This window comes from Marinobacter sp. NSM, from assembly GCF_052380025.1.
Lineage (GTDB): Bacteria > Pseudomonadota > Gammaproteobacteria > Pseudomonadales > Oleiphilaceae > Marinobacter.
Map to the genome: position 1 here is coordinate 283603 of NZ_JBQTCK010000001.1, position 115343 is coordinate 398945.

Annotated in this window: 105 protein-coding genes and 3 tRNA genes (2 of these 108 only partly in view); 83 read left to right on the top strand and 25 right to left on the bottom strand. The window is 55.0% G+C overall.

Translation table 11 applies throughout. The features are described from left to right. A protein-coding gene (murB, locus tag ACTZWX_RS01360; protein ID WP_444712418.1) for a UDP-N-acetylmuramate dehydrogenase crosses the window boundary here: on the top strand, positions 1-249 show its end. The gene continues 783 nt to the left of window position 1, outside the view; only the last 249 of its 1032 coding nucleotides appear in the window; its start codon lies off the left edge, out of view; the stop codon is at positions 247-249. A 62-nt stretch (positions 250-311) separates the two neighbouring features. On the opposite strand, the gene ACTZWX_RS01365 is transcribed toward murB, so the two are convergent. Then, positions 312-2045, bottom strand: a complete 1734-nt coding sequence (locus ACTZWX_RS01365) for a proline--tRNA ligase (RefSeq protein ID WP_444712419.1) — start codon at positions 2043-2045, stop codon at positions 312-314. Between the two features lie 125 nt (positions 2046-2170). Here ACTZWX_RS01365 and ACTZWX_RS01370 point away from each other — a divergent pair, with 125 nt between their 5' ends. Continuing rightward, positions 2171-2794 carry a TetR/AcrR family transcriptional regulator gene (locus tag ACTZWX_RS01370; protein WP_444712420.1) on the top strand — a complete coding sequence of 208 codons (624 nt, stop codon included), beginning with the start codon at positions 2171-2173 and terminating at the stop codon, positions 2792-2794. On the opposite strand, the gene ACTZWX_RS01375 is transcribed toward ACTZWX_RS01370, so the two are convergent. After that, positions 2782-3282, bottom strand: coding sequence for an Lrp/AsnC family transcriptional regulator (locus tag ACTZWX_RS01375; protein ID WP_082888527.1), 501 nt, complete (start codon positions 3280-3282; stop codon positions 2782-2784). The two genes, ACTZWX_RS01370 and ACTZWX_RS01375, sit on opposite strands and share 13 nt — an antisense overlap. 132 nt (positions 3283-3414) lie before the next feature. On the opposite strand from ACTZWX_RS01375, the gene leuA reads away from it, so the two are divergent. After that, positions 3415-5109, top strand: coding sequence for a 2-isopropylmalate synthase (gene leuA / locus ACTZWX_RS01380; protein ID WP_444712421.1), 1695 nt, complete (start codon positions 3415-3417; stop codon positions 5107-5109). Positions 5110-5212: 103 nt separating this feature from the next. On the opposite strand, the gene ACTZWX_RS01385 is transcribed toward leuA, so the two are convergent. The 3 genes from ACTZWX_RS01385 to xseA form a co-directional block, all read right to left on the bottom strand. Continuing rightward, positions 5213-5422, bottom strand: a complete 210-nt coding sequence (locus tag ACTZWX_RS01385) for a cold-shock protein (RefSeq protein WP_058089577.1) — start codon at positions 5420-5422, stop codon at positions 5213-5215. 367 nt (positions 5423-5789) lie between these two features. After that, entirely contained in the window at positions 5790-7673 is a 1884-nt protein-coding gene (locus ACTZWX_RS01390) for a propionyl-CoA synthetase (RefSeq protein ID WP_444712422.1), read from the bottom strand. 102 nt (positions 7674-7775) lie between these two features. Further along, the gene (gene xseA, locus ACTZWX_RS01395) at positions 7776-9155 is read right to left on the bottom strand and encodes an exodeoxyribonuclease VII large subunit (protein WP_444712423.1); all 1380 of its coding nucleotides are present in this window, start codon (positions 9153-9155) and stop codon (positions 7776-7778) included. A 190-nt stretch (positions 9156-9345) separates the two neighbouring features. Between xseA and guaB the strand changes: the two genes are divergently transcribed. The 6 genes from guaB (at position 9346) to ACTZWX_RS01425 (ending at position 15780) form a co-directional block, all read left to right on the top strand. After that, positions 9346-10809 (top strand): IMP dehydrogenase, encoded by a 1464-nt coding sequence (gene guaB, locus ACTZWX_RS01400; RefSeq protein ID WP_072677490.1) that lies wholly within the window; start codon positions 9346-9348, stop codon positions 10807-10809. 65 nt (positions 10810-10874) lie between these two features. Further along, positions 10875-12452 (top strand): glutamine-hydrolyzing GMP synthase, encoded by a 1578-nt coding sequence (gene guaA, locus ACTZWX_RS01405; RefSeq protein WP_444712424.1) that lies wholly within the window; start codon positions 10875-10877, stop codon positions 12450-12452. Positions 12453-12475: 23 nt separating this feature from the next. Then, positions 12476-12988, top strand: coding sequence for a tRNA adenosine(34) deaminase TadA (tadA, locus tag ACTZWX_RS01410; RefSeq protein WP_416376911.1), 513 nt, complete (start codon positions 12476-12478; stop codon positions 12986-12988). Next, positions 12985-13974 (top strand): UDP-glucose 4-epimerase GalE, encoded by a 990-nt coding sequence (gene galE, locus ACTZWX_RS01415; RefSeq protein WP_444712425.1) that lies wholly within the window; start codon positions 12985-12987, stop codon positions 13972-13974. The genes tadA and galE overlap by 4 nt, the downstream gene beginning before the upstream one ends. Positions 13975-14007: 33 nt before the next feature. After that, positions 14008-15354 carry a UDP-glucose dehydrogenase family protein gene (locus ACTZWX_RS01420; RefSeq protein WP_444712426.1) on the top strand — a complete coding sequence of 449 codons (1347 nt, stop codon included), beginning with the start codon at positions 14008-14010 and terminating at the stop codon, positions 15352-15354. Positions 15355-15369: 15 nt separating this feature from the next. Continuing rightward, positions 15370-15780, top strand: a complete 411-nt coding sequence (locus ACTZWX_RS01425) for an HIT domain-containing protein (RefSeq protein ID WP_444712427.1) — start codon at positions 15370-15372, stop codon at positions 15778-15780. A gap of 12 nt (positions 15781-15792) precedes the next feature. Here the strand turns inward: ACTZWX_RS01425 and fabR are convergent, their stop codons facing one another. Further along, a complete protein-coding gene (fabR, locus tag ACTZWX_RS01430) occupies positions 15793-16419 on the bottom strand; it encodes an HTH-type transcriptional repressor FabR (protein ID WP_072677487.1) in 627 nt (208 codons plus the stop codon). Positions 16420-16767: 348 nt separating this feature from the next. Between fabR and aspS the strand changes: the two genes are divergently transcribed. From aspS to nadA, 14 genes are all read left to right on the top strand, one after another. Further along, entirely contained in the window at positions 16768-18567 is a 1800-nt protein-coding gene (aspS, locus tag ACTZWX_RS01435; RefSeq protein WP_444712428.1) for an aspartate--tRNA ligase, read from the top strand. A 75-nt stretch (positions 18568-18642) separates the two neighbouring features. Then, positions 18643-19170, top strand: a complete 528-nt coding sequence (ruvC, locus tag ACTZWX_RS01440; protein WP_058089589.1) for a crossover junction endodeoxyribonuclease RuvC — start codon at positions 18643-18645, stop codon at positions 19168-19170. A gap of 30 nt (positions 19171-19200) precedes the next feature. Beyond that, entirely contained in the window at positions 19201-19830 is a 630-nt protein-coding gene (ruvA, locus tag ACTZWX_RS01445; RefSeq protein WP_444712429.1) for a Holliday junction branch migration protein RuvA, read from the top strand. A 157-nt stretch (positions 19831-19987) separates the two neighbouring features. After that, a complete protein-coding gene (gene ruvB / locus ACTZWX_RS01450) occupies positions 19988-21019 on the top strand; it encodes a Holliday junction branch migration DNA helicase RuvB (RefSeq protein WP_444712430.1) in 1032 nt (343 codons plus the stop codon). Beyond that, positions 21003-21437, top strand: coding sequence for a tol-pal system-associated acyl-CoA thioesterase (ybgC, locus tag ACTZWX_RS01455; RefSeq protein ID WP_444712431.1), 435 nt, complete (start codon positions 21003-21005; stop codon positions 21435-21437). The genes ruvB and ybgC overlap by 17 nt, the downstream gene beginning before the upstream one ends. A 38-nt stretch (positions 21438-21475) precedes the next feature. Further along, positions 21476-22162 carry a protein TolQ gene (gene tolQ, locus ACTZWX_RS01460; protein WP_058089593.1) on the top strand — a complete coding sequence of 229 codons (687 nt, stop codon included), beginning with the start codon at positions 21476-21478 and terminating at the stop codon, positions 22160-22162. A gap of 40 nt (positions 22163-22202) precedes the next feature. Next, positions 22203-22649, top strand: a complete 447-nt coding sequence (gene tolR / locus ACTZWX_RS01465; protein WP_058089873.1) for a protein TolR — start codon at positions 22203-22205, stop codon at positions 22647-22649. Positions 22650-22724: 75 nt separating this feature from the next. Next, positions 22725-23705, top strand: a complete 981-nt coding sequence (gene tolA / locus ACTZWX_RS01470) for a cell envelope integrity protein TolA (RefSeq protein WP_444712838.1) — start codon at positions 22725-22727, stop codon at positions 23703-23705. Between the two features lie 5 nt (positions 23706-23710). Next, the gene (gene tolB / locus ACTZWX_RS01475) at positions 23711-25039 is read left to right on the top strand and encodes a Tol-Pal system beta propeller repeat protein TolB (protein WP_444712432.1); all 1329 of its coding nucleotides are present in this window, start codon (positions 23711-23713) and stop codon (positions 25037-25039) included. Positions 25040-25084: 45 nt separating this feature from the next. After that, entirely contained in the window at positions 25085-25654 is a 570-nt protein-coding gene (gene pal / locus ACTZWX_RS01480; RefSeq protein WP_444712433.1) for a peptidoglycan-associated lipoprotein Pal, read from the top strand. 25 nt (positions 25655-25679) lie between these two features. Then, a complete protein-coding gene (gene ybgF, locus ACTZWX_RS01485) occupies positions 25680-26450 on the top strand; it encodes a tol-pal system protein YbgF (RefSeq protein WP_444712434.1) in 771 nt (256 codons plus the stop codon). 118 nt (positions 26451-26568) lie between these two features. Continuing rightward, positions 26569-26644 (top strand) — tRNA-Lys (locus ACTZWX_RS01490). A 61-nt stretch (positions 26645-26705) separates the two neighbouring features. Continuing rightward, a tRNA-Lys gene (locus ACTZWX_RS01495) sits at positions 26706-26781 on the top strand. A 193-nt stretch (positions 26782-26974) separates the two neighbouring features. After that, the gene (gene nadA / locus ACTZWX_RS01500; protein ID WP_444712435.1) at positions 26975-28036 is read left to right on the top strand and encodes a quinolinate synthase NadA; all 1062 of its coding nucleotides are present in this window, start codon (positions 26975-26977) and stop codon (positions 28034-28036) included. A 9-nt stretch (positions 28037-28045) separates the two neighbouring features. Here nadA and ACTZWX_RS01505 read toward each other — a convergent pair whose 3' ends face one another. Next, positions 28046-29515: a M48 family metalloprotease gene (locus tag ACTZWX_RS01505; protein WP_444712436.1), complete on the bottom strand. Its 1470-nt coding sequence runs from the start codon at positions 29513-29515 to the stop codon at positions 28046-28048. A 156-nt stretch (positions 29516-29671) separates the two neighbouring features. Between ACTZWX_RS01505 and ACTZWX_RS01510 the strand changes: the two genes are divergently transcribed. After that, positions 29672-29899 carry a sulfurtransferase TusA family protein gene (locus ACTZWX_RS01510; protein ID WP_058089598.1) on the top strand — a complete coding sequence of 76 codons (228 nt, stop codon included), beginning with the start codon at positions 29672-29674 and terminating at the stop codon, positions 29897-29899. Between the two features lie 16 nt (positions 29900-29915). After that, on the top strand, positions 29916-30992 hold the full coding sequence (locus ACTZWX_RS01515; protein ID WP_444712437.1) for an AI-2E family transporter: 1077 nt from the start codon (positions 29916-29918) through the stop codon (positions 30990-30992). Between the two features lies 1 nt (position 30993). On the opposite strand, the gene ACTZWX_RS01520 is transcribed toward ACTZWX_RS01515, so the two are convergent. After that, on the bottom strand, positions 30994-31461 hold the full coding sequence (locus tag ACTZWX_RS01520; RefSeq protein ID WP_444712438.1) for a peroxiredoxin: 468 nt from the start codon (positions 31459-31461) through the stop codon (positions 30994-30996). Between the two features lie 74 nt (positions 31462-31535). Between ACTZWX_RS01520 and dapA the strand changes: the two genes are divergently transcribed. Genes dapA through ACTZWX_RS01545 form a run of 5 tightly spaced genes read left to right on the top strand, consistent with a single transcriptional unit; the run spans position 31536 to position 36124 of the window. Next, positions 31536-32414 carry a 4-hydroxy-tetrahydrodipicolinate synthase gene (gene dapA / locus ACTZWX_RS01525; protein WP_138436384.1) on the top strand — a complete coding sequence of 293 codons (879 nt, stop codon included), beginning with the start codon at positions 31536-31538 and terminating at the stop codon, positions 32412-32414. Between the two features lie 34 nt (positions 32415-32448). Then, positions 32449-33543: an outer membrane protein assembly factor BamC gene (bamC, locus tag ACTZWX_RS01530; RefSeq protein ID WP_444712439.1), complete on the top strand. Its 1095-nt coding sequence runs from the start codon at positions 32449-32451 to the stop codon at positions 33541-33543. 44 nt (positions 33544-33587) lie between these two features. Further along, a complete protein-coding gene (gene purC, locus ACTZWX_RS01535; RefSeq protein WP_444712440.1) occupies positions 33588-34301 on the top strand; it encodes a phosphoribosylaminoimidazolesuccinocarboxamide synthase in 714 nt (237 codons plus the stop codon). A 30-nt stretch (positions 34302-34331) separates the two neighbouring features. After that, positions 34332-35066, top strand: coding sequence for a TIGR04219 family outer membrane beta-barrel protein (locus ACTZWX_RS01540; protein ID WP_444712441.1), 735 nt, complete (start codon positions 34332-34334; stop codon positions 35064-35066). Positions 35067-35116: 50 nt separating this feature from the next. After that, the gene (locus ACTZWX_RS01545; RefSeq protein ID WP_444712442.1) at positions 35117-36124 is read left to right on the top strand and encodes an NAD-dependent epimerase; all 1008 of its coding nucleotides are present in this window, start codon (positions 35117-35119) and stop codon (positions 36122-36124) included. Positions 36125-36202: 78 nt separating this feature from the next. On the opposite strand, the gene ACTZWX_RS01550 is transcribed toward ACTZWX_RS01545, so the two are convergent. Further along, positions 36203-37039, bottom strand: coding sequence for a vWA domain-containing protein (locus ACTZWX_RS01550; protein ID WP_444712443.1), 837 nt, complete (start codon positions 37037-37039; stop codon positions 36203-36205). Between the two features lie 249 nt (positions 37040-37288). Further along, positions 37289-38095 carry an RluA family pseudouridine synthase gene (locus tag ACTZWX_RS01555; protein ID WP_444712444.1) on the bottom strand — a complete coding sequence of 269 codons (807 nt, stop codon included), beginning with the start codon at positions 38093-38095 and terminating at the stop codon, positions 37289-37291. 103 nt (positions 38096-38198) lie between these two features. Between ACTZWX_RS01555 and ACTZWX_RS01560 the strand changes: the two genes are divergently transcribed. The 12 genes from ACTZWX_RS01560 (at position 38199) to ACTZWX_RS01615 (ending at position 48489) form a co-directional block, all read left to right on the top strand. Further along, positions 38199-39125: an ROK family protein gene (locus tag ACTZWX_RS01560; protein WP_444712445.1), complete on the top strand. Its 927-nt coding sequence runs from the start codon at positions 38199-38201 to the stop codon at positions 39123-39125. Positions 39126-39135: 10 nt separating this feature from the next. Continuing rightward, positions 39136-39309 (top strand): DUF2897 family protein, encoded by a 174-nt coding sequence (locus ACTZWX_RS01565; RefSeq protein WP_444712446.1) that lies wholly within the window; start codon positions 39136-39138, stop codon positions 39307-39309. Between the two features lie 259 nt (positions 39310-39568). After that, complete coding sequence (locus ACTZWX_RS01570; protein ID WP_444712447.1) at positions 39569-40912, top strand: tyrosine-type recombinase/integrase; 1344 nt, start codon at positions 39569-39571, stop codon at positions 40910-40912. Continuing rightward, on the top strand, positions 40909-41508 hold the full coding sequence (locus ACTZWX_RS01575) for a hypothetical protein (RefSeq protein WP_444712448.1): 600 nt from the start codon (positions 40909-40911) through the stop codon (positions 41506-41508). Before ACTZWX_RS01570 ends, ACTZWX_RS01575 begins: the two co-directional genes overlap by 4 nt. A gap of 62 nt (positions 41509-41570) precedes the next feature. After that, positions 41571-41780 carry a helix-turn-helix transcriptional regulator gene (locus ACTZWX_RS01580; protein ID WP_444712839.1) on the top strand — a complete coding sequence of 70 codons (210 nt, stop codon included), beginning with the start codon at positions 41571-41573 and terminating at the stop codon, positions 41778-41780. After that, on the top strand, positions 41777-41986 hold the full coding sequence (locus ACTZWX_RS01585) for a hypothetical protein (protein ID WP_444712449.1): 210 nt from the start codon (positions 41777-41779) through the stop codon (positions 41984-41986). The genes ACTZWX_RS01580 and ACTZWX_RS01585 overlap by 4 nt, the downstream gene beginning before the upstream one ends. Next, entirely contained in the window at positions 41983-42204 is a 222-nt protein-coding gene (locus ACTZWX_RS01590) for a hypothetical protein (protein WP_444712450.1), read from the top strand. The genes ACTZWX_RS01585 and ACTZWX_RS01590 overlap by 4 nt, the downstream gene beginning before the upstream one ends. Beyond that, positions 42204-44732 (top strand): DUF3987 domain-containing protein, encoded by a 2529-nt coding sequence (locus ACTZWX_RS01595; RefSeq protein WP_444712451.1) that lies wholly within the window; start codon positions 42204-42206, stop codon positions 44730-44732. Before ACTZWX_RS01590 ends, ACTZWX_RS01595 begins: the two co-directional genes overlap by 1 nt. A gap of 387 nt (positions 44733-45119) precedes the next feature. After that, positions 45120-45479: a hypothetical protein gene (locus tag ACTZWX_RS01600; RefSeq protein WP_444712452.1), complete on the top strand. Its 360-nt coding sequence runs from the start codon at positions 45120-45122 to the stop codon at positions 45477-45479. Next, entirely contained in the window at positions 45476-46870 is a 1395-nt protein-coding gene (locus ACTZWX_RS01605) for a hypothetical protein (RefSeq protein WP_444712453.1), read from the top strand. Before ACTZWX_RS01600 ends, ACTZWX_RS01605 begins: the two co-directional genes overlap by 4 nt. A gap of 17 nt (positions 46871-46887) precedes the next feature. Further along, entirely contained in the window at positions 46888-47679 is a 792-nt protein-coding gene (locus ACTZWX_RS01610; RefSeq protein WP_444712454.1) for a hypothetical protein, read from the top strand. 474 nt (positions 47680-48153) lie between these two features. Continuing rightward, positions 48154-48489 carry a hypothetical protein gene (locus ACTZWX_RS01615; RefSeq protein WP_444712455.1) on the top strand — a complete coding sequence of 112 codons (336 nt, stop codon included), beginning with the start codon at positions 48154-48156 and terminating at the stop codon, positions 48487-48489. 196 nt (positions 48490-48685) lie between these two features. Here ACTZWX_RS01615 and ACTZWX_RS01620 read toward each other — a convergent pair. The 6 genes from ACTZWX_RS01620 to ACTZWX_RS01645 form a co-directional block, all read right to left on the bottom strand. Beyond that, positions 48686-48762, bottom strand: a tRNA-Val gene (locus ACTZWX_RS01620). 55 nt (positions 48763-48817) lie between these two features. Next, positions 48818-49768, bottom strand: coding sequence for a DMT family transporter (locus tag ACTZWX_RS01625; protein WP_444712456.1), 951 nt, complete (start codon positions 49766-49768; stop codon positions 48818-48820). Between the two features lie 136 nt (positions 49769-49904). Next, a complete protein-coding gene (locus ACTZWX_RS01630) occupies positions 49905-50993 on the bottom strand; it encodes a hypothetical protein (protein ID WP_444712457.1) in 1089 nt (362 codons plus the stop codon). A gap of 34 nt (positions 50994-51027) precedes the next feature. Then, the gene (locus tag ACTZWX_RS01635) at positions 51028-52101 is read right to left on the bottom strand and encodes a hypothetical protein (protein ID WP_444712458.1); all 1074 of its coding nucleotides are present in this window, start codon (positions 52099-52101) and stop codon (positions 51028-51030) included. 136 nt (positions 52102-52237) lie between these two features. Then, positions 52238-52828 carry a YceI family protein gene (locus ACTZWX_RS01640; protein WP_444712459.1) on the bottom strand — a complete coding sequence of 197 codons (591 nt, stop codon included), beginning with the start codon at positions 52826-52828 and terminating at the stop codon, positions 52238-52240. Further along, on the bottom strand, positions 52818-53552 hold the full coding sequence (locus ACTZWX_RS01645; RefSeq protein ID WP_444712460.1) for a CDP-alcohol phosphatidyltransferase family protein: 735 nt from the start codon (positions 53550-53552) through the stop codon (positions 52818-52820). Before ACTZWX_RS01645 ends, ACTZWX_RS01640 begins: the two co-directional genes overlap by 11 nt. 111 nt (positions 53553-53663) lie before the next feature. On the opposite strand from ACTZWX_RS01645, the gene ACTZWX_RS01650 reads away from it, so the two are divergent. Genes ACTZWX_RS01650 through ACTZWX_RS01665 form a run of 4 tightly spaced genes read left to right on the top strand, consistent with a single transcriptional unit; the run spans position 53664 to position 57932 of the window. Further along, entirely contained in the window at positions 53664-54647 is a 984-nt protein-coding gene (locus tag ACTZWX_RS01650) for a zinc-dependent alcohol dehydrogenase (RefSeq protein ID WP_444712461.1), read from the top strand. A 9-nt stretch (positions 54648-54656) separates the two neighbouring features. After that, positions 54657-55055 (top strand): 6-pyruvoyl trahydropterin synthase family protein, encoded by a 399-nt coding sequence (locus tag ACTZWX_RS01655; protein WP_152438004.1) that lies wholly within the window; start codon positions 54657-54659, stop codon positions 55053-55055. Further along, a complete protein-coding gene (locus ACTZWX_RS01660; protein ID WP_444712462.1) occupies positions 55042-56973 on the top strand; it encodes a glycosyltransferase family 4 protein in 1932 nt (643 codons plus the stop codon). Before ACTZWX_RS01655 ends, ACTZWX_RS01660 begins: the two co-directional genes overlap by 14 nt. Continuing rightward, entirely contained in the window at positions 56970-57932 is a 963-nt protein-coding gene (locus ACTZWX_RS01665; RefSeq protein ID WP_444712463.1) for a lysylphosphatidylglycerol synthase transmembrane domain-containing protein, read from the top strand. The genes ACTZWX_RS01660 and ACTZWX_RS01665 overlap by 4 nt, the downstream gene beginning before the upstream one ends. On the opposite strand, the gene ACTZWX_RS01670 is transcribed toward ACTZWX_RS01665, so the two are convergent. Then, positions 57933-58799 carry a RibD family protein gene (locus ACTZWX_RS01670; RefSeq protein WP_444712464.1) on the bottom strand — a complete coding sequence of 289 codons (867 nt, stop codon included), beginning with the start codon at positions 58797-58799 and terminating at the stop codon, positions 57933-57935. Positions 58800-58918: 119 nt separating this feature from the next. Between ACTZWX_RS01670 and ACTZWX_RS01675 the strand changes: the two genes are divergently transcribed. Beyond that, positions 58919-59335 carry a helix-turn-helix domain-containing protein gene (locus tag ACTZWX_RS01675; protein ID WP_106695617.1) on the top strand — a complete coding sequence of 139 codons (417 nt, stop codon included), beginning with the start codon at positions 58919-58921 and terminating at the stop codon, positions 59333-59335. Between the two features lie 18 nt (positions 59336-59353). On the opposite strand, the gene galU is transcribed toward ACTZWX_RS01675, so the two are convergent. After that, positions 59354-60190, bottom strand: coding sequence for a UTP--glucose-1-phosphate uridylyltransferase GalU (gene galU / locus ACTZWX_RS01680; protein WP_444712465.1), 837 nt, complete (start codon positions 60188-60190; stop codon positions 59354-59356). Positions 60191-60507: 317 nt separating this feature from the next. Here galU and ACTZWX_RS01685 point away from each other — a divergent pair, with 317 nt between their 5' ends. The 21 genes from ACTZWX_RS01685 (at position 60508) to ACTZWX_RS01785 (ending at position 85500) form a co-directional block, all read left to right on the top strand. After that, complete coding sequence (locus ACTZWX_RS01685) at positions 60508-61716, top strand: ShlB/FhaC/HecB family hemolysin secretion/activation protein (protein ID WP_444712466.1); 1209 nt, start codon at positions 60508-60510, stop codon at positions 61714-61716. Between the two features lie 109 nt (positions 61717-61825). Continuing rightward, positions 61826-62506 carry a GntR family transcriptional regulator gene (locus tag ACTZWX_RS01690; protein ID WP_342632357.1) on the top strand — a complete coding sequence of 227 codons (681 nt, stop codon included), beginning with the start codon at positions 61826-61828 and terminating at the stop codon, positions 62504-62506. A gap of 18 nt (positions 62507-62524) precedes the next feature. Then, a complete protein-coding gene (gene prpB / locus ACTZWX_RS01695; RefSeq protein WP_444712467.1) occupies positions 62525-63409 on the top strand; it encodes a methylisocitrate lyase in 885 nt (294 codons plus the stop codon). A 376-nt stretch (positions 63410-63785) separates the two neighbouring features. Then, entirely contained in the window at positions 63786-64919 is a 1134-nt protein-coding gene (prpC, locus tag ACTZWX_RS01700; RefSeq protein WP_444712468.1) for a bifunctional 2-methylcitrate synthase/citrate synthase, read from the top strand. Between the two features lie 5 nt (positions 64920-64924). Beyond that, complete coding sequence (gene acnD / locus ACTZWX_RS01705; RefSeq protein ID WP_444712469.1) at positions 64925-67549, top strand: Fe/S-dependent 2-methylisocitrate dehydratase AcnD; 2625 nt, start codon at positions 64925-64927, stop codon at positions 67547-67549. Next, entirely contained in the window at positions 67546-68724 is a 1179-nt protein-coding gene (gene prpF, locus ACTZWX_RS01710; protein ID WP_444712470.1) for a 2-methylaconitate cis-trans isomerase PrpF, read from the top strand. The genes acnD and prpF overlap by 4 nt, the downstream gene beginning before the upstream one ends. Before the next feature lie 290 nt (positions 68725-69014). Next, a complete protein-coding gene (locus ACTZWX_RS01715; RefSeq protein ID WP_444712471.1) occupies positions 69015-69869 on the top strand; it encodes a PEP-CTERM sorting domain-containing protein in 855 nt (284 codons plus the stop codon). A 172-nt stretch (positions 69870-70041) separates the two neighbouring features. Beyond that, positions 70042-71454 (top strand): TIGR03013 family XrtA/PEP-CTERM system glycosyltransferase, encoded by a 1413-nt coding sequence (locus ACTZWX_RS01720; RefSeq protein ID WP_444712472.1) that lies wholly within the window; start codon positions 70042-70044, stop codon positions 71452-71454. 64 nt (positions 71455-71518) lie between these two features. Beyond that, positions 71519-72163, top strand: coding sequence for an XrtA/PEP-CTERM system exopolysaccharide export protein (locus ACTZWX_RS01725; RefSeq protein WP_444712473.1), 645 nt, complete (start codon positions 71519-71521; stop codon positions 72161-72163). 41 nt (positions 72164-72204) lie between these two features. Further along, positions 72205-73722, top strand: a complete 1518-nt coding sequence (locus ACTZWX_RS01730; RefSeq protein ID WP_444712474.1) for an XrtA system polysaccharide chain length determinant — start codon at positions 72205-72207, stop codon at positions 73720-73722. After that, on the top strand, positions 73722-74621 hold the full coding sequence (locus tag ACTZWX_RS01735; protein WP_444712475.1) for a polysaccharide biosynthesis protein: 900 nt from the start codon (positions 73722-73724) through the stop codon (positions 74619-74621). The genes ACTZWX_RS01730 and ACTZWX_RS01735 overlap by 1 nt, the downstream gene beginning before the upstream one ends. Next, complete coding sequence (locus tag ACTZWX_RS01740; RefSeq protein ID WP_444712476.1) at positions 74614-75903, top strand: outer membrane beta-barrel protein; 1290 nt, start codon at positions 74614-74616, stop codon at positions 75901-75903. Before ACTZWX_RS01735 ends, ACTZWX_RS01740 begins: the two co-directional genes overlap by 8 nt. A gap of 11 nt (positions 75904-75914) precedes the next feature. After that, complete coding sequence (locus tag ACTZWX_RS01745) at positions 75915-76310, top strand: GtrA family protein (RefSeq protein WP_444712477.1); 396 nt, start codon at positions 75915-75917, stop codon at positions 76308-76310. A 13-nt stretch (positions 76311-76323) separates the two neighbouring features. After that, complete coding sequence (locus ACTZWX_RS01750) at positions 76324-77307, top strand: glycosyltransferase family 2 protein (RefSeq protein ID WP_444712478.1); 984 nt, start codon at positions 76324-76326, stop codon at positions 77305-77307. Then, on the top strand, positions 77304-78812 hold the full coding sequence (locus ACTZWX_RS01755; RefSeq protein WP_444712479.1) for a glycosyltransferase family 39 protein: 1509 nt from the start codon (positions 77304-77306) through the stop codon (positions 78810-78812). Before ACTZWX_RS01750 ends, ACTZWX_RS01755 begins: the two co-directional genes overlap by 4 nt. Beyond that, entirely contained in the window at positions 78809-79717 is a 909-nt protein-coding gene (locus tag ACTZWX_RS01760; protein ID WP_444712480.1) for an XrtA system polysaccharide deacetylase, read from the top strand. The genes ACTZWX_RS01755 and ACTZWX_RS01760 overlap by 4 nt, the downstream gene beginning before the upstream one ends. Beyond that, positions 79717-80871 (top strand): glycosyltransferase family 2 protein, encoded by a 1155-nt coding sequence (locus ACTZWX_RS01765; protein WP_444712481.1) that lies wholly within the window; start codon positions 79717-79719, stop codon positions 80869-80871. Before ACTZWX_RS01760 ends, ACTZWX_RS01765 begins: the two co-directional genes overlap by 1 nt. A 3-nt stretch (positions 80872-80874) precedes the next feature. Next, positions 80875-81993, top strand: coding sequence for an acyltransferase family protein (locus tag ACTZWX_RS01770; protein ID WP_444712482.1), 1119 nt, complete (start codon positions 80875-80877; stop codon positions 81991-81993). After that, a complete protein-coding gene (locus ACTZWX_RS01775; RefSeq protein ID WP_444712483.1) occupies positions 81990-83126 on the top strand; it encodes a glycosyltransferase in 1137 nt (378 codons plus the stop codon). The genes ACTZWX_RS01770 and ACTZWX_RS01775 overlap by 4 nt, the downstream gene beginning before the upstream one ends. A 26-nt stretch (positions 83127-83152) precedes the next feature. Beyond that, positions 83153-84388, top strand: a complete 1236-nt coding sequence (locus ACTZWX_RS01780) for a CoF synthetase (protein WP_444712484.1) — start codon at positions 83153-83155, stop codon at positions 84386-84388. After that, the gene (locus tag ACTZWX_RS01785) at positions 84388-85500 is read left to right on the top strand and encodes a CapA family protein (RefSeq protein ID WP_444712485.1); all 1113 of its coding nucleotides are present in this window, start codon (positions 84388-84390) and stop codon (positions 85498-85500) included. Before ACTZWX_RS01780 ends, ACTZWX_RS01785 begins: the two co-directional genes overlap by 1 nt. Here the strand turns inward: ACTZWX_RS01785 and ACTZWX_RS01790 are convergent. Beyond that, on the bottom strand, positions 85486-86682 hold the full coding sequence (locus ACTZWX_RS01790) for a glycosyltransferase family 4 protein (protein WP_444712486.1): 1197 nt from the start codon (positions 86680-86682) through the stop codon (positions 85486-85488). The two genes, ACTZWX_RS01785 and ACTZWX_RS01790, sit on opposite strands and share 15 nt — an antisense overlap. Positions 86683-87027: 345 nt before the next feature. Between ACTZWX_RS01790 and ACTZWX_RS01795 the strand changes: the two genes are divergently transcribed. Genes ACTZWX_RS01795 through xrt form a run of 15 tightly spaced genes read left to right on the top strand, consistent with a single transcriptional unit; the run spans position 87028 to position 105173 of the window. Next, positions 87028-88404, top strand: coding sequence for a hypothetical protein (locus ACTZWX_RS01795; protein WP_444712487.1), 1377 nt, complete (start codon positions 87028-87030; stop codon positions 88402-88404). A 58-nt stretch (positions 88405-88462) separates the two neighbouring features. Beyond that, entirely contained in the window at positions 88463-89725 is a 1263-nt protein-coding gene (locus ACTZWX_RS01800; protein ID WP_444712488.1) for a glycosyltransferase, read from the top strand. 4 nt (positions 89726-89729) lie between these two features. Next, positions 89730-90641, top strand: coding sequence for a glycosyltransferase family 2 protein (locus ACTZWX_RS01805; protein WP_444712489.1), 912 nt, complete (start codon positions 89730-89732; stop codon positions 90639-90641). Beyond that, the gene (locus tag ACTZWX_RS01810; protein ID WP_444712490.1) at positions 90641-91762 is read left to right on the top strand and encodes a glycosyltransferase; all 1122 of its coding nucleotides are present in this window, start codon (positions 90641-90643) and stop codon (positions 91760-91762) included. The genes ACTZWX_RS01805 and ACTZWX_RS01810 overlap by 1 nt, the downstream gene beginning before the upstream one ends. A 6-nt stretch (positions 91763-91768) precedes the next feature. Continuing rightward, positions 91769-92830, top strand: a complete 1062-nt coding sequence (locus ACTZWX_RS01815) for a polysaccharide deacetylase family protein (RefSeq protein WP_444712491.1) — start codon at positions 91769-91771, stop codon at positions 92828-92830. Continuing rightward, positions 92830-94242 carry an O-antigen ligase family protein gene (locus tag ACTZWX_RS01820; RefSeq protein ID WP_444712492.1) on the top strand — a complete coding sequence of 471 codons (1413 nt, stop codon included), beginning with the start codon at positions 92830-92832 and terminating at the stop codon, positions 94240-94242. The genes ACTZWX_RS01815 and ACTZWX_RS01820 overlap by 1 nt, the downstream gene beginning before the upstream one ends. After that, entirely contained in the window at positions 94242-95360 is a 1119-nt protein-coding gene (locus tag ACTZWX_RS01825; RefSeq protein WP_444712493.1) for a glycosyltransferase family 4 protein, read from the top strand. Before ACTZWX_RS01820 ends, ACTZWX_RS01825 begins: the two co-directional genes overlap by 1 nt. Beyond that, complete coding sequence (locus ACTZWX_RS01830; protein WP_444712494.1) at positions 95357-96871, top strand: oligosaccharide flippase family protein; 1515 nt, start codon at positions 95357-95359, stop codon at positions 96869-96871. The genes ACTZWX_RS01825 and ACTZWX_RS01830 overlap by 4 nt, the downstream gene beginning before the upstream one ends. A gap of 3 nt (positions 96872-96874) precedes the next feature. Next, complete coding sequence (asnB, locus tag ACTZWX_RS01835; protein ID WP_444712495.1) at positions 96875-98803, top strand: asparagine synthase (glutamine-hydrolyzing); 1929 nt, start codon at positions 96875-96877, stop codon at positions 98801-98803. A gap of 9 nt (positions 98804-98812) precedes the next feature. Then, positions 98813-100072 (top strand): ATP-binding protein, encoded by a 1260-nt coding sequence (locus ACTZWX_RS01840; protein WP_444712496.1) that lies wholly within the window; start codon positions 98813-98815, stop codon positions 100070-100072. Beyond that, entirely contained in the window at positions 100050-100637 is a 588-nt protein-coding gene (locus ACTZWX_RS01845) for a GNAT family N-acetyltransferase (RefSeq protein ID WP_444712497.1), read from the top strand. The genes ACTZWX_RS01840 and ACTZWX_RS01845 overlap by 23 nt, the downstream gene beginning before the upstream one ends. Positions 100638-100676: 39 nt before the next feature. Further along, entirely contained in the window at positions 100677-101558 is an 882-nt protein-coding gene (locus ACTZWX_RS01850) for a glycosyltransferase family 2 protein (RefSeq protein WP_444712498.1), read from the top strand. Between the two features lie 11 nt (positions 101559-101569). Next, on the top strand, positions 101570-102463 hold the full coding sequence (locus ACTZWX_RS01855; RefSeq protein ID WP_444712499.1) for a glycosyltransferase: 894 nt from the start codon (positions 101570-101572) through the stop codon (positions 102461-102463). A gap of 20 nt (positions 102464-102483) precedes the next feature. Beyond that, on the top strand, positions 102484-103605 hold the full coding sequence (locus ACTZWX_RS01860; protein WP_444712840.1) for a GNAT family N-acetyltransferase: 1122 nt from the start codon (positions 102484-102486) through the stop codon (positions 103603-103605). Between the two features lie 20 nt (positions 103606-103625). Next, positions 103626-105173, top strand: coding sequence for an exosortase (gene xrt, locus ACTZWX_RS01865; protein WP_444712500.1), 1548 nt, complete (start codon positions 103626-103628; stop codon positions 105171-105173). On the opposite strand, the gene ACTZWX_RS01870 is transcribed toward xrt, so the two are convergent. The 6 genes from ACTZWX_RS01870 to prsK all read right to left on the bottom strand — a co-directional run. Continuing rightward, entirely contained in the window at positions 105170-106231 is a 1062-nt protein-coding gene (locus tag ACTZWX_RS01870) for a glycosyltransferase (RefSeq protein WP_444712501.1), read from the bottom strand. The two genes, xrt and ACTZWX_RS01870, sit on opposite strands and share 4 nt — an antisense overlap. 67 nt (positions 106232-106298) lie before the next feature. Then, positions 106299-106967, bottom strand: coding sequence for a PEP-CTERM sorting domain-containing protein (locus ACTZWX_RS01875; protein WP_444712502.1), 669 nt, complete (start codon positions 106965-106967; stop codon positions 106299-106301). Positions 106968-107112: 145 nt separating this feature from the next. Next, the gene (locus tag ACTZWX_RS01880) at positions 107113-109077 is read right to left on the bottom strand and encodes a PA14 domain-containing protein (protein WP_444712503.1); all 1965 of its coding nucleotides are present in this window, start codon (positions 109075-109077) and stop codon (positions 107113-107115) included. Positions 109078-109197: 120 nt separating this feature from the next. After that, positions 109198-111894: a tetratricopeptide repeat protein gene (locus ACTZWX_RS01885; RefSeq protein WP_444712504.1), complete on the bottom strand. Its 2697-nt coding sequence runs from the start codon at positions 111892-111894 to the stop codon at positions 109198-109200. 51 nt (positions 111895-111945) lie between these two features. Then, entirely contained in the window at positions 111946-113316 is a 1371-nt protein-coding gene (prsR, locus tag ACTZWX_RS01890; RefSeq protein ID WP_444712505.1) for a PEP-CTERM-box response regulator transcription factor, read from the bottom strand. Between the two features lie 135 nt (positions 113317-113451). Next, positions 113452-115343: the 3' portion of an XrtA/PEP-CTERM system histidine kinase PrsK gene (prsK, locus tag ACTZWX_RS01895; RefSeq protein WP_444712506.1), read on the bottom strand. 244 nt of this gene lie beyond the right edge of the window; 1892 of the gene's 2136 nt are visible here — the last part of the coding sequence; its start codon lies off the right edge, out of view; it ends in the stop codon at positions 113452-113454.

Here is a 115343-nt window from a genome sequence, read left to right on the forward strand (position 1 = left end):
GGTGTGGTGTTTTATCCGGTAGAGCAGGGTGTCAAACTGGCTGCGGCCTGGTTGATTGACCAGGCTGGCTGGAAAGGCTTTCGCAATACCCGGGTGGGTGTTCATAACCGACAGGCTTTGGTGCTGATCAACCACTCGGGGGGCTCTGGTGCCGAGGTGCTGGCGCTGGCTGACGAGGTGCGCCGGTCTGTGCAGGAAACCTTCGGGGTTGAGCTTGAAATGGAACCGGGTGTCGTTGGCGCTCGTTAGCGTGACTGGTCAGAAACCGCCGGGCTGCCCTTTCAGGCAGCCCAGGGGATGATCGAGCGGCCTTAGAGGCCGCCCTTCGGGGAGGCTTTCACCAGGAACGCCAGCGCTTCTTCCACCGGGATGTCCTGTTTTTCTTCATCGCGGCGGCCCTTGTATTCCAGGGTGCCGGCGGTCAGCCCGCGCTCTGAAATCACGAACCGGTGAGGAATGCCCATCAATTCCATATCGGCGAACTTGACGCCTGGGCGTTCGTTACGGTCATCCAGCAGTACGTCGTAACCCGCCTGGCGCAACTGGCTGTAAAGTTTCTCGCCGGCTTCGGCCACTACCGCATTCTTGTGGGCGTTGAGAGTAACAATGGCCACCTGGAACGGAGCGATGGCGTCTGGCCAGATGATGCCCTTGTCGTCATGGTTCTGTTCGATAGACGCGGCCACAATACGGGAAACGCCAATGCCGTAGCAGCCCATTTCCATAATCACCGTTTTGCCGTTTTCATCCAGAACGGTGGCGTTCATGGCAGAGCTGTACTTGTTACCCAGTTTGAAGATGTGGCCGACCTCGATACCACGGCGGATCTCCAGGGTACCCTTGCCATCCGGGCTGGGATCACCTTCCTCCACGTTGCGCAGGTCTTCCACCCGGCCCAGGGGTACGTCGCGTTCCCAATTAACGCCGGTCAGGTGGTAGTCGTCCTTGTTGGCACCACACACGAAGTCTGCCAAGTGGGCAGCGCTGCGGTCGACGATCACAGGCACAGCCAGGTTGACCGGGCCGATGGAGCCGGGTTTGCAACCAATAGCCTTTTCGATTTCTTCATCGGTGGCCATGGTCAGCGGCTCGGCAATGCCGTTCAGGTTCTCTGCCTTGATTTCATTCAGGGTGTGATCGCCCCGCAGAATCAGTGCCACCAGGCCGGATTCGCCGTTCTCGTCGGCTTTGCCTTTGACCAGCAGGGTCTTCACGCTGCGCTCTGCCGGCAGGCAGAGGAACTGGGAAACGGCTTCGATGGTTTTCTGGCCTGGCGTGTGCACTTCGGTCATGGTCTCGCCAGGAGCCGGGCGATCACCCGCAGGGGCAATGGCTTCAGCTTTTTCGATGTTGGCGGCGTAATCGCTTTCGGTGCTGAACACGATGGCGTCTTCGCCGGAGGATGCCAGTACATGGAACTCGTGAGACGCGCTGCCGCCAATGGCACCGGAATCGGCCTGCACCGGCCGGTAATCCAGCCCCAGTCGATCAAAGATGTTGCAGTAGGTCTGGTGCATAACCTGGTAGGTGTCATCCAGCGAAGCTGCGTTCAGGTGGAAGGAATAGGCATCCTTCATGATGAATTCGCGGGCACGCATAACGCCGAAGCGGGGGCGGCGCTCATCACGGAACTTGGTCTGGATCTGATAAAAATTAGCCGGCAGTTCCTTGTAGCTTTTCAGTTCGTTGCGGATCAGGTCGGTGATGACTTCTTCGTGGGTTGGGCCAAAGCAGAAGTCCCGGCCGTGGCGGTCATTCATACGCAGCAGTTCGCCGCCGTACTGCTCCCAGCGCCCGGATTCCTGCCAGAGCTCGGCTGGCTGCACGGCCGGCATCAGAACTTCCTGGGCTCTACTCTTGTCCATCTCTTCGCGAACAATTCGTTCCACCTTGCGCAGGGTGCGCAGGCCCATGGGGAGCCAGGTGTAGAGGCCTGCGGCCAGCTTCCGGATCATTCCGGCGCGCAGCATCAGCTGATGGCTGATAATCTCTGCATCTGAGGGTGTCTCTTTCTGGGTGGCAATCAGGTAACGGCTTGCTCGCATCGTGTCTTCCGCTTTATTGAAAAGTGGGGGTTAAGACTAATTGGCAGGGCTTCTGGCCTGCTTCTGCCTTTCTTTGTCGTAAAGTGGACGTTATTGTACGGAGCCTGCTTCACAAGGTACAGATGATGTCTGACGAATCTATCGACGTAACACCTCGCCGGCGACCGGTTCAGGCGCGCAGTCGGGAGCGGGTGGGCAATATCCTCAGCCATGCCGCGGCCATTTTTCATGAGAACGGGGTGGATGGCACCAGTATGTCCGCCATTGCCCGGCAATCTGGCATGTCGTTAGCGTCCCTTTACCGCTACTTTCCGAACAAAGCGGCCATCGTTCATGCCATTGCCGAAGGGCATGTCGAGAAAATGGAAACCGCGCTGCGGGAGAAGCTGCCCGAGCTGAGCCTGCACGACGCGGTGGATGTGCTGATTGATCAGTTCTACGACTTCTACCGCACCGAACCGGCGTACTCGGCAATCTGGAGCGGCGTGGAGTCCATGCCCGAGCTGCGGGAGCTGGACTTGCGGGAGCTCTACAGCAACGCCCGAGACCTGGATACCAGGCTACAGCAGGAATATCCGTCGCTGCCGAAAGAACGCAGCTGGACAGCCAGCCTGCTGCTGCCCCGTTCGGCCGGAACCATCCTCAGGCTGGCGGCTACCCTGCCGGACGATCAGGGCCAGCAGCTGGTGGTGGAGTTGAAGTGTATGGCCAGAGCCTATCTGGCTGAGCTGATCCGTCAGGAAAGATAGCCCAGGGGCAGGGCGGTACTGTCGATTACTCTCCGCAACACAAAACTGGAGTGCACACCACTGACACCCTGAATCCGGGTAATGCGGTTGAGCAGAAACTGGTGATAATGATCCATGTCTGGCACCACCACTTTCAGCATGTAATCGGCACTCTGGCCGGTGATCAGATAGCACTCCTGAACCTCTGGAAAGACCGCCACCTGTTCCTCGAAAGCGGCAAAGCGTTCCGGTGTATGTCGGTCCATGCCGATCAGAATGATGGCGGTCAGCGATAACCCGAGTTTTTTGTGGTCCAGAATGGTCACTGTCCGCACTATGATGCCCGCGTCTTCGAGCGCCCGCACCCGGCGCAGGCAAGGGGAGGGCGAAAGCCCGACTTTCTCCGCCAGTTGCTGGTTGGTCAGGGAGCCGTCCTTCTGCAATTGTTCCAGGATTTTCCGGTCAGTTTTGTCAATTCTGACCAGTGTCTTGTCATTGTTCGCAATCATATGCTGTAAATCCTGACTTGTTGCAATATATGGCTTATGAATAACGATTTTGGGCTAAAATAGCAACCAAATAGCGCCATATGGGCGTTACACTCTCTCCATTGATATGAACAGCGAAAGGAATGTTCCGTTATGGCCTTTGATCATCGTAAATACGTCGCCTTCAAACCGGTTGCCAAGGAAGACCGCCGCTGGCCGGACCAGGTTATCGAGAAAGCACCCACCTGGTGTGCTGTCGACCTGCGTGATGGCAACCAGTCGCTGATCAAGCCCATGTCCGTTGCCCAGAAGCAGCGCCTGTTCGATTTGCTGGTCAAACTGGGCTTTAAGGAAATAGAGATTGGGTTCCCGGCCGCCAGCCAGCCGGATTTTGATTTCTGCCGCAAGCTGATTGAAGAAAACCGGATTCCGGACGATGTGAAAATCCAGGTGCTGACCCAGGCCCGTCCAGAATTGATTGAGCGCACTTATGAAGCCCTGGAAGGTGCAAAGCAGGCGATTGTGCACGTGTACAACTCCACGTCCACCGTGCAGCGCGAGCAGGTATTTGGTCTCGATCGGGCCGGCATTCGTGAGATTGCCGTTAACGGTGCCACCCTTGTGAAAGAGATTGCGGCCCGTTATCCGGACACCGACTGGACCTTCCAGTATTCCCCGGAGAGCTTCACCGGCACCGAACTGGACTTCGCTGCGGAAGTGATTGATGCGGTCACCGAGGTGTGGCGACCGGATCAGGGGCAGCCGGTGATTATCAATCTGCCGGCTACCGTAGAAATGTCTACCCCTAACGTGTTTGCCGACCAGGTGGAGTGGATTTGCGAAAACATCCGGTATCGCGAGCACATCAGCATCAGTCTGCATACCCATAACGACCGGGGGTGTGCGGTGGCTGCGGCCGAACTGGGCGTGATGGCCGGCGCTGACCGGATTGAAGGTACCCTGATGGGTAACGGGGAGCGCACTGGCAACATGGATCTGGTAACCATGGCAATGAACCTGTATTCACAGGGCATTGATCCGACCCTGGACTTGTCCGGCATGGCGGAAATTACCGAGGTGGTTGAAGCCTGTACCGAGATTTCCACCCACCCGCGTCATCCGTATGCGGGCGAGCTGGTGTTCACCGCCTTCTCGGGCAGCCACCAGGACGCCATCCGTAAGTGCCTGGCCCGCCGCAACGAGGGCGACGCCTGGAACGTGGCCTACCTGCCCATCGATCCGTTCGATGTGGGCCGTCGCTATGAAGAGGTGGTGCGCATCAATAGCCAGTCCGGCAAGGGTGGCGTTGCTTATGTACTGGAGCGGGACTACGACATTACCCTGCCGCGTTGGTTGCAGATTGAATTCAGTAAAGTGGTCCAGAAAGAAGCCGAGACCAACGGTGGCGAAATTGATTCCCACACCATCCACCGCCTGTTCGAAGACCGCTACCTGAGGGTTCATGAAGACTGGTCACTGCGTTCCTACGATCTGCATCGGGACGAAGAGGGTGTTCGTGCCGAAGTGGTGGTCGGTAGCGACACGTCTCCCGTGACCTTTGAGGGCTGCGGATTGGGTGCGGTTGAGGCGGTGTCTGACGGGCTGGCCAAGCGATTTGGCGTTACGGTGGCGGTAGAAGCATACGATGAGTTTGCTCTGGGCGAGGGCACCAACGCCAATGCCTTGGCCTGTATTCGCCTGACCGCCAATGGTCAGCATTGCAGCGCAGCGGCCCTGGCGGAAGATACCACCTCGGCGACCCTGCAAGCGCTGTTTTCAGCAGTGGCCCAGGCGGTGGGCACGGATATGCCGGCAGCAAAGGCGCCGGAAGCAGCGGAAGCGGTCTGATGCCCGGTTCTGTCTACGCCTGAACGCAGAACGGCCGGCATAGTTGCCGGCCGTTCTGTTTTCCGTCTGCCCGTGAGGGGCATCCGGCGGTAAACCGTCGCCCTTACAGAGGGGTTACGTTTTCCGCCTGGGGGCCTTTGGGTCCCTGGGTAACGGTAAACTGCACCTGCTGACCTTCTGTCAGGGTACGGAAACCGTTGGAGTTGATTGCACTGTAGTGAACGAAAACGTCACTGCCGCCTTCCTGGGCAATAAAGCCAAAGCCCTTGGATTCGTTGAACCACTTCACGTGGCCAGTTTTGGTATCGGACATCGATCTTTCCTGTCTTTCTGAAAATTTGCCCTCACGGGACCTTCTTGTTTCGCACAGACTCTGGATCCATACAAACGCGGTTTCCGCCAGAGCGGAAGCCGTCGATGCTGAGTCGTCCGGAGCGTACTGAGGAAGGGGCAACGCGAAGCCTGGGCAGGACGTTGTAGCGCATTCGTCAAATACCGCTGCAGAAGAGCACAGCAATTTTCAGTATAGACCGACTTTGGGGGGCGTCAATTGTTTTTTTGGCGATCAGTGTCGGGATTTTAATTTATAAAAAACAACGGGTTGTCATAACGATGAAACACAACTCTGCCGGTCATTGAGGCAGAGTTGTGTTGTGGTCTGTGTGCACGGGCGGGGTTGGTCAGCGCACGAATTTCTCGCTGATCTCTTCCAGGATGGCAGGATCATCAATGGTGCTGGGTACGCTGTACTCTTCACCGTCCGCAATCTGGCGGATGACGCGGCGCAGAATCTTGCCAGACCGGGTCTTCGGTAAACGCTCCACCACCATGGCCCGACGGAAGCACGCTATGGCGCCAATCTTGTCGCGGACCATTTCTACCAGCTCTTCTTCCAGTTCATCCTGGTCTATGGTTGCGCCGTCTTTGATCAGCACCAGGCCGACCGGGATCTGGCCCTTCATGTCGTCGTGGGCGCCTACAACACAGCACTCCGCGACTGCCGGGTGTGAAGCCACCACCTCTTCCATTTCGCCGGTGGACAGGCGATGTCCGGCGACGTTGATCACGTCATCGGTCCTGCCCATGATGAACACGTAGCCGTCGTCATCAATAAAGCCGCCGTCGCCGGAGCTGTAAAAGCCGGGAATCGGATTCAGGTAGCTGCTCTGGAAGCGTTTGTCGTCGCCCCATACGGTCATCAGGCACCCCGGTGGCAGGGGCAGTTTGACGGCTATCTGGCCTTGCTCGCCGGCCGATACCTGGCTGCCTTCCATATCGACGACCTGCACGTTGAAGCCGGGCGACGGTACCGTCGCCGAGCCCGGTTTTGTGGTCATCATTTCAATGCCTACCGGGTTGCAGCAGATGGCCCAGCCGGTTTCGGTCTGCCACCAGTGGTCGAGAATCGGCAGGCCCGTGTGTTCCTTCAGCCATTCGTAGGTGGGGGGGTCCAACCGCTCGCCGGCCAGGAAAATGCGTTTCAGCGACGAGACATCGTAGCGGCTTAGCTGATCAGCCTCCGGGTCTTCCTTGCGCACGGCCCGGAAGGCGGTGGGCGCGGTGAACAGCATGTTCACCTTGTGATCCTGGATTACCCGCCAGAAGGCGCCGGCGTCAGGGGTTTTTACCGGTTTGCCCTCATACAGGATGGTGGTGCAGCCAGCGAACAGGGGCGCATAGACAATGTAGCTGTGGCCTACCACCCAGCCCACGTCTGACGCCGCCCAGAAGACATCGCCGGGTTTGGCGTCGTAGACCAGTTTCATGCTGTATTTGAGTGCCACGGCATGGCCGCCGTTATCCCGCACCACGCCTTTTGGCTTTCCGGTGGTGCCGGAGGTGTAAAGCACATAAAGCGGGTCGGTGGCTTTCACTGGCACCGGATCTGCTGGCTCCGCATTGGCGGGCATGTCGTTCCAGTCGTAATCCCGTCCTTCCGACAGGTTGGCTGTGACTTGCGGCCGCTGGTACACCACACACAGCTCAGGCTTGTGGCTGGATTGCTCAATGGCCCTGTCCACCAACGGTTTGTATTCAATGACCCTGGTGACTTCAATGCCGCAGGAGGCCGTGATCAGCGCCTTGGGCTTGGCATCCTCAATGCGCACCGCAAGTTCGTGGGCAGCAAACCCACCGAAAACCACTGAGTGGATGGCACCCAGGCGGGCACAGGCCAGCATGGCAATGGCTGCCTGCGGAATCATTGGCATGTAGATAATGACCCGGTCACCCTTCTCGATCCCGCGAGCACGCAGGGCGCCGGCAAACAGGGCTACTTCATCCCGTAATTGGTCATAGGTGAAGTGTTGCTGGCTGTTGGTCACCGGCGAATCGTAAATCAGGGCTGTCTGTTGACCACGGCCCGCCCGGATGTTGGCATCAAGCGCTACGTCGCTGGTATTCAGAAGGCCATCGGGGAACCACTGGCCGTGACCGTTATCGAGTGCCTGCCAGATGGTGTTCGGGGTTTCGATCCAGTCAATGTTCTGGGCCTGCTCGCGCCAGAAGTCATCCCGTTGGTCGATAGACCGGCGGAACTCGGAGTGGTATGTCATGCTTTCCACCTCAGTTGTGCTGTTATTGTTCTATGGCTGTTATGCACAACTGTAGAAGCTTTAGAAACAGGGGCTACTAGACCATAGGCGTAGTTGGCCGTTTTTGTCTGTTCAATCCCCGTTGGAATTGATCTCCGTCACCTTCGCCGTGACGCTGCCGTGGCCCAGCCGGGCGGTGATGGCGGCGCCTTCGACAAGCTGGCTGGCGTCACGAACAATCTGGTTCTGCTCATCCCTCACAATCGCGTAACCGCGCCCCAGGGTGGCAAGCGGGCTGACAACGTGGAGTGCCTGGGCGTTGTATTGGTAGCGTTCCTGTTGCTGCTTCAGGTAATGGCGGGTGGCCATCTCAAGGCGTTCATGGAGCCGGGTCACCTGGTCCCGGGCGGCGATCAGTGTACGGCGTGGGGATTGGGTGGCAAGGCGCTGGGTCAGGTGATCGGTTTTTACCCGGGTTTGGGTCAGTCGCTGGGCGATCGCCTTGTTCAGCCGAACGTCCAGCTCATCCATGCGCTGGGCCTTTTCCTGCAATTCCCTGCGTGGGTCCCGCAGCCGTGCAGACAGGTGGCCAAGCTGTGTGTGCAGGCGCTGGGTTAGCCGGCGCGCCGCCTGGCTCAGCCTCAGTTCCTGCTCGTTCAGCCGGCGCAGCCAGTGGTTTTGGTCCGGGGAAACCTTCTCAGCGGCCGCTGAGGGGGTGGGCGCGCGAAGATCGGCTACGAAATCCGCAATGGTGACATCCACTTCATGGCCCACTGCACTGACGGTGGGGATACTGCAGCTGGCAATGGCCCGGGCTACCGCTTCTTCATTAAAGCACCACAGGTCTTCCAGTGAGCCGCCGCCGCGCCCGATGATCAGGACATCGGCCACGCCGTGTTGCTGGGCGCGCTGTATTGCGTTGACGATGTCGGCCGTGGCGGCCTGGCCCTGTACTGCTGTGGGGTAGAGGGTGACGGGGATGGCGGGGCAGCGCCGGGCCAGCACGGTCAATATGTCATGGATGGCGGCGCCCGTGGGCGAAGTCACAACACCAATGTGGCGCGGTGTGGCTGGAATGGCCTTTTTCCTTGCCGGGTCGAAAAGGCCCTCCGATTGCAGTTTCAGCTTCAGGGCCTCAAAGGCCTGTTGCAGTTCACCCAATCCCGCCGGTTCCAGGTGTTCGACAATGATCTGATAGTCGCCCCGGTTCTCGTAGAGTGTGACCTTTCCGCGGATGCGAATCTGGTCGCCTTCACGGGGCAGGGTGCGCAGGCGTTGATTGGCACCCCGGAACATGGCACAGCGCACCTGGCACTTCTGGTCTTTCAGGGAAAAGTACCAGTGGCCGGAGGAAGGTCTTGAAAATCCGGACAATTCGCCCTCCACCCAGACCTGCATAAAGCTTGTTTCCAGCAGATGTCGTGCCTGGTGGTTGAGTTCGCTGACCGACAGGGCCCGGGGCCGGGAATCCGGATAAGGGGGTATCAAAGGGCGCGCTCCGTGATTATTCATACGCAATAGCCGAAAGAGAGGGGTAAAAATAACGGAAATTCAAAAAGATGCAACCAAACACCAAAAACCTCGCGGTTTACTGTCTGTTGGCACCACTTTATAATAGATCGATTAAGGATTTTGCCTTGCTGTGCCGCCGCGGGTACAGCATGGAATTTCCAAACTTAGCATGTTCAAAAGGCGGACCCAAATGCTGCGTATTGCCGAAGAAGCCCTCACGTTTGACGACGTTCTCCTCGTGCCCGGATATTCCGAAGTTCTGCCTCATCAGGTGGAGCTGAAGACTCAATTGACCAAAGGCATCACCCTGAATATTCCGCTGGTGTCATCGGCCATGGATACGGTCACTGAAGCCGAGCTGGCCATTGCCATGGCTCAGGAAGGCGGCATCGGCATCATGCACAAGAACATGTCAGTGGAACAGCAGGCGGCTGCCGTACGCAAGGTCAAGAAATACGAGAGCGGCGTTGTTAAAGATCCGATTACCGTAACGCCCGAAACCACCGTCCGTGAGCTGGTCGATATCACCATGGCCAACAGCATCTCCGGGCTGCCGGTTGTGGATGGCCACGATCTGGTTGGTATCGTCACTGGCCGCGATATTCGCTTTGAAAGCCGGATGGATACGCTGGTGCGTGACATCATGACGCCGAAGGAAAAACTGGTCACCGTCAAAGAAGGCGCCAGCCTGGAAGAGATCAAAGAGCTGCTGCACCGTCACCGCATCGAGAAAGTCCTGGTGGTGAACGACGACTTTGAACTGCGGGGCCTGGTCACCGTCAAGGATATCCAGAAAGCCAAAGACTACCCGCTGGCCTGTAAAGACGAGCAGGGCCGTCTGCGCGTGGGTGCGGCGGTGAGCACCGGTGGTGATACCGATGCCCGGATTGCAGCGCTTGCCGAAGCGGGCGTGGATGTGATTGTGGTGGATACCGCCCATGGCCATTCCAAGGGTGTGATTGACCGGGTTCGCTGGGTAAAGCAGAACTACCCTGATGTTCAGGTGATTGGCGGCAATATTGCCACCTCGGGTGCAGCGATTGCCCTGGCGGATGCCGGCGCGGATGCGGTCAAGGTGGGAATCGGTCCCGGCTCCATCTGTACCACCCGTATTGTCGCCGGCATTGGTGTGCCGCAGATTTCGGCGGTGTCCAATGTGGCAGCGGCGCTGAAAGAGCGCGGCGTCCCCGTGATTGCCGATGGTGGTATCCGGTTCTCCGGTGATATCGCAAAAGCCATCGCAGCGGGCGCCCACAGCGTCATGATCGGTAGCCTGCTGGCGGGTACTGACGAAGCCCCGGGTGAAGTGGAATTGTTCCAGGGTCGGAGCTACAAGGCATACCGTGGCATGGGATCTATCGGTGCCATGGGGCAGGGTTCCAGCGACCGCTATTTCCAGGATGCCAGCAAAGGTATTGAAAAACTGGTGCCGGAAGGCATTGAAGGCCGTGTGGCCTGCAAAGGCCCCATGCGCAACATCGTGCACCAGCTGGTGGGCGGTTTGCGTGCATCCATGGGTTACACAGGCAGTGCAACCATGGATGAGATGCGTACCAAGCCGGAATTCGTGCGCATTACCAACGCCGGGATGCGTGAGAGCCACGTGCATGACGTGACCATCACCAAAGAAGCTCCCAACTACCGAATCGGCTAAGAACTGTCTGATTTGACGCGGCCCGGTTTCCGGGCCGCGCTGTTTTTTTAAAGCCCGAGGACTCCATGGCTCAGAACATTCACGACCACCGTATCCTGATTCTTGATTTCGGTTCCCAGTACACCCAGCTGATCGCCCGCCGTGTGCGTGAAATTGGCGTGTACTGTGAAATCAAGGCCTTTGACGTAACAGACGAAGAACTCAACGAGTTCAATCCCAAAGGCATCATCCTGGCGGGTGGTCCGGAATCGGTAACCCAACTGGGTGGTCCCCGTGCACCGGAAGGGCTGTTCGACAAAGGCATTCCGATTCTGGGCATCTGCTATGGCATGCAGACCATGGCGGAGCAACTGGGCGGCCGTGTTGCCAGCTCTGAGAAGCGCGAATTCGGCTACGCCCAGGTGAAAGTTCGGGCCAAGGGCCCTCTGCTGCAGGACATTACCGACCACCTGACACCTGCGGGTGAGTCCCTGCTCGACGTCTGGATGAGCCACGGTGACAAAGTGGTTGCCATGCCGGAAGGCTTTGAACTTTTAGCCTCTACCGAGAGCGCGCCGATTGCCGCCATGCAGGACCTCAACCGTAACCTGTACGGTGTCCAGTTCCATCCGGAAGTGACCCACACTCTCCAGGGTAAGCGGATTCTCGAGCACTTTGTCCTGAATGTCAGTGGCTGTGAGGCCCTTTGGACGCCGGCCAAGATTGTTGATGACGCGGTTCGCCAGATTCGTGAACAGGTAGGCTCCGAAAAGGTTCTGCTGGGGTTGTCCGGCGGTGTGGATTCCTCGGTAACGGCGGCCCTGCTGCACAAGGCCATCGGCGATCAGCTGACCTGCGTGTTTGTGGATAACGGCCTGCTGCGCCTGCACGAAGGCGATCAGGTGATGGACATGTTCGCCAGCAACATGGGTGTGAAAGTCATCCGTGCGGATTCCGAAGACCTGTTCCTGTCCAAGCTCAAGGGCGTTAATGATCCTGAGCAGAAGCGCAAGATCATCGGTAACACATTTATTGATGTGTTCGATGCCGAGGCGGCCAAGATCAAAGATGTGAACTGGCTGGCCCAGGGCACCATCTACCCGGACGTGATCGAATCTGCCGCCTCCAAAACCGGCAAGGCCCATGTGATCAAATCCCACCACAACGTGGGTGGCCTGCCGGAAACCATGAAAATGAAACTGGTTGAGCCGCTGCGGGAGCTGTTCAAAGACGAAGTTCGCAAGATTGGACTTGAGCTCGGTTTGCCTTACGACATGGTTTACCGCCACCCGTTCCCGGGGCCGGGCCTGGGTGTCCGTATCCTTGGCGAAGTGAAGAAAGAGTACGCGGAAATTCTGCGCCGCGCCGATGCAATCTTCCTGGAAGAGCTGCACCGTGCGGATCTGTACCACAAGACCAGCCAGGCCTTTGCGGTGTTCCTGCCGGTGAAATCCGTAGGTGTGGTAGGCGATGCCCGCCGGTACGAATACGTGATTGCAATTCGGGCAGTGGAAACCATCGACTTTATGACTGCACGTTGGGCGCGCCTGCCGTATGATCTGCTGGAAACCGTATCCAACCGGATTATTAACGAGATTTCTGGCGTTTCCCGTGTGACCTACGACATCTCTTCCAAACCACCCGCGACGATTGAGTGGGAGTAAGTCGAGGCAGGGGATAAGGGATAGTGAACGACACTCCGGAAGATCGGCGCTGGATGGCCAGGGCACTGGAACTCGCCGCCCAGGCCGGGGCAGCCGGTGAAGTGCCGGTTGGCGCCATTGTTGTTCTGGATGGCAGGGAGATTGGGGCGGGCTTCAATGCCCCGATTTCCCACTGCGACCCGACCGCTCATGCGGAAATCAGGGCCCTGCGGGATGCTGCGGCTCGGGTGGGGAACTACCGGTTAGCGGGCGCTACGCTGTATGTAACCCTGGAGCCATGCACCATGTGTGTGGGCGCTATTGTCCATGGTCGTATCAGCCGGTTAGTGTATGGTGCCGCTGAGCCCAAGGCGGGCGCCGTTGAATCGGCCCGAAGAACCCTTGAAGAGCCGCACCTGAACTGGCGGGTAGAGGTTTGTGGGGGCGTGATGGCCGAACCGTGTGGTCAGGTGATCTCCGAATTTTTCAGCCGGCGCCGTCGGGAAATCCGGCAGCGCCGCCAACAACACTCAGGGAAGGGAAGCACAGACTCATGAAAGTTCTTGTTACCGGCGGTGCCGGATATATCGGCAGCCACGTTGTGCGTCAGTTGGCAGCAGCGGGCCACGACATTGTGGTGTTCGATAACCTCTCTACCGGCTATCGCTGGGCGGTAACCGCCGGAGAGCTGGTGGAAGCCGACCTGGCGGATGAAGACGCGATAGAAGCCGTATTTTCCGCCCATACATTCGAAGCGGTCCTGCACTTTGCGGCGAACATCGTGGTGCCGGAGTCTGTCGCCAATCCCCTCAAGTACTACAGCAATAACACCCGTAACACTCTGAATCTGCTGAAAGCGGTTGAGCGCCATCAGGTGCCATACATGGTGTTTTCTTCCACCGCGGCGGTCTACGGCATGCCAGATGAAACGGTACTGACAGAAGACCTGCCGCTGGCACCCATCAATCCCTACGGCGCCTCCAAGATGATGAGCGAGCGGATGATGATGGACCTGGCGGCGGCCAGTAACCTTAACTACGTCATCCTGCGCTACTTCAATGTGGCCGGCGCCAATCCGGAGGGCTTGCTGGGGCAGGCGACACCGGAGGCCACGCATCTGATCAAAGTGGCCTGCGAATGTGTGACCGGTCAGCGTGAGGGTATGAGTGTATTTGGTACCGACTACGAAACCCGCGATGGCACCTGCATCCGTGATTACATCCATGTGGAAGACCTGGCAAAGGCCCACGTGATGGCGCTGGATTACATGGCCAAGGGTGGTGAGTCCCAGGTACTCAACTGTGGTTATGGTCGCGGTTTCACCGTGCGGGAAGTGATTGATGTGGTCAAGGCGGAATCCGGTGTCGACTTTCCGGTGGCCGAGACCGGACGCCGCGCCGGCGACCCGGCGGCACTGATGGCCGACAACACGCGAATCAAGAATGTTCTGGGCTGGCAGCCGGATTACGATGACCTCAATACCATCGTGCGTACCGCTCTGGCCTGGGAAGCGGTTTGGCAGAAGAAAAAAGCTTCTCGATAACACTCTCAAACAACGATTTTCAGGAACTTTTAAATGAAGATTACGATTTTCGGAACCGGATACGTGGGCCTGGTAACAGGTGCCTGTCTTGCGGATGTTGGTCACGATGTGCTTTGTATGGATGTGGATCAGGGCAAGATCGAGAAACTGAAGAACGGCCAGATCCCGATTTACGAGCCGGGTCTGGACAGCATCGTCAAACACACCGTAGAAGCCGGCCGTTTGTCGTTCACCACCGACACCGAACAGGCTGTCAAGCACGGTACCCTACAGTTCATTGCTGTGGGCACACCGCCGGATGAAGATGGCTCTGCCGACCTGCAATACGTGCTCGCGGTGGCGAAATCCATCGGCCAGTACATGGACGACTATAAAGTGGTTGTCGACAAGTCCACCGTGCCTGTGGGTACCGGTGACAAAGTAAAGGCAGCGGTACGTGCGCAGCTCGACAAGCGCGGCCTGGAGTTGGATTTCGACGTGGTGTCCAACCCGGAATTCCTGAAAGAAGGCGCCGCCATCAACGACTTCATGAAGCCGGACCGCATTGTGGTGGGAACCGACAGCGACCAGGCAGCGGAGCTGTTGCGGGAAGTTTACTACCCGTTCAACCGTAACCACGACCGGATGATCTTCATGGATATCCGCTCGGCAGAACTCACCAAGTACGCCGCCAACTCCATGCTGGCCACCAAGATCAGCTTCATGAACGAAATGTCCAACCTGGCCGAACGCCTGGGTGCCGACATCGAAGCGGTACGCCGGGGCATTGGTTCCGACCCCCGCATTGGCTACCACTTCATCTACCCTGGCTGCGGCTACGGTGGCTCCTGTTTCCCGAAAGATGTCCAGGCCCTGGCCCGGACCGCCGGTGATTGCGATTACGAAGCCAAGTTGCTGAATGCAGTAGAAGCCGTTAACTACGCTCAGAAACACGTGCTGTTCGACAAGATCAGCCACTTCTTCCAGGGTGATCTGAAAGGCAAGGTGGTTGCGGTCTGGGGCCTGGCCTTCAAGCCGAACACCGACGACATGCGTGAAGCCTCCTCGCGGACGCTGATGGAAAATCTCTGGAAAGCTGGCGCCACCGTGCAGGCCTTTGACCCGGAAGCCATGGAAGAAACCCAGCGCATCTACGGTGACCACGAAGGCCTGACTCTGTGTGGCACCAAAGAGCAGGCCCTAAAAGGTGCCGATGTGCTGGCCATCTGTACCGAGTGGAAGGAATTCCGTTCGCCGGACTTCGATCTGATTGCCGGCGCCTTGAAGCAGCCAGCGGTGTTCGATGGTCGAAACCTGTACGAACCGGAAATGCTCGAGCGCCATGGTCTGGTTTACTACGCCATTGGCCGCGGCCGTAACCAGTTTCATTCTGCTGGTTGATCGAGAGGGCTGGTGATGTTTCAGCTACACGAAAGGCTCGCGGCAGATACCCACCACCTGGGTTACAGCCGCCTGTGCGAAATCCTGTTGATGAACGACAGCACTTGGCCCTGGATCATCCTGGTGCCGGCGGTGCCGGACATCCGGGAAATCTACCAGCTGAACCATAAGCAACAGGTGCGGTTGCTGGAGGAGTCCTCTACGCTTGGTCAGGGCATGATGGAGCTTTTCGGTGGCGACAAGATGAATGTGGCGGCGCTGGGTAACATGGTGCCGCAGCTTCATTTGCACCACATCGTACGCTTTGAAGGTGACCCCGCGTGGCCCGGCCCTGTGTGGGGTAAGCAGCCTCCTGTGCCGTACACAGGGGAGGAGCTGGAAGAGACTCGTGCCAGGTTAAAGCCCCTGCTGCAATCCCTGGCCTGAATCGGGCTCCGGTTATTCCCGGCCCTGCTGCCATTGCGCCAGTGTCTGGGAGCCTACCAGAATCATTCGCAGCTCGGTTTTGAGCTTGGCTTTCAGTTCGTCCCGTTCCTTCGGCGTGGCGTCCAGCGCTTCTGCACCTTGATTGAACACCAGGGTGACCATGGATTCAGCCACCAGCCTGGCATCCGCCAGGGGCTTGTTCTGTTCATCCGCAAACCGCCCAAGGTCATCTGCCAGTTCCGTTACGAAGTGATCAATCTCGGCCTTGACGGCGGTTCGGAACGGTTTCGATACCCCGGTGCGCTCCCGTAGCATCAGGCGGAACAGGTTGGAGTTGTTACCCAGGTACTCCATAAACGTATCTACGGATGTGGAAATGGCGCTGCCGTCCCGGGCAATCCGCTTGCGGGCCTGGCGCATCAACTGCCGCAGTGCAACGCCGCCTTCATCGACCAGTGCCAGGCCCAGTTCATCCAGCTCGGAAAAATGCCGGTAGAAGGAGGTGGGGGCAATGCCCGCTTCCCGGGCAACCTCGCGCAAACTCAAGCTGCCAAAGCCCCGATCCGCACTCAGTTGTGCCAGGGCGGCATCCATCAAAGCCCGTCGGGTTTTCAGTTTCTGTTCCGCTCTGGTGGCCAACGTCTTACTCCATGGTCCGCTCAAACCATGCATTCTAGCCCCCGGTTTTTTGATAGTCATCCCGGCGTTCAATATCCACTGCCAATTCTGTTTGGGGACGCCTGATTTTCACAGTCATTGTGTTTATAATGGGCGGCTTTTCGGCTTTGGTCGCTGACATTTGCGGGCGGCCTCAAAAATGCTGCAAGCAAGCTGATGGGGATGGCTTTCTGAAACACGCTGTGAATACATCCATGTACGCTCGGCTCCGCCATCCATGGCTCCGCACGGTTTCGGAAAGCCATCCCCATCAGCTTGCCCAGACGCTTTTATTAAACGCGAACACATTCAGATACAACGGGAACCGATATGCGCAGTCATTATTGCGGTGGGATCAACGAATCCCACATCGATCAGGAAGTCACTCTCTGTGGATGGGTACACCGCCGCCGTGACCACGGTGGGGTTATCTTCCTGGATCTGCGAGATCGGGATGGCATGTCTCAGGTGGTTGTCGATCCCGACACTCCAGAGAGCTTTGCTCTGGCGGAGAAGGTTCGCAGTGAGTTTGTCGTCAAGGTCACCGGCCGCGTGCGTCGCCGCCCCGCCGGTACCGAAAACAGCAATATGCCGACCGGCCAGGTTGAGCTGCTGGGTAAGGAAGTCGTGATCCTGAACGCCGCTGCCACGCCGCCGTTCCCGCTGGACGAGCACGTAGATGTGGGTGAAGACGTTCGTCTGCGCTATCGCTTCATCGATTTGCGCCGCCCGGAGATGATCAACCGTCTGCGTTTCCGTTCCCGGGTAACCAGTTACATCCGCAACTTCCTGGATAGCCGCGGTTTCATGGATGTGGAAACACCGATCCTGACCCGCGCCACCCCGGAAGGCGCCCGTGACTACCTGGTGCCCAGCCGTACCCACGAAGGTTCCTTCTTCGCGCTGCCCCAGTCGCCGCAGCTGTTCAAGCAAATGCTGATGGTGTCGGGCGTTGACCGCTACTACCAGATCGCCAAGTGCTTCCGCGACGAAGACCTGCGGGCGGACCGTCAGCCGGAGTTCACGCAGGTTGATATCGAGGCCTCTTTCATTGATGAAGAGACCCTGATGAAGCTGAACGAAGACATGATCCGTGCCCTGTTCAAAGATGTGCTGGATGTCGAGCTGCCGGAATTCCCGCGCATGCCGTATTCCGAAGCCATGCAGCGTTACGGCAGCGACAAGCCGGACCTGCGTATTCCGCTGGAGCTGCAAGACGTTAACGACCTGGTGGAAGGCGTGGACTTCAAAGTCTTTGCCGGCCCCGCGAAAGATCCGAAAGGCCGCGTTGCCGCGTTGCGCGTACCCAAGGGTGGTGCGCTGACCCGTAAGCAGATCGACGACTACACCAGGTTTGTCGGCATATACGGTGCCAAGGGCCTGGCCTACATCAAGGTGAACGAGCTGGCCAAGGGCGTCGAAGGCCTGCAGTCGCCGATCATCAAGTTCCTGGGTGATGACGTGGCCATGGCGATCATGGAGCGCGTTGCGGCAGAAGACGGCGACATCGTGTTCTTTGGTGCTGACAAGACCACCGTGGTCAACGAAGCCCTGGGCGCATTGCGCATCAAAGTCGGTCACGACCTCGACATGCTCACCTGTGAGTGGGCGCCGATGTGGGTGGTGGACTTCCCGATGTTTGAGGAACTGCCAGACGGCAGCCTCACCGCTATTCACCATCCGTTCACTGCGCCGTCCTGCAGCCCGGACGAGCTGGCGGCCGATCCGGCCAATGCGTTGTCCCGAGCTTACGACATGGTGCTGAACGGCACCGAGCTGGGCGGCGGGTCTATCCGTATCCACGATGGCAAGATGCAGGAAACGGTGTTCCGTATCCTGGGTATCGAAGAAGAGGAAGCTCGCGCCAAGTTTGGCTTCCTGCTGGACGCTTTGAAGTTCGGTTGCCCGCCACACGGCGGCTTGGCTTTCGGCCTGGATCGCCTGGTGATGCTGATGACCGGTTCGTCGTCCATCCGGGATGTCATCGCCTTCCCGAAAACCCAGAGCGCCACCTGTCTGATGACCCAGGCGCCGGGTGCGGTAGACGAAAAGCAGCTGAAAGAGCTGCACATTCGCCTGCGTCGCTCAGTCAAGGCGGTTGAGGGTAACAAAGCCGAAGACAAAGAGTGATGCGCAAGCCCGGAGGTTGCCCATGGCGCCTCCGGGCTGAGTCGTTTTGCTCAAGCTATCTCTGAGGGCGCGCGGATGGCCATCATCCTGGGTGTAGACCCTGGCTCACGAATCACCGGCTACGGCATCATTCGTGCGGAAGGCCGCCAGATTGAGTATATCGACAGCGGCTGTATCCGGGTGGGTGAAAAGCCCATGGCGGAGCGCCTGCAAACCATTTTCCACAGCCTTGCTGTGTTGATTGGTGAGTACCGTCCGGAAGAGTTTGCCATCGAGCAGGTGTTCATGGCCCGTAACCCGGATTCAGCCCTCAAGCTGGGGCAGGCCAGGGGTGCGGCGATTGTCAGTGCCGCCAACAGCGGCCTGGCTGTCCATGAATATTCAGCTCGCCAGGTCAAACAGGCGGTGGTTGGTACCGGTGGCGCTGACAAATCCCAGGTTCAGCATATGGTCCAGGCACTGCTGGGTTTGTCCCGCAAGCCCCAGGCAGATGCGGCGGATGCCCTGGCGATCGCACTGTGTCATGCCCACATGAACCAGAGCATACTGAAGCTCGCCGGCACCGGTGGCAAAGCGCGAAGCGGGCGGGTTCGGCAACAATAACAGGCTCAGACAAGCCCCAGGAGGCCTGCATTGATCGGTAGAATCCGAGGCATATTGATAGAGAAGGCCCCCGGCCACGCACTGGTGGAGTGCTCCGGTTTGGGTTACGAAGTCGACATTCCCTACACCACCTTCTTTCACCTGCCGGAAACCGGGCAGGAAGTTACCTTACACACGCATTTAGCGGTCAGAGAAGACGCCCAGAGCCTGTATGGCTTTGCCTCCCGGCTGGATCGCAATCTTTTCCGGCTGCTGATCAAGGTCAATGGCGTTGGCCCCAAACTGGCTGTCGGCATACTGTCCGGCCTGGACGCCCAACAGTTTATACGCTGTGTTGAGGCCCGCGATGTCAGCGCCCTGGTGAAGCTGCCTGGGGTCGGCAAGAAAACCGCCGAGCGACTCCTGATTGATATGGCTGACCGCATTGGCCAACTGGAAGGGCAATTCACGCCGACGGTACCGGGGGCAGCGGCTCCGGGCGGCTCCACAACTGCGCCGGCCGCAAGTCACGATGCGAGAGACGAGGCCGAAGCCGCGTTGATTGCCCTGGGCTATAAGCCTCAGGAAGCGGCCAAGGCCATCAGCAAGGTGGCTGAGCCAGATATGACCAGCGAGGCGCTGATTCGCCTTGCCTTGCGTAATATGATCCCGGCCGGGTAGTTAACTTGCTCCCCGGTCTTTTTATGTGTCGCCCCATGACACCAATGTGTATAGAGCGTAACGTGACTCCAACCATGCCCTTTGTACAATTGGGGCAACTTGAACGTCAGGCCAAACCTGTGGGCACGTTGTTTATTCCCAGCAAGCGGATAATGCCATGATTGAATCTGACCGACTGATCTCGGCAAAGGCCGGTGAATACGAGGAAGTGCATGATCGGGCCGTTCGCCCGACGTTGCTGTCTGAGTATGTGGGTCAGCCGACGGTTCGTGAGCAGATGGAAATTTTCATCTCTGCTGCCCGGGGCCGCCAGGAAGCGCTGGACCACGTGCTGATTTTCGGCCCGCCGGGACTTGGTAAAACCACCTTGGCAAACATTATTGCCAACGAGATGGGGGTGTCGATCAAGACCACCTCTGGCCCGGTACTGGAAAAAGCCGGCGACCTGGCCGCCATGCTGACCAATCTCGAAGAAGGCGATGTGCTCTTTATCGATGAGATTCATCGCCTGAGCGCTGCGGTTGAAGAAGTATTGTATCCGGCGATGGAAGATTATCAGCTGGATATCATGATCGGCGAGGGGCCGGCGGCCCGATCCATCAAGCTGGATTTGCCCCCATTCACCCTGGTGGGTGCCACAACCAGGGCCGGTTTGCTGACATCTCCACTGCGGGACCGCTTTGGCATTGTTCAGCGTCTGGAGTTCTACAACACCCAGGACCTCACGCACATCATTCTCCGGTCGGCACGGTTGTCTTCGGTGACCATCGATGAACAGGGGGCGTTCGAGATAGCCCGCCGTTCCCGGGGCACGCCACGCATTGCCAACCGCCTGCTGCGGCGGGTGAGGGATTTTGCCGAGGTTCGCTCCGACGGCCACATCACTGCCGACATTGCCGACCAGGCTCTGAACATGTTGAAAGTGGACGACCAGGGCTTTGACCACATGGACCGCCGCCTGTTGCTGGCGATGATTGAAAAGTTCGATGGAGGACCGGTGGGTGTGGAAAGCCTGGCTGCAGCCATCAGTGAGGAGCGGGGGACCATCGAAGACGTGCTGGAGCCGTTCCTGATTCAGCAGGGCTTTATGGTACGAACGCCCCGTGGGCGGATGGTAACCTCCAGCGCCTACCGCCATTTTGGTGTGGTGGCCCCGAAAACCGGCGCTGAGGATGACCTCTTTGACTGAAAACGGTACGAAAGAACGCTTTGAATTACCTATCCGGGTGTATATAGAAGATACAGACGCTGGTGGTATCGTCTTCCATGCCAAGTATCTTCACTACATGGAACGGGCCAGAACCGAGTGGGTGCGTAGCCACGGTGTTGGCTTGAGGGCCGGCCTGGAAGACAACATAAGTTACGTGGTTCAGCGCATGAACCTGCACTATAAGGTGTCGGCCAAACTGGACGACCAACTGCTGGTTACTGCAGAGCCCACGGCCTCGTCCCGGGTTTGGATGAACTTTCGGCAGCAGGTGCTGCGAGCGGCAGACCGGCAGTTATTGTGCGAGGCCGATGTGCGGGTGGCCTGCATTGCACTGGATACCGGCAAGCCCAAGAGGCTGCCCGAGAACATGCAAAAGATTCTGAAGAAATCCATTTAGTTTATTGAAAAGCCTACAAACATAGTCGGGAGTGCACAGTGGAAGCGGAACTTTCAGTCTGGTATCTGATTGCCAATGCCGGGGTCTTGGTGCAGTTGGTCATGCTGTTGCTGGTGTTGGCATCGGTGGTGTCCTGGGCTTTGATTTTTCAACGCATTCAGGTGTTCCGGAAAGCGAAGCAGGCGCAGCTGGCCTTTGAAGAACGGTTTTGGTCCGGCATGGATCTGGGGCAGCTCTACAAAGAAGTGAATGCCGATCCGACGCCGTTTTCCGGAATGGAATCTGTATTCCGGGCCGGCTTCAAGGAGTTTTCCCGCCTGCGTCAGCAAAGTCGCGATGCAGACGCCGTCATGGAAGGCACCCAGCGTGCCATGCGGGTGGCTTTTTCCCGTGAACAGGAGCGCCTGGAAACCCATCTTCCGTTCCTGGCTACTGTGGGCTCAACCAGTCCGTATGTGGGGTTGTTCGGTACCGTGTGGGGCATCATGAATTCCTTCCGGGGGCTGGCGCAGGTGCAGCAGGCAACGCTTGCCACGGTGGCTCCAGGTATCTCGGAAGCATTGATCGCAACCGCCATGGGTCTGTTTGCAGCGATCCCGGCGGTTATCGCCTACAACCGGTTCTCTGCCATGTCGGATGCGCTGCTGAAGAACTATGAAACCTTTGCCGAGGAGTTTTCCAGCATTCTGCATCGCCGTGTCCATAACAGTGACCAGGCTGCCTGATGGCACTCGTCGATAAAGGGAGGAGAACGGCATGAGCGGCATGAAAGGTATGGGCTTGATGCCCCAGCAAAAGCGCAAGCCGATGTCTGAGATTAATGTGGTGCCCTACATCGACGTGATGCTGGTACTGCTGATCATTTTCATGGTGACGGCTCCGATGTTAACCCAGGGGGTAAAAGTGGATTTACCCCAAACCACGTCAGACCCGATCCAGCAGGATAAAGACGTTGAGTCCATTACCGTCTCGGTAGACGCCAACGGCGCCTACTACATGGATATCGGTGACCGCAGCAGCGACCCGATGACGCTGGCTGAGGTGCGTGAACAGGTGGCCAATATCCTGTCGCAGCGCACCAATGGTGAGGTGCTGGTGCGTGGTGATGAGTTCGTGGAGTACGGCGTAGTGGTGCGACTGATGGCTGAGCTTCAGGCGGCGGGCGCAACCGGGGTTGGCCTGATAACCGACGCACCTCAGGAAAGGCCTTAACAGGGTGGCATTATTGTTGTGAAGGGTCACGAGCGGGAAACCATCAGTACCGATACGGCGCCCCTGAAATCGCCAGTGGTAATGTCTGTGGCATTACACCTGCTGATTGTCGGGATTGCGCTGGCGGGCTGGTCCTGGACATCGCCGATATCTGAGCCGGAGCCCAGAACCATCTCTGCGCGGCTGGTCAGCCCGGAACCCCGGCCGAGCCCGGTGGTGGATGAGCAGGATCAGCGAGATCGCGAACAGGAGCGTCGTCAGCAACAGGAGCGTGAGCGCCAGCAGCAGGAAGCAGAGCGCCGTCGTCAGCAGGAAGAGCAGGCCCGGCGGGAAGCCGAACGGCAGGCTCAGGAACAGGCGCGGCAGCGGGAAGAAGAGCGCAAGCGCCAGGAAGCTCAGGCTCGTGAACGGGCCGAGCAGCAGGCGCGGGAACAGGAGGCTGCGCGCCAGAAAGCTGAGGCAGAGGCCAAAGAGCGTGAGCGCCGGCGTGCTGAAGAGGAACGCAAGCGTCAGGAAGAGGCAAAGCGCAAAGCCGAGGAAGAGAAGCGTCGCCAGGAAGAACGTCGCCGGCAGGAAGAAGCGGAACGTAAACGTCAGGAGGAGGCTGCCCGGCAGGAAGCAGAACGCAAACGCCAGGAAGCCGAGCGCCGATTGAGAGAGCAGCAACTCGAAGCCCTGGCCGAAGAATCCCGCCGAGAGCGGGAAGCGGAAGCCCGGCGCCAGCAGGAAGCCGCTGCCGCCCGCGCCCGTGAAGCGCAAATGCTGTCAGAAAGCGAGAAGTACCAGGCGCTTATACGTGAGCGTTTGAGCCAGGCCTGGTATCCGCCGTCGTCAGCCACGGAAGATATGACGGCCAGGGTTCAGATAACCCTGCTGCCCACCGGGGAACTGGTGAACGCCCGTCTGGTCAGCAGTAGCGGGAATACGGCATTTGATAACTCGGCATTGGGTGCAGTCCGGTCTTTGAGTCGGTACCCGATTCCGTCAGATCGGGATACGTTTGAGCGTTATTTCCGTCAGTTTACTATTGAATTCAATCCGCAACGGTTGCGGTGAGGCCTATGACATTGAACGCACATGACTCATATCGTCAGGGATTTCCCTTTACCACGGCGCTGGCAGCATTGGTTGTTCTCATGCTGCTTGCCAGTCAGGCGAGGGCAGAGCTGCTGATCCGCATCACGGAAGGCGCTGATTCCGCCATACCGATCTCGGTGGTGCCATTTGCCGAAAGCGGTGCGATGCCCGCTGGCGACAAGGTAAGCAGTATTGTGCAGGCAGACCTGACCATGAGCGGCGAGTTTCGTCCGCTTGAGCCCTCCCGAATGCTGAGCCTGCCTTCACAGCGCTCGGAGGTGTATTTCCGGGACTGGCGCCTGCTGGGGCAGCGCTATGTTCTGGTGGGGCAACTCAACCGTTCAGGCGACCGTATTGAAGCCAGATACGAACTGTTTGATGTTAATCGGGAAGAGCGCATCCTGGGTGAAACAGCCGGTGCCCCGGCCAGCAACGTTCGAACTCTCGCCCATCACATCAGTGACCGGGTGTACGAGGCTATTACCGGGGATCCGGGGGTGTTCTCGACCAAGCTTGCCTATGTCACGGTGACCGGAGACGGCGATAACGCCCGCTATCGTCTGCACGTAAGCGATGTAGACGGAAAGCGCTCAAGAATCCGCCTTGAAAGCCGCGAGCCCATTCTGTCTCCCGCCTGGTCTCCGGACGGCAAGCAGCTGGCCTATGTTTCTTTTGAAACCGGCAAGCCTGTGGTGTTTGTCCATGAACTGGCCAGTGGAAACCGTAGGAAGGTGGCGGATTTTCCTGGTCTGAACTCGGCACCCGCCTGGTCGCCGGATGGCAAATCCATGCTGCTGACTCTGTCCAAAGACGGTAACGCAGAGATCTACCGGCTTGATATTGCCTCCGGCAACCTGACCCGGATGACCAACCATTGGGCCATCGACACCGAGGGTGCCTGGGATCACACCGGCCGGGGAATTTATTTCACGTCAGACCGTTCAGGCGGCCCCCAGATCTACCATATGGAAAGAGCGGGTGCCGAACCAAGGCGCATTACTTTTGGCAGCCGATACAACGCCCGGCCAAGACCGGATGCCAGAGGTGAGTATGTGTATTACGTGCATCAAAGGGAAAGGGCGTTCCATATCGCCCGCACGAATCTGAAAAACGGGGAGGAATCTGTCATTACCCGAACCGAATCGGATGAATCACCGAGCGTTTCACCAAACGGACGTTTGTTGATTTATGCCACACAGCAAAACGGTACCAGCGTGCTCACGGTCGTCTCGGCGAATGGCGGGGCGGCTTACAGCCTGCCGGCGTCAGACGGTGATGTCCGTGAGCCCGCCTGGGGCCCTATCGTTCGCTGAACACATTGTTGTCCAATAAACCAATCACGATAAGGAAGTGCACACATGAAACTGTCAGTACAGACTAAAGCGTTTGCGATGTTGTTGTCCGTGGGCCTGGTAGCTGGTTGTAGCTCCACCGGCGATACTATGGAAGATGGTGCTTATGGCTCTGATGTGGCCGCTATTGATCAGGACGGCGGCTCCATCGTTTATGGCGGCGCCGATGGTGATGGCGTTTCTTCCTCTCGTCTGAGCGAAGGAGAGCGTCAGGCCGCGCGCCAACAGGCTGAGCAGGAAGCACTGCGTAACATCACTACGTTCTACTTCGATTTCGATACCTCCGAGATCAAGCAGGAAGCCCGCGACGTGCTGGTTGCTCACGCCCAGTTCCTGGCCAACAATCCACGCCAGAATGTGCGTCTTGAAGGTCATGCCGATGAGCGTGGTACCAAGGAATACAACCTTGCCCTGGGTGAGCGCCGCGCCAATGCGGTTCAGCGCTTCCTGATTGTTAATGGTGCTTCCCGTGGCCAGATCGAAACCGTAAGCTATGGTGAAGAGAAGCCGGCTGTTCGTGGTTCGTCCGAAAGTGCCTGGGCACAGAACCGTCGCGTTGAGCTGGTGTTTCAGTAATCGAAGTCAATGATCGGAAGGTCCCATGAGAAAATTGCTCATGGCGACAGTGCTGCTCCCGCTGGGCCTTGGCCTGGCGGGTGCCAGTCAGGCACAGTCGTCTGCACCCGCATTTCAGAATAATGCCTCCGAAGCCCAGCGTAAGTCGGGTAACAATCAGGCTACGGCTGAACTGTTCTTCATGATCCAGCAACTCCAGAGCGATGTGCGCAGGCTGCAAGGGCAGGTGGAGGAGCAGAAGCATCAGATCAGTCGCCTGCAACAGCAAAGTAGGGATCGATACGTTGATCTGGACCAGCGTATACTGGATCTCTCCAAGGCTGCTGAGCGCAAGGCTGAAGAAACCCGGGAATCAAGCAGTGCAGCCGGGTCCGGTCAGGGTGGGCAGCTAACGCCGGCCAGGGTTTATCGATCCCCAGATGCGGATGAGCAGAAAACCTATAACGGGATTATTGACTTGATCCGGAACAAGAAAGACTTTGATACCGCCATCAGCCGGCTGTACGAGTTTATCGACGAGTATCCGGAAGGGGATCTTACCGTCAATGCCTATTACTGGTTGGGTGAGGTGTACCTGGCTGAGCCTCGTCTTGAGCAGGCCAAGCAGGCATTTACCATTGTTGCTACCCGTTTCAGTGATCACCGTAAAGCGCCTGACGCGGTTTACAAGCTTGGAGTGACGTTGGATCGGATGGGTGAAAAAGACGAAGCTAAACGCCGTATGCAGAGTGTGGTGGATAATTATCCGAATACGGGTGCTGCGGATCTGGCTCGGAAATACCTCGAGAAGGCGTGACTCTGATCACAGATTGAACCGCTTGTCTGCTTGTTGATCTGTCCCGGAAAAAAGTTGGGAATTCCCGTAAAAAGGGGTTGATCAGCAAAAAAATATCAGTAATATGTGCGCCTCGTTTGGGTCGTTAGCTCAGTTGGTAGAGCAGTTGGCTTTTAACCAATTGGTCGAAGGTTCGAATCCTTCACGACCCACCAAATTGCGGAATGGTGGTCTTGAGTGCCTTCATTCGCCGGGCAAGCGCCGGCAACCAGTTATGGGTCGTTAGCTCAGTTGGTAGAGCAGTTGGCTTTTAACCAATTGGTCGAAGGTTCGAATCCTTCACGACCCACCAAATAACAAAGCCCGACGCCGGGTTTTGTGGAAAAAAGAGCCCCCAGGGCTCTTTTTTTTTGGCTTCAAGAACCCATCTGGTCAATATGGGCGTAATCATTTTCCGGGTGCCCGAGAGGCTATGTTACAGCCCCATGAAAACACGCCCGGAAGTGATATACTCTCGCGGTAACAGTAACTTCAGAGATCCAGAAATGACACGAGCGCAAGACCGTATCCTTGTTCAGGAACATCTGGCACACGAAGCGGAGCCAAAGGCCCTGAGTGCCAGCGAGAAAGCTGAGCTTGAGGCACGCATCAAGGCGACCCTCAAAGAGAAGGATGCTGTGCTCGTGGCCCATTACTACACAGATCCGGACATCCAGCGTCTTGCTGAGGAAACCGGCGGCTGCGTTGCCGATTCCCTGGAAATGGCCCGGTTTGGCAACCAGCATCCTGCGTCTACGGTGGTGGTGGCTGGTGTCCGTTTCATGGGTGAAACGGCCAAGATTCTGAATCCCGAGAAGCGGGTGCTGATGCCCACGCTGGAGGCTACCTGCTCCCTCGATATTGGCTGCCCAGCGGATGAGTTTTCCGCTTTCTGCGATCAGCATTCGGACCGGACGGTGGTGGTGTACGCGAACACTTCTGCGGCCGTAAAGGCGAGGGCGGACTGGGTGGTGACCTCCAGTTGCGCTCAGGCCATTGTTGAGCACCTGGATGCCAGGGGCGAGAAGATCCTGTGGGCTCCGGACAAGCACCTGGGCCACTACGTTCAGAAGACCACCGGCGCTGACGTCTTATTGTGGGACGGTTCCTGCATTGTGCACGAAGAGTTCAAGCATCGGGGTCTGGAAGATCTCAAGGCACTGTACCCTGATGCCGCCGTGCTGGTGCATCCGGAATCACCGGATGCGGTGGTGGAGATGGCCGATGTGGTTGGCTCAACCTCCCAGCTGATTCACGCGGTCCAGACGCTGCCCAATGAAGAATTCATCGTGGCCACGGATAACGGTATTTTCTACAAGATGCAGCAGCTAGCGCCCAACAAGACGCTGATCGAAGCTCCCACGGCGGGTAACGGCGCTACCTGCCGCAGTTGCGCCCACTGCCCCTGGATGGCCATGAACGGCCTTGAGAACCTGCTTGCGGTGCTGGAGCGGGGCGATCAGGAAGTACTGGTTGACCCGGCCCTGCGTGAAGACGCATTGCGCCCGCTGCGCCGGATGCTGGATTTCACCGCTAACATGAACCTGAAAGCTGCCGGAAACGCCTGACCATCCCCGTTAGCCTCGCCGGGCTTGCAGCCTGTCAGTAATGTCGTTCAGGCGTTCGTTGACTACCTGCCGTTCGGCAGACCCGGCGGGCAGCTTTTCCTGGGCCTGGCGCAACTGGCGTTGGGCGGATTGCAAGTCCCCCATTAGGGCATAGTATTCTGCCCGTGCGCGGTGCACACCCACGATATTCCTGGCCATGCCCTCGGCTTCGGCGAGTCGTAACCAGATCTGTTCCCGTTCCGGCAGGCGCCGGGCCAGGTCCCGCAGCAAGCCGGCGGCGGTATCCCCATTTCCGTCGGCAATCTCGATTTCCGCGAGTGTCCAGGTGATGGGGTAGTTGCGCGGGTTTCGGGATAACGCCTGCCGCAGCAATGTCCGTGCGTCTTCATAACGTTTCTGGTCCAGCATCACGTCGGCCAGGGTCACCTGAAAGGTGATTCTGCCCGGGCTGCTGTCCAGAAGTTTCCGCAGTATGCGCTCGGCCTTTTGGTATTGCTGGTTGCGCTGATAGGCCACGGCCAGCCCGTAGCGAATGGCGTCGTTGCGTTTGGCGTCATCCCTTGCCAGGTAATCCTCAAACGTCTCGACTGCCAGTTGCGCCGACGAGGCGTAACGCACATGCAGGCGGCTACGAACCAGATGATACTCCTGGCCATCCCGGATGCGTTCGTCGGGATACTGCTCCGCCCGGTTACGGCTGTCGGCGACCCGGTTCTGGGTTAATGGGTGGGTCGACAGGTACTCGGGCATCTGATTACCCTGTAACCGGTTCTGTCTCATCATGATTTCGAACATTTCCGGCATGCCGCGCGGGTCGAGGCCGGCGTTGGCCAGAATCTCCATGCCCACCCGGTCGGCCTCCTGTTCATGGGCCCGGCTGTAGGCCAGCATGTTCTGGATTGACAGGGCCTGAGTGCCGGCGATGGCGGCAATGCCAATATCGGATTGGGTTACCGCGGACAGCACGATACCGGCGATCATCCCGGCCAGTGTCAGCGGTGCGCTGGTTTCCTGTTGTTCCATGCGGCGGGCAAAGTGGCGCTGGCTCAGGTGCGCCAATTCGTGGGCCATGACTGAGGCAAACTGCTGTTCCGTTGCAGCGTTCAGAAACAGGCCGCCGTTCACCCCCACGATGCCGCCTGGCACGGCAAAGGCGTTGAGGGCAGGGCTGTCGATCAGGACCAGCTTCAGTTCGCGGTTATCCAGCGGGGCAGACGGCACCAGTTTGTAGGTAATGGCGTGCAGGTAGTCGTATATCAGCGGGTCTTGTATCTGGGGTGCGGAGCGCCGGATAGAGGCCATCACTTGCTGGCCGATTTCCGCTTCCTGCTGGCCGGAAATGAGGCCAGCGCTACCGCCTATGCTGGGCAGGCTGGATTCCTGGGCATGGCTGAACCCGCCGGAGAGCAGCAGGGGGATTGCCAGAGCAAACGCGGTCAGGAAACGGCAGACAGGATTCTGGCGATCAGTTCGATTCATGGATTTCAGTCACACCCGTGGGGATTTGCCACTTTGACATCAGCATAGCCCGGAAAGTTCTTGTCTGTATTACGAAGACTTGAGATGCAATAGGGTAACACCCCCGGCATAATGCCTGCTCGATTATTGGATAAATGGTAATGGTGTTCGCTTAACATGGCTGATCGAATTCTGGATGCCTCCGGGCTGCGTTGCCCGATGCCACTTCTCAAAACCAAGCTGGAACTCAACGCCATGAATGCCGGGCAAGAGCTTGAAGTGATTGCAACGGATTCGGGCTCTGCCCGGGATATCCCGGCCTGGCTTGGAATGTCTTCTCATACTTTGGTCAGCCAGTCAGAGCATCACGGCGAATTCCGTTTCGTGATAAAGTGCGGCGGTTAATCTTCCGGAGTTGTTCATGGTCAGAATTCTGCGCGGTCTAGCCCACAAGTATTTTTCTGATGAAGAAGCAGTGATTCTGTTTCTGCTTCTGGTTACCGGTACGGTTTTTGTCATTCTGTTCGGCGCCATGCTGGCACCAGCGATCGCGTCGTTGATTATCGCGTTTATCCTTCAGGGCCTGGTTGCCAAGCTGCATAAAATGGGCGTGCCAGAGCTGGTGGCAATCATCGGTGTGTTTGTGGTGTTCCTGGGTGTTCTGGTCGGATTTATCTTCGGACTGTTGCCATTGATCTGGACACAGTTGAGTAACCTGGCAGGTGAAGCGCCCCGGATCATACGCGAGCTTCAATCCTATCTAGAGCTTCTGCCCGAAGAGTATCCCCACCTGATCTCCATGGAGGCGGTAGACACCATATACCGCCAGGTATCGGCAGAGGTCGCTCATATGACCCAGGTACTGGTCTCGTTCTCTCTATCAAGCATTCCAGACCTGGTGGCACTGCTGATCTACATGGTACTGGTGCCGATACTGGTGTTCTTTTTCATGAAAGACCGACGTGTGCTGGTCGCTTCCATCGGCCGGATGCTGCCTCCCCAACGCCCGATGATGATTCGCATCTGGCATGAGGTGAATCTCCAGTGCGCGAATTACGTCCGGGGCAAGGCAGTTGAGATTCTGATCGTTGGCACAGTTACATACGCCGCCTTCAAGCTTCTGGGTATGCCCTACGCAGCATTGCTGTCATTGCTGGTAGGCTTGAGCGTGGTGATTCCCTACATCGGCGCTGCGGTGGTCACCATTCCGGTGGCGGTGATCGCCCTGTTTGCGTTTGGTTGGGGTTCCCACTTCATCTGGGTGATGGTCGCTTATGGCATTATTCAGGCGCTGGACGGCAACGTGTTGGTGCCTATCCTGTTCTCGGAGGTTAACAACCTGCACCCGGTTGCCATTATCGTGGCGGTTCTGTTCTTCGGCGGTATCTGGGGGTTGTGGGGCGTGTTCTTTGCGATTCCGCTGGCTACCATGCTCAAGGCGGTGTTTGCTGCCTGGCCGGTGAAGGAATCCGAGCCCTCACCGGCGGTATCAGAGTAGGTCAGAGTGCCTTGACGGCTGCCAGTACCTCGTCGGCGTGGCCATTTACCTTAACGCCACGCCACTCCCGTCTCAGGATGCCTTCCTTGTCGATCAGGAAGGTACTACGCTCGATACCCAGGTGCTCCTTGCCGTACAGTTTTTTCAGTTTGATCACATTAAACAGCTTGCACAGGGCCTCGTCTTTGTCCGAGATCAGGTGGAACGGGAACTGATGCTTACTCCGGAAATTGGCGTGAGCCTTGAGCCCGTCTCTGGATACACCAAAGATTTCGGTATCAAGCTCGCTGAACTGAGGCATCCTGTCCCGGAAATCCTGGCCTTCGGTGGTACATCCGGGTGTGTTGTCCTTCGGGTAGCAGTAGATGACGACGTTTTTACCCCGGAGGTCGGCCAGTCTGATAATCTGATCGTCGGTCGCCTCGGCTTCAAAACCGGGCACGGGTTGGTTCAATGTTACGGATGACATGACATCTCCTTTAATTCCCTTGTGTCAGTTCGAGCCCAACATTACCATATCGCTTTTATTCGGACGGAGTTTTTATGATTACGGGTAGCCTTGTCGCGCTGGTCACGCCCATGCATCCAAACGGTGACATTCACTGGGAGGATCTTGACAAGCTGGTGGACTTTCATATTGAAAACGGCACGCACGGCATCGTTGCTGTGGGTACCACCGGCGAATCCGCAACGCTGGACCCCGAGGAGCATTGTCGGGTTATCGGCCACATCATAAAACGGGTCGATGGCCGGATTCCTGTTATCGCCGGCACCGGTGGTAATAGTACAAGGGAAGCCATTGAACTGACGTCCGAAGCCCACAAACTGGGGGCGGACGCCTGCCTGCTGGTGGTGCCTTACTACAACAAGCCGACCCAGGAAGGCCTCTACCAGCACTTCAAGGCCATTGCCGAGGCCGTGCCGGGCATGAGTCAGATGCTTTACAACGTGCCTGGCCGCACCGCATGCGACATGCTGAATGAAACCGTGCTTCGCCTGGCGGATATCCCCAATATCGTGGCGATCAAAGACGCTACCGGCAACATTCCCCGCGGTGCCGAGCTGATCGAAGCCCTGGACGGCCGCCTGGCGGTCTACTCCGGTGATGATGCGACCGCAGCAGACCTGATGCTGGCCGGCGCCAAAGGCAACGTGTCTGTCACCGCAAACGTGGCACCCAAAGCCATGTCACAGTTGTGTGAGGCGGCGATCAAAGGTGACGAAGCCGAGACTCGTCGTTTGAATGACCTGCTCATGCCGCTGAACCGCAAGCTGTTCCTGGAAGCCAACCCGATTCCGGTTAAATGGGCACTGCATCGCATGGGGATGATCGGTGAGGGCATTCGCCTGCCGCTGACGCCGCTGAGCGAGAAGTTCCACGCCGAGGTGGAAGACGCACTTAAGGCCTCAGGTGTTCTCTGAGGCCAACCGATTCCCGTTATACCGGAGTAACTCGATGCAGGTTCCTGGAAGAGCCCGTAACACCAAGACATTCCTGTTCCGGCCGTTAGCCGGGCTCCTGTTGGCCAGCACCCTGGTTGGGTGTGGCATCCTGGAAGATCGTTCCCAGCGATACGTTCACGCGCCGGAAGGCGAACCAATCAACGTACCCGAGGGTGCAGACGATTCCAGGTTGAGCCAGATCATGCCGGTTCGGAGCATCAATACGGATGATTCACGCCGGCTGTTTCCGTCTTCGATCCCGCGCCCACCGGACATGACCTCGGAAATTCTGGATCAGAACTACGTGATCGAGGAGCTGGATGGTCGTGTCTGGCTTCTGGTCAACGAAGTGCCCGGCCGCTTGTGGCCGGTTGCCAGTGCCTGGATGAACGATGCCGGCCTTGGCGTGGCTTACGATAACCCCCAGTTGGGTATCCTCCAGAGTGAACTGGCCAACTTCAGCAAGCGCAGCCGTGACATGCTGGGGCTGGCTGATGACCCGGTCGCTCAGGAGCCCCGGGTGCTTTTGCAGATGCGACTGGCACCGGGCATTCGACGCAAGACCACCGAAATCCGGCTACGGGTTCTGGAGCTTGAAGATGCGCCTGACGGGCTTGTTGCCTGGCAGTCGGATCAGGAATCCGACACCCGTGCCCAGGGCAGGAAAGAAGCGCTGTTGGCTGAGCTTGGTGAATTCATGAAGCAGCGTGAAGACAGCAAGTCTTTCTCCCGGGCGGCATCCGGTATGGTTGCCCAGCCCCTGGTGAGGTTGCTTTCTGAAGATGAGCAGGCGGTCGCTGTGCGCGTTGAGCTTGATTTCGGTCGCACCTGGGCGGAAGTGAACCGTTCCCTTGAGGAGATTGGCGCAGACATCCAGGACCTTAACCGGAGTGAGCGTTGGTTCCACGTGGACTTCCGTACCGAAGACGAACGCACCCCGGGCTGGTTCTCCTGGTTCAGCAATAAGGCTGAACCCCGCCACACCCATACCGTGAACATTGAGCAGCGTGAAGACGCCCTGTTTGTCACAGCTGAGAGGCTGGACAGCTATACTGGTGAGTTCAGCGCGTCAGACCTGCTCACACAACTATTTGAACACCTGTATTGATTCGGGGCGGCCGGCAAGGCCGCTGTTCGATTCTGGAGATCTAAATGGAAAAGCGCGAAGAGCTATACGCGGGCAAAGCCAAATCGGTATTCCGCACTGACGACCCGAACCGTTTTGTACTGGTGTTCCGGGATGACACCTCCGCCTTTGATGGCGAGAAGAAAGAACAGCTGAACCGTAAGGGCATGGTGAACAACAAGTTCAATGCCTTCATCATGGACAAGCTCGAAGCGGCTGGTGTGCCCACGCATTTTGAAGCCCTGCTGTCTAACACCGAATCCCTGGTCAAGAAACTGGACATGATTCCGGTCGAGTGCGTGGTTCGTAATATCTCCGCCGGCAGTCTTTGCCGCCGCCTGGGCGTGGAAGAAGGCCAGGAGCTGAACCCGCCCACGTTCGAACTGTTTCTGAAGAACGATGCCCTGCACGATCCCATGGTGAACGAGTCACTGGCGGTCAGCTTTGGTTGGGCCAGCGCTGAAGAACTGGCGCGCATGAAGGAGCTTACCTACAAGGTGAATGACGTACTCAAAGCCCTGTTTGATGACGCCGGTATGCTGCTGGTGGATTACAAGCTGGAGTTTGGTCGCAGCGAAGGCCAGATCGTTCTGGGCGATGAATTCAGCCCGGATGGCTGTCGTATCTGGGATAAGGAAACCCGTAAGAAAATGGATAAAGACCGCTTCCGCCAGGGCCTTGGTGAAGTGATCGAAACCTACGAGGAAGTAGGGCGTCGACTGGGTATCCAGTTCGACTGAATACAAAAACCGACAATAAACGGGTGTAATATGCGTAAACTGATGATGGCAATGGGCGCGTCCATGTTGGTCGCGGCTCCGGCGGTCTCCGCTGATGTTCTCGGCGTAGGCGCCACCGTTGGCTACTGGGATGCAGACTATTCCGGTGAGGCTTCCAAAGGCAACGATCGTGTCGACCTTGAGCGGGATCTGAACCTCAGCAGCGATTCCAACGCCAATCTTACTGCGTATTTTGAGCACCCGGTTCCGGTATTGCCGAACGTACGGCTGGCTTATACTCGTACCAAGCAGAGTGGTAACGGGCAGTTGGATTCCGGTTTTGGCGATGTGGACGCCACAGCTAATGTTAGCTCCGAGCTCGAGCTGGAACAGCTGGACGTCACTTTGTACTACGAGATTTTAGACAACTGGGTGAATCTGGATCTTGGCCTGACCGTTCGGGATTTCTCCGGAGAGTTGCTTGTTCTGAACAGTGACGAGAGCAGCCAATTCTCTGAAACCAAAGCCGACGCCGTGTTACCCCTGGTATACGCCGCTGCCCGTTTTGACCTTCCTTTCACCGGGGTATCTGTAGGTGGCGACGCCAACGCCATCGCCTATGATGGCGATTCGGTCTACGACTTCAACGTGTATGGCCAGTATGAAATGTCCCTGTTGCAGTTGCGGGCAGGCTATCGGCAGATCTCTCTCGATTATGACGATGGCGACGACAACCTGGACATTGAGCTGAGTGGCCCGTTTGTCAGCGCTGGCCTCAGATTCTGAGCAAGCATTAAAAGGCGCCTCCGGGCGCCATTTTTCATGGAGAACAGATCTTGAAAATCCTCGTTACCGGAACCGCCGGCTTTATCGGCTCCCATCTGGCCCACCGGCTGCTGGATCGCGGCGATGAAGTGATCGGCGTAGACAACGTTAACGACTATTACGACGTCAACCTCAAAGAGGCGCGTCTCGCCCGGCTGGTTAACAAGCCCGGATTCACGGAAATTCGCCAGGATGTGGCCGACCGGGCCGCCATGGAAGCGCTGTTCCGTGAGCATAAGCCGGAGCGGGTCGTGCATCTGGCCGCCCAGGCCGGAGTCCGTTATTCCCTCGAGAATCCCCACGCTTACGTGGACGCCAACCTGGTTGGCTTTATGAACATTCTCGAAGGCTGTCGCCACAACGATGTAAAACACCTTGTGTATGCGTCGAGCAGTTCGGTATACGGCGCCAACGAGACCATGCCGTTCTCCGTGCATGACAACGTGGACCATCCGCTCAGCCTGTACGCGGCGTCCAAGAAAGCCAACGAGCTGATGGCGCACACCTACAGCCACCTGTACAACCTGCCGACGACCGGCCTGCGGTTCTTTACTGTTTACGGCCCGTGGGGTCGCCCAGACATGGCGCTGTTTATCTTTACCAAAAAGATCCTGGCGGGCGAGCCGATTGATGTGTTCAACCATGGCCATCACCGCCGCGATTTCACCTACATCGATGACATCGTTGAGGGTGTTATCCGTACCCTGGACCATGTGGCAGAACCCAACCCGGACTGGTCTGGCGAGAAGCCGGACCCTGGCACCGGCAAAGGCCCTTACCGCATCTACAACATCGGCAGTAACAACCCGGTGGAGCTGTCCCGCTTCATTGAAATCATTGAAGAGCGTGTGGGCAAGAAAGCGGAGAAGAATCTGCTGCCACTGCAGCCGGGAGACGTGCCGGCAACCTATGCTAATGTTGACGATTTGATCACAGACGTAGGCTACAAACCCGACACCACGGTGGAAGAGGGTATCGCCAACTTTGTGGATTGGTATCGGGATTTCTACAAGGTGTAAAAGCCGGGTTAGCGTCAGAAGAAAAACAGCCAGCGCAATACGCTGGCTGTTTTTGTTGGTATACGACTATTCAGGCACTCACACCGCCACTGACGCCACGGGGCGCCTGCGATAACGTGTGAAGATTCCCAACAGTCCCAGGCCAATCAGCGCCAGAGAAGATGGCTCGGGTACTGAGGTAGAGGGCTGGCAAGCCGGATTTGTCGGATTAAGTTGGCAGAAATCCAGGGTTTCCTGGAGCTTTGCGTTGGCAAAATCAGTCACGAACTGCTGAACAATCGTCTGATCGGAAGTGTTGAACAGGTTGAGGTTGAACACGGTTCCGCCATGATCTTCGATCAAGGTCCTATACGAGTTGTCAGTAGACGTGCCTCTGAGAACACCGTTATATAGTGCGTTATTGGAAGTCAGGAGACCATCCAGCACCGAACTATTGACCGCAGAGCCTCCAACGGAGCCCCTGAAGGCGAAGTCGCCGTTGGAAGGTTCATCCGTCAGAATGATGATGTTCTTGACGGCATTGCTCCGGAATGAAAATAGATCACTTTGGCCATCCAGGGCATTCAGGGCAAAGGCGGTAGCGGTGTAGCCCGGCTCGGTGCCACCATTAATTTTTAGACCCTGCGCTGCTGTTGCAAAGCTGGCTGGATCGGTGAGATCGGTAACCATGCGTGGTACTACTGCGTTGTCGCCGTAGCCAACCAGCCCGTACTGGGCGTCAACCTGGCCTGTACCGGTAAGAATACTGGCAAATAGGCCGATATTGGCCCGCAGGTTGGCTTGGACAGTTCCCATTGAACCAGATTCGTCAACGACAAAGACAATATCGCTGAGGATTGGAGCGGCATGCACCGGAGCGATGGCGGCCGCCGTCGAAAGTAGCAAACCTGAAAGAAATCGCTTGAGTTTCATCATCGTTACCTCATCCAGACTGAGTGTTGTAGGCGGGCATCCATACCGTACTGCTTTATCGGCTGACTCCCGAGTGATACACCTATGCAGGCATCAGAAAACCTTGCATAGCATGTGCCACAAGACTTAACGCAAGCCTAACGCGCTGTGATGTCGGGACATTCTTCAGGTTCTGGCTGAAAAGCCCAGATATGACGCATCTGATATGTATAGAAAGCTGACATTGTTTCGCGGGGGCTGTAACCAACAGCGTTAGTCAGTTTTCCGCGAAGGGGCGCTGAAGTTTCTTGCTTTCCCGGTCAGTGGGCAAACAAACTGAAGCTGAACGGCCTTCAGGCAAAGCCCGGAGGGGTGGGCGCTGCCGTAAAGCCTGTCACCGACGATGGCGTGGCCAATACCTACAAGATGCCGGCGAATCTGATGCTTGCGCCCGGTTTCGATAAGCACCTGCACGTCGGTGGTGTTCTCGTCCGGATGAATGGCCAGGGTTGTGACCCGGCTTACAGATGCCTTGCCGTCCAGCGGTGCGTTGATAAGCAGGTCATCTGCCTTCAGCTGCCCGGTCACCGTAGCCCGGTAGGTTTTTGTGACGGTACGGCCGGAAAACAGCTGCGACAGGGCACCGGCTGCTTTGCTGTCGTGGGCCACCAGCATCAGCCCGGCAGCATCGGCGTCCAGCCGGTGCACCAGAAAGCATGGCCGGTTAAGGGCGACCTCGGCCAGCCGTAGCAGGCTGCAGTGGTCTCCCCATTGCGAGCCCTGGGCTAACAAACCGTGAGGTTTGTACCAGAGGCTGTAGCGACCCAGGTCTTCTAGCAGATCAGGTTGTTCCGGCTTGAGGCCCAGCACCTGGTCATCGTAGAACAGTTGAATCCGGGTGCCTGGCTTTAACTCCCGTTTGGCTTTTCGCAACCGAACCTGCTTGCCCTTCTGGGTCCACCAGCAGGCACCTTTGGCCATGGCATCCTTGATTCGCTGCTTGGGGAGCCCTGACGCCTCGGCTAGCGCATCGACGGCAAGTTGTGATTCCGAAATGGTCAGGTCCAGGGTACGTCTCATGGCCGGGGATGGTCGCTCTGGTTAGGATGGTTAAAGTCTGGGATTATAGCCAAAAGCGCAGTCAGTTTATGCAGCAAACCGATACCAAAGGCGATCTTTACGAATGTCCAAACGCTGGTTAACCGGTATTGATCTGGGAGGCACCAAAACGGAAGTGATCCTGCTGGATGAGAACCACCAGGAACACTTTCGGCATCGGGTGCCAACCCCTGCCGGCGACTACCAGGCCACCCTGGCCACCATCAAATCACTGATCGAACGAGCCGAACAACAGGTCGGCCAACGCGGCTTACCGGTGGGCATTGGTATTCCAGGAACGGTATCTGGCGTGACCGGGCGCATCAAAAACGCCAATTCCACCTGGCTCAATGGCAAGCCCATGGCGGATGACCTTCGCCTGCTACTCGGCCGACCGGTTGCCCTGACCAACGATGCCAACTGCCTGGCATTATCGGAAGCCACGGATGGTGCAGGGCAGAATGCGGGAGTGGTCTTCGCGGCCATCCTGGGGACCGGTTGTGGCGCTGGTATCAGTGTTGATCGACGGCTGTTGACAGGTCCCAATGGTGTGGCCGGTGAGTGGGGGCATAACCCGTTGCCCTGGACACCGCAGGGAGAGCTGGATGATCGCCTTTGCTTTTGTGGCCGACGTGGCTGCAACGAAACCTTTCTGTCTGGTACCGGCTTCAGCCTGACCCATCAGCTATCATGGGGTAACAGAGTCTCGGCACAGGAAATAGTTGCCGGCGCACGGAACGGAGATCGCGAGTGCGGTATAACGCTGGATCTCTATATTGAGCATCTGGCCAAGGGCCTGGCAGCGGTTATCAATCTTCTGGACCCAGAGATGATTGTGTTGGGCGGTGGCATGAGTAATGTGCGGGAACTCTACCAAGCGTTACCGGAGCGGCTGCCGCAGTATGTTTTTGGCGGCGAATGCTCAACTCAGGTCCGGCCAGCGATACACGGCGATTCCAGTGGCGTGCGCGGGGCAGCGTGGTTGGCTGCCCAGGAAACAAATCCAGCATAAGGAGAACACGATGCCCGCAATAGGATGGATATTTATCCTGTTCGCCTTTGGCTTGGTTATTGGCAGTCTTCTGCTGTTAAGAGACAGCAGTAATATGAAAATTCCGGAACACAAACTCGAAAAGATCCGTAAACGGAAAGCGGAGCTGGATGAGAAGGAAAAACAGGAAAAGGATGACTGGTAATCGGAGAGGGTTTACGCAGGCATAAAAAAAAGCCAGTTCTCACGTTGCACGTAAGTAACTGACTTTCTTTGCAGAATTGGTAGGACCACCCAGATTCGAACTGGGGACCTCTACCATGTCAAAACAAAACGGGATCAGGCGAGGCAAGGGCTGGCAACGGTAAAACAATCACTTATGCCGTTTTTGTGTTCAAGGTAGACCACTTTTGTTCGTGTTTGTGTTACTCTAAAGGTCACACATTGGTGACACGGGGTGACACATGGCTCAGAAAAAGTCAGATACAAGTATCACGGACACGGCGGCAAACAGGTTTCTCAAGGAATCAGGCGACCGCGCCACGTTGTGGTGTGAGAAAGTCACCGGCTTGCACTTGTTAAAGACAAAAACCGGCGGAAGTTGGCGCTATCGGTACACAGACCCGACCGGTAAGCGCAAGACTGCAACGGTAGGTCGTTATCCATCCATGAAGCCACAACAAGCCGCCGAAAAGGCAATGGCATGGCGTAATGATGATGTGGACGTTCTGGCAGAGAAAGACCGCAAAAAGGCAAAAGCCATTGCGGATAAACAACGCGCAGAGCATCGGACCATGCAAGCCTACCTCGACGGTCCATATACTCGCTATCAAGACCGCCGCCGCGCAGGCGAGGCTACTCTCGCAATCCTGAAATCGAATTTTGAGAATCTTCTCGACCGCGATATGGCCAGCCTGACCCGCGCTGACATTCAGGCATGGCAATCTGAAAAAGAGAAGAAAGGCCGCGCTCATTCCACCCTAAAACGCGCTTATGGGGCATTGCGGACCATGCTCAGGCAGGCGATTGTCGATGGTGTACTTGACGATAATCCGCTCGAACATGTGTCACTTGAGAAGCCGCTCGATGATGAGAGATCAAAAGAGCTACGCGAGAAAAGAGAGGCCACTCGTCGTTTGCTCAAGCCAGAGGAGCTAAAGGCTTTTCACGCTGGCCTAAATGTATTTGCCGAGGAAATCCGGCAGGGCAGACGCAATAGCCGCAAGCATGGCAAGCCGCATCTCCAAGACCTCGACAATGTAGCCTTTCCACATTGGTTTATTCCGTTTGCAAAGTTGAGCCTCTATACCGGATTGCGTCCCGGCGATCTCTACTCGCTGACCTGGAGCAATGAGTTAAACCCTACCTTTGGCCGTTTGACCAAGACCCCGGAGAAAACCAGACACCACGGGGAGGATAAGGCCGCGCGTGTTGAGATGGATCTCCCGCCGGAGGCGCTGGAAGTTGTAAAAGCATGGTGGACGCAAAACGGCAAGCCTGAGAGCGGCCTTGTGTTTCCATCTCCGGTGACTGACAGGCGTATGGACAAGAACGCACACGACAAGCCGTGGAGACGCGTTAAAAAGCTGGCAGGCTTGCCCAATGATCTAACCCTGTATGCGCTGAGACACCACTTTATATCGAGTCTGGTGGCGGCTGGTGTGCCGTTGTTTGCAGTGGCAAAGCTGGCAGGTCACAAGTCGGTGACGATGATCGAAAACCACTATGGCCATTTATGCCCCGATGCAGCAAAAGACATTCTCAGAAAATACGGCGCTAGTGTTTCAGGTGTGAGGGAGGCGGTATGAGCGTTGATCCCGACGATATCAAGTTATATCTAAATCAAAAGTCAAAGGAATGGGAAGCCCAGGAATTACGAGCTGCTAGAGTCCGTTTGCCGGAAGATATACCGGAGTATGTCGATTCATGTTTAAAAACTGTTTCGAAGTTGCCGGATGAGCTTCCACAAAAGCAGGTTATACAAAAATATCTCAATGTCGCTTTACGCCATTATCAGGAAGATGACGAAAAAGGTGTGAGGCGCTGGATTATGAAGGCCGAAGATAATTATAAGAATGCGCTTTTTGATTTAGAAATATTGAAAAGAGAGCAAGGCGCACGCAAAGGAGGCCAGTCGCCGAAAAGGAGACAATGGGCAGAAGAGATCGCCGATCATTTGGTTCGAACCCGCCCAAATTCTAACTTTGAACAGGTATGGAAAACGTTGCCAGAAGGGGAAAGCCCGGAGCAAATTGAAGCCGAACAATACGATTTGGCATTTTACCGAGACGGAGAAAAGTTAATTGCAATAGATGGATTTACGACCGTCGAAAAAGGTAGCCTGGCCCAATCTAGTTTTAAGAAGAGATATTTTTCACCAGCAAGGCGAAAAGCCGGACACTAACTAACTTTCTGTACCTAAGCGGTTGTTTTCATTGAGTCTCACGAACAACAGAGGCGCTTATGATGCAACCGCAAGCACAACCCGACCAAGCATTTTTCCGTCCCGCAGATGCGTGTAAATATCTCGGAATCGGCAGAACAAAACTGCATGAACTTTCCGAATATGACGCATCCTTTCCCCGCAAAATTCGCATTTCTCGTCGGTGCGTAGGGTGGACCCGTGGACAGCTCGATTCCTGGCTTGAATCTAAGCAACAGGAGGTCGAGGCATGAAGATGACTCCCGGCACTTTCCGTAATCATGGCAACAGCCTTGAATACATCGTCCTGACGCAAGCGGCTGACGCTGCTGGCGTACCTGCTCACGTTATCACTAATGCAATCAGCAACGGCGACTTGCCTGTTCACGAGGTAAGCGGCTGCAAGTGTGTGACGCTGGCGGATCTTCTCAAGTTTAAGGCAGGGAGGGCAGGCGCATGAAAGCTGTATTCAACCCGACCGCCACCAACGACGAAATCAATCGAGCCGCCTCAGAGTTCCATAATGGCGGTTATCGCTCAATGTGGGTTAACGGCAATATGAGCCGCAGGGCAATGCGCCGCCAGCTTGAAAAAATGGGCATAACCAAAGAGCAGGCGGACAAGCATTTAACCGATATTGGTTTACCTGGCCAGCAACCGGCGCGGAGGGGCAAATAATGGAACACCAAAAAGAAACCCTCGCAGCCGGGCAGACTCACGAGGGCGCATATCAAAATCAGCAAGGTAATTATAGCATTATTGGCCAAAAACCAGCCATTGATCTGCTGGCACGCTTTCCCTGCTGTTTTCTCAAGTCTCCACCGGCGAATACCAAAGAACCGAAAGGCACCAACTGGCCGAGCAATCCGCGAAAACCTGACGAGTGGAAGTCCGGAACCGGACTAGGCGTAATATGTGGGTTATCAAACGATGATGGTTTGAGCGTTCAAGCTGTTGACGTTGATACGCCACATATTGAGATGGCGGCTGACCTATTGGCTTTCATCCGTCCACTGCTCGAAAAACGTACAGGCCACAAGCTGGTGAGAATCGGCAAGCGGCCTAAATTTCTGATTCCGTACAAGACAAGGGAGCCTCAGAAAAAGCAGGCGAGCGCCGAGCTATTCCCGATCAATGCTGATGGTGAGATTGACACTCGTCGCGAGGTCAAAAATCAGATAGAGATTCTTGGGACTGGCCAGCAATTTGTCGCCTATCAGATCCACCCTGAAACTGGTCAACCCTATCTATGGGAGAGCTTGACCGGAGAAGAGCCTCAGACGCTACACGACACGGAGCTTGCCGATCTGGTGGAACTGACCAAGGACGATATAGAAAGCATCCTATGGGCATTTGACGAGCTGGCAGAGCGGCATGGATTGCAGACCAAAAAGCCAAAACAAATTAACCAAACCAAGGTGGGGCCGGTAGATCGTCAAAGCGTTGCGGATCTCCTTAGATGGATTCCCAATAACGATGATGGTTACGACTCATGGTTCAACGTGCTGGCTTCAATCAAGCATGAATCCGGCGAGGCTGGCCGGGAGGATGCTTATCAATGGAGCTGCCAGTCGTCTAAGCATGATGATGGGAAGTTTCAAAGAACCTGGGAGTCAATAAAACGGGCTGATGGGCGCACTATTGGTACTCTGATCTGGCTGGCATTGCAGAACGGGATGCCGAAAACGAGCCAGCATACAGCCTTAGAGCAGGCGCAAGCCCAGAACCCGCCGGAGCCTACCCAATGGTCAAGTGCGGCGGATCTGTTCTCTGAACACGTTGTCCCGGCTTTCCCGATGGACATTTTGCCGGAGGCATTCAGGGCGCTAGCCGATGAGAAATCCGAGCAATCTGGTTTTGACTCCGGAGCTTATGGCTTTTGCTTGCTTGTTTCCGCAGCCAATACGATCGACCACAGGGCAAAGCTGGATCTCGGCCCGTTCAGCGTACCGGCTTACCTTTGGGGCGGTCTGGTGGGTGACTCAGGGACCGCAAAAAGCCCGATTCTGAACGATGCGAAGCGATCAGCGGAGCATATCGACAAGGCGTTACTCGATGAATCACGCCGCGCTCTTTCGAGGTGGATGGATGCGTGCCAAAGGGCAAAGGAGGATAAGGCAGAGATGCCGCCCAAACCGCCCTGGAAGCAGCGACACGCAACCGACACCACAACCGAGGCGCTTGGTTTGCTCCTGCAAGACAACCCCGAAGGCGTGAACATGTATCACCACGAGATCACCGAGTTTATCGGCAGGATGGATGCTTACTCAGGTAAGGATGGTGGCAAGGATCGAGGCGTTTATCTGAGGTCCTATGATGGTGGTTATGTGACGATTAACCGAGCGGGCAGGGCGCAGCCGTTGGTTATCGACAATTTCAGCGTGGGTATTTTGGCAGGCATTCAGCCGGAGAAGCTGGCTTATCTTTTCAAGAAATCCGGCGGCGGATCTGATGGGCTATATCAGCGGTTTATGATGTATTGCCTACAACCTGCTGGCGAGGTCAATTACATGGCCAAGGAAAGCCCGTTCACGCAGAGCAACGTGGATATGATCGTCGAGCGCATCCATAACTGGACAGGACAAACCAAAGTTTCGGCGAGGCTCTCAGATTCGGCCAAGTTGATGATGCAGGATTATCACAACAACATCCGAAAGCTGGCCACTCGAACCTCCGCGCAGCGTTTTGGGGAGCATTTGAACAAGTTTCCCGGCACTCTGGGGCGTGTCGCGTTTGCCTTGCATTGCATTCATGCCGCCGCCGAAGACAAGGACCCTGCTGGCGTGGTAACGGCTGAGACTATGGCAATGGCCATTCGGTTTATGCGTGTCATGTATCGGCATTCTGAGGCCGTATATCGCATTCTGGATCAGGAGGCCGGAGACGTAAGGGCGCTAGTCGTCGCGGCTGCTGAGGCGATTCTCAGTAAGTCGTGGGATACCTTCAAGCGTGGCGATCTGACAAGGAATGCAACGTACTGGCAGGGAGCGGACAACCGGCAGTCAGAGAACGCTATCGACTACCTAATAGAGCTAGGATGGATTGCAGACATTACACCCCCGGCGATGCCTGGTAGACGAGGGAGGCGGTCTGATGGTGTTTACGCTGTGAATCCGAGTGTCCATGCTCAGTATCAGGAGCACAGAGAGCGCATTAAATCCGCAAGGGCAGAGCGGTATCAGGCGATTAGGGAGGCCGCCGGTTAATTAGTTGGAAAAGTTGTATGCGCGTACGAGACGGAAAGTATAAATAACCTCTCTTAATTAATTTTTGTACTTCGCACGCGCATACAATTAATTCAACAAAATATGGTGACTTCTCATGGACGAGAGAGCCATTCCCCCAACCTGCATTAACAAACCATTAACTATTGTTTTAGGCTATTGAATGCTTCGAATAGATAGCCTCGAATCCCTGCAATCTGAACCCCAGTACCCTGCTAAAACCCGCCAGAACCATAGACCGCTACCCTGTTATAGTATTGTAGACCGTTGCAAATAGGGTTTTTGTTCGTGTGCGTCCGTTGCGTGTTATCAATATGTCACCATTGATGGGAAAATAGGCCACATATAGAGCAGATATACCGGCCTTTTATGACCCAGACGAAAGCAATCCCTCCCAAGTACAGCGCCGACTGGCTGGAAAAGCTGGATGGCCGCACCACGTTAGCCCGTGCGGTGAATGACCGTTACCACGATCTGACCCAGGATTTAGGCGGCATTGAACGCATGAGCTATCAGCGCCGGTCATTGTGCAAGCGGATTGTTTACATGGAATGCGTCATAGAGCAACAGGAGGCGGCCTTATCCCGTGGTGAGGAAGTAGACCAAGGGCGATTAACCCAGGCGGTGAACACGCTTATCGGACTATTGAAAACCGTTGGCCTTGATCGTGCAGCCCGTGACATTCCAGACCTTGCGACCTTCCTGAAGAAGCGGGAGGCCAGCGAGTGATTACCATACGCGACCTGATGACAGATCCGGCCTTGTTCGGTGAACAGTTCGGGGGCGATAGCTTCACCGCATGGCGCGCCTTGCTGGCTGGCTTCTATGGCCTTGAACTGGCAGAGGATGAGTTACCCCACTGGCAGGAACTAACAGGCCGCCAGAGCGCCCCAGAGGCCGCACACGATGAACTATGGCTGGCAATCGGTAGACGCGGTGGTAAGTCCCAAGCCGCCGCCCTGCTGGCCGTGTTTCATGCCTGTTTCATGGACTACCGCGACCGCCTAAGCCCTGGCGAAGTGGCTACCGTGTTATGCCTGGCCGCAGACCGAAAGCAGGCCCGCGCCGTGTTCCGGTATATCACCGGCCTTATGAACGCTAATCCCATGCTGCAACGGCTTATCACGCGGGAAACCACCGAAACCCTGGAGCTATCGAACCGCGCCGTGATCGAAGTAGGCACCGCCAGCTTCAGGGCAACCCGTGGCTATACCTTCGCCGCTGTACTGGCTGATGAAATTGCCTTCTGGCGTTCGGAGGACAGCGCAAACCCAGACTTTGAGATACTGAACGCGGTACGTCCCGGCCTTGCCACCTTGGATGGGCCGCTGATTGCCTTGTCCAGCCCCTACAGCCGCCGGGGCGCATTGTGGGACGCATACCGGCGCTATCACGGCAAGGAAGGCCCGATACTGGTAGCCCAGGCTAAGACCCTGACCATGAACCCCACACTGCCTGAACGCATCGTAGACCAAGCCTATGAACGGGACGCAGTAGCCGCCGCCGCAGAGTACGGGGCGCAATTCAGGAACGACATTAGCGCATTCATACCCCGCGAACTGGTGGACAACAACGCCCGCAGGCACCCGCAGATTATCCCGCCACAATCGGGCAAGACTTACGCCGGTTTTGTGGACGTTGCCGGAGGTGGTGCCGATGAATTTACCCTTGCCATTGCCTTCACTGATGGCGAGCGCGTCATAACCGCCGGAGTCTGGGCAGAGCGCGGCAACCCCGCAGAGATTACGGCGAAGTACGCCAAGATCCTGAAGCAATACCGGATCAGCACCATTCACGGCGATAGGTACGCCGCAGACTGGCCGGTTCAGGAGTTCGCCAAGCACCGCATAACCATGAAGCCCAGCGAGTTAAACCGGAGTGAACTGTACCTGGAGTTATTGCCCATGCTTCAGACCGGCACGGTAGATCTGCCACCTGACGAGAAAACCCTAACCCAGTTCAGCCTATTGGAACGCCGCACGGGGCGCAGTGGCAAGGATAGCGTAGACCACGGGCCGCAGGGCCATGACGACCGCGCCAACGCAGTAGCAGGGGCCGCCAGAATGGCCAAAAGAGCAAGCGCCAACGACTGGCGATTCCTGAAAATCACGATGTATTAACCCAGAGGTAAAAACCCATGAGCTACAGAACAGATCTGAAATATGAAGGCGGCAAGCTGGCCGTAAACGATACCGCAGGCGCGGACACCCGCAAGACATTGCCGAAAGTTGAGGGCACCGACCTGCTGACCAGTGACAGGTTTGGCGAAAGCTGGCAGCGCGCCGCTGGTGTCGATGATCTCAGCCTATCCGCGCTGGGTAACGCACACTCAGCCATTGCCCGCACTTTTCAGAGCACCGTCGAGCGCCGGGAAACGGTAAACCCGGAGATGACCCAGGCCAAACACCTGAACATTCTGGCCAGCGACTTTAACCGGGCGATGGACAACCTGGCCCAAAAGGCAACGGCAGCCCAGAAACAGGCCGCTGATCGGCTGGACGGTATCGAACGCGAGTTCCGCGAGACCGTGAAGTGGAACGAAAAGGACGCGGCAGAGTTGCGGCAGGTATTGCGCGGCATGAGTGAGAACGACCGCAAAGCCGCTATTTCAAAAGCCATTCAGGACGGCGATGGCCAATTACTGGCGGCAACGCTCGGAGCACACCCAACCCTTAGCGGTGTCTCAGGCGACCTACAACAGGCGTTCCGCGCTCAGGCTATGCACACGCACCGCCCGGATCTGCTGAAGCTGGAAAAGGCTCTCAGGCAGGCTAAAGAGCAGACCAGTCAGGCGTTTACCCAGCTACTCGAACGTAGCGAGGCGCTGACCGCCAAACAAGTGCGGGAGCAGTACGCAGCCGAAGCCGACAAAGCCGCCCAGGCTCAAAAGAAAGCGCAGGAGAAAGACGCGGACATCTGGCGGCTGTAATCGTTTTGCGGCCGGTGCCAGCCCCGAACGGTCCACCTCAGCCGTTTGGCACTGGCCGCACCCTTTCCACCCCGGCGGGAAACTATGCGCGGAACAGACCCAGAGTTGCAGCTCGTAGAACTGCCAATAATAACCCCGGAGGAATCACCGGAATACGCCTTGTGGTGTGGTGTGCTGACTTTGCTGATTAAGGATGCCCAAGCCTATTGGCTAGGCAAGAACATAGACAGGAGCGAACCAGAGGAAAGAGAGGAAGCGTTTGACGCCTTGTGTGACTGTTCGTGGATGCTCCGGCGGATCTGCACCTATACCGGGCATGATGCTGAATGGCTTAGTCAGGGATTTATACGATGGTGTGAACAGAATATGACCTGAAGCCGGTGATGGGCTATAGACCTGATCCGGTGGAGGGCCGCCTTACCTGTCAGAGCAAAATCACTTCAAAACTGTATATCTATACAGTATATTCCCCGCATGGAATTCCGCAGATGGCATAACATGGTGTACGCCGAGCTAGGCGAGTACGCAACCTTCGATCAGGTGGGCATTGTGACGAGCACCGGCATCGAGTACAGCTTATGGCTAGGCATTGCCGACCGCCGAATCATTCGCCGCTTGCCTGACGCGCGGGGCGTCCTGCTGGATATTGAATCCTGGCGGTGCATGATCCTGGATAGCTACAAGCGGCTAGGCCCAGGCGTTTACATGGTGGGCGCTGTTATCGCTGATTTGGGCGTTCTAGGCGTTATGGATGGTCGGAAGCCGCTGCTCAAATTGATTGAGCCGGAGAGGGATCGACTAAAAAGGTAAGGTGCCAGTCTCTCCCTGACAGTCACACCACTGGGCAGGTGTCGCAACCACTGGGCAATGTACTGCCTGCATCCATGCGAGTGGTTATGTTCTGATTTCATGGTCACATATTGGTGACATTAAGACTATGCATGTTACCAGAAACGAAAAAAGCCACCCTGCTTTCGCTCTAAGTGACTGTCATTGTTGCAGAAATTGGTAGGACCACCCAGATTCGAACTGGGGACCTCTACCATGTCAAGGTAGCGCTCTAACCAACTGAGCTATGGTCCTGTGTCCTGCAACGGGGTGGAAATATACGGATTTCGTTCCCCTTGGTCAACCTCTTTCAGGCAGTTTTTGCCGGTTTCAGAAAGCCTTTGATGGCGCGGCTCAGAGCGTTCCAACGGTTTACCAGCAGTGCCATGAAAATCAGCCCGCAGCCGGCCAGTTGAAGCGCTGACATGGTCTCGCCAAACCAGGCAGCGGCGAACAGTGCTACCCACACCGGTTCCAGAACCAGAATCACCACGCCGTGACTGTGTACCGAAAGGCTCTGTGCATAAGTCTGCAGAAGAAAGCGCCCGGCAGTACCGACAACGGCACTGGCCAGCACCCATACCAACAGAATGGGGGGCGGGTTGTTGAGGGTTGGTGCCCAGGGCTCGCTGATAGCGGACTCCACCAGGGTAACCAGGCCCACTGTCAGCAGAGCCAGGGCGGTCAGGGGCAGCGCCGGCACCTTGCGTTTCTCGATTGTTTCGCCTCGTTTATTGGTGACCGTTCGCTGATTGGCGGCCCGGGTGTTGAGCGTGAAGTAAAGCGCAAAGATAAACGCGGCCACAACGAAGTAGAGCTGCCCCGGATCTGGCCTGAAGCCGTTTTCAAGGGATAGCAGGGCCAGGCCCGCTACCGCAATCGGTATGGCAAGCCAGGTACTCAGAGGCTGGGATTCACCAAATACCACGCGGGCAATGATTGGCACAATCACAACCCCAAGACTGGTGAGAAACGCGCCTTCACCCATACTGTCGCCGTGGAACAGGCCCATTATCCAGCAGCTCATGGCGATGCCGAATACCAGGCCTACGCCCATGCTCCGTTTTACCTGGTCGGCATCCAACCGGCGCAGAGCCGGCAGTGCAATCACCGCCAATACCCCACCTGCAATCAGAAACCGGGCCGCCATAAACATTAACGGTGGCATCATCAGTACCGCTTCTTTAGAGAACATCCAGCTGATCGCGGCCAGAAGGGTAACGACGACCAGCAACAGGTCGGATTTGTGAGCGTCAGACATCAAGTAACTGGCTCCGGTCAGGCAGAGTGAAGTGCAAGGAGGGATAAATCTATAGTTTGCGAATTAAAAAAGAAAGCAGCGAAAACCGAGGGGGGAGGAAGGTGGCTCATCCCTGAGCCTGCCAACAACCGTGGTGTCAGTTGTTGAGCGTGGTATACAGTAGGTTGGACATGCTGGTCTGGTTGGAGTTGGGGACCTCAACGTACTGGTCACCAGAGCCCCAAAGCTGCCACCAGGCCCGCTGGTTGTAAGTGCGGTTGGCAAAGTCGATCTGTAGACCATTGAGCACAGTGTTGTTCACCACCGGCACGGAGATGTTGCCGGTCTGGGTGTCCTTCACGGCACTGTGGTTGGCGCCTTCGCTCATCAGAATCGGGTAGTGATTGTAATAAAGGCCAGAAGGACCATTTTGCCCGCTTACCTTGCCCGCCAGACTGATACTGTTGGAGCACGAGTCTATGCCGCTGGCGGTGGCGGCGCCGCAGGCGGAATGGGTAGGTACCACGCCGTCATCGGTGCCGGCAATGAAGGGCTTGGTAATGCCACCGTAGGACGAGCCGCCGCCTACAAAGCGCAGCCGGGGAATGGCTGTGGGGCCTACCGACAGGTTGCGGGCGGTGTTGGTTTGCAGATCATTGACTACGCCCAGGTTATCGGGTTGGGGATCAATCCCGGTGAACGCACGCACCGCCTGTTTTACCGGCCAGTTATACCAGCTGTCGTTATAGGCGATACTGACCGCCAGGTCGGCCAGCTCAGTGCCGCCGCCAGCCCCCGCAAGATCCATGACCGCGAGGATTTTCAGCGGTTGCAATCCCTCGGATTGAAGCCAGCGAGCCTGGTTTTCCAGAAGGTGACGGGTAACCAGATCACCGGTGGAATGGGTCACGACAATACAGTAATTGTTGCAAAGACCCTGCTGGCTGATTTGTCGAACCTGCTGGTAGGCTTGCTGCGCGATCTCGCCTTCCACCCGGCCGTTACTGGCCCAGTCGATGCGCGCTTCGGCGCGGTTCAGCCAGTAGTCCCGCCAGTAGTCCTCTCCGGCCTGTTTCACCTCTTGCATGTTGGCGGGGGCCTGGGACAGGTTCTCCATCATGAAACCGTGCACCAGGATCACATTATGGCCCGCCAGTTGGGCCTGCGCCGTTGTGGCGAACAAGCCGCCTGCCAGCGCTATCGATAATGCAGTTTTACTCAGGCATCTTTTGTTTTTGTTGATCATTGCTTGCTCCGTTTTCCGGTTTTATTGTTGTGTATCAGAACTTGTCGGCCAGCTGCCTTAGCAACGCTGCCCGTTGCTCTGATTCTGTGTTCACCGCCGGTTCGTCACGCAGGTTGCCAAGATTCGGCGGTGAGAATTCATAGCCTTCGTCCGGGCCGAAGGCGTAATGGGTGCGATCACCAGGGCGGTCCGGCATTTGGCGTAACTGCAGGTTTCGGAGTTGCAGCTGGCCCTCGATGTCCTGGTTAGCCAACACGCTGCCATGGGCCTTGAGCACAAGCGTGCCGCTGCCACCGCTCAGGGATTCTTCCGTGCTGAGTTGGGCCAGCGCGCGCTGGCCGTTGTACAACTGGGCCGATAAGGCGTAGTAGCCGGCATGGTCTGGATCAAATCTGACCGGGATTACCAGGTCATTGCCGGACACATAGGGTGAGTCGATACCACCGAAGTCGCCGAGATCAGGTTCAATGGAGAGGGACGACACGTGCCGGACCGGTTTTCCGTCAACCCTGGCCTCCACAATCAGCCGGTATTCGCCTGGCTTATGATCGGAACTGATGGTTCCCTGGTAGTAGCCGCTGTCTTCCGTGGCAGGCAGGTCTGCTGAATCGGCCTTGTCCCTCTTGGTGGCCGACTCAAGAGTTGCCGAGAGGTTATCCCCAAACACCTGTCGGCCACTCAGGGACGCCACCACAAGAATGGGCTCGCCCTGGGTAAAGCGGAATTTGTCGAGTGTCACAATGAAGCTGCCGTCGTCTTCCAGTGGCAACTCAACCGGGTGGTACCGGTTGCCGTGGTAGGCTTCAGCCTGGGCGGTGGTCAATGGCACCGAGTAATCCGGGTAACGGGCGCTTCGCTGGTAGTCGTCTGCAACGCTGGCGAGCATGAACGCCAGGGCGTTGTCAGAGGGCGCAGGAGCGTTTGAAGTATTTGCCTCATTCGCCGCAGGCGTGTGGTCTCTCGCCATGGCGCTTGCTTCCTGATGATCCTGTTGGCTGCCGAAAGGCAGCCAACTGAACTTACCGTCGTTGTCTGCGGATAACAGCCAGGCAGTACCTGAAACACTGGCCACCACTACGGCGGTGGCCATCAGTGCCTTGTAAGGCATGTAGAATCACCTTCTTACTGTTATTTCATTGCTCTTGGTTAAAGAGTAACCATAGCCAGTTTTGTCGCAACCGGCATAAAACTTGTCCGACAATGCGCCACTTTCACTCTAAAGTGTGATGGATGTCACAATGGTATTAGTCCTTGATCGCCTCAAAGGCAAAACGCAGTACTACCTCGTCGCCGACCATGCCTTCGTCGATTCCGTAAGTCATACCCCAATCGCTGCGCTTAATCACGGTCGATGCACTGAGGCCGAGTGTGTATTCTTCATGCCCGAAGGGGTATACGTCAGCCTTGTTAAGGGTGACATCCACATCCACCGGGTTGGTCTTGCCCAGAAGCGTGAGATCGCCGGTGACGATGCCTGTGTTATCGCCCGTGCGTTCAAAGCCGGTCACGGTAAAGGTGATGTCCTTGTGCCTTCTGGTGTCGAGGAAATCCTTGTTGCGCAAGTGATCATCTCGTTTACCGTGATTGCTGAATACGCTCTTCGCCTTGAAGACCAATTCTCCAGATGACAGGTCACCGGCCTCTTCGTCATAGACGAATTCGCCTTTTACCTCGCGGAACATACCCATGACCGGGGCGTAGCCGATGTGCATCACTTCAAAGACCATGGAGAAGTGCTCATCGTCTACCTGGAACCTGGTTGGTTCTGCCTGCAGCAGCGGCGCGGTGGAGAGCAGGGTGGCTGCCAGGGTTGCGGTGGCGAATTTAGTTTTCATGATAGTGTCTCCTTTGATAGAGCCAGCGGACATCCAGCGCAAACGACCAACCCAGAAGGGCCAGTGCCATGGCCAGTGTGGTGCCAGCAAACACGGTGGGGGTAGGGGGAAGTATGGCGACCATCAGCGTAACAATCTGCCATACGCATACTGTTTTGCGCCGGAAACTGTCCGGCAGCGGTCGGTTGAGCCACGTCAGGAAATGGCCGGCGGCCAAAAAGCCATAACGCATCATGGCAAGCATCAATACCCATGGCCCGGCTTTGCCGATAGCCATCGTGGCCACGCATAAGCCGAGAATAAACAGTGCATCCAGCTCCATGTCGAACCGGGCGCCGAATTCACTGTTGCTGTTAGTGGCCCGGGCCACCTTGCCATCCACGCCATCAAGGGTCAGCGCAATGAGGCAGGCCACTGCGTAAATCCACAACGCGGAGGAATCGGCAGCGGACAGAAACGGCGCCCAGGCCACCAGGGAAACGACCAGGATGGATCGAAGCAGGGTAGTGCGGTTGGCCCAGCCAAAGTTTTGTCGGGCTGGCCAACGCGTAAGTATCAAGGCGCCCTGGATGGCAAAGATCAGAATCGCCAGCAGACCGAACCAGCCGGGAGGGCTGAACCACTCGTGCACGGACAGCAACACGAAAAACAGCAATAGGGCAGCCCAACCAAGCTCCCTCACAGTGGCAGGAATCTGAAATGTTGCCGGGCGAATCGAATCCATATCCGAGCGTTTCCGTATAGCCTGACTGGTGCGTTTGTTAGGCCCCGTTCTATGACTATAGTTTGGGGTAGATGCTTTTGCTTACGGAGATAACAAGAGAATGGACTGTTTATGACGTCATCAGGGAATCAGGCGTTCTGGGTGACTGGCCCGGGCCAGGGGGAGCTTCGGCCGGCGACTCTGGGATTGCCTGAGAGTGTCGGGACAGAGATCGTTACCGTGCGCACGCTGTATTCCGGAATCAGCCGGGGCACGGAATCACTGATATTTAACAATCGGGTTCCACAGGACGAATACCTTCGGATGCGCGCACCCTTTCAGGAGGGCCAGTTTCCGTTTCCGGTCAAATATGGCTATGCCAATGTTGGCGAAGTGCAGGACGGGCCAGAGCACCTCATGGGTAAGCGGGTCTTTTGTCTGTACCCCCACCAGAGGCACTACCGCGTGCCGGCCAGTGCCGTCACAGCACTGCCGGACGATCTGCCGCCGAGACGCGCCATTCTTGCTGCCAATATGGAAACCGCCATTAACGGGCTCTGGGATGCCGAGCCCGCTGTAGGCGACCGGGTTGCCGTGGTTGGCCTGGGGGTGGTCGGGCTTCTGGTGGCCTGGATGGTCAAACAGATCCCCGGATCCCAGCTACTGGCTGTCGATACCAATGAGTCCAGGGCTGACATTGCCAAGGCTTTGGGGCTTCCGTTCACAACCGAGGCTTCGTCCCGTGATTGCGATCTGGTGATTCATGCATCCGGCCGGAGCGAGGGGTTGTCATCAGCCCTGTCCATGGCCGGGCCGGAAGCTCGCATTGTGGAGCTTAGCTGGTATGGCAACGAACCGGTCACGGTTCCCCTTGGCCATGCCTTTCATCCTAACCGCCTTGAACTTAAATCCAGCCAGGTAGGGCAGATTCCGCCGCGCAGGCAGCCCCGGTGGTGCTATGCACGGCGGCTTGAGCTTGCACTGCAGTTGCTCAGAGCGCCGGAACTGGACAACCTGATCAGCGGCGAGTCCCGGTTTGACGAACTTCCTGCGGTTGCCAGCACCATATTGTCACCAGCAGGGGATGCGCTCTGCCATCGAATTACCTATTCCTGAGGAAACACTATGTTCAGTTTGACCGTTCGCGATCACATGATGATTGCTCACAGCTTTAAAGGAGAAATCTTTGGTCCGGCCCAAGGGCTTCACGGCGCCACCTACGTGGTAGACGTGACCTTCGAGCGACATGTGCTGGACGATAACGATTTGATTGTGGATATTGGCCAGGCGTCTGACCTGCTGAAAGAGGTCCTTTCGGAATTCAACATGAAGAACCTGGACGACTTGCAGGAATTCGAAGGCCGGAACACCACCACGGAATTCATGGCGCAAGTTGTGTTCAATCGAATGGCTGCCGCCATTCATGCTGGCCGCCTGGGTGAAGAGGGCCGACAGGTTGCCGGCCTTAAAGTGACTTTGGGCGAGTCGCACCTGGCCTGGGCCAGTTACCATGCCGGCATCTGATCTATGGTTTGTGGTTCCCGGTGATCCTGACCAGAACACCGGTGGGTACCGATATGTGCAGCGCCTGGTGGCGGCATCGCGCCAGGCCGGGGTGAACGCGCGGGTTCAGGGGCTCGCTGGGTGCTTTCCGAGACCGGATCAAACTGCTACCAATGCCATGCAAGAGTTCCTGACGTCTTTGCCGGACAACACGTTAGTGGTGCTTGACGGGCTTGCCATGGGGGCCATGCCAGACGTGCTGGAGCGCCACGGCACACGCTTGCGGCTTGTGGCGCTGGTACACCATCCGCTGGCGGATGAGACCGGGCTATCCCACGAGCAACAGGCCTGGTTTCGGGAAGCTGAAAGGCAATCCCTGGCCCAGGTCGGCAGGGTGGTTACGACCAGTGAGTACACTGCCCGCCGCGTGCAACAGGATTATGGGGTGCCGTCCTGGAAGATTACGACGGCGCAGCCGGCCGTGGACGCCCTGTTCTTCCAGATTGAGCGCAACCATTTGGACAAGCCCATGAGGCTCTTGTGCGTGGGGCATCTATCCGCCCGGAAGGCGCAGCACCAATTGGTCGATGCCCTCGCCACCCTGCAGGAACTGCCGTGGCAATGCACTCTGGTGGGGGCGGAGGATCGTGATCCGGACTATGCGCGGGCCGTTCGCAGTGCCATCGCCCGGCACGGACTGGCTGATCGTGTTCAGCTTCTGGGAGAGCTATCGGAGCCCGCGCTGGAGGAGGCCTACCACCGAGCGGATCTGTTCGTGTTTCCGTCACTCTACGAAGGCTATGGCATGGTCATCGATGAAGCCCTGGCCGCGGGCTTGCCGGTGCTGTCTTCCGACGGCGGCGCGCTGGCGTTGACCGCCAGCAAACCCGGAGCCCGGAATTTTCCGGCTGGCAATGTGAAGGTCCTCGCGTCAGAGCTTCGCTCTCTACTGACGAATACCGCAGATTTCTCGGAGCTGGCGCGACGTGCGCGGGCCCATCGGTCAGATATTCGCCAGTGGTCAGATACCACAAGGGAATTCCTCGGCAGTCTGGGCTTCAGCGAAGAGGGTGATCCTGCAAGATTCTCTGGCCAGTGGCTGGAAGCCCGGGAGCAAGCGGATCATACCGCCAGAAGCCGGGCCTTGACGGATACGCTGGCAAACTGGCTAACCGTTGAATACAACACAAAAGCCGCCGGAAAACCGGCCGGTGATCCGTTGCATCTCGTGGATATAGGCAGTGGGCGGGGTTCTAACCCCGGTTATCTGATTCCCCGTTTGCCGGTGCCCCAGCGGTGGACATTGATTGAACCGGATCAGCGTCTGCTGGGGTTGGCCTGCCATCGGGTTGGGGCACTGGACGCCCCGGCGGCTCCCATGATGCGGGAGCTGACCCCGCACAACCTGGATGAGCTATTGCCAGACGATGCCACCCTGGTCACGGCTTCGGCCTTGATTGATCTGGTCTCAGAACACTGGCTTTGTGCCTTTTCCAGTGCCGTGGTGCGAAGGCGAGCGGGTGTTCTGGTGGTGATTAGCTACAGCGGGCACTTTGAACTGGCGCCTTCCCATGCCTCCGACGCCTTGGTACAGGAGCTGGTGAATCAGCACCAGCATGGCGATAAAGGCAGCGGGGCGGCATTGGGTCCCGAGGCAACCGGGGTTTTGGAGAAACTGCTGCGTGAGGCAGGCTATACCGTCACGGTGGAGCAGAGCCAATGGCATCTCAGCCCGGGCCAGGGCGGCGCGAGTGCTGAGTTGATCACCATGCTAATGACTGGTTGGGCGGATGCCGCCTGCCAGCAGAACCCGGCTGCAGAGGCTGAGATCAGAACCTGGCTGGCAGACAGGCAGGATCAGTTGGCCCGTCACGAACTGCGGGTGGTGGTTGATCACCTGGACCTACTCGGGTTACCCGACCCAGGTTTGCCGGCATGATGCGCCAGCGGCCATGGCCAAAGCTGCTGCTTCGGTGGGCTGCGACCCTTATTATCCTGGTGCTGGTGTTACGGTTTGTGGACCTGTCCGGATTGATAGCCAGGCTCCGATCCATACCGCCCTCACTGATCGCCCTGGCCCTGGCGGTTTCTGTCCTGCAGGTGGTGTTGTCCGCCTGGCGTTGGCGTTACACCGCCGGCAGGCTGGGTGTTTCTGTGCCGATGAACTTTGCCGTTCGGGAATATTACCTGGCCACCTTTCTGAATCAGGTGCTGCCGGGTGGTGTTATGGGGGATGTGAACCGGGCTTGGCGACACAGCCGGGCCCACGGGCAGAGCGCCGTTGAGCGTTCGGGGCAGCTTTCGGCGGTTCATGCGGTTGTCCTTGAACGGCTGTCCGGGCAATTGGTGTTGTTTCCGGTGGTCTTGCTCGCCGTCGTTGTGCTTTGGAGTGTGGGTGCTTTTAGCAGTCAACCGCTGCCCATCAGGATATCCCTGAACCCGGCATACTGGCTGTTGCCTCCTCTGCTGGTGGGCATTGGAATCTGGCTGCTGTGGGTCAGTGGTCGGCTTGCCTCACTGCGGCGGTACCTTGGGCGCCTGGGTGCTGATCTCAAGAGGGCATTTGCAGGCTGGCGCAATGGTTCGGTGCAGTTGTTTACTTCCCTTGCCGTTCTGGGCACGTATTTGACGGTATTTGTGTTGTTGGCGTTTGGAATGGGGTTAGCGGCCGATGCCAGCAGCCTGTTTCTGACCGCAGCCCTTTGTCTGCTGCTGCTTCTTGCGATGGTGGTCCCAATAACAGTGTCTGGCTGGGGTGTCCGTGAAGGCGCAGCAGCACTGCTCTGGCCGGCGGTTGGGTTACCGGCAGAGCAGGGTGTGGCGATCAGTATTGGCTATGGTGCATTGATATTCCTGGCCAGCTGGCCGGGGGCGCTGGTGCTTCTCAAACGCGCCTGATCAATTCCAGCGCCTCTCGAAGGCCAGGTCGAACAGCATGTCACTGCCAAGGTTGACCAGCTGGGCATTCGGGCGCAGGGCCTCATCCAGTTGGTCGATTTCCGGCAGCGAGAAAGCCGGCCGGCCACTGCCGATGATCATCGGAGCCACCATCACGTGCAATCTATCCAACAGGCCGGCTTTCAGGAAGGACGAAACGGTGACTCCGCCGCCTTCAATAAAAATCTTACGCAGCCCGCGGTCCTGTAACACTTGGAGAATACGCTCGGGTGGCACGGGCGTGGGATCGTCTTCGGCACCGAGGCAGGGAATGGTCGTTACCTGGCCAATACTGGCGGGTTTTCGGGTTGGGTCATATTCGCCCGCAATCAGGTGCAGTGTGGGTGCTGCGTTATCGGTAAACAGGTGGTGGCTTTGGGGTACTCGGTTATGGCGATCGATCACCACCCGTACCGGGTTGGGCCCGTTGGCACGGCGAACCGTCAGCCTTGGGTTGTCAGTGGCAGCGGTGCCGGCACCGACCACCACCGCATCGCACAGGGCGCGAATGCGGTGCAGGTGGGTAATGCCATCGTCGCCGTTGATAAACCGGGAGCACCCGGTCACTGTGGCAATGCGGCCATCCAGGCTCTGACCAAGCTGGCCAATCACATGGTTACCCGCCGGGCGCTTGATGGGCTGGCACAGGGGCAGGAACAGCGATATCAGATTCCTGGCATCTTCGGTTGCCTGATGCACCAACTCCCAGCTTTTGCCGTTAATCCGCAACGCTGGTTGGCTGGTTCCCGGCAGTGGAAGGGTGACATTGCTGCGATTGCTGGCATTCAGTATGAGCTTCCAGGCAGTGTCTGTATCCAGGGTGGCCATGGCTTTCCCGTTTGTTGGTTTTGTGGTTTCAGTATAGGCAGATTGTGTGCAAAGCTATATGTACGATACATTTCCGGATTGATTCACTTTTACAGCCAATTTTTCAGGAACACTGAGCTATGCGGTACCTGCAGTCCTTTCATCGCCGCTTGCGGCAACTCCGGCAGACCGGGCAGCTGTCTTTGGCGGATGTGGCCAATATGTGCGGTGTGGACGAGGCCCGGGTAGGCAGCTGGGAGGCGACAGATCCCAAGCAGCGGAGCTATCCGGGCGTCAGCGAACTGCTGGATGTGTGCCTGAAAACCGAAACACCGTTGGATCAACTGCTGGATATGGATGATGGCGGTGACAGCGGTCAGCTGGAGCTGCCGGGGCTGGCGTTCAGCAACAGCGATGATTTGTCTGTAGCGTTGAAAGAGCTGGAACGGGAGCTGAACCGATTGCAGCTATCAGAGGAAGAGGTTGAACTGCTGCGCCGGTTCCGCAAGGCAACCGCGGAAAACCGGCGCATGGTCCTTCAGCTTCTGGGGCGTTAACCGCCCCGGCAGGCGGGCTTATTTGCCCTTTTTGTAGATATTCTCGTAAACGTAGTTGGTGGCTTCGACAAAGCCGTCGATGCTGCCGCAGTCAAAACGCTGGCCCTTGAACTGGTACGCCAGCACGCAACCGTTCTTCGCCTGCTCCAGCAGTGCATCAGTAATCTGGACTTCGCCGTTCTTGCCCGGAGGGGTGCGTTCGATAATATCAAAGATATCCGGTGTCAGGATGTACCGGCCAATGATGGCGAGGTTGCTGGGTGCGTCCTCCGGAGCCGGTTTTTCCACCATGTCGGTAATTCGGTACAGGCCGTCTTTCATGGACTCGCCGGCAATCACACCGTATTTGTGGGTTTCATCCTGCGGCACTTCTTCGATGGCCACGATGGAGCAGCGGAACTGGTTGTACAGTTTCACCATCTGCGCCAGAACACCGTCCTCGCCTTCCGGCCCCACACAGAAGTCATCAGCCAGCACCACCGCGAACGGGTTGTCACCCACCAGGTTGCGGCCAGTCAGAATGGCATGCCCCAAGCCTTTCATCTCGTTCTGACGGGTGAAAGCAAAGGTGTTGTTGGTGATCAGGTCGCGAATGGAGGTTAGCAGGCCTTCTTTTCCGGTTCCGGCAATCTGTTGCTCCAACTCGTAGCTGATGTCGAAGTGATCCTCGATGGCACGCTTGCCGCGGCCGGTTACGAAACCGAACTCGTGGATTCCGGCTTCGGCAGCTTCCTCTACGCCGTACTGAACCAGCGGCTTGTTAACGATTGGCAGGATCTCTTTCGGCATGGCCTTGGTGGCCGGGAGAAAGCGGGTGCCGTAGCCGGCTACCGGGAAAAGGCACTTTTTGATCATGGTGTTCATCCTTAGTTTGAATCTTGCATGCTGGGAGCCGTCCCACAAAGTGTGCCAAGTGTAACCAAGTTGTTTCGCGAGTTGGAGGATTTCATTTCTGAATGTTGATTGTTGGTAATTTTGTGACCTGTTTCCTGCTTCCGCTGAGCGATTGAAATATCTCGAAAATAGTTTCAGTTGGCTCAATAACGTACTGATTTAATGTAACATTAAAATTGTAAAATTATGATGAGAAGGGTGGTTGACTGGCTCTCCATATTTTAAAGTGGCAATGCTTCAGCACATTTACACGATCTTGACACTTCTACGGGTACTGAATGGCACATCCGCTGGTCGCAAAACGGCACGGCCCTCAAACGGGCTTCATTGCACTGTTTTCGTGCGCACTGGCTGTATTTTCGGTGCAGGGGGTTGCCAGCGAGCTTTCACTCTCCGAGCAGAATGCTCTCAGCACCCAGGAAGCCCTGTTTGCTCAGGACCGTTTGAAAGCCACCCGCGAGCATTGGCTACGGTCGAAATTCGAGTTCTCAGGACGTACCAACGACGATTTAGATCGCCTTGACGGCACGCTGAACCTTGGGTTGAAGAATATGTTCGGTGAAAGTCATCGGGCTGATCTTCGATACGCGGACTCCAAGACTTATCGAGTCAGTAACGAGCGCAAGGTCCTTGGGTTTGGCTATGGTTTGCGGGTAGGGCGCAACCAGCTGCGAATGGAGCTGACCAATACCGCCTATGACGAGGTGTCGAGGATTGAGGGGGCCCGCTATCAGGAGGCCGGCCGAATTCGCGACGTGGCCGTAACCGGAAGCCGGCCGCTGTTCTCCGTCAGCGGTTACAGTATCCGGGGGCGTGCAGGGTATAACTCTGTAACCCGTTCCTGGACCCGGCAGAGCGATGAGAACCACAGAAATCACTACGAGGTATCTACCCTGGGCTTTGAAGCCCTGGGGCGTCATGACCTGGTGGGCGGCTTCAGTCTCTCTAGTGGATTCAGGGCTGTCACTGGCATTGAGACAGAGGCGGAACGCACGGCGGTTGGTTATCAGGATTCCCAGGACGATCAGTTCGGGCGAATGTTGTTTACGGCGTCTCTGGACCGGGAAATGCTGGACTGGCAATGGGATCTTGAAGGGCAATATCAAATTGCTTCTGCGGACATTCCCGGATCTCACCGCCTGCAGGTTGCTGGCGCAGCGCTTTCGATGGGCTATAGCGGCCAATCCCTGAGTGTTGCGGAGGGTGGCTGGCTGCGCCTCGGTAGCCGCAGCCCCACCTTTAACGTACCGTTTTTCCCCCAAATGCTGTCCAGTGTCAGGCTGTCGGTGCTGCGGGGCTGGGTTCCCGACGCCTCGTTCCAGCAGGACCAGTCGGGCCACGTCACCTCCGGGGAATTGTCCCTCGGCCTTTCTGCCCGCAAGTTCAGTGCAGATGTCAGCGTTGGCCGGGTACTTGGAACAACCACCGAAGCCATTGTCGTTCCGGACCACCCGGATGTACGGCTTTCCATGAGCTTGCAGATCTGATTCGCGCCTTGCTGTAAACAATAAGACGTTTGGCTTGCCTCGTTTTGTTGACAATCCGACTTGTTGGGCGTAATTTCACCAGCATCACCCATTGGATTGTTAACAAAACATGGTTCAAGCTCCGACCCAGGTACATACTCGTGCAGACGAAGCCTTTGATTGTCTGCAAACCGCCATCGTGATGGGCGACCTTGCGCCCGGTGAAAAGATTGGCGAAGTCGAACTCTGCTCCCGTTTTAATCTTACCCGTGGTCCCCTGAGAGAGGCGCTTGGTCGCCTTGAGTCCCGTGGTTTGCTGGTGCGCCGGCCCCATGCTGGTGTGAAAGTGGTATCTGTCAGTGCTGAAGAGCTGCTGGAGCTGTACCGGATTCGTGAAGTTATGGAAGGGTTGGCTGCCCGCCAGGCTGCCGAACGGATGACCGATGAGGAAATCCGCGACCTGAAAGCTACACTGGATAGTCACGAGAAAATGATTGAAGAAGCCCAGGGCCAGGCCTATTACCAGGCTGAGGGTGACTACGATTTCCACCACCGGATTGCCACCGGCAGCCGCAACACCAAGCTGGCCCAGATGCTGTTGGGCGATCTGTATTACATGGTGCGCATGTACCGTTACCGGTTGAGCACCTCCGCCGGGCGCCCGCACATGGCGCTGGGTGAACACCGCCGTATCGTCGAAGCCATTGCCCAGCGCGATGGCGAACTCGCCGAATTCCTTATGAAAAGACACATCAATGCCGCACGCCAGAATATCGAACAAAAGATTCAGCAAGGCGTGTTAACAATCTGATCCAAGAGGTAATGTCCCATGGCTAACCAACTCTCCCCGGGCGCTCGTTTCCGCAAGGCCCTGAAAGAAAACCAACCACTGCAGATCGTTGGTACCATCAACGCCTACACCGCCATGATGGCGGAGCGGGTAGGGCACCAGGCCATCTATTTGTCGGGTGGTGGCGTCGCCAACGCCTCCTATGGCTTGCCGGATCTGGGCATGACCACCATGAACGACGTTGTGGAAGACGTGCGCCGCATCACTGCCGCCACAGAAGTGCCGCTGCTGGTTGATATCGACACCGGCTGGGGTGGCGCGTTCAACATCGGCCGCACCATTCGCGAAATGGAACGTGCCGGTGCTGCGGCTGTGCATATTGAAGACCAGGTGGCCCAGAAGCGCTGTGGTCACCGTCCGAACAAAGAGATTGTGTCCAAAGAAGAGATGGTCGACCGCATCAAGGCTGCTGCCGATGCCCGCCAGGACAAAGACTTCTTCATCATGGCCCGCACCGACGCCTTCCAGAAAGAAGGCCTGGAAGCCGCCATCGACCGTGCCAAAGCCTGCATCGAAGCTGGTGCCGACGGCATCTTCGCCGAAGCCGTTCACGAACTGAGCGACTACAAAGCTTTCGCCAAAGCCATCGACGCCCCGATCCTGGCCAACATCACCGAATTCGGCGCCACCCCGCTGTACAACCGCTCCGAACTGGCCGAAGCCGGCGCCGCGATGGTTCTGTACCCCCTGAGCGCCTTCCGCGCCATGAACAAAGCCGCCCTGGCCGTGTACCAGAACATCCTGGAAAAAGGCGACCAGAAAGACGTAGTAGACCTGATGCAAACCCGAATGGAACTGTACGATTTCCTCAACTACCACGACTTCGAACAGAAGCTGGACCAGCTGTTTGCTCAGAAGAAGTAAAGGGTCTGTCCCCGAATGGGGACTGACCCACCTTGGAACAGCAGACTCCGCAGTAAGGGGTCTGTCCCCGAACGGGGACTGACCCATCTTGGAACAGCGGACTCCGCAGTAAAGGGTCTGTCCCCGAACGGGGACTGACCCATCTTGGAACAGCGGACTCCGCAGTAAAGGGTCTGTCCCCGAACGGGGACTGACCCATCTTGGAACAGCGGACTCAAAAGTAAGCGGGGCTGAGCCAGCCCCGACCAGAATCAAAGCCCCAGCGCAATGGGCTATAGCCCCTGCATCAACGGGCAAAAGTGGGTCAGACCCCATGCGGGGTCAGACCCTGGGGACAGACCCTTAACAGAAAAATCAGAAACAACGGGAGACCAACATGGCTGAAGCAAAGAAACTGAGTGGCGCAGGCCTGCGAGGCCAGGTAGCTGGCGAAACCGCCCTGTGTACCGTCGGTAAAACCGGCACCGGGCTGACCTACCGCGGTTACGACGTAACCGATCTCGCCGCCAATGCCCAATTTGAAGAAGTGGCCCACCTGCTGCTGCGCGGCAAACTGCCTAACCAGGCCGAGTTGGATGCCTACAAAGCCAAGCTCAAGAGCCTGCGCAACCTGCCAGACGCCCTGAAACTGGTGCTCGAGCAGATTCCCAAAAACGCTCACCCCATGGACGTAATGCGCACCGGCTGCTCCATGCTGGGTAACCTGGAAACCGAAAACGATTTCAGCGAACAGGACGACAAGATCGACCGCATGCTGGCCACTTTCCCGGCCATCATCACCTACTGGTACCGCTTCGCCCACGAAGGTGTCCGCATCGACACCGCCAACAGTGAATGCGATTCCATCGGCGGCCTGTTCCTGGAACTGCTGCACGGCAAGAAGCCCAGCGAGCTGCACGAGCGGGTGATGAACGTCTCCCTGATCCTGTATGCGGAGCACGAGTTCAATGCCTCTACCTTCACCGCCCGCGTCTGCGCCTCCACGCTGTCTGATATCCACAGTTGCGTAACCGGCGCCATCGGCTCCCTGCGCGGCCCGCTGCATGGCGGTGCCAATGAGGCGGCCATGGAATTGATTCAGCGCTTCCAGACGCCGGAAGAAGCCGAAGCCGGCCTGATGGGCATGCTGGAACGCAAAGAGAAAATCATGGGCTTTGGACACGCCATCTACAAAGAGTCTGATCCGCGCAACGCCATCATCAAGCAGTGGTCGGAGAAGCTGGCCAAGGAAGTGGGCGACACCGTGCTGTACCCGGTTTCTGTGCGTTGTGAAGAAGTCATGTGGCGCGAGAAGAAACTGTTCTGCAACGCCGATTTCTTCCATGCATCTGCTTATCACTTCATGGGCATCCCCACCGAACTGTTCACGCCCATCTTTGTGATGTCGCGGGTATCCGGCTGGACCGCCCACGTGAAAGAACAACGCGCCAACAACCGCATCATCCGCCCGAGCGCGGACTACACTGGTCCTGAGCATCAGGATTGGTTGCCGATTGAAGAGCGGAGCTGATTATTATGAACACCGAATTCAGAAAACCCCTTCCAGGCACCGACCTGGAATATTACGACACCCGCCAGGCGGTGGAGGCTATCCAGCCCGGTTCCTACGCCAAGCTGCCGTACACCTCCAAGATCCTGGCTGAGCAGCTGGTTCGCCGCTGCGACAAGGAATCCCTCACCGATTCCCTGAAGCAGCTGATTGAACGCCGCCGCGACCTGGACTTCCCCTGGTACCCGGCGCGGGTTGTGTGCCACGACATCCTGGGCCAGACCGCCCTGGTAGACCTGGCTGGCCTGCGTGACGCCATCGCCGAGAAGGGCGGTGATCCCTCCAAGGTAAACCCGGTGGTACAAACCCAGCTGATTGTGGATCACTCCCTGGCCGTTGAAGCGCCGGGCTTTGATCCGGACGCGTTTGAAAAGAACCGCGCCATCGAAGATCGCCGCAATGAGGACCGTTTCCACTTCATCAACTGGACCCGCACCGCGTTCAAGAACGTAGACGTGATTCCAGCCGGTAACGGCATCATGCACCAGATCAACCTGGAGAAAATGTCTCCGGTGATTCAGAACCGCCCGGACGAAGACGGTCATCCGATTGCCTTCCCGGACACCTGCGTGGGCACCGACAGCCACACCCCACACATTGATGCCCTGGGCGTTATCGCCGTGGGCGTGGGTGGCCTGGAAGCGGAAACCGTGATGCTGGGTCGTCCGTCCATGATGCGCCTGCCGGACATCGTGGGTGTAAAGCTGACTGGCAAGCGCCAGCCGGGTATCACTGCCACCGATATCGTGCTGGCCATTACCGAATTCCTGCGTAAGGAGCGCGTGGTTGGCGCCTATCTGGAATTCTTCGGGGAAGGTGCGTCCAGCCTCACCATCGGTGACCGTGCCACCATTTCCAACATGACTCCGGAATACGGCGCCACCGCCGCGATGTTTTACATCGATGAGCAGACCACCGATTACCTCAAGCTCACCGGCCGTGAGCCGGAGCAGGTGGATCTGGTGGAGAAATACGCCAGGGAAACCGGCCTGTGGGCCAGCGAAATGACTGAAGCCCAGTACGAGCGTGTGCTGGAGTTTGATCTGTCTACCGTGGTGCGTAACGTGGCTGGCCCTTCCAACCCGCATCGTCGTGTAGCCACTTCTGATCTGCACGACCGCGGTATTGCCGTGAATCTGGACAAAGCGCTTGAAGAAGAGAAGAAGGGCCTGATGCCCGATGGCGCAGTGATCATCGCAGCCATTACCTCCTGCACCAACACCTCCAACCCGCGCAACGTTGTGGCGGCCGGCCTTCTGGCCAAGAAAGCCAACGAGCTGGGGCTGGTGCGTAAGCCGTGGGTGAAATCTTCCTTCGCGCCGGGCTCCAAGGTTGCCCGCCTGTACCTGGAAGAAGCCGGTCTGCTGCCGGAACTGGAAAAGCTGGGCTTCGGTATCGTGGCCTATGCCTGCACTACCTGTAACGGCATGTCTGGCGCGCTGGACCCGAAAATTCAGCAGGAAATCATCGATCGGGACCTGTACTCCACTGCCGTGCTGTCTGGTAACCGTAACTTTGACGGCCGGATTCACCCATACGCCAAACAGGCGTTCCTGGCGTCTCCGCCCCTGGTTGTGGCCTACGCCATTGCCGGTACCGTGCGTTTTGATATCGAGCGTGACGCCCTCGGTTACAGCAAGGATGGCAAGCCGGTCACCCTGAAAGACCTGTGGCCGTCTGATGAAGAAATCGACCGCATTGTGGGCGAATTTGTTAAGCCGGAGCAGTTCAAGCAGGTGTACATCCCGATGTTCAACCTGGATGCTGCCGAGCAGGCCAAGAGCCCGTTGTACGAATGGCGCCCTCAGTCCACCTACATCCGCCGCCCGCCTTACTGGGAAGGCACCATGGCCGCTGAGCGGGAACTCAAGGGCATGCGCCCGCTGGCTATCCTGCCGGATAACATCACCACCGACCACCTGTCGCCGTCCAACGCCATCATGATGGACTCGGCAGCCGGTGAATACCTGCACAAAATGGGGCTGCCGGAGGAAGACTTTAACTCCTACGCCACCCACCGGGGCGATCACCTGACCGCCCAGCGTGCGACACTGGCCAACCCGAAACTGTTCAACGAAATGGTTCGGGACGAGAACGGCGAAGTAGTGCAGGGCTCCCTGGCCCGTGTTGAGCCGGAAGGCAAGACCATGCGCATGTGGGAAGCCATCGAAACCTACATGGAGCGCAAGCAGCCGCTGATCATCGTGGCCGGCGCCGACTATGGCCAGGGTTCTTCCCGCGACTGGGCGGCGAAGGGCGTTGCTCTGGCGGGCGTAGAAGCGATTGTGGCCGAAGGCTTCGAACGCATTCACCGCACCAACCTGATTGGCATGGGCGTAATGCCCCTGCAGTTCCAGGAAGGCACCACCCGCCATACCCTGCAGCTGGATGGCACCGAAACCTACGATGTGGAAGGCAAGGCTGCACCGGGTGCCAAACTGGAGCTCGTGGTTCACCGCAAGACCGGCGAAGTGGACCGTGTTCCGGTGATCTGCCGTTTGGATACTGCGGAAGAGGTGACTGTGTATACCGCTGGCGGCGTACTGCAGCGCTTCGCGCAGGACTTCCTGGCTTCTGAGGGGGCGGCATGAGCTTCCCCCAACAAATAAAAGTCCCCGCCACCTACATGCGTGGCGGCACCAGCAAGGGCGTGTTCTTCCGCCTGCAAGACTTGCCGGAACCCTGCAAGGTGCCCGGCGAGGCACGGGACAAGTTGCTGCTGCGGGTCATCGGCAGTCCCGATCCCTATGAAAAGCAGATCGACGGCCTGGGCAACGCCACTTCCAGCACCAGTAAGACGGTGATCCTGGCTGCGCCCACCCAGCCGGACCACGATGTGGACTACCTGTTCGGTCAGGTGTCCATCGACAAACCCTTCGTGGACTGGAGCGGCAACTGCGGCAACCTGACAGCTGCGGTTGGCGCCTTCGCCATCAACGGCGGTTTTGTCGCCAAAGACCGCATTCCAGACAACGGTGTCTGTACCGTGCGTATCTGGCAGGCCAACATCCAGAAAACCATCGTGGCCCATGTACCCATCACCAACGGTGAAGTGCAGGAAACCGGCGATTTCGAACTGGATGGTGTGACCTTCCCGGCCGCGGAAGTGAAAATCGAGTTCATGGACCCGGCCGATGGCGAAGGTGCCATGTTCCCCACCGGCAACCTGGTGGATGACCTGGACGTACCGGGCGTCGGCACCCTGAAAGCCACCATGATCAACGCCGGTATACCGACCATCTTCGTGAACGCGGAAGACATCGGCTACAAAGGCACCGAACTGCAGAACGACATCAACAGCGACCCCAAAGCACTGGCGATGTTTGAGACCATTCGTGCCCATGGCGCGGTAAAAATGGGGCTGATCAAGGACGTCGCCGAAGCCGCCAACCGCCAACACACGCCAAAAGTGGCGTTTGTAGCCAAGCCAGTGGATTACGTCTCGTCCAGTGGCAAGCAGATCAACGCTGCAGACATTGATGTTCTGGTACGGGCTTTGTCTATGGGCAAACTGCACCACGCCATGATGGGCACCGCAGCCGTGGCCATCGCCACCGCGTCCGCCATTCCGGGAACCCTGGTAAACCTGGCGGCCGGCGGCGGAGACCGCACCGAAGTCACCTTTGGTCACCCTTCCGGAACCCTGGGCGTGGGTGCTGAAGCCAAGGAAGTAAACGGCCAGTGGACCGCCACCAAAGCCATCATGAGCCGCAGCGCGCGGATAATCATGGAAGGCTGGGTGAGGGTGCCCGGCGACTGTTTCTGATTCGTTACAGTCAGATCTGTGAGGTGTTGAAGGATTTTACACATTCCGGATACACCTCCGGTTTTTCCCTTCTTAAGTTCAGCTATCTCCCTGATATTTAAAGCCTGACGTGAAACTGGACAGTTTATTGCTGCACGGACCGCTTGGCCGGCAGTTATAAGCGCCGACCAACAACGCGGATTTTTTATCTAAAGGGAGATTAGACAGTGAATCGTGTTCCTGAATCATTCAAAAAGCCGGCACTGCTGGCTGGTTGCGCGGCCCTGACACTTGCTTTCTCAGCAGCGTCTATGGCTGCACCTATCACCATGGAAGGTGATTATGTACGGACCGCCATCAGTGACAACGGCACCCTGGGCTATGGCGGCAGTGTGTCACCAGGCCTGTTGCATGATCCCAGCGGCACCCAGAACTGGGGAGCGGAAGACTACCTGACTCCGGGCAGCCCGTGGGAGATGTTCGGGGTTAAGGCGGATCAGTTCGGTACTGTGGCCAATAACAATGCAGGTTGGCCCACCAGCATCGCCACCACCAACCTGTCAGACCTCAGCGCTGGCTCAGCCTTCGACAACCACGTGCTGTGGAGCGGCACCTATGGCGGGGTGTTCAATATCAGCCATGAATACGTCTTCAATGATAACTACGAGCGGATTGATGTACTGACGTCCATTGAAGCCCTGACGGACCTGACTAACCTCAAGTTCCTGCGAGCTATTGATCCGGACCCCGATGTAAACACCTACGGCAGTTACGACACCATCAACACCCGAGGCGGCGCAGGCATTGCCGAGGAAGATTTCGTGAATTCCCAGGGCGCTCAGACGGGACTGACGCTTGGGCTCTTCACCAACTCTAGCGTTGAGCACAACACCGGTATTACCTCCTCCTGGAGTGAAAATCCGGATGTCTACCTGGGTGGCCAGAACGATGGCAACGGCGATAACGTGATTGGTTTGGCCTTCAACATTGGCAGTCTGTTCCAGGGCGACCTGATCAAGCTGACCTATTCCTACGTGATGGGCGAAACCCTCGACAACGTCGACATTCCTGACGAGCCTGTGGCGAGTGTTCCTGAGCCGGGGACGTTGGGCCTGCTGGGTCTGGGCCTGGCTGGCTTGCTGGGCGTTCGTCGCCGTAACAAGTAAACCCTTGGGTCAAGCGCATGATCGGGATCTCATCTGTGAGATTCCGATCTTTGTTTTTAAAGGACTCATTGAAGTTTCAGGAGATTGAAGTACAATTCTGTTACGGTTTGTTACGGTGTGTAGCAAAGGATGCTGGCAGTACAGTGCAGTGTGAACCGCTCAAGGAGTCGACGTGGCCCACGTCAGGTTGTTCAAACACTATATTCACTTACCTTTTGTTATCCTCGGCCTGATAGATCTGGTCGTGATGGGCTTTGCCTTTGGTTTGGCGGTGTTCTTCCGCTTTTTTGGTGAAGTCGGTTTCTTCCTTGAACATCTGTATTTTGTCCTGCCCTCCATCATTACGTTTGCCCTGTTTAACCTGCTGGTTATGATTGCCTTGGGTGTGCATCAGTCCCGGGTGGAAGAGGGTATGTCCGGCATGATGCTAAGAACCATCATGGCGATGATTCTGGCTATCCCGGTTCACGGTTTCGCTTACTTCATCGCGGATGACTGGCTTTGGTATCTAGGCAGTTTCGGCCTGCTCACCTCCGCCACAGTTCTGGCCATTTTCTCGCTGGGCATAGTGCGCGTGCTGTTTTTTGCCCTGGTTGGCAAAGAGGCTTTCAAGCGCCGGGTATTGGTTCTTGGCGCAGGGCACCGGGCCAGGCAACTGCTGGAAGATCTCACCACCCCATTCAACCGCAAGGGGTTCACGCTTGATGGCTTTGTCCCACTCCCGGACGAACCCATCGAAGTGGGTGATCAGCACCTGATCAACCTGCCTACATCATTACACGACTACGTATTGCGCCATCCCGTTCGGGAGATCGTGGTAGCTGTAGATGACCGCCGGCGCGGTTTGCCGATGGAAGACCTTCTGGAATGCAAAATGGAAGGTGTCAGTATTATTGACGGTGCCAATTTCTATGAGCGGGAATCGCGGAAAGTGGCCCTGGAAATGATCAGTCACGGTTGGCTGGTCTTTTCGGATGGTTTCTCAGTGTCGTCCGTTTACGGTGCGGGCAAGCGAACGCTCGATATTCTCGCGGCAGGCACACTGCTGCTGGCGACGTTTCCCATCATGATCCTCACCGCACTTGCCATCAAACTGGAAGACGGCTTCAAAGCGCCGGTGATCTATAGCCAGGAGCGGGTAGGGCTGAATAACAAAGTCTTCAAAGTTCATAAGTTCCGCTCAATGATCACCGATGCCGAAAAAAACGGAGCCGTCTGGGCAAAAAAGAACGATACCCGGGTAACTCGGGTTGGCGAGTTTATCCGGAAAGTCAGAATTGATGAGTTGCCACAGATCTTTAACGTTCTTAACGGCACCATGGCGTTTGTAGGTCCAAGGCCGGAACGCCCGGTATTCGTGGCGCAGTTATCAGAGAAGATCCCCTTTTACTCTGAACGCCACCGGGTAAAACCAGGCCTGACCGGCTGGGCGCAGCTATGCTTTGCCTACGCAGACAACGAAGAAGACACCCGGGAAAAGCTTCGTTACGACCTTTATTACATCAAGAATCAGAGTTTGCTTCTCGATCTGTTGGTTATAATTCAGACAGTAGAAGTGGTATTGTTCAAAAAAGGATCAAGGTAGTTTCGGGAGTATGCTGTTCCCGAAACATGGAATGCAGCACGGATCTCACAAGAGAGGGAATACGATGTCACGGAAGTATCTCACCCAAGGGCTGTTTGTGTCCTTCATGGCGGTAGCTTTGGCAACAGGTTGTGCCGGGCCGTCCGCATCTTCTCCTGACAAGATTCAGCGAGCACTCGCACTGGATACCCGCGACAGTGTTGACCAGTACATACTCGGCGCTACGGACGTTGTAAGGGTGTCTGTATGGCGCAATGAGGACCTGAGCATTTCGGTGCCGGTTCGACCAGACGGCAAGATCTCCGTACCGCTCGTTGGTGATGTTCAGGCCAGTGGCAGAACACCTGAGGAACTCGCCGGCTCAATCCGTGCCTCCCTCGCCGAATATATACGCGAACCGCAGGTAAGCGTGGTGGTGACCTCCATGGGCAGCCATGAGTTCACTGACCGGGTGCGCGTGACCGGTGCCGTTCGCCAGCCCGTGTCTATTCCCCATCGCAGTGGTATGACCGTGCTGGATATGTTTCTCAATGCTGGCGGCGCCAACGAGTTTGCGGCCCTCAACAAGTCCATGCTGTACCGCAAGGTGGGTAACGAGGTAGTCGCCATCCCTGTGAAGCTGGACGACATCCTGAGCAAGGGGCAGGTTGAAACCAATTACTCCATGCGCCCGGGCGACATCCTGACCATCCCGGAGCGCAGTTTCTGACAGACGTTGTCTGAACCCTTGGTCTCGAATCGAGTGTAGTTATGGCATTACCGTTATCGCAGTTACCGCAAGAGATTATTCGCGAAGTGCGCCAGCGCAAAGGCCTGGCGTTCCTGTTGTTTGTGGTTGTCAGTTTTGTGGTGTTGGGTGCCGGTTTTATATGGCCATACAAGTACCAGGCCGAGACCATCATCTTCGTGGATGACCGAAACATCATTGCGCCACTGATGGAAGGGCGCGCGGTGACAACCAAAATCAACGACCGAACCTCCGCGGCCAAAGAGCTTCTGATGAGCCGGACCCTGATTGAGCGTGTGGCCTCAGACCCGGAAATCTATCGCAACGATTCCATGGATCCGGATGCTTTGGAAGGGCGCATCGCCAAAATCCGAAGCGGGCTATCAGTGCGCCCCCGGGGCGACAGCTACTTCAGCATTGGCTTTTCCTCTACTTCCCAGATGGAAGCCTTCCGGGTTGCCCAGAAGCTGGGCCAGGTGTTCATCGAAGAGACGAAAGACCGAAAGCGGTCAGAAAGCCGTAACGCTTATGATTTCATCGACAAACAGGTGAAAAGCTACGAGCAGCAGCTGACCCAGGCCGAAAACCGGCTGAAGCAGTTTCTGTCTGAGAACACAGACGGCACGGAGCAGGAGGCAAACTCCAGAATGGCCCAGCTGCGTAACCAGCTGGAGCTGGCGGAGCTTGAAAAAGAAGAGCTGGGAACCCGCATTGCGTCGTTACAGGGGCAACTCAACAACATCCGGCCGACCATTCGCCAGGGCCGAACTGAAGATGCGTTCCGGGAGCGGATCCGGACACTGGAAGAGCGACTGGATGCCCTGAGGCTGCAATACCACGACACCTATCCGGATATTGTGATCACCCGTGAGCAGCTGGCCGAACTCAAGCGCCAAAGGGACCTCTCCGCAGCCCAGCAAGGCGCTACTGCCTCGCTTGATGGTGAAGAGGCGGTGAACCCGCTGTACCAAGAACTCAGCGCTGCGCTTTCCAAAACCCGCGCTGACATGGCGACCATTGATACCCGGATCAGCTCGTTACAGCGCCTGATGGAACAGCAAACTCAGCGGATGGAGCGGATTCAGGCAAACAAAGCCCAGTATTCAGAACTGACCCGCGATATGGAAGTAAACCGCGAAATCTATGACGACCTGCTAAAACGCAGGGAGAAAGCGCGGGTATCCATGCATCTCGACATCGAAGGGCAGGGCCTGAATTACCGTATAAATGAAGCAGCCCAGTTCCCCAGAACCCCTTCAGGCCCCCAGTTCTCCATGTTCGCCATGGCAGGGCTTTTCCTTGGATTGGCGGCGCCATTCGGTGCCGTTGCCGGATTGCTCCAGGTTGACCCTCGGATTCGTGCACGTAAGCAGCTCGAGGACGGCATCGGGTTACCGGTATTGATCGAAATACCGGAAGTGCGCACTCCCTTCGAGAAACGCCGGGACCGGCGGGTCACCATGATGGTCGGCATTCTTTTCGTGTTAACCGCAGCGGTGTATATCACCATCGTTGTGCTCGCCCAACTGGGAGTGATCTGATGCCAGAACAACGAAATGATCAGCCCGAGCTGGATCCAACAGAGCAACGCTCCGAACATTCCGATGCCCAAGATGCCCGGAGCGCCGAAGAACAGTCTTTCTGGTTGAAGCGCAAAGAGCGTCTCAAGCAGGAGCTCGGACACTTTGACGAAGACGATTCGAGAATGCTGGTACCCAGCTCCCTTGAGCTGGGGCCGGGGGCTGTCGACAAGTACGTTATCAGTAAACAGATCGTTCGGATGCAGGAGCCCAGACGGCTGACACCCGATGACTTGGACGAACGCCGTATTATCTATCCCGAATCCCGTAACAGGGCTCTGGTTAACCGATTTCGTGACCTGCGGACGAAGCTGCTGGAGCTTTCCGGCGGCAACAACTTCACCCTCGTGGTGAGCGGAGCCTGCTCAGGGGCCGGGTCTTCATTCGTAGCGCTTAACCTGGCCGCAGCCTTCGCCTTTGACCAGGCGAAAACCGCGCTGATTATCGACTGCAACCTCCGGGAACCATCCCTGCACACCACGCTTGATGTGTTGCCAGAAACGGGCCTGACCGACTTCCTGGATGACCCAGACTATGACATCGCCAGAATCCTTTACCCAACGGGTATCCCGAGGCTGAGACTGATCCCGGCTGGCAGCCGCCGTGAAACGCCGTCGGAATTCTTTACATCGTTCCGAATGAAGCAGTTCCTGCAAGCCGTTCGCCGCCGCTACCCAGATCGCTTCATTGTTTTGGATACTGCGCCCATTTCTGAATCACCTGACGCTAGGATTCTGACCGAATTGTGTGACTACGCCATGCTGGTGGTTCCTCACGGCAAGATCACAGCAACTACCGCTGAGCATGCTGCCACGGCTTTCAACCCGGATAAATTTGTGGGAGCGGTGATCAATGGATAGCAAGCAGGGCGCAGGGATGCCCCACAACAGAATACTGGCGATCGGGTTTTTGCTGGTATGTTCCGGTGCTGCAACCACCGCCCAAGGTAATTCAGAGGTCACCGGGGGCCTGGACACCCGTTTCACCGATAATGCCCGCAAAACCAGTAGCGGCGAAACCAGCGATATGGAAACCCGGGCCTACATCAGAGCTGGCTATCGCACTGACCCCGGGCGCTGTAATGCAGACTTTACCGGTACTCTGGGCTATTCCCTGTGGCACGACAACTCCTTTGATGACGAAGCCTTTGGTGAAATGGACTTCACCGGTGATTGTGAACTGGCGAACCGTTTTTACTGGGATGTCAGCAACAACCTGCGTGAAGTGAACCAAGACGCCACCCAGAGCAACACCCCGGACAACCGAACCCGGAAAAACGTTTTCAGCACCGGCCCTCGATACCTTTTGCGCCTGAACGATACCAACTGGCTGAACTTGTCGGCCCGATATGAAAACGTCGAATTTAGTGAACCGGAAGAATCAGACAGCGAACGCTACATCGGCTCCGTGGCGTGGAATCACATCGTCAGCCAGACCTTGACGGCAGGGATAAGTACCTCGTACAGCCGCACGGAGTACGACACCGACGCAGAAGTAGACGTGAAGAGCGCAAGAATCACCTTCACTAACGTATGGGCGACGACAAAGTTGTCCGGTGCCATCGGTGTCAGTGAGATTGAAACCCGCTTTGGCTCCACCACCCAAAGCAGCGACGGCCTGATCGGCGAGTTGGACCTCACACGCACCATTACCCCGAGCCTGGATTGGTACCTGCGCGGTGCCCGGGAGCTAACCGACCGCACCTCCAGCTTTGACATCCGATTTGGCGAGTTCGAATTCAACCTGCGTGACAGCATCTCGGTTGAAACCACAACTCTCTCTACCGGCATCAACCAGCGTTATTCAGACCGGTCATCGCTGACCGTTGATGTCTATGCCAGCCAGGCAGATTACCTGGAATCACCGGAACGTGAAGACAAGTCCGGGCTTAACGCCCGCTATTCAAGGCCTCTGACGGAACTGGCCAGCGGCTACGCGAGTATTGGCTACGACTACACCAAGTTCCAGAGCGACCAAGCGGATGACCGCACACTCAGGCTGGAAGCCGGTACCGAGTACCAGGCCACTCGGGACTTCAACCTGGTGGCGAAAGTCGGGCACCAAAGAAAAGTAAGTGATGTGCCTACCCGGGAGTACGACGAGAACTGGGTGTTGGTTGGGGTGGAGTACCGGTTTCGGTAGGTGAAAGAAAAATGCTGACGAATGCTGAAGGAATCGTGAATAAGCTTGCCGCGTACGGGCTGGCGGGCATCGTTGGCACACTTTTTCACTATCTGACCCTGTACGTCTTTGTGGAATTTGCCGGTGTTGGTGTTCTTTCCGCAACCGGTGTTGGATTTGTGGTTGGCGCGGTAATCAACCATGAACTTAACCGGCGCTATGTATTCAGGGGCGCCGGTGGGCGATACGCTGAGACCGCTGTCAGGTTTTTCGGCATAGCGGTGCTTGGTTTTTGTTTGAACATGCTGGCGATGTACGTTTTGCACTCGCTGATGCATGTCTATTACTTGCTAGCGCAACTGATAGCGACAGCCGGGGTGTTCCTGGTTACTTTCGTTTTAAACAAGTCCTGGACGTTCAAGGCATAGGAAGGCGGGTCGAATGGATTCTTTGACGGTACTGGTGCCGGTATATAACGAGGAAGCTGTAATCGATGAGTTCTATCGTCGAACGGTGGCCGTGTGCGAAAGCCTCGACAGAACGCAGTTCGAGATCCTTTTTATTGATGATGGAAGCTCTGACGAGTCATGCGACATTATCAGTGGATTGATTGCGAAGGATCCGCGCCTCTCGTTGCTCCGACTCTCAAGGAACTTTGGAAAAGAAGCCGCGTTAACGGCGGGACTTGATCATGTAGATTCTGATGCCACTGTTATCATCGATGCAGATCTTCAGGACCCCCCGGAACTTATTCCGGACATGCTCGCTCTCTGGAAAGAAGGATACGACACTGTATACGGCCAGAGAACGGAGCGGCACGGTGAGTCGTTCCTTAAAAAGCTAACAGCCAGTGCTTTTTACCGTTTGATGGCCCACGTCGGACGATTCTCGATTCCTCGGGATACAGGAGATTTTCGCCTGCTAAGCCGGCGAGCGGTGAATGCGCTGCGGAGCCTGCCGGAGTCCAACCGCTTTATGAAAGGGCTATTCTCCTGGATTGGCTACCCTCAAATCGCGCTCAAGTATTCCCGTGATCCCCGCCATGCGGGAGAAACCAAATTCAATTACTGGAAGCTGTGGAACTTTGCACTTGATGGTATTACATCTTTCACCACAATCCCCTTGAAACTGGCGTCTTACATCGGGGTCTTTCTGGCCTTCGGCTCCTTTGTTTACGGCGCCTACGTTATTGTCAAAACCCTGATCTGGGGGGATCCGGTTCCCGGTTACCCGTCATTGATGACCGTGATTCTTTTCATCGGCGGTATTCAGCTCATGTTCCTTGGTGTGCTGGGGGAATACCTCGGGCGAATGTTCGATGAGACCAAACGCCGCCCTCTTTATTTGATTCAGGAGCATGTGCGAGGTTCAGACCTGAAGGGTTCCGTAGGTATGGCAGCCTCTGCCAGGGAAATGGCTAAATGATCCCAAAAATATCAGCGCCAGAGAGGAATCTTTGGTTTGTCGCCCTGATTGTATCGGTTGGTTTATGTCTGTTTTACGGGCTTCGGTACAGTCTTAGTGAAGGGGTCTGGTTTGATGAGGCACTTACCACCTACTTTATAGGCTTGGGCTGGGCCGATCTGTTTCACTTTATTGCCCGGTATGAAGCCAACATGGCGTTATATTACGTCGTACTCAAAATCTGGAGCATGGCAGCAGGCTCCGAGTTCGCCCTACGGTTTTTTTCCCTGCTTTGTTACGCTGGCGCACTCTGGCTCATGTTCCTGCCGGTCAACAAGCACTTCGGGGTGAGAGCTGCGTTTACTTTTCTGATCTTAATCCTCTGTCATTTCTATCTTACTCGATACAGTGTGGAAATCCGGGGTTATGCATTTGCGCTGCTGTTCATGGCGCTGATGTGGTTCTGTTGGACTCGCATTGTTCTCGACGGTGAACGGAAATACTGGCTTTGGTACGCATTGGCCGGTTTGTTTGCGGTACATACTCATTTTTACATCGCTCTTGGTATTTTTTGTCTTGGCTTGATGGCGTTGCCGGCATTGAAGAACCGTGGAGACTTCGGCAGATGGCTTGGCGCCCATTCGGTTATCGGTTTGAGCTTTCTACCCATTCTTGCTTTTGTGGTGTTTAAGGAAAGTGGACAACTGGCATGGCTTACCGCCCCTGACCTCAAGTCTCTCATCTACCTCGGCTTTGATTATTCCGGAGCCGCACCCGAAGCCAGTGACCCCGTGCGCTTTGGATTGCTGCTTGCAGTCGGCACCTTTGTACTGATTGGCTTGGTGCGGCTCTCGTATTCCGGGGGAGGAATCAAGGTGCGAGGTAACAGCCAGTTTCAGCTCTGGATTAGTGCGCTTGTCATCGCTGTGGTGCCCGTTGGGATTGTATTCCTGGTCTCTCAGTTTGAGCCTGTTTTCTCCACACGCTTTTTTACACCGTTCATGCCTTTTTATCTGATGCTGGCGGCGATCGGGGCGACACTGGCGTTCCGTACCTGGGCCTTGGCACCCGTGGCGCTGTCCATGCTGCTCCTGGCATTGTCTGCCCACGCATACGCCCATCGTGAACCGAACCGTTGGGCAGGGGCATTCGGTTTTCTCGCCGATCAGTGTGGTAAAGATCAGGCTGTGCTTTACATGAACCCAAGGGGGCAGGCTGCCATTGATTTCTACGAGAAGCACTCTTACACGGGCTGTGATCTGGATCCATTGCCTTTCGAGTTGGTTCCGGAGAACTACTTTAAGGAGCCGGATGAGTATCCAGATCACTTGGAGCGGCTCAATCAATACCGAACGGTATGGCTAGTGATGACCCATCTCTCAAACCCTGAAAGAGACAAGCTGGATCGTTACCTGGAGCAAGTTGAATCTACTGCAGGCCCGTGTGAGCCCGCATACAGTAATGTTGCGGTAGAAATACACAGGTGCTCACAGGTCGACAAACAGGAGGCGACGAAGGCGCCATGAACAAACAACCCATTTCCAACGCTTTAACCATCGACGTGGAAGACTATTTCCAGGTAGCGGCCCTGGCAGAGGCCGTTGACCGTGATAGTTGGCACGCTATGGAATACCGGGTGGAAGCCAATGTAAACCGGCTTCTGACGTTGCTGGATCAAGCGCGGTGCAAAGCCACCTTTTTTACCCTGGGTTGGGTTGCTGATAAATCACCAAACCTGGTTAAAGCTATTCAAAGGGCTGGCCATGAAGTGGCGAGCCATGGCTACAGTCACCAGTTGATCTACAAACAAACGCCAGAGGTTTTTCGAGAAGAAACCCGTAGGTCTAAGCAGGTCCTTGAAGATATCACCGGTGAAGCAATTACCGGCTACCGCGCAGCCAGCTATTCCATCACTAACCAGTCCCGCTGGGCACTGGATATCTTGGCAGAAGAAGGTTTTACCTGGGATTCTTCCATATTCCCGGTGCACCACGACCGATATGGCATGCCCGGTACACCCCGCTGGCCCCACAAGCTGACAACTGACAAAGGCTATGAGCTGGCTGAATTCCCCTTGAGTACCCTGAAATTCCCCGGCTACACATTACCCATAGCCGGCGGCGGCTACTTCCGTCTGTTCCCATACTGGTTCAGTCGCTGGGGCCTGGGCAGCATCAATCGCCACGGGCAGCCATTTGTATTCTACCTGCACCCCTGGGAAATCGACCCTGGCCAGCCAAGACTGGACGTAAAATGGTTCTCCCGTTTCCGTCATTACAACAACCTGGATGTCTGTGAACAACGCTTAACCAAGCTGTTACACCACTTCAACTTCACCACCATGAGTGACGTGCTGCGCAATCAGGGCGTGCTGGACTCGTCAATCGACAACAAGCTTGTAATGACAGCGGCATCCGGAGCGACGGTGTAATGCAGTTTCTGTTCTGGCTATCCCTGGCGTTGCTGTTTTATATCTACTTTGGCTATCCACTGCTGGCCAAAGTGGTTGCGAAAGTTACCGATTACCAAGTACAGAAAAGCGGGAGCTATGAACCTTCTGTGTCCATCCTCATCGCAGCTTATAACGAGGCAAACGACATTGAGGCAACCCTGCGAAACAAGCTTGCCCTGGACTATCCCACAGACAAAGTTGAAGTATTGGTGATTTCTGACGAATCAGAAGACGGCACGGACGATATCGTGCGTGAGGTGGCGGAAGATGCAGCTTTCCCAATCCGTTTGTTTCGGCAAGCACCCCGGCAGGGCAAAACTTCGGGCCTGAACACTCTGGTGCCGGAAGCAAACGGTGAGATCATCCTGTTCTCTGATGCAAATTCACATTGGGATACTCAAGCCCTCAAACACCTGTGCAGCAACTTTTCGGACCCGGCCGTAGGCTATGTCACCGGAAAAATGGTTTATGTAAATAAAGATGGCTCCCTCGTGGGGGACGGCTGCAGCGCCTACATGAAGTATGAAAACTGGCTGCGGGAGCAGGAAACACAAATTGGCTCTATTGTTGGCGTAGACGGCGGCATTGATGCAATGCGCAGGGAGCTATACAAACCACTCAGAGCGGACCAGTTACCGGACTTTGTTCAGCCGTTAAAAGTTGTGGAGCAGGGCTTCCGCGTAGTCTATGAGCCCGAAGCCTTGCTCAAAGAAGATGCGCTGAACGACAGTGACAGTGAGTTCAGCATGCGCGTGAGGGTGAGTCTACGTGCACTCTGGGCTTTGAAGGATATGAAGCAACTGATGAACCCGTTACGGGACCCTGTATTTGCGTGGCAGATGATTTCACACAAATTACTGCGATACGGGGCATTTGTGCCCTTGATCCTGCTCGCGATCACGGCATTAATGCTGGCGCCGATGAAAGCAATATATACCCTGGCGGCGCTAGGCTACATCGTGTTCATGACTTTGGCCTGGGCCGGGCACAAGCAGGAGAAAGAAGGAAAGTCGCTCTCCGCGCTACTGTCTATTCCCTACTATTTTGTGCTGCTGAATATGGCCTCCTACAAGGCATTTATGGCCTTTTTGCGGGGAGAGAAGAAGGTTATCTGGAATCCAAGGAAGGGGTGATCAGTGGTATTGCCAGGGCTTGAAACAATACTTCAATCGAAGAAACTTCCGGGTCTTGATGGCTTCCGGATGATAGCCGTTATGGCTGTGGTATTGGCCCACTCCGGCATTGGAACGCTGTTCTTTTCATCCCGACACGGCGTTGCCGGATTCTTTGTTCTAAGCGGTTTTCTGATTACATGGTTGTTGCTCAAAGAGCACGAAAAGCATGGTGAGATCTCTCTAAAGAACTTTTACATACGGCGCTCACTTCGCATCTTTCCAGCTTACTACGCGTTCATCGCCGTATCGATCAGTTGGGACCTGTATCGTGGTAACGACGACATTCGGGAGGTGATCTTTCCCGGCCTGTTTTATCTCATCAACTACCACAATGCACTGGAAGGACACAGCTCATCTTCCCTGGCTCATCTTTGGTCGTTGGCTATTGAAGAGCAGTTTTACCTTATCTGGCCTGCTGTCTTCTTGCTGTTGATGAAACGAGGCAAAAACACCGTACTGACTTTTCTATTATGTGCCAGCCTCATTGTCATGATTTGGCGAAGCATTACTTATTCTGTTCTCGACTGGGGTAGCTCCTACGCCTATAACGCTTTCGATACCCGGTTTGATAATCTGGCTATCGGATGTGCCTTGGCGTTTTTGATGGAGCGGCAGAGGGCAGTTGGGCTGCTAAATGCAGTAAGCAGTCAATTCTGGATGCCGATAGTAACCTTTGTTCTGTTATTCCTGTCTAGACAACTTTCAGATACGCATTACGCCTATGGCCCAGGCTTCACTATCGACGCGTTGCTTTTAGCTGTTTTACTGATGCAGCTTGTCCGTTTGAGCGCGGGTCGATTCTGGGGCTGGTTGAACCATCCCTATGTTGTCTATCTCGGAGTTATTTCCTACCCAATTTATCTTTGGCACATGTGGGGGGTACAGGCCGGCCAGAAACTGAATTTCCTTCCCGAATCTGTCCAATTGATGGCGGGCGTTGTCATCAGTTGTTGCTTGGCCGCAGGGTCTTATCATCTTCTTGAGAAGCGATTTCTGGCCTTGAAAGGTCGCTACGAGAGGCGTAGAGAGGGCGAAGCAACTGGGCCGACTGTAACGAAAACCATCGGAGTAGTGAAATGAAGGTTCTGCACCTGATTGATAGCGGTGGGCTTTATGGTGCGGAGAAGATGTTGCTCGCTCTGGTGAAGGCTCAACTGGATCAAGGGCTGGAACCGATGATACTGAGTGCAGGTGAGCCCAATATCGAGGAGAAACCGCTGGAAGCCGAAGCGAAGCGGTTGGGGTTGCCGATAATTAGCTGGCGAATGACCCCCGGAATTAACATTGTCGAAAGTTGGAAAATTCTGAAGTGGGCGCGTTCTAATGGCTTCCATCTCCTCCACTCCCATGGGTTCAAATTCAACGTTCTGATTGGCCTTATCCCGCGGTTTCTGCGTGAAATCCCAGTGATTTCTACGTTGCATGGCTATGTGCATGCAAAACGGTTTTCTAAGCTTTGGTTTTACGAATTATTAGACAGGGCAGCGATCAGATATGTGGATGGCATTGTGCTGGTTAGTGAAATGACGCGGAAAGAACTCCCAAAAAAAAATCGCCATTCCAAGAACGTAGAAGTAATAAGCAATGGGGTGGACTTATTTGAATTGAGTAAACGTGCGGGCGAAAGCATACCCGAAGATATACAGGCGTTTGTTAGTGGGGCGGTTCCGCTGCTTTTAGGTGTAGGTAGGTTGTCTAGGGAGAAAGGCTTTGATTTGTTGGTCGAATCCTTCGCCGAAGTGAAAAATGTGTACCCAGAAGCAGGTCTGTTGTTAGTCGGCGAGGGAAAGCAGCGCCCTGCGCTTGAAGCCAAAATCAACGCTCTTGAGCTAACTAAATCCGTACTTATGCCCGGATATATGGACTGTGTTCCGGCCCTGCTTCACCAGGCAGACGTACTTGCGATGCCATCCACCACAGAAGGGTTACCTATTACGTTGCTGGAGGCTGTCGGCTTGGGGTGTCCTGTTATTGCGAGTCCAGTAGGGGATATCCCTCTGGTTTTGAAGAAGGTAGATGCTGGCACATTACTCAAGGAACGGTCGCCAGGTGTCTTGGCTACAGAGATCTTGCGTACGCTGAGGCATTCAGAAGAGTCGAAACGGAGGGCAAAGGAGGCGACGCTCAGGATTCACAGTTTCTATTCCGCATCTGCGATGGCGGAGAGTTACCTCTCGGTATATACCCGGCGAACCTACAAGCGCCAAGTATGATGATAATTTATAAGAAATTTAGGTCCGTGATCACCAAGGCACTATATCGATTTTTGGGGTTGAATATTGATTATTGGTGTAGAGAGGTAGCGCGGCTATGGAGTTTGCCGAGCGAGCAACTGGTACTTGAGCGGGAAGCGGTGTTGGCCGAAACCGGGCCGCTGAACGCTAGCGGTCAACCGGTAAGAACGCTTGCGCAGCTTTCCTCATCCAGTGTGCTGTCAAAGGCGAGGCTAATCGATAGGTTTCAGAAAGCTAATGCCCAAAAATCACCCGGGAAGCGCTATTTCTCGAGGCATACCTCGGGCACTACGGGCCAGCCTACAGAAATCATTCTGAGTAGAGCGGAACTGTCTCGCCTTCTCGCCGTTCGCGACTATTGCTTTCGGCACCATGGCATCTCTTTGGGAGAGTCAGAAGGTCGACTCTGGTCGGAGCATAAGGGTATTAAAAGTCGGGTGATGAACTTTTTACTTAACAGGAGGGTTGTGTGCCCCACTGGAGCGGATGCTGTGACGAGGGTGCTCGAATTACTGCGTTGGAAGCCAACGTATCTTTATGGTTACTCATCGTTGTTACTGGAAGCCGCCCGCTTGATCAATGAATCGGGAGAGTCGTTTCCATCACCCAAACTTGTTGTTTGCACCGCAGAAACGATTCTCCCCGCACAGAAGGCGTTCATTAGTAAAGTGTTCAACGCGCCGGTAGCCGAGGAATATGGTTCCACCGAGTTTGATATCATTGGTTTTGAGTGTTCAAAGGGACATCGTCATCTGGTCAATCCGTGGCTTGTTGTTGAAGATGGCCCGGAAAGGTGTCTGGTGTCAGATGTATCTCGTAAAAGTCAGAGTTTGGTTAGATATGATCTCGGAGATTCTCTTGAGCTCTCTACATCTCAATGTGGCAGTCTTGGGTCTAAACAGGTAATCAAAAATCTGCAAGGACGAACAATTAATCGTTTTTTCTATGTCTCCCCTGACAAAAAAGTTCACTCGTCTATATTTTCCCGCATCATTGATGAATATTCTCACCAGTATAATGAAATGTTTTCCTTCTTGGCGACTCAAGAACATTATGGGGAGCTTGCTTTAAATATTGATGCGGTAAGGTTAACGAATGCTGACGATCTTTCCGAGTTTGTAAGGATTAGGTTTGAGAAAGAGTGTGGAACTACTATTCGTGTCACCGTTAATGCTGGGGCGGGCCAGATGCAAGCTGGAAAACGGAACTATTTTATTCAAAAATTGACGGAGTCTATTTAATGGAGGTTTCAGCAAGCAAGCTCTCAATCTCAGCGGTGGGAGATGTTTCGTTAGGGGATCATCCAGTCTGTGCCGGGATCGGTATGAGAAGCGCGTTCCGAAAACGAGGTGGTTCCATTCTGGCAAACGTCGCTGATAAATTCAGGGAGTCAGACCTAACGGTTGCAAATCTCGAAACGGTAACATCAAACAAGGGATTAAGACCCTTCTGGTTGCCGTCCTATGAAATGCGAGGGGATCCTCAATCCCTGACCTATCTGCGTGAAGCGGGAATTGACCTTGTCGGCGTCGCTAACAATCATGCTATGCAACATGGAGAAGCTGCCTTTCACGATATGGTCGAACGAGCCCGTGCCGCTGGAATGGAAGTGATTGGTACCGAGGAGTCCAAGGGACGAACGAAGGTCTTTGAGATCGTACATGAGGATGGACTTGTAAGCGCAATTGTTTCACTGTCGATCAGACCAGAGGAGTGGGCAGAGTCCAGTAATGGTTTGCCATATAGTTACCGGGATGGCGGTGACGAATTACTTAATGAAATAGCTCGACTACGTAGGGAATTTTCGGGGTTTCTTATTTGCTCTTTGCACTGGGGTCTTGAGTTTTTGGATTATCCATCCCCTGAACAAGTTGAGCTTGGGCACAAGTTGATCGACACAGGTGTCGATGTGGTATTGGGGCATCATTCTCACGTGCTACAGCCCGTTGAGCAATATGGAAAAGGGTTGATTTTTTATTCGCTGGGAAATTTTGTATTTGACCTTTGGCCGGAAGAAACCCGCTATACAGCCATTGCGCATGTTGACTTGGAAAAGGGCAAAGTACCGCAGTTTCAAATTACTCCTGTCAAAATCAACCCTGATTATTCGTTATCGATTGCTGGTGGCAGTGATGCAAGAACAGTCCAGGAGCTTTTATCCTGGGAGCGTTTTCAGGCTATGGGGAGCAAACCGGAATCAGAAAGCGAGTACCGTGGGCAGTACAATAACGCCCGTCGGAAATTTCGGTTTTCGAGCTATCGGTACTTTCTCAAAAACTGTTACCGATATCCTCCTTGGTTTTTCGCTCAGGCATTGGGGCGCACCGCAATCAGGAGATTAACCGGAACCTGAGTCCAGCAATGATATTGCTTGTGCCAGCCGGGCTTTATCATTCTCCCAATTATAGGTTTCAATGACGGCATTGTGCCCATTGCGCCCGAGCAACTGCCGGAGGTTTGGGTCTCTCAGCTGTTCGAGTTTTTCTGCAATATCAGCAGTATCCTGGTCTTTACAGACCAGGCCGCAATGCCTTTGCTTAACGATTCTGCGAATTGGGATGACTTCCGTCGTCAGGACGGGCAGGCCGGCCAGCATGTAATCGAATATTTTGTTTGGAATTGTATGGTTCCAATGCCCGCAGACTCTATACGTAAGTGAGCCGACGTTAGCTGCTGCCATCAGTTCATTGACTCTTTCATGACTGAGCCAGCCGTGAATAGTCACCGATTTTGCTACACCTAGCTCGGTAACTAAACGCTCCAGTTTTGGTTTGCTTGCTCCTTTGCCAACGATATCGACTCTGATGGAGTCAGCGGTGTTTCCTCTTTTAACGTATTGAGCAACAGCGTGGATTAACAGATCCAAGCCGCGAAGCTCGGTCAGGAAGCCCACATAAACAAGATGAAGGCTTGTTCCGGAGTGTTGATGCACTGATCCGCTGAATTTATCAACTGGTGGTGTGTTACTGACGATCGATATCTGCTGTTCCGGAATATCTTTTTTTAGCAGTCGATCGCGTGATTCTTCGATCATGACCAGGGTGTGATCTAGCTTTGGAAGAACTGAGGATTCGTATCGCTCAGCAACTTCCGGGCTTTTAACCAGCCTTTGAACTACTGATTTGTCAGAAAACTTAGCAGAGGAAGCGTACATTTCGGGGTACACCTCCGCCATGTCAAGAACCACTTTGGTGCCAAGGATGCGCTTCAGGATCAACGCACTTCTTACTAACGGAAGATCGCGGACAATGATTAAATCTACGTTGTCTTGGTGAACAGCCTGGAAAATTCTAAAAATCCAGAGCGGATTAAACCAGAGCGGGAGGTTCAGAAGTTTTCGGAGAAATAAAGGAAGTAGCCTTAAGCGGGGAAGCCTTAATAACTTAAGGTTATTGTCTGTTTCTCTTATCGGTCTTTGTTCGAGATTCCGACTGACGATAGTTACCGAATGGCCTTGCTCTATCAGTGCCAGCGCGAGTTTCTCAACCCTTACATCCCATGGGTAATCTTCTTTATACACGAGAATTATGTTCAACGAAGGGTCCTCCTTTACCTAAATTATTCACGTTGAAAATGTGCTGGGGTGGCTTGTGTTAGGCGACGTAGTCTATCATGTAGGTAGGTGGGCTGCCCGTCCTTGACTAGGTTTCCGGAGGGGCCGCTCGGTCTGGATTGGTCCGAATTTTGAGATCTGGTTCTCGTTTTATTTTAGGTAAAGTCCGGGCGTGTTTTGTGTCAGATCGGTAACGACATGTGGCGTTTGGTTGGGATGTGAACGGCAGCAAGCTAATGCTCTGTTTTGACGTTCATAGTCTGCCAATCGGCAACATGCATCCATTACGCAAAGCCTGCGTAATGGAATTTGATAGGAGTGAAAAAAATGATTCTCCATTACGCCCTTCTTGGAAGAATAAACCCTCTGATTTTTTTATTTGCAGCTGGATCGCTGTCGTTAATCGCATCCAGCACCAATGCAGAACCGTCTATTTCGGGAGTTCAGGTATCCGAAGATTTTAGGCACGGCTCTGCAATCACTATTAGCGGACAGGGGTTTGGGGATAAGCCGTCACCGGCCCCTGTATTCGTAGACTATGTGGACGAAACCTATGAATACGGCAAACGAAGAGCAGCATATTCTAACTTTAGGGATGGCGATATAATTCAGCCAGCATCTGAGAATCCGGAATCCCTATGGGGAGCTTCAACATCAATTCTGCCGGTAAGGTATGATAACGACGGTGAGAACGCGCGTCATCAGTTTGACGAAGCCCGATATCATTTTTTCGGTGAGAACTCCTGGCTCGGGCGCCCTGTTGTTTACGGCGGACCTGATGGGTGGAGCACTCCTGACAACAACCCACAAATTTACGTTAGTTGGTGGGTGAAGGTCGATTATAACTCTACGTACTATTGGCGGATCAATCCCATTGAACTCAACGGGCAGTTCCGAGCCGGAGAGCCAGTAACTTTAGATGGCGAGGTGGCGGGAGATTATGTGGGAACAGATGACGAAGGCCTCCTTAACTTTGTGTTTCCCGGGCATATCAATTCAAATAGACTACGAGGAAAGGTCATAGACGGTATCGAATCTAAAGCAAGCACAGTGTTTCCGGAGTCTTCAAGGTCGGGGTCCGGTTATGGTTTCGAGAGTCCCGGTACCAAATATATACGAATCTGGGATGAACCAAACTCGAAGGGAATACGCTCTAGTCTTTCTATGACGGATTATTATGTTTCATCAGCCGAAAACTTAAACTATGGTACTGGAAAAATATATCAGCGTCGCGAAATGGAGCCTAAGATTTGGCATCACTTCGAAGTTGAAATCGACACTGAAAGAGGTTTGATACGGTCCTGGTTTAATGGCGAAATGGGTGGGGTGGGTGAGTTTGATCCCCGGGCAGCTTTCGAAGAAGGGTTGAGCCCTACCATCGCGCTGATTGGCAACAATGCGAAGCAGGATAAGCTTCAAAACCTATATATTTCAGAGATCTATATGGATAGCAGTGTTCAACGAGTTGTCGTAGGTGATGCGCCACGCTACGAGGACCTGTCCCACTACGAAATACAGAGGCCCATCGGTTGGAATATTGGTCAAGTTGAGTTCGTTCTGAACCTTGGTTCACTTGATACTTCGTCAGGGTTATACGTTTACGTTTTTGATGAGAATGGCGTTCCAAATCAGGAGGGCTTTGCGTTGTGTGCGAGCGTAAATTGCCCCTCGCCACCTGAGCCCATTAAATTACAGGTAAACTGAGTCGCCTGAGTGGCGTCTTTTCCATCTCTCGACGCGAATCAATTCAACGGAGCTGTAGATGACAAGGAAGTTAAAGCGAGAGCTGTTTAACCTCGCTCGTGAATCAGATCTTGCAGGTTGGCGTTTTCTGATTCGTATGGTCTTGCGTCGTGTCGTCAAGGGTGCGGGAGGCGCACCCAGACTTGATCAGCTTACGGGGACGTTGGCTCACTTTCCTGGTAACCGCTTTCATAAACGTCAGCTATCTGAGTCGCTCGGCTTAGCCAGTTTGGTCAATCGTTCCGTGAGCGGAACGAAACCGGTCTCCCTCAGTTACTGCGCCTTATTGAAGGCTTACATCTCGGACTCAGAGAAGGGAATATTGCTGGTGTCTTTTGAGAACCAGTTGGCGCAGTTGCTCAAATCCGGTCGGATTGATGAGATTATTGTTCGGTATCATCTTGTATTTATACCCTCTTGGAGTGGATTGTACTCCAAAGAGTTATTCAGACTGGTTGCCGGAGCCCAGCAAGAGCCTGTTTTTGTTATGCCAGTTCATAGTCATGAAAGGGAGTTAATTCCAACGCTAGGTGCTAATTGTCACTCGCTCCCATTTAACGCCGCCAGTTGGGTTAATCCTGCGTTCTTCGAAGAGCCAGCTAAGGAAAGAGATATTGATTGCCTGATGGTTGCCAACTTTGCCAGTTTCAAAAGGCATTGGCTATTATTCAAGGCATTAAAGGGGCTGCCTGGGGATATCAAGGTAACCTGTGTGGGTGTCCCTTTGGGTTCTCGAACCGCTGAGAGCATTCGCCAGGAGGCATCGGAATACGGCGTATCGGATCAGGTAACGATCGTTGAGGATCCCAGCCAGGAACAGCTAAGGCGTTATTTTCGACGGGCGAAAATGTTCTGTGCGATGTCTTACCGAGAAGGGTCGTTTATTGCTGTTGCCGAGTCTCTGATGTCTGGCACCCCTGTACTCATGTTTCGCAATGCGCATATCGGTTCTAAAAGCCTTATCAACGAAAAGACTGGTGCGCTGGTGAAGTCTGTCAGGGAGTTACGGCAGAAAATACTGGAGTACAGGAACTTTCAAGGACACGATCAGGTTCGTCAGACTGCGATAGATAATATCAGTGCACTGGCTAATTCCCGTAAACTTAACGATATGCTCCGGGATTGGTCAATCAATAATGGCAAGGCCTGGACGGTTGATATAGAACCATTCTATAGCCAGCGGCTGGACTTTTATTATTTCAACGAAAATAGCCGTGATCGTCTGGCAGATGATTACAGGTATTTATCTGAATTAGGCATCCGGTTTCCGAGGTTCTCTTAAATACATGCCCTCCGAGAATAGTTTTGTGTCGCATTCGTCGAATGAACTCGTTTCCGTAATCATCCCTTCCTACAATCGTGCAGCCTATATTGAGGCGGCCATTAACTCTGCGCTTGACCAGACTTACGGTCCGGTTGAGGTTATTGTGGTCGATGATGGATCGACGGATGGCACTTATGAAAAGTTACAACAATGGGCAGAACGAGGAGAACTGGTGCTTCTGACTCACCCTGAGCGAAGGAACCGGGGCCAGTCTGCATCGATTAATCTGGGTATTCAGCAAGCAGCCGGTAGCTATATTGCAATCCTGGACAGTGATGACATGTTCGCCAAAGAAAAACTGGCAGATCAAATGGCGTTCCTGAAAGCTAACCCCGAAACAGGTATGGTTTATGGCCAAGGTCATGCAGTAGATGCTGATGGTAATTTCCTGTTCAAAGTGCCTGGTGATGGTCATCAGGAACTGAGTGATCCTAACCGGCTACTGCTGGATTGTTACATGGCGCTGCCAGGGGGATCGCTTGTTCGTCGTTCGGTATTTGAGAAGGCTGGCTTATTTGAGGAATCTTTTAGGGCCGGCCAGGATCACGATATGGCTATTCGGATCATGGAAGCGACTAAATGCGCTTATTTGCCGAAACTTGCTTTCTATTACCGCAAACACGACGACGCCATTAGTGTTAAAGGGCTCGAACGTCGCTGGCTAACTGGGCTGGAAATTCTTCGCCGAGCTAACGAACGTTATCCCTACACGAGAAGCACAATTCGAAAACGCAAGGCGGTGCTTCAATTCAGATTAGGACAGACCTATTGGCGAGAAAGGCGCAAGGCCAAGGCGTTACCGCATCTTATCTCTTCAGGTTTACTTGATCCCGCCCGTGCCTTAAAGGTTCTCATAGGGCGAGAGCAGGTTTAATGGATTCCGTACCGCAGCCCATTCTCTTTGTTATCGACCACTTCCGTAATCCCAATGCTGGTACTGAGGGCCAGCTCTTCCAGTTGGTTAAAGGCCTGGATCGAACCAGGTTCAAGCCCCACCTGCTGGTCTTCCGGGATTCGGAGTTTCTTCAGGTCGGCGGATTCCCTTGTGATTACTCGGTTTTGGGACAGCACCGTATTCTTTCTGTGGCTACCTGGTATTCCCTTTGGCAAACCGCCCGGCGGTTTCGGGCTTCTGGTGGCCGCTTGGCTCATGTGTTTTTTAATGATTCCTCGGTCGTCTGTCCGCCGATCTTCCGTTTGCTTGGCATCGAAACGATTATCTCCAGGCGGGATATGGGGTATTGGTACACCCGCAAGTATCTGGCTCTGTTGAACCTAAGTGGTCGATTTGTTGCCGCCGCGATCACCAACAGTCAGGCGGTTAAGGAAGTGACGCTTCGGCATGAGCCTGTTTCTTCAGATAATACCCACGTGATTTACAACGGATACGAATTTGAGGAGGTGCAACCCTCAATACCTTCGGATCTACAGGAGTTGCGAGCGGGGCATCCAGATGCAGTATTCGCTGGAATTGTCGCCAACATCCGGCCGATAAAACGGATGGAAGATGCGATACGAGCGGTAGGGTTGCTGTCAGGGCAAAGTCCGGCTTTGCATCTGGTTATCATTGGAGATGGGGAGCCCGGGGACCTCAAAGCAATGGCAAAAGAGCTGGGAATTGAAGGGCAGGTACACTTCCTGGGCGCGCGTAGGGATGTGAGGGGTTGTCTCGCCGGCCTGGATATCGGCTTGTTATGTTCTGAATCCGAAGGTTTCTCTAACGCCGTGGTAGAGTATATGCAGGCGGGATTGCCCGTGGTTTGTAGCGCCGTGGGGGGCAATCCGGAAGCGATTGCCCACGGAGAAACCGGTTTTTTGTATGGCTGTGGTAATGTGAGTGAGTTGGCGGAACGCCTCAGAGCATTGGCTTTTGATGGTGATCTCCGTGCCCGTTTGGGAGAAAATGCCAGCGTTAATGCAAGACAGCGCTTCAGTATGGAAACGATGGTTCGGCAGCATCAGGAAGTTTATGGCTCTCTGCTGAACAAGGAGTAAGGCAGTATGGGGTTGTTCTCGAAAACCATTCGCACGCTGGGCCCTTGGGGCGGCTATCAGCTAGCCAGGCAGATCTGCCGGAACCAGCCACGCATCCTTATGTATCACCGGTTTTCGGATCCGCCGGTCAAAGGGTGGGCAAGTCCACAGTTCTTCGAACAGCAGGTCCGACACATCAAGGATAACTACAATCCGTTTTCGCTGGTTGGGTTAATGCAGTATAAGCGTGAGCACGACCGCATGCCTTCTCACGCGGTTGTCATTACCGTGGATGACGGTTACCGCGATTTTTATCAGTATGCTTATCCGATCCTCAAGAAGTACCAGGTACCTGCCACGCTGTTTGTTACCACGGGGTTTATAGAACGTAAACTCTGGCTGTGGCCGGATAAGATTACCTGGCTGTTGAGCCAGGTCGACTATATTCAGGAAGCAGTAACGATCGATGCTCTACGGAGTGAGGCTGGGCCGGTGAATGCCGAAACACGTCAAGTCTATTGGCAGCAATGGAACGATCACGCTTTGTCGTTGCCTGATGATGAGAAACATTGGTTCATCGATGAGTTGGCCCGCCAGCTCGGGAAGATCTTTCCCGAGTCGATTCCCCCGGAGTTTGAGCCGTTAAGCTGGGATGAGCTTGCGGAGATGCAGCAGAATGGTGTTGAAATTGGAGGCCATACAGTTACCCACCCCTCGTTGGGGAGGGTCAGCGAATCTCAGGCTAAAGTAGAAATAGTCGGGTGTAGTAATGCATTGAACGAAAACCTGGGGCGGCGCTCGCGTACTTTTTGCTATCCAAATGGTCAGCCCTCTGATTTCCAGTATTTCCTGCCTGCGTTGGTTGAAGATTCAGGGTTCCTCGGGGCAGTGACGGCATTCCCTGATGCGAATGGAACAAAAGATCCGTTTTTAATGCGTCGTCACGTGAGTGGCGATGACATGTTTCAATTCTTCAAGGCTACATCTGGCGTTGAATTTCTGGGGCATAGGCTAAGGAGGGAAATAAGACTGCGGAGAGATTCTCATTTGGGCGCTACTGTTATCGCAAGCCCCAGAGGAAATGCGTAATGGTTCTGGCGGTTGGAGCGTTAACTCTCTCTAGGGCGAGACTTTCGACGCAGACTGTCAGCACCTTTACATTTTTATTCTATTTGTATTTTATCGTGGATTACTTCCTTCGGTTTCCAGCAAGGATTCCCGGCTACAGTAGTCTGAGGCCCACCTTAATAGGGATTCTGATTCTCTCAACATTATTGTTTGTTCAACGAGAGAAATTCAAAGGGCGTTTTGATGATCCAGTTTTTCGTGGTTTTTTCCTTCTGGTGGGGTACATTATTCTGACTTTGCCCTTGGTGGAGTGGCCTGGGAGCGTTATACGAGGTAATTGGGAAACCTTTCTGAAGGCCGTGGTTTTTCTGTTCTTTACGGCGCTAACTATAGATACCGAAAAACGTCTCAAGTGGTTTGTAGCTGTATTCGTATTTTGTCAGATATTTCGTGTTCTGGAACCATTGTATCTTAATATAACCCAGGGCTACTGGGGAAGCGCAACACACCTTCAGGGTGCTGAGTTTGCGAACAGGCTTTCAGGTGCGCCAGCGGATGTAATTAACCCGAATGAATTAGGGTTCGTTATAGCGACAGTCATTCCATTCCTACATTATCTGCTTTGGCCAAAGGGTTGGTTTAGTAAGGGAGTTTATTTTGTCCTGATTCCTTTGCTTCTCTATGCGTTGATACTTACTATGTCTCGCGGTGGATTTATTGCTTTGCTGGTAGTTGCCTTTTTTGTGTTTAAGGAGTCAAGGCGAAAAACTGGACTAATTGCGCTAGGTGTCATCGTTGTTGTTTGCGCGTTCAGCGTTATGACTCCGATCCAAAAGGATAGATATTTATCACTTATCGATAGAGATACTGCCGGTGGGGCTTCGGCAGAAGGCAGATTTCGTGGAATGGTTAATGAATTTAAAGTGGGGTTGAGCAGGCCAATTGTAGGTCATGGTTTGGGAACAACCCCCGAAGCCAAAACACATAAGCTTGGGTCACGACAGGCAAGCCATAACTTGTATGCTGAAGTTTTAATTGAGCTCGGATTTATTGGTTTTATCATATTTATGATGTTTTTGGTGAAAATCGCTAAAAAACTAAAGTCGGTTAGGGAGAAGATGGCCGACATTGTCTCAGATTCCGGGAACTATTTTTTGCGATTAAATAAGGTTCTTTTATGTGTTTTTTGGATGTACGTTGTATACAGTATTAATTATTGGGGGCTTTCTCAGTATTACTGGTACCTATTTGCGGGCCTTGTGATTGCTTTCGGAAGGCTAATCCCATCTCCAGATGAGATCGAAAGAAACGAGGGTTTGAATGGAGAGGATGCAGTAAATCACCGTTACAGGCTGGCTTCGAGTTTGCAAAATAGGAATCCCAGAGAAGCACGAGCATGGAAGTCATTGAATGAAAATCAGGAACGATGCTAATGAAGGTTTTAATGTCTGCTCTGCAGCCAGGCGGGGGGATAAAGACATTTCTCAGATACGTATATTCCCAACCTTGCTTTGATGACTGCGAGTTTGTCTTGTATGCGCCAGACAATGGCTTGTCATCATACCTTAATGCTGTGGTTGGGTATGATCGAATCGAGGTGATTCCTGCTCCTCAGAATTCGTGGGATTTCGCTGTTGCACTAAGAAGCGTCATGAGAACCAGGGAGCATGACCTGGTTCATTCCCATGGATTTGGCGCAGGCGTACTGACCGAAATTGTAAGAACCCTGTCCAGCCAGTCGCCGCACTTGATGACGGCTCATGATGTTTTTCTTAACTCACAATTTGCAGGGTTGAAAGGAAAGGTTCGCAAACTGGCTATGGCGCGGCTTTTTGGTCGAATAGACCGTATTCACACGGTAACAGAGGACGCGACCAGAAACTTCAGCGACTTTTTCCCCGGAGTTTGTACTGAGCGGCTAAAGCCAATCTTGCACGGTGTGGATACGGATTTTTTCAGTCAGGGTGAGCCAGCAGATCTTCGCTTTGAACTTGGTATATCAGCATCAACGCCCCTCATTGGTTTTTTCGGTCGGTTTATGGGTCAGAAAGGTTTTCGTACTCTTGTGCATGCAATGTTGGCAATAAAGCAAGAAGGTATTGAACCCTTGCCCCGTGTGCTGACTTTTGGTTGGGGTGGTTTTATCCGGGAAGACTACGAGTACCTGACAAGTCTGGGATTGGCTGACGAGTTCGTTCAAATGCCCGCAACAGACAATATGCCCTCGATGATAAAAGCGGTAGACATGGTCGTTATGCCCTCCCGTTGGGAGGCTTGTGGTTTGTTGGCTATGGAAGTGCTTTCTGCTGGTGTGCCGTTGCTTTCGACTGATTGCATCGGCCTTCGGGAAGTGGTTGCAGGTTCGCCCACAAGGATTTTTCCGCCCGGTAGCGCTGAAGATCTTTCTTGCGCTATAAAAGCAGAGATCGCTGCCCCGAGTAAAGATCGTTTTTCGGACTATCAGCAAACTGCCATCGCGCGTTTTCACATTGGTCGCCCAGCGAGTGAGCTGCGTGCACTCTATGATGAGTTGGCCGGTCAAACTTCATGATACGTACTTTGCTCGTTAATACTGGCTCAAACGTATTGGTCATGTTCGTAAAGCTGATCATTACTTTCATTATGACCCCCGTATTTGTCCACAACCTGGGCAAATACGACTACGGCCTTTGGGAAATGATTGGTGCGGTTATTGGCTACATGGGCATACTCGATCTTGGCCTTCGCCCCGCTATAAGCCGTTATGCCGCCAGGCATCTGGCAGAGAAGGATGAAGCCGCACTTCAGTCTGTCTATATGTCTGCGCTCGCCTTCATGGTGGTGGTCGGCCTACTGCTGTTTGTGTTCTTTTTCTCATGGGGATTTTGGTTTGGCGGTGCACTGGCTCCAGAGGGTGAGCCCCATCAAAAGTACACGTTGTTCCTGATTATTATCGGCGCCTATCTTCTGATTTCTTTTCCGGGATACGTGGCCGAAAGTTACCTTGAAGGCTTTCAGAAGTATTACCTGAAAAACAACATCACCATTGTGAACTCGGTGGTGGGATCTGTACTGCTATATAGCCTGATCACACCGGAGAACGGATTGGTGCTTCTCGCGGGCATTAATGCGATTGGGCTCACGGTTAAGTATCTGCTGTTCATGTGGATTCTCTCGCGCCCGGCCTACGGCGCCATTCGCGCCCAACGGGAGATGTTTTCCCGCGTAAGGCTTCGGGAGCTTATCGTGTTCGGATTCAAGTCGTTTGTTCAGGGTATCGCGACCCGTGTTGAGAATGCGACAGACGTTCTGGTTATTGGCTTGATCCTGGGGCCCGCTATGGTGCCGTTTTACAGCATACCCGCAAACCTGACGCAACATATTCGCGGACTGGGCTGGACGTTGACTCATGCCTTTATGCCCCTGTTCAGTGGGTTAAGTGTCAAGGCTGAAGACGAGATGATCCGTCGGGTATTCCTTGTGTCATCCCGATACGTGGTCAGCATTGTGTTTGCCATGGGTACGGGTGCGCTGCTGCTTGGCGTCCCGTTCATCAATATTTGGCTTGGGCCTGAGTTTGGTGAGAAGGCGAAGTATCTGATTATTTTTCTGGTTTTCTTCACCATTCTTCCCTTTATTAATCCATTTGCCAGCCGCTATCTCACGGCCATAAACAAGCATGGCATTTTTGCCAGGCTTACTCCTATAGCAGCGACCATGAATATCGGCCTTAGTCTGATTTTGGTACACCCTTTTGGTCTGGAGGGCGTGGCTTTCGCGTCGGTAGTGCCAGGGTTGATCTTTGTTCCTTTGTATCTCCGCTATACCTGTAGACATTTGGAGCTCCCAGTGTGGGATTACCTCCGTTGGTCTGTGCTACCTGCCTTCTTGCCGGCAGGGATTATGGCGTTGATTTTGTTGGCTATGGGAGATTATCTAATCTACGATTCCTACGCTGACATTGTCACCGGCGCGCTTCTGAGCAGTAGTGCCTGGCTGGTGGCGTTCTGGTTATTGGTATTAAACAGGGAAGAGCGAACATATCTGGGCGGCCGGATTGTTCGCATGGCGGGAAGGAAATAAGGGATGTGTGGTTTTGCCGGATTTGTTAGCACGAAACCCTTTGCAGGTGCGGAAGTCGTTCTAGAGCAGATGGGGCGTGCTATCGAACATAGAGGGCCCGATGCCGCCGGAGTATGGTTTGACCACAGTTTGTCCCTCGGTCTGAGTCATCGTCGCCTGTCGATTATTGATCTTTCGGAGTTTGGCGCCCAGCCGATGGCGTCGGAGTCCGGCCGTTTTGTAATTGCATTCAATGGTGAAATATATAACTTTCGCCTGCTGCGCAAAGAGCTGGAAGCCAAAGGTGCGATATTTCGAGGGCATTCAGATACTGAAGTCATGCTTGCAGCATTCGAGGCCTGGGGGGTCGAAGCGGCGCTCCAGCGACTTTCAGGGATGTTCGCCTTTGCGTTAGTGGACAATCGGTTCCGTAAGCTTTATTTGGCAAGAGACCGAATGGGGGAGAAGCCCCTGTACTATGGCTGGCAGGGTGAAAGCCTGCTTTTTGGTTCAGAGCTTCGGGCATTGCGCCAACATCCCGCTTGGCAAGGGGCTATTGATACATCAGTCCTGCCTGCGCTCCTGCGCCACAATGTGATTCCCGCACCCCGCACCATACACCAGGGCATATGCAAGCTACCGCCGGCTTCTTATGTGTGCCTCGACCTCGATCATCCTCAGTCCGGTCAACTGCCGGATCCCCAGCGTTACTGGATGCTGGAAACCAGCTTCAAGGAGCATTCTGGTTACACCCTTGAAAGTGCTGCCGATGAGCTCGAAAGGCTACTGAAGCAGTCAATCAGTGACCAAATGGTGTCTGATGTACCTTTAGGTGCGTTCCTGTCTGGTGGCATCGACTCTTCTACAGTCGTCGGGATTATGCAGAGCCTGGCCAGCCAGCCGGTACGTACCTTCAGTATTGGTTTTCATGAGAAAGGTTTCAATGAAGCGGAGCATGCAGCGGCCGTTGCTAAACATTTGGGCACGGAGCATACCGAGCTTTATGTGACGGAAAGAGAAGCAAGGAACCTGGTTCCAGAAATCCCTGCCATTTACGATGAACCCTTTGCAGATTCATCGCAGATACCAACGTATCTGGTTAGTCAGATGACGCGAAAGCATGTAACTGTGGCACTTTCGGGAGATGGGGGGGACGAGCTGTTTTGTGGCTATACCCGTTACCCGGGCATGCTGGGTGCCTGGAACAAACGTTCATCGATTATCAGCCACCTCAAGCGTATTGCTTGCAGTTTACCGCCCGGGCTTTCTGCCAGGCTTATCCGTGCAATAGTATCTTCCCAGAAGAGCCGAAGCCTGGAGGCAATCCAGTACCAGTTGCGCAGAATTCAATCGATAGCTGGCGCCCGCGACCTTTCGGACTTTTATAGGCGGTCTGTTTCCCTGTGGCCAGATCCTGCAATGGCGCTGAAGGATGCTGGCGAGTACAACTATGGATTGAACAGGACGCTCGCCGAGGGCATCCCGGATAACACCCTTAAGACACTGATGTGGCGGGATCTTAATTGGTACCTGCCGGATGATATCCTCACCAAAGTGGACCGGGCCGCCATGGCCTGCAGCCTGGAGACACGCATCCCGATGCTGGATCCGGCAATTGTTTCGTTTGCATTGGGGCTCCCTGAAGAACTCAACTTGCAAGGAGGTGTAGGCAAGCAGGTTCTGCGTACTGTGCTGTACCGTTACGTTCCCAAGCACCTGATTGACCGACCAAAACAGGGATTTGCAGTGCCGGTTGCCGCCTGGTTAAGGGGAGGGCTACTGGAGTGGGCTGAGGAACTGCTGGCGGAACACCGGCTAAATGATCAGGGTTACTGGCACACAAAGAGAATTCGCTGGTTGTGGGAGGAGCATCTTTCTGGAAGAGAAGACTACAGTTTTGAACTTTGGGGAATTTTGATGTTCCAGGCCTGGTTTGACCACAACCAATCATGAGGAGTTGCTTTGAATAGCCCGCCAGTTTATCTGATGGATTGCGAACAGCGTTGCGCCGAGGGCGTATTGTATTCGCTTGCGCGTAATGGCTGCCGGGTAATTGGACTTACCTCAGTCTCTTTCTTCCCTATGCGATTTTCCAGGTACCTGGCTTCCTGGTATTCCTCCCCAACGTTAAGTGAAGGTTTTGAAGAATATCTCCAGTTTCTTAAAAGCCTTCCTGAAGCCGGCGTTATCCTGCCTTCTGGGGACTTGAGTGTGAAATTTCTTGCCCGCTATTTCCGGGAGCTGACTGATGCCGGTTTTATGCTGAGTGTTCCCGAGACGGGTGATCTCGAAACGTTGTTCGACAAGCTCAGCTGCAATCGGGCATGTGCACATGCCGGAATTCCGGTCGCGAAGACCTGGTCTTTGTCTGAGCTGGAAGACGATCCCACGATTATCGAAAGATTGCGCTGGCCGGTTATTGTTAAACCTACAGCTCTTGCTGGAGGCAATTACCGCAAGGTTGAAGGGCCGGGGGAGTTGGAGCAGGCAATTGACTATATTTCCGGTATTGTCCAAAAGGAATCAGTAAGACTGAATGAATCCGGTGTTGTGATTCAGGAGTGGATTGACTCAGGAATGACAGACAACTGGAGTTGTGACGTGGTTTGTGACAGTCAGGGTCGGATTGTCGATCATGTGACCATTCAACGGGTCAGGACATCGCTCAATGAAAAGGGGACACCGACTAGCCGCATGTACAGTGGCGTATTCCGGTCAGAGCCTAGGCTCCTTGAACGCACCGAACAGTTGTTGAAAGCACATCGCTGGAAGGGGTTCGCTCATGTGGAATACATATATTGCAGTCGAGACAAAGAGTTCTATCTGACGGAGGTGAATCCTCGCCTGCCTGGGTACTCCTATCTGCTCAGTGCCACCGGCCATGAGCAGGGGTGGTACTACGTAGCCGATCTGATTGGGGTAGATTATGCCAGCCAGGGTAAGGATTCCGGCGTCGTTTATTTTGAGTCCTTGCGGTATCCCGGTGACCTGACTGATGGCGTTGTGAATGCCGTTCGTGGAAATCTCGATATTTCCAGTTTGCTTTCAAGTTACTGGCGAGCGCTGTCCAGTCCTGATCAGGTCATTATTGACCATTTTAACCGTAAGGATCTTGGGCTCACGTTTGGTCTTTTTTTGTTCAATGTCAGGACATTTCTTGAGAAGGCTGTCAGTTATGTTCGAAGGCGGATGTTGAAGCATGGCTTTGCCAGGAAAGCTTGAGCGACCAATTCTGCGTTATGGGATTCTGGGCGGGCTTTCCCATATCGGAAGAGAGGCGTTATCGCGTGTCCTCAAGATCCAGTTGGTTTACCGGGAGACCAGGCAGGTTAGGGCGGCACCATACGCTCTTAGGAGCCTGCTGGTGCGCTGTGAGTCTGAAGCCAACGATCATGCGCTGCTGGATGAACATTGCCCGGATTGGCGGGATCGTCTTCACCAGGGAAACTTCCTGATATGCGTGCTGGAAGAGGAGTGTATGGCGGGGTTTGGTTGGGGCCGGTGGCAGCGTGAATTGGGGTTCACTTACGTGGATTCTTGCCTGGGCTTGTCTCAGGAGATTTTCTATATCTATGACTGTTACACGATGGCTGAGCATCGTGGCAAGGGAATCTACCAGGTTGTTTTGACGTCGTTAGCAAAGGTTGCCAGGGAACATCCGGTTTATGTGGCGTGCAGATGGAACAACACTGGCTCTATCCGAGGAATAGGAAAGGCTGGATTTATGCTGGACAGGGTCTTTGTGTGCTTCGAAGTAATGGGGCTGCGTTTGAGATTTAACTACTGAAATGTCTGAGGACATTCAAGAATGACGAGGGAAGGAGCCATGGACGAGAATCCGTTTGTAACAATTATTACACCTACTTATAACCGCGCAGCCTTCCTGCCCCAGGCTATTGATGGCGTTCTTGCCCAGACTTACGGAAATTTTGAGCTGATCATTGTGGATGACGGCTCCACGGATAACTCTTCGGAAATCCTGTCGGAATATCAAAACAAAGATGAGAGGATTCGGGTCTATCGGCAGGAAAACCAAGGACAGAGCATCGCGAGGAATAAAGCGATCACAGAAGCCCGAGGTGAATTTATCTGTTTTCTTGACTCGGATAACTATTGGGTGCCGGACAAATTGGAGCAACAGCTCAACCTGTTCGAAACCAATCCTTCTGTGGATGTAATCTATGGGGATATTGTCACAGTTGATGAAAATAGCATCGAGCTTTCTCGTAAGAATATGAAGCGTTATTCCGGAAATATTTCCCGATGGATGCTGCGGGATAACTGCGTGAGTATGAATACTGCTATGGCTCGGCGGCGGTGTTTCGATGAAATGGGGGGAATGAGTGGACAGCGCCGTGTAGCCGATGATTACGATCTTTGGTTGAGGTTTTCTGCCCGCTATCGATTTCTGTATGTGCCAGAGTACTGGGCCTACTACAGGGTGATGGAGGATCAGATTTCATCCGACAAAACGGCACGTTTTGAATCCAATGAGGCAATCATTCGAGACTTCAGGAGAAAGTTTCCTGATGCCCTTACCGATAAGGAGTTCGATGTGGGGTTTGCCGTGTTTTACGTTCGAAAAGCACGTTATCTGGCATCCACCGGCCGTAAGAGGGAAGCCTTCGGAGAGCTTTTCAAGGCCCTTAGCTATCGCCCGTTGGAGAAGGTTGTTTGGCGGGGCGCCGCGGCAATAGTGCTCAAATAAATGGATTTATGATGGCTGATCAAAGACCTGTAGTTTCCGTTGTTACGCCAACGTTTAATCGCGCCGACTTCTTGCCCTATGCAGTTGAAAGCGTGTTGGCACAGACGTTCCGTGATTTTGAGCTTTTGGTTATCGATGACGGATCTACCGACAGCACACGGCATCTGATGGAAAGCTATACCAGGGATTTGAGAGTCAGATATTTCTACCAGCCCAACCAGGGGCAGAGCGTGGCAAGAAACAGGGGGCTTAAGGAGGCCCGCGGTGAGTTTATCTGTTTTCTTGACTCGGATAATGCCTGGTTCCCGGATAAGCTGCAAAAATCACTGGATGCATTCCGGGCACATCCCGACGTTGACGTGATCTATGGGGATTTCCTTGAGATTGATGAGGCTGGCGCTGAGCTTGGCATTAACAGGATGAAGCGACATACCGGCCACATAACTTCAGAACTCCTCAAAGATAACTTTGTCAGCATGAATACCACCATGTCGCGTCGTCAGTGCTTTTCAGAGATGGGCGGCTTCGATGCGGCTGATCGCTTGGCAGAGGACTATGGTTTGTGGTTGCGATTCTCCACCCGTTATCGGTTCTATTATTTGCCTGAAATACTTGGCTACTACCGTGTAATGGAGGATCAGATTTCTTCTGACAAAGTGCGCCGATTGAATGCAAACGAAAGGCTGCTGCTCTCCTTTCTAGATGCCTACGCAGGCTGTGTGACAGCAAAACAAAGAAGGCGTGGCCTGAGCCACTTTTACCTGAGGCGGGCCAGGTTGCTTGCAGCAGAAAAGCAGTTTGCAAATGCCTATAAAGATATCCTCAGAGCTGCAAAACAGGATCCGTTCTGGCAAGGACCATGGCGGGGTGCTGCGAAGGTTACTATAAGGGCGGTGAAACTGTGAATGGTGGCGCCGCCTTGCGTGTGGATCTGCTGGATGAAGATGCATTCGCAACCTTGCACTGTGACTGGGCGGAATTGTTGGCAAAGAGTAATGCCGACCCACTGTTTATGAGCTGGCCCTGGCTGTACAGTTGGTGGGAAACCTGGGGCGAAAGCCTTGGCCTTGAACTGGTGTTGTTGGGGGTTTACAAGGCAGGCGACAAGCTCGTCGGCATTGCGCCGATGTATCGGCACAGGATTCCGCTCAGCATCGGAATGACAGTCACTCGGATGCATTTTCTGGGTAATGCTTGGAGGGTGAGCCCGACGGTGCGTACCGAGTACGTGGGGCTGGTGGCGGATTCTGAGCTTGAATCTGACATTGCTTTGGCTGTTGGAGCCTACCTGAAGACCTTTGCATGGGATGAGTTGGTGATTCCCGATAGCCAAGAGGAAGGTGGGGGAGCACTGGGGCACGCTTTGGAAGCGGCTTGCAGAGCAACTCCAGTGGTACGGAGTGAATCCATAGGGGTTAGTATTGATACGGCCCTTCCCATTGACCCGTGGCTGGCTAGTCTCGGTCCCAATACACGCCGTAAAGCGTTTAACCGAAGATGCTTGTTCGAGAAGCGGTTGGGTGGGAATTGGCAACACTGTGAAAATAATGGTGCTTCTCAGGCAGTGTTCCTCGACCAGCTTAACCGATTTCACCTAAAGCGATGGGAGAAACCCTGTTTTGATGATAAAGCCTGTCAGTTTCATTTAAAGCTGCTTTCAAGGTTGTCTGATAAACAACAAGCGTTAATGTCCAGGCTCGTGGTCAACGGACAGGTGGTCTCGGTGCTTTATGACATACAGGCGGGATCCAGGGTTTACAATTTACAATCAGGTTATGATGAACATTTTCACCACAAGCTATCTTTAGGCACTTTGCACCTGGGATATGCCATTGAGCAAGCTTTTCAGGATCCTGGAATTAATGAGTATGATTTGTTGGCAGGTTCCGGTAAAAATACCTTCTATAAGGTAAGGTTTAATGGTCGACAGGTGAGGTTCCCAACGGTTGACCTTGTGCGGTCTCCGGTGTTGCGCACGGCCTACCGGCTCCGGTCCTGGCTGCCTGGCGGGCTGGTTTCTCGGATTAATCGTGTGTTCAGGCTTTAGAGGTTCTAAGGAAGACAGTAATGCCTAACGAAAGGACTCAATCAATCCATGTGTTGCGTAAAGCCATGCCATTTGCTCTGAGCCTTCTGGCGCTTGGCTGGCTGATCTTTCCCACGGTGCAGGGTATTGTTAGCCGCTGGTTCAAGTTTGATGAATCCTATTCCCATGGGCTCCTGCTGCTTGCGGTGTCCCTGTTTCTGACAGGCCGGACCTGCCTGAGATATCGGGTCAAGCCTGGCTTCTATCCTCTTTGGCTGATCCCGTTCCTGCTGGCTCTTATTGGCTATGGGCTCGGCGATATCCTGCGTATTCAGGCCGTCCAACAGATTGTTGTGGTGCCTTTGTTGCTTGGCGTGCTTGCAGTTTTCATGGGATGGCGCCAGGTGCGACATTTTATTGTGCCTGTTGGCCTTCTGATATTTACCGTGCCGGTCTGGGATTTTCTTTCCTGGACGCTTCAGGTCATAACGGTAGAGATCAACCGGGTGCTGCTGGGGCTTATGGATATAGAGTTCCGCGTGGAGGGTGTATTCGTCTACCTGATTGGGGTGGGCACCTTTGAGGTGGCTCACGGCTGTTCAGGGTTGCGTTATCTGCTGGTAGGGCAGTCATTGTCCGTTATCTATGGAGAACTGAACCTTCGGCGATTGCGCTCCAGGATCATTATGTTTTGTTGTGGCGTCCTGTTCGCTTTGATTGCTAACTGGATACGGGTATTCGTGATCATCTATATGGGTTACGAAACGAACATGGAAACCGGCTTGATTGATGACCACGACAATTTCGGCTGGTGGGTATTTGCGGCGACGCTGGTGCCGTTGTTCCTGATAGGACGGATGCTGGAGACGTCCGCCAGAGAACAAACGGGGGATCGGGGCGAGGATCAACCTGTTCCGGATCGGTCTGGCCGCACCCGAGTGGCTGTAGGTGCTGTCCTGATGGTAGCGCTTCCTTTAATGTTTTGGGTCGCACTGCCCTCCGCTGAACATAAAATACGCTCTGAGCCAGCCCAAATTAATCTCCGGCTTGATGGTGAGCAGTTTGGTTCGTTGTTTTCCAGTAATCTTGAGGGGTGGAGACCTCAGGTTCGCAATCCCGATAGAGTATATGTGCAGACGCTATTTGAACGAGGGCGGGTTGAGCCGGATCAAGGCTTGGCTGAACGGCTTTTAGTAAGTATCTATAGTTATGATTTTCAAAGGCACTCAGCGGAGTTGGTTCAGTACTCTAATCGCTTATATGACCGTGAGAGGTGGCATCCTGAAAACGTCTTTACAGTGGGCGCCCCTGGGGCAGTATCCTTGCGAGGCGTTACGTTACGCGACAGAGTTTCCGGTGAACGGCTACACTTGGCCTATACATACTATGTCGAAGGGCTTTGGGAAACTGATGACCTTAAGGCCAAGTTGGCCCAGATTCGGGGATTCGTCAATCCGCGAGAGGATGCGTCCTTGATAATCTATGGGGTTTCTTGCGAAGACTGTAACGGGCTAGAGCGACTGGAAGAATTGATCTTGGGCACATTCAGTCGTGTTGTCGAATCTATAGATCAACATTATGTTCCCTAACGAGAGTATTTATCGGCAGGTTGTTCGACCAAATCGCTGACAGCTACTCGGAGGTTTTCAATAAAAGCTTTGTGGTTTGAGGAATACCATTGTTCGGCATTGGCTGAAGTCCTCTCAAGAGTTTCCTGTGTTTCGTTTATGGCGGTGTTGATTGTCGTATCAAGGCTTTGTTCTGAAATCATGTACCTGGTTCCCAGCCGAAAGGTTCGGGTATTGTTTGGCTCTACCAGGTAGCCTCGGCTTTTGTCAATCAGTTCGTTCATTGGTGGTGCGTTTGTGGTGATGGTAACACAACCGTTTTCGAGAGCTTCCGCCAGTACCTGTCCGTAACCCTCTACCTCAGACGGTAGAATTGCAAATCCTGCTTCCTGCCAGAGTGCTTTCATTTCCTTGTCTGTGAGATTACTCCGGATCTCGATGTTCTGGTGGGGATAATCAGAGCTATCTACATGTTGTGAAACCACTACCAGTTTTGGCCATTCGGGGTGGCGCGACCAGCAAGATAATACTGCTGTGGTTCCTTTGAACTGACTGTTACCTGCTACATGCAGCGCAAGGCGATAATTTTTGTCGGAAGTACAAGGTCCGGATATCGCGGATCCGCCGGTAAAGCCAATATGCAACACGTCCGAATGGCAGCGCGAAAAGATCTCGGCAGCGTGTTGAGTCTTGCAAAGAATTCGGTCAATGCTCTGGAGATAGGGTATACGGGATTCAATAAACCACTCTTGGTTTGGAATCAGCCAATGGCGTTTACCTCGGCGTAGTTGAGATATTCGGGGGTTTTCAAGGTGGATTACCAGGTCTGATTTTGATTGTCCTGATATCGATTTGGCGATACCGTTTCGTAAAGCATAGTAAAGGCGCCTAAAGGGTTTAGGCAGATATTTACTAAGTAATTGGTACCGATAATGTGATAGTTGGTTTTGCCATTCCGGTGTTGGTGGTAATGGGTCTACTTGGCAATTATGCCCAAGAGAATTAAGTGCAGACTCAAGGATAAGAGCATCTTTTCTTAACCCACGCCCACTGCTGGCATAAACGATGAGGATGTCCATGGGTGACCACCAGAAAGAGAAAAGCCCTGCGAGGGCAGGGCTTTAAAGCGTAGCACAGAGTTGCATGTCAGGCTTTTTTACGACCCTTCATACGCACTGCGATACCGGCGAGGCCGAGGCCCAACAGAGCCAGGGTGCCGGGCTCAGGGACTTTGGAGGCTTTCACCATGACCAGCATATCGTCGTGGTTATCATCGACTTGGTTGTTGTCGTCCAGACTCAGGATGAACCAATCTTCTCCCACCTCAAAGATAGAGAAGTTGTAGCCACCGGCCAAGTTCCCTGCGCCTTGGTTAGACACCGAACCTGCAAATGCACCCCAAGCGTCTGAGGAGAAGCCAAAGTCAAGCTTGCCAAGTCCGCCACTGTAGATAACACTGAAAGTGTCTCCAAGTGGGCTGGTTGCGGTATTAAAGACTTCTGAACCCTCGTAGAGGAATGAGCCGGTATAACCCGCTTCCTTACCCAAATAGGTGAAAGTCAGCTTGAATGGATCTTCCGATACGGATGCCAGTGAGTGTGAGAGCAACACAGTATCAGTGGTGTCGTAATACTGGGGGCCAGTAAAAAGCCCACCGGGAATGCCTGTGCCATTCGCGTAATCGTTGTTTCCTGGGACGCCGACAGGGGCTTCAGCGGGGGCAGTGTTCGCCACCGTATCAATATAAGCCGCCTGTGCCAGTCCTGAAACACCCATGACGGCTGCCAGTGCGATGCCTTGCATAAGTTTGTTCATTTGAGTCACTCCTCCAGTGAGTGGTCGAATTTTTACAACACCCTTTGACCAAAGCAGATAGCGTGCCAGATTTTAACCCATTGATTTTAAGGAATTAATTCTTTCTTCAATCTGGACGATGTAAATTAATTCGACGATCTCTCTTTTACTGCACACTGTACTGAACTGGATCTGACGGTTCGCTACTCAGTCCGTTGGTGTCAATCACCCTTATAGTGAAGTACCAATCTCCCGAGGAGAGCCCTTCTATCCTTGCTTCAGTTGTGCCCGCTGGAACCTCCAGGATCTGGGGCATGTTTGTTGGCGCTTGGCCGTAGTTGATCAAATACCCGGAGATTTCGCTGAGTGAGATACTGCTGCCGTCTACGCGTGTAAGGGGCGGAGTCCAGGATAGCGTGACACTGCCCGCGCTGGCGCCATTATCAGATGGTTCGCTGGTTACCGGCGCATCCGGTTCAGATACGGTCTCAAGTGTGTACGGGTGAAGTCCTGACTGGTAAGCCTGCAACACGGTAATACCGCTGTCATTAAAGACTTGATCGGCGACAGGTTGTAGCAGCGGTAAGCCGAATCGGAGCTTGTACAGGTCGTCTATGCCGTCGTTGAGTGAGCTGTCGCTGGTGGGGCTATCAAGAGAGAGGGTTTGCACCACGTTTTCCGGGTTAAGGTTTTGCCCGGTCGCTGTATCGGATATCACCAGACTCGCAGAGGCATCCCATCCTGATTCGAAATATTCCATAGTTACCGCTACGGGAATCTCGGCCGGGAGGCTGGCTGTACTGGTATAGGTGGTGGCGGATTGGTTTTTCCACTGATTGATGACCAGGTTGCCATCAAGGAAAAGGCGAACACCGTCATCCGTTCTTGTGGCAAACGTGTATTCGCGCATGCCTTCCGTGTGCGGTGGAGTAAACCAGCCCTGCCACCGAATACTGAAATTATTATTGGGCATATTGGCAGACGGGCTGCCACTTCCCCAGTTGAAATTAATGGCAGTGTCTCGCTGAGTGTAAACAAAGCTGTCAAAGTTTACGCCTGTGAAATACTGGCCAACGTATCCTGGCTGGTAGGTTGCTTCAGGTGCAGGGAAATCCTCAGGATCCAGTGGGTTTGTGCCCGCCAGGTATTCCTTGAGCACAGAGTATCCATCTCCATCCAGGTCCCGTGACGCATCGGTTGGATCTGTGGGATCGAGGCCATAAGCGTATTCGTAACCGTCGGGGATACCATCACCGTCGGTATCTGCAAGGCTGGGGTCTGTGCGCGCCCAGAATTCGTCCAGTGCTGTGAGCAAATCTCCGTCGGTGTCTGACATCGCATCCGTTGGATCTGTCGGGTCCAGGCCGTAATAGATTTCCCAATTGTCGTAGAGTCCGTCGCCATCTTCATCCAGCGGTGGATATTGCGCGTTGTATGATAAGCCTTTTTCGCCATCGAAAAAGCCAATACGGTAGCCGAGTTCGTAGGCTTCTTCGGTGGTCAGTTTGGGTTGGGCGCCTGGGGTTGTTTGCGCAAAACTGTGCAGGTAAGGGCTGTCGATCACCTGTTGATTCAGTCCGGGCCCGGACCAGGCCACGGTAAAGTGGTCATCCCAGCCACCTTCTTTGTGTCTCAGCTCGAAGTAGTATTTTTGCCCGGCCTCAAGGTAATGAATGCCCGAAGTTTGCGAGCTGTAGCGGGTGAAGTTATCCAGGGGGGTCGCCATGGTTGAGGCGATTCGAACGATATCCTCAGGGGACTGGGAGGGGGAGAGCCAGAGCTGGGTTTCGTCGTCACCTGCAATGTAGAAGGTGTATCCACCCGTCGCGGGCGGTTCCACATAGCCGCGGATCAGGGTGCCGTAGTTGTTAGCCCGGCTCGCTGCGCGCATTAATTGATTCAGTTCGGTGATTTCATCAGGTGAGTCCGGAAATTTTTCGGCATCTACCATGCTTTGAACATAGTTGCCCGATATGCCGTCAAAATACCAGACATCCACCTTTCCCGGTTCGCTGACTTCCGGAATAGCAGCAGTAGGCGGTAACTTTTCAATGTCCCGAAACTGCCAACTCTGGCAACCACCGAGAAAAACCACCACCACACCCAGGCCGAGAATCTTCTTGGCAGCCATAACTCACCTTCCTTGCGCAACGATACATTGTGTAAAGTATTGTTGCAGTATGTTATGGCTGCCACTCGGTCTTAGGAACGTTTCGCTATCTGCCCTTTGCGCTTATAGCGTTACTCTCTGTCAGGCCTCGTTATCCAGTTTGGTCAGAATCCGCCGGGCGTCGTCATCCCTGCCGGCTGCGCGGTATGCTTCAACCAGATGCATCGCAATTTCCCGGGAGGCTGGGTCCAGCTCATGGGCCTTTTCAAGAATTCCAAGGCTTTGTTGGCGCTCACCGGATTCAAACAGTATCCAACCATAGGTATCCGCCACTGCTGCACTGTCTGGAACCAACTCGTAGGCCTTCTGGGCGGTATCCAAAGCGCGATTGTCACCAGCCTCGTAATACAACCACGCCAGATTGTTAAGCGCTACTGCATTGGTTGGGCTGAGTGATACCAGTTGTTCATAAGTTGCCTGGGCACTGTCTTGCTGGCCTTGCTGTTGGTGTGCCATGGCGAGGCTGAGCATGATGCGGGTGTTGCTCGGGAACTGCTGCATCGCGCTCTCAAGAGATGCCAGGGCGGCTGCGGACTGGCCGGCATTGCTGAGTGCTCTGGCCCGGGCCACTTGCAGTTCCGGTGTGTTCCGTTTGGTCAGCGCGAGCTGGTAAAGCTCGGCCGCCTGTTGGTGTTCTCCCTGGCTTTCGTAATAGCTGGCCTCAAGCTGATATGGCCCGGGGGATTCGGGGCTGTGTTGTTTTGCATCCTTGAGGGCGTCCCGTGCGGCGGCGGTGTTACCATTACGGAATTCGATAGATGCCACTTTCAGAGCCATGTCTTCGTTATCCGGGAACAGTGCGCGGCCACGATTCAGGATTTGCAGTGCCCGTTCGGTTTGTCCACGCTGTGCCATTTGCGTGGCTATACCGTCGTAAACGGTGGCCACCAATGGCTCGGCGGGGGAGGGCGCATCCTCTTGCTGCCGTTCCATCAGCTGGGCCGTGAGCTCATCCGCTTCTGAGGTGTTGTTCTCAATGAGCGCAGTCTCAAGAAGAATCAGGCGGGGTCCTGCGGCCTCCGGGTTATCCTCCCGTATGTCTCGCATCAGTTCGGTCAATTCGTCCCGGGGCAGCAGGTTAGCGATGGCCTGCAGCGCACCACGATTATCAGGCGACAGCCGTACTGCCTGTATGTAGAGTTCCCGGGCGGTTTCGTTGTCCTCGCGCAGCCGGGCCAAGTTGCCTAGCCCCACCAAGGGTGTCGGGTTATCGGGTGCCGCTTTATGTGCCTGCTCAAAAAACGTGCGGGCGTTGTCCATGTTTCCCGTGTTGCCGGCCAGGTTGCCTTTTGCAATCAGTGCGTTCACGTTGGCGGGCTCTCTGCGTAGCAGGTCGTCCAGGGCTTTATGTGCCGCATCGGGGTTACCCGACGCCATGTGTGCCTGGCTTAAGAGTATTGTGGCCTGAGTTGATTCCGCGGCCTCCGCTGGAATCTGGCGAGCCTGGCTGATGGCGGCGTCATAGTCTTCACGCTGGGCAAGGTAGGTGGCGTAGCGCAGCCGAAGGTTGCTGTTGTCTGGCTGCAGTTCCAGCGCCTTGTCGATGAGCTGGCGCCCACTCTGGTCATCGCCGCTGGCGAGAGAGGCGATGCCGACCAGAGCCAGAGTTTGCGGGTCGCTGTCGCGGTCCTTCAGATCATCAAGCAGCGATTTAGCGCCCTGGGGATCTCGCATGGAAATACGGGTGGCGGCCAGCAGTTTGCGCACACCGTCGGTGTCATTCATATCTGCGAGAGGTTCCAGAAGGTTAGAAGCTTCTTCAGTGCGCCCCTGGCGGAAACGGATAACACCCAACATCAGGGCACTTTGCTGGTGCCCGGGCGCCTGGTTCAGCACTTCTTGCAGGAATCGCGCAGCATTATCCAGGTCTCCCTCATTATAGGCGGCGGCAGCAGCTTCCAGGTTGCTCTTAAGGGTTCCAGGCCCGGATTTGGCCAGAATTTCCTCATAGACAAAAGCTTCTGACGACTTGCCTTGCTGGCGAAGCACGGTCACCAGGGCCGAGATGGTCTGGTACTTACGGTAGGTCATCACATCGTACTGACCGATGGTTTCCAAGGCGCGAATGTAGTTTTGCTCTGCCTCGGGCCATTGTTCCTGTGAGTGCGCGAGTTGCGCTTTCCAAAGCCACACGTCCTCATGGTCAGAATCAATGGAATCGGCCTGGCTCAGCAGTTCGCGAGCCTGAGCAATATCGCCACGGGCGGCGGCGATTCTGGATAACCCGACGGCAGCGGTGACATTCTGATCGTTGCGTTGAAGGGCATCGTTGTAGGCCGTCTCCGCCCGATCGAACTCTCCAGCGGCCAACCAGGCCTGGCCCCTCAGATTGTCCGCTTTAAGTTCCTGGTCGCGAGAGGGCGAGGTGATCTGATCCAGCGCCTGGATAGCCTCTGAGGTTTTGCCCTGCAATATCCTGGATTCCGCACGGATCAACGCGGCCTGGTTCATCTGGGACTGAGTAAGCGCGTCTTCAGAGCGGTTCTCCAGGAACTGATCAAGCTGGCGCTCGGCGTTTACCGCATCACCTGCGGTGAGCAGGTTGTTGATGATGACAAAGTAGGGATCAATGCGTTCGGGCTGCATCTGAATGGCACTGCGAGCCTCAATGGTACTCGCTCGCAGCTCCCCTTGGCGCTGGAAAAAACGCGCCTGGTCAAGATGGCTGATGTACTGGATGTCATCCTGTGACATATCCGGCTCACTGTTACAGCCAGCGAGGCTGAAAGCAATGGCAGCTGAAAGCAGCGACACTCTTACAACGTTACTGATTTTCATGCCCTGTTCCTTCCTTTTATCGGGGTCTTGTTCTGAATCCGTTGGGGTTGGTCACACACCGCTTGTCGCGGTGGAGGTCTCAATCCGGTATTTGTCTGTGAGGTTATAGAGCGTTGGGCGGGTGACCCCCAGCAGTCTCGAAGCCTGCGTCATATTAAAGTTGCTGGTAGTCAACGCCTGCATGATCGCTTTACGTTCCGCCGCTTCACGAACCTGGCGAAGGTTTAACTGGTAGTCAGCTTCACAGCCGTCGGCGGGGAGCACCAGGTCTTCTGCGGTAATCCGTTTGCCGTCAGCCATAATGATGGCCCGTTTCACTTTGTTGATCATCTCCCGCACGTTCCCTGGCCAGCCATAGGCATTAATGGCCTGTACAGCGTCTTCGGAGAAACACAGGTTGGGTCGGTCGAGCTGCTTGCCCAGGGTTTTCAGCAACGACTGGGCTATTACCAGAGCATCGCCTTCACGTTCCCGCAGGGCTGGCACATCCAGGGTGATTTCACTGATCCGGTAGTAAAGGTCTTCCCGGAACTCACCCTGACTGATTAGGTCCTGAACATTTCTATGGGTCGCGCAGACCACCCGGACGTCTACCGGTATGGGTTTGACTGAACCCACCCTGTCTACCACTCGTTCCTGCAGGAACCGCAACAGTTTTGCTTGCAGGGCCATGGGCATGTCCCCGATCTCATCGAGGAACAGGGTTCCCCCATTGGCGCTTTCAATTTTGCCTTTCTTCGATTGCGTCGCGCCGGTAAACGAGCCCTTTTCAAAGCCGAACAGCTCACTTTCCAGAAGGTTCTCCGGGATGGCGGCACAGTTGATGGCGGCAAAAGGTTTGTCAGCCCGGTGGCTGAGGTCGTGCAGTGCCCTGGCCAGCAGTTCCTTGCCAGTGCCGGTTTCTCCGGTAATTAGAGTAGTAACGTCTGCAGGGGCGACTTTTTCAACCGTACGGCAGATAGCGAGCATTTCAGGGCTGGCGGCAACAATGCCTTTGATACTGGTGCCGTTGCCCTGGCCGGCCAGTTCACGGTTCTCTCTCTCGAGCTCTGCGAGTCGGAACGCGCGGTTGACCACGAAAGTAAGGATGTCTGCGTCCAGCGGCTTCTGGTAGAAATCAGAGGCGCCCATGCCAATGGCTTTGACCGCGTTTTCTTTGTCTTCCCGGCCGGTCACGACGATCACTTTAGTCATGGGTGCCAGGCGTAAAATGTCTTCCAGCAAGGCAAAGCCTTCAGAGGCTCCGCCTGGGTCCGGTGGCAAGCCAAGGTCCAGGGTAACCACTTGGGGCTCAAGGCGTCGGAGGGCCGTGAGCGCGGCCTCACGATCTGAGGCAACAGATACGTCAATGTCGTCGCTGAAACACCAGCGCATCTGGCTCTGCAGGCCGGGGTCGTCTTCTACAATCAGTAGCTGCTTCACAACAACACTCAATCCTTTGGTCTGTGTACGGCGCGGCTGCCACCATTGGCTGAACCGGCATTTCCATGGTTATGATTCTTAACTGAAAATTGACACTTTGCAATGCTGATTCAGAAAAATACCTTCGGGTGACGATTAGTTGACGGTTTTCTGTGGGTGTACGGTTTCCTGAATTGGCACACTCGGGGCCGCAGCCCGTATTTTGGCTTCGGACGTGAGCAGAGGAATCCTGACGGAGAAGCAAGACCCAACGCCTGGCTCACTGGTGGCATCAATATTGCCGCCTAATTCCTGAATGTATTCTCTGGCCTGGTAGGCGCCAATTCCCATGCCGGTAAGGCCCTTTGTGCTCTCGAATGGTTTGAACAGCTGGCTGCGGATGAAGTCGTCGGTCATGCCAGTGCCAGTGTCCTGAATGAAGATCACAACATTGCCTTTGGCGGTTTTAAGATTGATGGATATGTCGCCGTTTGCCGGGGTTGCATCCTGGGCATTCTGCAACAGGTGGCTGAGCACGCTCCGCAGCTGTTCTTTATCCGCAGACACAAAAATGTTGTCTGGGCTGCCTTGCAGGGCAGGTGCCGGCGCCCGGTGGCTGTGATGGGCGATCAGCTCCTGGACCAATTCGGTCAGGTTTATCGGGCTCCGGTTTTCTTCCGCCGGGCTGGAAGGCTTGCGAATGTGGTCCACGAGGTTGGCCATTTTGCGTACTGCGTGGTCTGTGGTGGCGATCATGTCGTCGATAAACGCCGGGTTGTTTCGATGCTTGGGGGCGTTTTTAGCCAGCAGCGACAGCTGTGCAATCAGGGTTTTCAAGTCGTGCACCATAAATGCTGAGGCTTTACTCACAGCCTCGAACTGCATGGCCCGCGAGAGGCGGTTCTGGGCATCCATCTGGGCGAGCAGGTTACAGGTCTGTCGGGCTACCACTTTGATCAGGTCGAAGTTTTCCCAGTTCAACTCAACTTTCGAATAGGGGCGCCCCACCATGGCAACGCCGTAAAGCTCGTTGCCAAGGTACAGGGGAATAATCAGCCAGGCGTCTGGGGTGTTGGTGATGGGGTCAGGAATCTCGAGCAGGTTGTAGCTTATCGGGTCGGACCGGTATTCGTTCAGATCAATAATCCACTCCCGATCCGTGAAAAAACGGACCAGTTCGGAATCACTATCGATAATGGTGTATTTTGGCGTGGCGAGGTTCACGCTCGCATTCAGCAGGTAGTCGCCCTGGTCGCTGCGAAGCCAGATGGCGCCAGCGTTGCTCTCCACCAGGCCTGCGAGAATTCGGATTACGCGCTCGGGCAGGGGAGGATCATTGCTCAGATCGGCCAGTTCACGGGTCATTCTCAGCCATTCATTCCGGTAATCATACTTGTAGTCGAAAAAGTTCTGGCTGATGAACACCATTAGCTTGGCCCGGATTCGCCTCGACAATAACAGGGTGACCAGAAATGCCAGGGAAACGCTGATGAACAGCACCTGCATGGCTTCGCCCCACGCTCCCCCCAGGGCGCGAACGTAGTATCCACCTACGGCAAGGAACAACAGGTACCCGCCGGCGAACAGGAAGGTGCCCACGTGGAATACCGCGGAGCGCGAAAGCTGGAAATCCACCGGTTGTTTGCGGGTATTGATAATGTTGACGGCAAACAGCGGCATTAATGCAGCATTGACGAAGCCCCTGGCATTCCAGAACGAATCGGCGACTTTGCCGAACAGCAGGGCATCGGCGTACATGAAGAAGTCAAAGGTGAAGATGGTGGCAACACCAATGCAGAGGTACTTCATGGAGGACCGGCCAAAGCCGGGGGCGTTGCGCCAGATCTGTTCCACCAGTGACAGCCCGAGCAGGGCCAGGGCGATTTGGCCGATGACTTTGGTTTTGCCATCCAGCAGGGCGAGGCCAAGGATAAATTCAAGGCTGCCGAGGGTCAGCAGGGTTGCGATCAGTATGAAGAGGGAGGCGCCAAGCACTTTTTTGAGCTGGCTGGCGAGCTTGCCCTGGCGAAAAGCGTCCCGAAGCATGG

Coding starts and splice junctions, on each gene's coding strand:
- ACTZWX_RS01365 (WP_444712419.1), bottom strand. CDS start 2,045: ATGCGAGCAAGCCGTTACCTGATTGCCACCCAGAAAGAGACACCCTCA.
- ACTZWX_RS01370 (WP_444712420.1), top strand. CDS start 2,171: ATGTCTGACGAATCTATCGACGTAACACCTCGCCGGCGACCGGTTCAG.
- ACTZWX_RS01375 (WP_082888527.1), bottom strand. CDS start 3,282: ATGATTGCGAACAATGACAAGACACTGGTCAGAATTGACAAAACTGAC.
- leuA (WP_444712421.1), top strand. CDS start 3,415: ATGGCCTTTGATCATCGTAAATACGTCGCCTTCAAACCGGTTGCCAAG.
- ACTZWX_RS01385 (WP_058089577.1), bottom strand. CDS start 5,422: ATGTCCGATACCAAAACTGGCCACGTGAAGTGGTTCAACGAATCCAAG.
- xseA (WP_444712423.1), bottom strand. CDS start 9,155: ATGAATAATCACGGAGCGCGCCCTTTGATACCCCCTTATCCGGATTCC.
- guaB (WP_072677490.1), top strand. CDS start 9,346: ATGCTGCGTATTGCCGAAGAAGCCCTCACGTTTGACGACGTTCTCCTC.
- guaA (WP_444712424.1), top strand. CDS start 10,875: ATGGCTCAGAACATTCACGACCACCGTATCCTGATTCTTGATTTCGGT.
- galE (WP_444712425.1), top strand. CDS start 12,985: ATGAAAGTTCTTGTTACCGGCGGTGCCGGATATATCGGCAGCCACGTT.
- ACTZWX_RS01420 (WP_444712426.1), top strand. CDS start 14,008: ATGAAGATTACGATTTTCGGAACCGGATACGTGGGCCTGGTAACAGGT.
- ACTZWX_RS01425 (WP_444712427.1), top strand. CDS start 15,370: ATGTTTCAGCTACACGAAAGGCTCGCGGCAGATACCCACCACCTGGGT.
- aspS (WP_444712428.1), top strand. CDS start 16,768: ATGCGCAGTCATTATTGCGGTGGGATCAACGAATCCCACATCGATCAG.
- ruvC (WP_058089589.1), top strand. CDS start 18,643: ATGGCCATCATCCTGGGTGTAGACCCTGGCTCACGAATCACCGGCTAC.
- ruvB (WP_444712430.1), top strand. CDS start 19,988: ATGATTGAATCTGACCGACTGATCTCGGCAAAGGCCGGTGAATACGAG.
- ybgC (WP_444712431.1), top strand. CDS start 21,003: ATGACCTCTTTGACTGAAAACGGTACGAAAGAACGCTTTGAATTACCT.
- tolR (WP_058089873.1), top strand. CDS start 22,203: ATGAAAGGTATGGGCTTGATGCCCCAGCAAAAGCGCAAGCCGATGTCT.
- tolB (WP_444712432.1), top strand. CDS start 23,711: ATGACATTGAACGCACATGACTCATATCGTCAGGGATTTCCCTTTACC.
- pal (WP_444712433.1), top strand. CDS start 25,085: ATGAAACTGTCAGTACAGACTAAAGCGTTTGCGATGTTGTTGTCCGTG.
- ybgF (WP_444712434.1), top strand. CDS start 25,680: ATGAGAAAATTGCTCATGGCGACAGTGCTGCTCCCGCTGGGCCTTGGC.
- nadA (WP_444712435.1), top strand. CDS start 26,975: ATGACACGAGCGCAAGACCGTATCCTTGTTCAGGAACATCTGGCACAC.
- ACTZWX_RS01505 (WP_444712436.1), bottom strand. CDS start 29,515: ATGAATCGAACTGATCGCCAGAATCCTGTCTGCCGTTTCCTGACCGCG.
- ACTZWX_RS01510 (WP_058089598.1), top strand. CDS start 29,672: ATGGCTGATCGAATTCTGGATGCCTCCGGGCTGCGTTGCCCGATGCCA.
- ACTZWX_RS01515 (WP_444712437.1), top strand. CDS start 29,916: ATGGTCAGAATTCTGCGCGGTCTAGCCCACAAGTATTTTTCTGATGAA.
- ACTZWX_RS01520 (WP_444712438.1), bottom strand. CDS start 31,461: ATGTCATCCGTAACATTGAACCAACCCGTGCCCGGTTTTGAAGCCGAG.
- dapA (WP_138436384.1), top strand. CDS start 31,536: ATGATTACGGGTAGCCTTGTCGCGCTGGTCACGCCCATGCATCCAAAC.
- bamC (WP_444712439.1), top strand. CDS start 32,449: ATGCAGGTTCCTGGAAGAGCCCGTAACACCAAGACATTCCTGTTCCGG.
- purC (WP_444712440.1), top strand. CDS start 33,588: ATGGAAAAGCGCGAAGAGCTATACGCGGGCAAAGCCAAATCGGTATTC.
- ACTZWX_RS01540 (WP_444712441.1), top strand. CDS start 34,332: ATGCGTAAACTGATGATGGCAATGGGCGCGTCCATGTTGGTCGCGGCT.
- ACTZWX_RS01550 (WP_444712443.1), bottom strand. CDS start 37,039: ATGATGAAACTCAAGCGATTTCTTTCAGGTTTGCTACTTTCGACGGCG.
- ACTZWX_RS01555 (WP_444712444.1), bottom strand. CDS start 38,095: ATGAGACGTACCCTGGACCTGACCATTTCGGAATCACAACTTGCCGTC.
- ACTZWX_RS01560 (WP_444712445.1), top strand. CDS start 38,199: ATGTCCAAACGCTGGTTAACCGGTATTGATCTGGGAGGCACCAAAACG.
- ACTZWX_RS01565 (WP_444712446.1), top strand. CDS start 39,136: ATGCCCGCAATAGGATGGATATTTATCCTGTTCGCCTTTGGCTTGGTT.
- ACTZWX_RS01570 (WP_444712447.1), top strand. CDS start 39,569: ATGGCTCAGAAAAAGTCAGATACAAGTATCACGGACACGGCGGCAAAC.
- ACTZWX_RS01575 (WP_444712448.1), top strand. CDS start 40,909: ATGAGCGTTGATCCCGACGATATCAAGTTATATCTAAATCAAAAGTCA.
- ACTZWX_RS01580 (WP_444712839.1), top strand. CDS start 41,571: ATGCAACCGCAAGCACAACCCGACCAAGCATTTTTCCGTCCCGCAGAT.
- ACTZWX_RS01585 (WP_444712449.1), top strand. CDS start 41,777: ATGAAGATGACTCCCGGCACTTTCCGTAATCATGGCAACAGCCTTGAA.
- ACTZWX_RS01590 (WP_444712450.1), top strand. CDS start 41,983: ATGAAAGCTGTATTCAACCCGACCGCCACCAACGACGAAATCAATCGA.
- ACTZWX_RS01595 (WP_444712451.1), top strand. CDS start 42,204: ATGGAACACCAAAAAGAAACCCTCGCAGCCGGGCAGACTCACGAGGGC.
- ACTZWX_RS01600 (WP_444712452.1), top strand. CDS start 45,120: ATGACCCAGACGAAAGCAATCCCTCCCAAGTACAGCGCCGACTGGCTG.
- ACTZWX_RS01610 (WP_444712454.1), top strand. CDS start 46,888: ATGAGCTACAGAACAGATCTGAAATATGAAGGCGGCAAGCTGGCCGTA.
- ACTZWX_RS01615 (WP_444712455.1), top strand. CDS start 48,154: ATGGAATTCCGCAGATGGCATAACATGGTGTACGCCGAGCTAGGCGAG.
- ACTZWX_RS01625 (WP_444712456.1), bottom strand. CDS start 49,768: ATGTCTGACGCTCACAAATCCGACCTGTTGCTGGTCGTCGTTACCCTT.
- ACTZWX_RS01630 (WP_444712457.1), bottom strand. CDS start 50,993: ATGATCAACAAAAACAAAAGATGCCTGAGTAAAACTGCATTATCGATA.
- ACTZWX_RS01635 (WP_444712458.1), bottom strand. CDS start 52,101: ATGCCTTACAAGGCACTGATGGCCACCGCCGTAGTGGTGGCCAGTGTT.
- ACTZWX_RS01640 (WP_444712459.1), bottom strand. CDS start 52,828: ATGAAAACTAAATTCGCCACCGCAACCCTGGCAGCCACCCTGCTCTCC.
- ACTZWX_RS01645 (WP_444712460.1), bottom strand. CDS start 53,552: ATGGATTCGATTCGCCCGGCAACATTTCAGATTCCTGCCACTGTGAGG.
- ACTZWX_RS01650 (WP_444712461.1), top strand. CDS start 53,664: ATGACGTCATCAGGGAATCAGGCGTTCTGGGTGACTGGCCCGGGCCAG.
- ACTZWX_RS01655 (WP_152438004.1), top strand. CDS start 54,657: ATGTTCAGTTTGACCGTTCGCGATCACATGATGATTGCTCACAGCTTT.
- ACTZWX_RS01660 (WP_444712462.1), top strand. CDS start 55,042: ATGCCGGCATCTGATCTATGGTTTGTGGTTCCCGGTGATCCTGACCAG.
- ACTZWX_RS01665 (WP_444712463.1), top strand. CDS start 56,970: ATGATGCGCCAGCGGCCATGGCCAAAGCTGCTGCTTCGGTGGGCTGCG.
- ACTZWX_RS01670 (WP_444712464.1), bottom strand. CDS start 58,799: ATGGCCACCCTGGATACAGACACTGCCTGGAAGCTCATACTGAATGCC.
- ACTZWX_RS01675 (WP_106695617.1), top strand. CDS start 58,919: ATGCGGTACCTGCAGTCCTTTCATCGCCGCTTGCGGCAACTCCGGCAG.
- galU (WP_444712465.1), bottom strand. CDS start 60,190: ATGATCAAAAAGTGCCTTTTCCCGGTAGCCGGCTACGGCACCCGCTTT.
- ACTZWX_RS01685 (WP_444712466.1), top strand. CDS start 60,508: ATGGCACATCCGCTGGTCGCAAAACGGCACGGCCCTCAAACGGGCTTC.
- ACTZWX_RS01690 (WP_342632357.1), top strand. CDS start 61,826: ATGGTTCAAGCTCCGACCCAGGTACATACTCGTGCAGACGAAGCCTTT.
- prpB (WP_444712467.1), top strand. CDS start 62,525: ATGGCTAACCAACTCTCCCCGGGCGCTCGTTTCCGCAAGGCCCTGAAA.
- prpC (WP_444712468.1), top strand. CDS start 63,786: ATGGCTGAAGCAAAGAAACTGAGTGGCGCAGGCCTGCGAGGCCAGGTA.
- acnD (WP_444712469.1), top strand. CDS start 64,925: ATGAACACCGAATTCAGAAAACCCCTTCCAGGCACCGACCTGGAATAT.
- prpF (WP_444712470.1), top strand. CDS start 67,546: ATGAGCTTCCCCCAACAAATAAAAGTCCCCGCCACCTACATGCGTGGC.
- ACTZWX_RS01715 (WP_444712471.1), top strand. CDS start 69,015: ATGGCTGCACCTATCACCATGGAAGGTGATTATGTACGGACCGCCATC.
- ACTZWX_RS01725 (WP_444712473.1), top strand. CDS start 71,519: ATGTCACGGAAGTATCTCACCCAAGGGCTGTTTGTGTCCTTCATGGCG.
- ACTZWX_RS01730 (WP_444712474.1), top strand. CDS start 72,205: ATGGCATTACCGTTATCGCAGTTACCGCAAGAGATTATTCGCGAAGTG.
- ACTZWX_RS01735 (WP_444712475.1), top strand. CDS start 73,722: ATGCCAGAACAACGAAATGATCAGCCCGAGCTGGATCCAACAGAGCAA.
- ACTZWX_RS01740 (WP_444712476.1), top strand. CDS start 74,614: ATGGATAGCAAGCAGGGCGCAGGGATGCCCCACAACAGAATACTGGCG.
- ACTZWX_RS01745 (WP_444712477.1), top strand. CDS start 75,915: ATGCTGACGAATGCTGAAGGAATCGTGAATAAGCTTGCCGCGTACGGG.
- ACTZWX_RS01750 (WP_444712478.1), top strand. CDS start 76,324: ATGGATTCTTTGACGGTACTGGTGCCGGTATATAACGAGGAAGCTGTA.
- ACTZWX_RS01755 (WP_444712479.1), top strand. CDS start 77,304: ATGATCCCAAAAATATCAGCGCCAGAGAGGAATCTTTGGTTTGTCGCC.
- ACTZWX_RS01760 (WP_444712480.1), top strand. CDS start 78,809: ATGAACAAACAACCCATTTCCAACGCTTTAACCATCGACGTGGAAGAC.
- ACTZWX_RS01765 (WP_444712481.1), top strand. CDS start 79,717: ATGCAGTTTCTGTTCTGGCTATCCCTGGCGTTGCTGTTTTATATCTAC.
- ACTZWX_RS01775 (WP_444712483.1), top strand. CDS start 81,990: ATGAAGGTTCTGCACCTGATTGATAGCGGTGGGCTTTATGGTGCGGAG.
- ACTZWX_RS01785 (WP_444712485.1), top strand. CDS start 84,388: ATGGAGGTTTCAGCAAGCAAGCTCTCAATCTCAGCGGTGGGAGATGTT.
- ACTZWX_RS01795 (WP_444712487.1), top strand. CDS start 87,028: ATGATTCTCCATTACGCCCTTCTTGGAAGAATAAACCCTCTGATTTTT.
- ACTZWX_RS01800 (WP_444712488.1), top strand. CDS start 88,463: ATGACAAGGAAGTTAAAGCGAGAGCTGTTTAACCTCGCTCGTGAATCA.
- ACTZWX_RS01805 (WP_444712489.1), top strand. CDS start 89,730: ATGCCCTCCGAGAATAGTTTTGTGTCGCATTCGTCGAATGAACTCGTT.
- ACTZWX_RS01810 (WP_444712490.1), top strand. CDS start 90,641: ATGGATTCCGTACCGCAGCCCATTCTCTTTGTTATCGACCACTTCCGT.
- ACTZWX_RS01815 (WP_444712491.1), top strand. CDS start 91,769: ATGGGGTTGTTCTCGAAAACCATTCGCACGCTGGGCCCTTGGGGCGGC.
- ACTZWX_RS01820 (WP_444712492.1), top strand. CDS start 92,830: ATGGTTCTGGCGGTTGGAGCGTTAACTCTCTCTAGGGCGAGACTTTCG.
- ACTZWX_RS01825 (WP_444712493.1), top strand. CDS start 94,242: ATGAAGGTTTTAATGTCTGCTCTGCAGCCAGGCGGGGGGATAAAGACA.
- ACTZWX_RS01830 (WP_444712494.1), top strand. CDS start 95,357: ATGATACGTACTTTGCTCGTTAATACTGGCTCAAACGTATTGGTCATG.
- asnB (WP_444712495.1), top strand. CDS start 96,875: ATGTGTGGTTTTGCCGGATTTGTTAGCACGAAACCCTTTGCAGGTGCG.
- ACTZWX_RS01845 (WP_444712497.1), top strand. CDS start 100,050: ATGGCTTTGCCAGGAAAGCTTGAGCGACCAATTCTGCGTTATGGGATT.
- ACTZWX_RS01850 (WP_444712498.1), top strand. CDS start 100,677: ATGGACGAGAATCCGTTTGTAACAATTATTACACCTACTTATAACCGC.
- ACTZWX_RS01855 (WP_444712499.1), top strand. CDS start 101,570: ATGGCTGATCAAAGACCTGTAGTTTCCGTTGTTACGCCAACGTTTAAT.
- xrt (WP_444712500.1), top strand. CDS start 103,626: ATGCCTAACGAAAGGACTCAATCAATCCATGTGTTGCGTAAAGCCATG.
- ACTZWX_RS01870 (WP_444712501.1), bottom strand. CDS start 106,231: ATGGACATCCTCATCGTTTATGCCAGCAGTGGGCGTGGGTTAAGAAAA.
- ACTZWX_RS01875 (WP_444712502.1), bottom strand. CDS start 106,967: ATGAACAAACTTATGCAAGGCATCGCACTGGCAGCCGTCATGGGTGTT.
- ACTZWX_RS01880 (WP_444712503.1), bottom strand. CDS start 109,077: ATGGCTGCCAAGAAGATTCTCGGCCTGGGTGTGGTGGTGGTTTTTCTC.
- ACTZWX_RS01885 (WP_444712504.1), bottom strand. CDS start 111,894: ATGAAAATCAGTAACGTTGTAAGAGTGTCGCTGCTTTCAGCTGCCATT.